This window comes from Mesorhizobium sp. W016, from assembly GCF_054719485.1.
This window is the reverse complement of sequence record NZ_JBTTIF010000002.1, coordinates 5,581,046-5,689,966: the sequence shown is the minus strand read 5'-3', so window position 1 is coordinate 5,689,966 and position 108,921 is coordinate 5,581,046. Positions and strand designations below refer to the sequence as shown.

Below are 108,921 nucleotides of genomic sequence, written 5' to 3'. Positions count from 1 at the left end.
GCCGCCGCCATAGGTGCCGATGACAGCACCGATGGCGCCGGCAATCAGGCCGCCAATGGTGGAACCGGCAGTGGCGCCGATCACCGCGCCGCTGAAGGCGCCAAGCAGGATGCGGGCGCCGAATTGCTGCGGAACCTTGCGGCTCGGCGTCGAGGGCAGCTGGTCGGTGACCAGTTCGACGATGGCAAGGATGGTGAAGATACCGACGGCGGCCCAATGGCCCATGAAACTTGCCCAGGTGCCGGCCACCGGCAGCCAGCCGAGATAGGCGCCCCAGGCGATCGCGCCCGGCGCGGTCATGGCGCGAAGACCGGCAATGACGCCGATCAGAAGTGCAAGCAAATAGAGCATGTCGATCCCCTCGAAAGCAGGCCCGGGACTGGCCCACGAGGGCAAGCTAGCATAGGTCCTACGTTTGACGAGAGTAGGCGATGGTGCTTCTTCCATCAGCGAGCATTGTACTTTGGTAACCAGTCGAACATGACGAAGGGACGGAGTCGCTGTGATGGCCGGAAGCGAACGCACAAGGATGATTGCAGGCGAATGGTACACCTGCATCGACGACGAACTGGAGGCGCTGCGGGCGATCGCGCGCGATGCGGTGTTCGAGCATAATACGATACGGCCCCAGCAACGCGGCAATATCGGCCCGGCGCTATTGGCGCTGCTCGGCAGCGCGGGCGCAGGCTCCCGCATCGAGGCGCCGTTCCACTGCGCCTACGGTTTCAACATCCATCTCGGCGACGGCGCCTTCCTCAATGCCGGCTGCACCATCCTCGATACCGCGCCGGTGCGTATCGGCAGGCGGACGCTTCTCGGCCCCAATGTGCAGATCTACTGCGCCGAGCACCACAAGGAGGCCGCTGGCCGTCAGTCGGGACTGGAGATTGCCAGGCCGGTCACCATCGGCGATGACGCCTGGATCGGCGGCAGCGCCATCATCCTCGGCGGCATCAGCATCGGCGATGGCGCCATAGTCGGCGCCGGCGCGGTGGTGACGCGCGACGTCCCTGACAACACCACGGTGGTCGGCAATCCGGCGCGGGCGGTCAAGCGGGGCTGAACTCGTCGTGGGCGGTCAGTATGAAGCCGTGCGTGCCATGCGCTCGTCCGGACCGGCTCGTCGCGAGAATTCACGCCGGTATTGGGCCGGTGACGTCTTGAGCCGTGCGGCGAAATGCTGGCGCAGCGAGGTGGCGCTGCCGAAGCCGGCTTCGAAGGCCACCATGTCCATCGATTTTTCCGTCGCCTCCAGCAGCCGTTGCGCCAGTTCGATGCGTTGGCCGGCCAACCATTCGCCAAAGCTGGTGCCGATCGATTTCTGGAAACGGCGGGTGAAAGTGCGCCGGGTCAGGCCCGCGGCCTCCGCGACGCGGTCGAGGTTGTGCGTTTGTCCGAGCGTTGCCCGCACCGTGTCGAGCGCCAGGGTGAAGCGGTCGGTGGCCGGGGTTTTCGCCAGCGGGCGCTCGATGAACTGCGCTTGCCCACCCTGCCGGTGCGGCGACAGCACGATGTGCCTGGCCAGCCGCAGCGCTACCTCTGCGCCATAGCGGGCGCGCACAATGTGCAGGCAGCAATCGAGCCCGGCGGCGACGCCGGCCGAGGTGACGATGTCGCCGTCGTCGACATAGAGCACGTCGGCGTCGACTTCGATGTCCGGGTATAATGTTTGCAGCCGGTCGGTGGAGGCCCAATGTGTCGTCGCACGCCGGCCCGCAAGCAGCCCGGCGGCGGCAATGGCGAAGGTGCCGAGACAGAGGCCGACGATCACCGCACCGCGCCGGTGCGCGTGGGTGAGCGCTGCCAGGAGCGGCGGCGGAAGTGGGGCCTCGAGATCCTTCCAGCTCGGAATGATGACGATGTCGGCATCGTCGAATGCGGAAAGGCCATACGGCACCGCGATGGTCAGCCCGGCATCGGTGTGGATCGCTCCATCGTCGAGCGCGCAGACGCGAAAGTCGAAACGCGGCAAGCCAAGCTTGGTGCGGTCGGTGCCGAACACCACGCACGGCACGGAGAGGTGGAACGGGCTGATGCCGTCAAAGGCGAGAACGGCAATGATCGGGTCGGCCATGCGTGTTTCCAGCAAGCGAAAAGCGAATTGTCCTAATTCTTTCGAATGATGTCAATCGGGCCACTTTGGCAGTCGGGCGATCCGCCTATTTTCGACCTATCCCATTCAAGCCCGAAGGAGAACACCATGTCCGCCAATATCACGCCGCGCCGCGCGCTCATCGTCATCGATGTCCAGAACGATTATGATGGCGGCAACCTCGCCATCCAGTATCCGCCGTTCCGCGACAGCGTCGTCAATGTCGCGCGCGCTATGGATGCCGCCGCTGCGGCCGGCGTGAAGGTGGTGGTCGTCAAGCAGATGGCGCCCGAGACCTCGCCAGTCTTCGCCAAGGGCAGCCATGGCGGCGAACTGCATCCCGAGATCGCCCGGCGAAGCCGCGATCACTATGTCGAGAAGTCACTGCCTAGCGCCTTTGCCGGCACCGACCTCGAGGCGTGGCTGCGCGCCAATACCATCGATACGATAACGGTGATCGGCTACATGACGCATAATTGCGACCTGTCGAGCATCATCCACGCCGCGCATGTCGGCTTTGCGGTCGAGTTCCTGTCCGACGCCACCGGTTCGCTGCCTTACGCCAACAGCGCCGGCTACGCCTCGGCCGAGGAGATCCACCGCGTGGTGTCCATCATCCTGCAGTCGCGCTTTGCGGCCGTGCTCAAGACCGCCGAATGGATCGATTGCCTGAAGACCGGTGCTTTGCCCGAACGCGACACGCCCTATGCGTCCAACCAGCGCGCGCTGGCGCGCAACGCTGCATAGGCAAATTGCCGCGAAGGAACAGGGGCGCCGCAGTCTGCGGCGCCCTTTGGCGTTCCTGATCACGAACACCGGGGCGTGGCCTCGTTTGGAAGTCTTTTCGGCTGGGCCCATTCACTTTCGGGATGATGAGCCGGCTAAACGCAAGAAACTCAGATCGGGCTCTATCTCAGGATGGGGAACTGGAGAACAGAGTGAAGTCTTTCACAGACGAAGGCCTCTCTCCGAGGAACGGTATATCTGGATCAAGGGGTGGGACGGGGTAGACTTCCCCGGGAGAAACAAGTGAAAGCGCGAATTGCACGAACTACAGTCGTTCTCGCCTTGGCTGGTGCCGCGGCACTCTTGCCATGGCCCGCTTTCGCCCAGGTCCCTCCGCACGCGCCGGGGACGATCTGCTTCACTCAATCCTTCTGGTGCTGGGCGCAGCCGCCCGGCCCGCCCGGATATCCGTGCGGGTGCCCGTCGCAATACGGCTATGTGCCGGGCTATCTAGGGTAGTCGTCAGGCGGGGGGATTTCACGATGACGACGACACCGGCCGACCCTCTCGTTTCTGGACTCATCGCGGACGCCAAGCTGGTCGCCAACTACGGCCGCTACGGTGTGTTCAAGGACAGTTCCCTGTTTGCGGCCATCGGCAATGCCGAAAAGCTCGACGATGCGACGGCCAGCCAGCCTGAGGTCGTCAATCTTCAGACGGTTTTCAACGATTGTTCCGGCACCGTGCCATTTGCCACCCTGGCGGCACTGCGATCGGGCTGGTCGCCCGGTGACATGTCGCGCAAGACCGCGCTGGCGACGTACTTTCTCGTGGCTCTTTCCGTGCTTTTCATGGTTGTAACCGGAAGATTGACGTACATTTACAACAAGGGAGTCGCGATAAACTCCGAACTCATAGAAATCGACAACAATGATTTCAGCGCACGGTTCGGACAGGCGATACGCCAGGTTTGGGCGACGAAGAAACAACTGAGCTCGGCATCGTCCGAGCAGGCTTCGACCACGGATCTGACGCTTCTGAAGGACGCCTATTACAATTCGGAAGATAGCCTTCACGCTCTCGACCAGCGCTTTTCCTCCCTGGTGAGAAGAGCGCAAGGGTTCATGACTGAGGACGCGCAATTCCCGATCTGGGGAATGCAATGGATGTACTGCAAATTTTATTCAACCTCCACGGCAGATGGCGTAGCGGCGGGCCAGGCTCAGTATTCCCAGCAAGGTGCCATAGACCAGTTCTGTGACCAGCCGCTGGGGGTGAGTAAATCCACGCCTCCAGACAAGCTCAAGGAGCTCCCCAATCAGCCGGATGCCTATTGCGCGCAGATAAACACCGAAAAGAAAAACCCGAACAATCTTGAAGGTACGTCTTCGGAAAAAGTGACGGACGTGAATGCCGATTTCGACGAGGCAACGCGCAGCCTGCAGTGCGACGGAGTGATCACGATCGCGCCGAACTCGATCTACACGCTGACCGCGCAGATAAAGACGCTGGACGAGGTTCTCAGCCCATATGCCTTGTGGATACTCCCGGCCTTCTACGGCGCGCTAGGAGCCATCATGTTTCACATGCGGATGATCCTCAATCCGCTGCTGCCCAATCCACCGCTGTCGCGGCTGATCCACAGGATCGCACTGGGGGCGCTGGCCGGCATGGTGCTTGCCTGGTTTGTAGCACCGGGCACCAAGCTTGGAGAGGAGGCTTCGGGAATAGGCTTCAGCCTCTTCACCTTCTCCTTCCTGTTTGGGTTCAGTCTGGATATCTTCTTCACCATTCTCGACCAGTTCGTCAGCATGTCGGTCGCCGGGATCAAGAAGTTCGGGTCCTCGACAGTGGCGTGAGAAGCCCGGCAAGCAAAAGGGCGCCGCATGGCTGCGGCGCCCTTGGTTGTCGAGACAAATCTCAGAACAGGCCTTCGATCTGGCCGGCCTCGTTGAGGAAGATTTTTTCCGAGGACGGCGCCTTGGGCAGGCCGGGCATGGTCATGACCTCGCCGCAGATGACGACGACGAAGCCGGCGCCCGCCGAAAGCCTGACCTCGCGCACCGGCACGGTGTGCCCGGTCGGCGCGCCGCGCAGGTTCGGGTCGGTCGAGAAGGAATATTGGGTCTTGGCCATGCAGACCGGCAGGTGCCCGTAGCCGGCCTGCTCCCAGGCATGCAGCTGGTCGCGCACCGACTTGTCGGCGATCGCCTCGTCGCCGCGATAGATGCGCTGGACGATGGTGTTGATCTTCTCGAACAGCGGCATTGCGTCGGGATAGAGCGGCGCGAACTGCGAGGCGCCGGATTCGGCGATCTCGACGACCTTGCGCGCCAACTCCTCAATGCCGGCAGAGCCATTGGCCCAATGCTTGCACAGGATCGCCTCGGCGCCGAGCGAGGCGACGAAATCCTTCATCGCCTGGATTTCCACCTCGGTATCGGTGGTGAAATGATTGATCGCCACGATCGCAGGCACGCCGAACTGTTTCACATTCTCGATGTGGCGGCCCAGATTGAGGCAGCCCTTCTTGACTGCCTCGATGTTTTCCTTGCCGAGGTCTTCCTTCTTGACGCCGCCATTCATCTTCATGGCGCGCACGGTGGCGACGATGACGGCAGCCGCCGGCTTCAAACCCGCCTTGCGGCACTTGATGTCGAAGAATTTTTCGGCTCCGAGGTCGGCGCCGAAGCCGGCTTCGGTGACGACGTAGTCGGCGAGCTTCAGCGCCGTGGTGGTGGCGACCACCGAGTTGCAGCCATGCGCGATGTTGGCGAACGGGCCGCCATGCACGAAGGCAGGGTTGTTCTCCAGCGTCTGCACCAGGTTTGGCTGCATGGCGTCCTTCAGCAGCACCGCCATGGCGCCGTCGGCCTTGAGGTCGCGGGCATAGACCGGCGTCTTGTCGCGGCGGTAGGCGACGATGATGTCGCCAAGGCGCTTTTCCAGATCCTTGAGGTCGGTGGAAAGGCACAGGATAGCCATGACTTCCGAGGCGACGGTGATGTCGAAGCCGGCCTCGCGCGGATAGCCGTTGGCGACGCCGCCGAGCGAGCAGATGATTTCGCGCAGCGCCCGGTCGTTCATGTCCATGACGCGGCGCCAGGCGACGCGGCGGGTGTCGATGCCGAGCTCATTGCCCCAGTAGATGTGGTTGTCGATCAGCGCCGACAGAAGGTTGTGCGCCGTGGTGATGGCGTGGAAGTCGCCGGTGAAGTGGAGGTTCATGTCCTCCATCGGCACGACCTGCGCGTAGCCGCCGCCGGCGGCACCGCCCTTGACGCCGAAATTCGGGCCGAGCGAAGCCTCGCGGATGCAGACGATCGCCTTCTTGCCGATGCGGTTCAGACCGTCACCAAGGCCGACGGTGGTGGTCGTCTTGCCTTCGCCGGCCGGCGTCGGGTTGATGGCGGTGACGAGGATCAGCTTGCCGTCCTTGTTGCCCTTCACCGATTTGATGAATTCGGCCGAAATCTTCGCCTTGTCGTGGCCGTAGGGCAAAAGGTGCTCGGTCGGGATGCCGATCTTGGCGCCGATCTCCTGGATCTGCTTTTTCTTGGCGCCGCGCGCGATCTCGATGTCGGACTTCACTTCGGCCATGACGGCTTTCCTTCGGATTGGACGGTGGAGGGGACGGGTTTGATCTCACTCGCAGGCATGTTGAACCCGGGCGCGGGCATGTTCTAACCCTGTCGCTCCCGCGGCGTCAACTTGCATGCAACTATGTTTCCTATGAAGAAAGTGTCTCTGCGGCCGGCCGACCTGTCGCCGGTTCTTCCTGGCTCCGTTGCCGCGCCGTATAGAAGCCAGAGGACGCGACGTTCCGCCGTCTCAAAACAGCCGCCCAATGCACGGAATGCGACAGAGGCGACGGCGCAAATTCGCCATCGCTCGCCGGGAAAGCTGTGAACGCTACTGAGTCAGGACGTTGCTGATCTCGACCATGTTGGAGCGCACGCGAAGCACGTAGAAACCCATCGTCGTCAGGTGCGTCGGCATGATCCAGCCATCCTCGCGGCCATTGGCGATGATGAAGGGCTGGATGCGCAGCGCCGAGACGAATTGCGCATCCATCGTGTCCCACAGATTGCCGAGATGCTTTTCCTTGATGACGTCCTCGAAGTCGGCCTGGGCGCCTTTCATCAGGCCGTAATAGGCATAGAGCTGGCCATAGGCGAACCAGAAGCGGTCATCGGCGCGGAAGTCGAACCAGCCATTGTTGTGGTTTTCGGCGCGCTCCTTGAGGATCGCGGAGGTGGAACCGATGTCGGAGGAGATGCGGTCGATATACTGCTTCAGATTGTCGGCGCGGGCATCGAACGTCGCCTGGCAGCTGCCGAGGCGGGCGTTGAAGGAGCGCAGCTTGGTGACGGCATCGCGATAATAGCTCGGCGTCGGCGTCTTGGGGCCGAACGGGTTGAGGCCGAAATACCAGGTCTCCTCGTCGAACTGCAGATTGCCGCGCGCATCCTGCAGGTCGCCGTCGATCTGCGATGTGGTGCGAACACGCCCGAGATTGTCGGCAAGCTCGGTGGCGGTGCGCCGCACCGCCTGGTTGATGCCGCGCTGGAACGAGGCCTTGTTGTCCATGAACGGCGTGTTGTCCCAGTCGATGCCGAACAGGCCGAGTTTGTAGAGGATCATCGACGAGATCCAGGCATTCTGGTTGACGTTGAAGTCCGTCAGGTCGGCCGCCACCTGGGCGATGCCCGAATTGCCGCAGGTCTTGGCGGTGTCGGTGCCTGCGCCGGCGGCGACCTGTTCGCCGGCGGAAATGTTGCGGTTCTCGAAGGTGTATTTGTCGACGTAGTTGGGATCGAACTTGTTCCACCACTGGGTGGCGTAGAAGAAATTGGCGTAGAGGCCGATCAACACCAGAAGCGCGAGGCCGACCACAGCCTTCAGGATCCAGCCGCGCTGCGTATACCAGCGCCCAGCCCAGAGGAACGGCCACAGGATCGCGCCGATGACGAGGCCGATGCCGCGGCCGATCCATTGGAAGATGCGGGTGAAGAAATTCACGATCGGATCAAGCATGGCTCTCGTTCACCCCTCAGTCAGTCAGGCCGTAAAGGCGCGTGCGAAACGCCACTTTGTCTTTCAAATATGTGGTTTTCAGAACGTCCACAACATGCGACCGCCAGGCGTCGCTGTAGCCGTCATAGTCCTTGTAGAAGCCCGGCTTGTTGAAGACGTAACGCGAGACAAAGTCCTGCGGCACGAAATCCGAGATCAGCTGGTTGGTCAGCCAGGCGTCGGGATGGTCGGGCTTGCCACGCACGACCAGGAAGCGCTGTTGCGGAAACACATCCTCGATCTTGAGATGGCCGAGCTGGGCGATCTCACGCTTGGCGGCGTTGAGAAAGGGGAAATTGCCGTCCTTGGTGATCAGATCGGCATGGCCATGGATCCAGGTCTGCAGCCAGACCTTGTCGACCTCGGTCAAATTGCGGTTCGGCTCTGTGTCGCGGATGAGAGCGCGCACCACCATCTCGGCGCGATGCTCGAGATAGCCCGAGCTTTCGACCCATGACGCACGGGGCAGTTCGATGCGGCCGGTGCTGGCCAGGAACTTGAACACCTTGTCGGCATCGTTGATCGAGAGATAGCTGACCTGCCAGGGCCGCGAACGGCGAAAGCCGGGGGCGGCCGGGTCGCCGATGACGGTGGTCATATCAGGATCGACGAAGACGTAGACGCCGCCGAAATGGCTGGTCCAGTAGGCGTTGTGGCGGAAGATCACCTGGTCGGGCACCAGCGCATTCTCACGGATATCGCCGCAGACCTTCGCCAGCTCCACCATACGGCTCAGCATGGTGTTGTCGCGCCAGGCATCGGGCTCCTGCTTCAGCCGGTCGACCAGCTTGCCGAGTTCGGCGGCCTTGCCCAGCACGTCCTCGGCCGAAAGCACCCTGAACTCGACCTGGCTGATCGACAGCAGATCCTCGATGTCGTTGACCAGGGGAACGGAATCCTCGATCTCCCCGTAGATGACATCCTTGATCGTCAGCGCATCGATGGCGCGCTGGTTCTTGGACATGAACTCGAACATCAGCTGCGAGGTGTTGGAAAAGGCGGTGTGCACCACCGGCAGATCGATCTGCGACGGCGTCAGGATGATGAAGCGGCGGTTGACCTCGTTGGGGTCGAGATAATCGTAATCGCCGCATTCCTCGGCCACTTCGGGCGAGAAGCCGGTGCGGTCGATCTGGAAGCTCTTCAGCTTGGTCGGTTTGAGGCCGAAGGCGACAAGCGCCTTGTTGTAACGCTGGATGAGGTGCGGCTCGTCGACGGTGAGCAAGCGGCCGTAGATCAGCTCATTGTCGCGGAGAAGGTCGGGCTTTTTGGCGTGGCTCATGCAGAACGTTCCGAGTGGCGTTGCCTGTTGTGGCGAAGCGCCAACGCTGACGCCTCCCTCTCCCCGTTCTGCACGGGGAGAGGGCAAGGGTGAGGGGTAGCGCTAGCATTCAAGGACATGTCTCCCCATGGCCTTTGGCGGCAATAAATCGAAGATCATTGGTCCGGATGTGCCGATCGAGGTGCTGTTCGATAGCTGCCAGTATGGTCGTAGCGATCTCTGGTCCACGCATGCGCCGCCCCTCACCCTTGCCCTCGCCCCGTGAAGGACGGGGAGAGGGGGGCGTCAGCGTTAGCGCCAAGCCTTTCAGCACCCGCGGGCAGCGAAGGAAGCTCACGCATTCCACAGCCCCTTCTTCTTCATCTCCTCCATCTCGCGCCCCGCCCGTTCGCGCAGGCGTGCGTCGCGCAGCAGCTTCTCCACCGCGGCGTCGTCGGATTTGTCGGAATAGCGGAACTCCGAGTCGGCGTAGCGGTTGATCTCCTGCATGACCATGTCCATCGAGAACGGCCCACGCAGTTCCTCGATCATGGCTTTCTTCTCGTCGTAGCCCTTGTGCATGAAGGCTTCCGGCTTCTCGAACCAGTCGTCGGGCAGCTCGATGTCCATGGCGCGCATCTTGATGGCGTCGGTGACGTTCTTGATGGCTCGGCCGGTGAAGCGCGGCTCGGCATCCTTGATCAGGTGCAGATAGGTGCCGATGTCGGCCATCGATTTCGGCGCGCCATTCTCCTTCATGTAGCGCTCATAGACCTTCATCAGCCCGTCTTCCTGAGGCTTCTCGTGCTCCTCGTAGGCTTCGGTCACCGCGCGCTGGATCTCCTGCGCGGCGTAGAGCTTGTGGTCGCCGAGTGGGATCTTGTGGTTCTTGCCGGCAAGCAGGACGAAGATGTCGATATAGTCGTCGCGGCTCTGTGGGCCGTCGACCAGCCAGCGGGCCCCGGCGCGCTGGCGCAGCGCATCGTCGACATTTTCGGGATAGTTGGAAAACATGCCGAACGAGCAATTGCCGCGCACCACCGTGCCGGCGCCGGCAAAGGCGTCCATCAAGACGCCGGTGATTTCCTGTTGGCCGGCCGAGGCGCGGTCGTCGGAGCGGCGGGCCGCCACCTGGTCGATGTCGTCGACGGTGCCGAAACCGATGACACGTGGGTTCAAGACATTGTTGATGAACTGGCGGCAATTCTGGCCGGATTTGCCTTGGTAGGACGAGATCTGGTCGACGCCGAAGTTCTCATAGGCGAAGGGATAGCCGGTAACCTGGCAATAATTGTTGACGAGGCCGGCGATCATCTGGATCAGCGTCGTCTTGCCGGTGCCCGGCGCGCCATCGCCGATGAAGGTGAAGAGGAAGCCGCCGAGCTCGACGAACGGGTTCAGCTCGCGCTCGAAATCATAGGCCATCAGCATCTTGGCGAGCTTAACCGACTGGTATTTGGCGATGTGGTTGCCGACGACCTCTTCGGGCTTCTTGAAGGTCATCACCAGCGGTTTCGAACGCTTGCCGGGCGCGACGTCGAAGCCGTCGAGGGTGAAATCGTCGGCGTCGATGCGGATGTGGGCGTTCTCGAACGGACCGATGCCGTCGAAGCGGCCTTTGCGGGCCAGCAGCCCATCAATGGCGACCCGTGCAAAAGCTCGCGCGCGCGTCGTCAGGTCGCCATCGTCCTTGGAGTCCGCAATCGCCTTGTCGAGACCGGCGACGATCGACTTCACCGCGTCCTGCGGCGTGTCGAACAGGAAGTCGGGTTCGGGGATATCGTTGGGCGCCTCGCCATCGCTGTCGATCAGCTGGAACAGATAGGAGGCAAGGCTGAAGGCCGAAACGTAAGCAGAGGCTGACAGAAGCTTCTTGAAGGTCGCCGCCTCATCGCCCTCAAGAGGCGCACGGGTGTTCTTGGCCTGGAGGCTTTCGAGGTCGGAGCCCTCGGCGAAGACGTCGGAGATGGCGAGCGCTATCGCCAGGCCGCGGCGGGCGCGGAACAGCAGCGTGTGCTGCGGGATGCTCATCAACTGGTCGTCGGGATGGATCGCGGCAACGGTCTTGGTAAGCTCGACCTCGCGGGTACGGCGCACCGAGCCGACCGAGACTGTCGAGACAAAGCGGCGATTGGTGCCGGCAAGTGCTGTGCCGGATTCGCGCGCAGGGTCTTCCAGAACCACGACGCGGGTGATGAAGCTCTGCGCCGTGGCGCGGTGCTTTTCGATTGCGGCTTCCGGGATGGTGGTCAGGCCGGTGTCCATCGTATCAATCCTCCTCGCGACTCACTCTTGTGCCTGCCCTCGCGTGAGCAAAATTGAAAACATCCCGTCAAAGGGTTCGTGATCGGGAAAGCGTTCGGCTTGAAAGATGGCCTCTCCCGGCCCTCCAAGCTTGAAACGGCAACGCTCAGTCCGTGCAAGACAATAAGCGACAGCCTGGTACTCAGTTAGGTCCGCTAACATCGCGCTAACGCAAATCTGATTCGGTTTTCCGTTGTTAGATGGCGGTCCGAATTCAACACGGTCTTCTGGCTCAAATGCATATCTTTTCATCAATCTTGGCCAGTGATATTCGATAAGTCTTTGTCTATTGTCGCAAAAGAACTGAATCACGATTTTTACATCGTAACTATATCTTGGTTGCCGACTCTGTCTTATTCCAACGATCGGACGGGATGAATTACGTGTTCGGACAGGTAATTTTTCGACCAGAATTAGCATGACGCCTCCGGATCGAATGTGACGGTATGCTTCATATTGATCCAATTCGTACCAATAGAAAGTACAGATCGTGTCACCGTCTGTATTTTCATCTTCAGACCGCGAAGTAACCGGTCTGTAGCCGAACCCGGAAAACCATTCGGATAAGCCGGAAATTTGTTGAAGAACAAAAAACGCGGCAAGCGCCGGGTCTGCAACATCGATGTAATTGAAAGCTTCAAGCTTCCGCACCCCATCCGGTAATCCTCGATGACGCCACCGACTTTCAACGTGAACCCGGTGTCCGAGAATGCGCTCAAGGTTACGCAATGGTCGGGCGGTCAGTTTGTGTTTCTTGTAAGCACCGATATGCATATCGACATCCCACCAAGCGAGAACCCGGTAGGGCGATTCATTACTGCGGGAAGCAAGGTTATCCGTTTCGATCACAATCGCCTTCTGCCCCTGACCGCGCCCCGGAGATTGTCAGGCCCACCAAAAATGCCACCTCACACATCGCTGATCACCTGTCCGTTGGACAGAATATGGACCTTGTAGCCGGAAAAGATCTTTTGAGCTTCGCCGGCGGCGTAGAGTGCTTGATAGGCTTCGTGCGGGATCAGGGCGTGGTTCTCGTAGCTCGACACACCCTGGCGCGCGGCTTCGAGATCGTCGGTGTTGATAAAGAATTCCTGCGTCGTCTTCTCGCTCGAAAACAGCCCCTTGCGGCCGGGCTTCTCGCCCTTGGAGTAGACCTCCTGGATTGTCCAGGTGAGCAGCCAGGCATTTTCCGGCTTGCGCACCTTGGCAAGCACCTCGGTCACGGTCGAATTGTTGTCGGTAATGCCTGCGGAATAAAAGGGGCCGAGCACGACGCGGCGCAGCTGCTTAGGGTGCAGCGGCTCGAAATCCTTGTCGAGATTGACCGCAATCGTTGCGGGCGAAAGCGTGTAGGCGGAATTCTTCTCGGTGAAATCGTCGAAGCGATGGGCGAGTTCGGGGTTGAGCAGGCCGTCCACCGGCAGCGGGATGTCGACCCGTTCATTGAGCTTGCCGTTGCTGTCAACGAGCTGCCGGATCATGCTTTCGGAGGAATCCTCCACCGTCACCATGTAGACCAGCGGCAGGTTGGCGCTGCCGTCGAAGCTCGCCCAGTGCACGAGGTAATAGGGGCGCCCGGTCTTTGGATTGACCGAGACCTTGGCCGTCTGCGCCAGCGAGAACGGGCCAAAAGTCTGTTCGCTCTTGACGTCCTCGAGATAGAGCCGCTCGGCCATCGACTTCTGCAGCGCTTCGGGGAATTCCTTGTGGCGCAGGATGAAGTCGGCCATTTCCTCGCGCAATTCGCCGGCCAGCGGAATGTTGGCCAGCCGCGCCTCGGCCTGGCGGCGGTCGTTTTCCAGTTCGAGCAGGTTCTGGAAGACGGGATAGCCGCTGTCGGCGCGCGAAATGCGGAACGTGTCCATGAAGCCGAGCCGGTTGCGCCAGCAGGAAAACGATTTGTCCAGCCGGGCAATGTATTCGGCGACAATCTTGGCGACGATGCCGTGCCGGTAAAGCGGCGAGCGGTCGTCGCGCATGAACACTTCGAGGCCGCTGAGTGCCGCCGTGATGGCGGAAAAATAGCGCGCCGCCGCTTCGTTTTCGGGAGTCATGCCGGTGTGCCCGCGTGCAGCCGCTCCTTACGACTGCACGTAGTTGGCCGAATTGTGCTTCTTCATCACGTCGTCGAAACGGCGGGCGAAGGCGTCGTCGGCGAGCTTCTTGCGGCGCTGGATGTCGGAGCTGGCGACCATGTTCTTCTCGTGCATTTCGAGGAGATCGCCGATGTGCTTTTGCGAGGCGGCGCCAATGCCGGCCATGGTCTCTTCGGCGGTGTTGTCAACCTGGCTGCCCAGCGTGTTGATCTTGTGGGCGACATCCTGCTGGGCGGCGGTCTTCAAGGAATCTTCCAGTGCCTTGTAGAGCACGATGCGCTGCTCGGTATCGATGGTCAGCTTGTTGATCAGCGTCGACTGCGCTGCGATCTGATTGTTGAGCGAATTGACGAAGGTCTGGAACATCGAGGTGTAGCGTTCCAGCGTCTGGCTTTCGGCCAGAAGCTCCTGCTCCTTGGCCTGCTTTTCATTGTATTCGGTCGCCAGTTTCGAGCGCTCGCCCTCAAGCTGCGTGCGCTCCTTCTGACTGGTAGAAGCGGCGATCTTGTTTTCGATGTCGAGCAGCAGCGGATTGACCTCCTCGATGCGCTTCTGCACCGCCTCGAGGTTGGTCATGGTGACCTTGCGGCGCTCGATCACCTGCGACAGGCTGTTTTCCGAGGTCTTGTAGCGCTGGTCGAGGACCTCTTTCTGCGCTTTCAGGATGCCGACGATGGTGTCGGACTTGACCAGAAGCTCCTGCAGATTGCCGGCCAGCGACATGTTGCGGACGCGGTCGGTGCGCATGCGCTGCTTGCGTTGCGCCGAGAAGACGCCGACGAAGCTTTCCCAGCCGGTGTAGTTCTTCATGCTCTCGAATTCGGTGCCGAAGACGTTGGTGGCGTCTTCCAGGCCGATGATCAGGTCGGCAATGTTGCCTTCCATCACCTTCTGCTGCTTCAGCACGTCCTCGATGCGGGCATTCTCGATGTCGAAATTGGCGTCGCCGATCTTCTTGTCGGCGGTGGCCAGCGTATCAAGCACCGTGCCCGACTGCTCGATCTTGGAGCGCATGTCCTGCACGACCTGCCTGGTCTTGGCAATTTCGGCATCGAAATTCTGCAATGTCGCCATAGGGGCCTCCCGCTTCGGCTTCCGGTCGCTGGCTGCGAACAGCGGCGAATATATGTGGGGTATCAGGGGATTGAAAGACGCAAGACAAGACCCGCCCCGAAAACAAAAAAATGCCTGGTCGTCTTGAAAGGCAATGAAGGCGGGGTCATGGCGTGATTAACCAGCCGGCCAAGTATTGTTCAATTGTCATTGAACTTTGACGGCTGCGAAGAAGTCGATCTCGGACAGTGTGGGTGTGCTGAATTCGACAGAGGGCTCAATGAGTTGCAAGTGCGAGACAGCTGGCGGAAGCCGTCGCCATCACGCTACGCATCGCGCTGTTCAAGGCTTCGGATCGGCCTTCAGATAGGCGATGACGTTGGCGATGTCCTCGTCGCTGCTCAGGCCGGAGAAGCCCATCCTGTTGCCGGGTACTTTCAGCTTGGGAGCGCCGAGATAGGCTTTGAGGTTGGCTTCGTCCCAAACGAGGCCGGCCGCGCCGGCGTCCTTCATGGCCTGCGAATAGTTGAAGTTCTGGGCGGTGCCGGCGGTGCGGCCGACGATACCGAGGAGATGCGGGCCGACCTTGTCGCGGTCGCTTGCCGCCTCGTGACAGGCCATGCAGCGGTAGAACACTTTCTTGCCAAGTGCTGCATCGCCGTCGGCCAGCGCGGCGAGGATACCGGCCAAGTAAATGACAAGGCCTGATGAAATGGCTCGAAGCATGGCGGTTCCCGGCTGGCTCTGGCTGAGGGCAAAATAGGCTGCAGGCCTTAACAAACGCCGTATGCCGGTGGATAGCAGCCGGGCTCAATCCGTGCGCGGGATCGCCGCGACCGCCTGCTTGACCTGCTTTTCAATCGCCGCCGACGAATGATTGTCGCGCACGAAAGCGCGGCCGATCTCCGCCATCTCGGCGGCCGCTTGCGGGCGTGTCGCGAGATCGATGATTTTCAATGCCAACTTGCCGGCATCGTCGCTGGACAGGAAATGCCTGCCCGCCTGCAGGCCAAGCCCTTCGACGGCCTTTTCGGTGGCGGCGACGACAAGGCCCGCCGCCATCGCCTCCAGCACCTTGATGCGGGTTCCGCCGCCGAAGCGCAGCGGGATCGGCGCATAGCCGGCACGCCCAAGCAATTCCGGCAGATGCGGTGGGTTCTCGATCAACCGCAGACCATGCCTGGTGCATAGACCGCGCACGACATCGCGCGGGTTTCTGCCGGCGACGGTGATCGACCAGGGCCGGCCGGAGGCGGCGAGGCGCGGCGCCATCGCGCGGCCTATCTGCTTGACGGCGTCGATGTTTGGGAAGTAGCCGAGATGCCCGATGAAGCACAGGCTGAGCTCACTGAAGCGCTCGGCAGCAATCGGCAGGGAAAGCACGCTCTCGTCTGGAATGGGGTTGGCGACGAACCTGACGTCGTTGACGGGGCCGAGAGCGGACAGAAGCGCTTCGTCGGCCCGCGAACAAACCCAGACCTGTTCGGCCAGGGCAGCCGCACACCTGTCGGCTTCGCGCGCCTCTGCCTTCCTTCGCCTGTTTTGGCGCCAGTCTCGAATTTGCTGCCACAGCGTCAGGCCGGCGATCCGGTCGGACACCGTCCGGGAATCAATGTTGTGCTGGTCAAGGACGGTGCGCGCGCGATGCTTCGGCGCCAGCGTCAGCAGCTGCGAAAGCACGATCTCCTCGATCACCACGAGATCGGGCGCGAATTCCCTCCAGATGGCGTCGGCTTCGGCCAGCTCGTCGTCCGGCATCATATGCACGGTCGGGTGCGGGCTGCGCCTGCCCCAGGGCGCCCTGCCGCGCGCTGCCTCGATGATCCGGTGACGGATGTTCGGCGGTGTGGAGGGTGCCGGGGCGCCAGTCAGGCTTACCGTCAGGACCTCGCCCATCGATGCCAGGGCGCGTGCATTGGCGGCGTTCCGGATCTCTCCGCCGGAGACCGGCGGAAACGGGCAATCAACTGTGAACTGCAGAATTTTCATGTTGTCCCGGCCGTTCAGCCTCTGGTGAAGCCAATGAAATCGTCGGGCGCGGCGCGGCCCATTTCCTCTTCCCAGTGGCGGCGGCAGAGCGAGATATAGACGTCCTTGCCGATCGCCACCTGTTCGCCTTGTCTGGCCACCTTGCCGTCAGCGCCGAGACGCACGACCATCGTCGCCTTGCGGCCGCAGCGGCAGATGGTGCGCACTTCGCGCAGATCGTCTGCGATGGCCAGAAGCGCTCGCGAACCGGAAAACAGATTGCCCTGGAAATCGGTGCGCAGGCCGTAGCACATCACCGGGATGTTCAGCCGGTCGGCGATACGGGCGAGCTGCCAGACCTGCTCTTCCTCGAGAAATTGCGCCTCGTCGACAAAGATGCAATGCACCGTCGTATGTTCGTGATGCTCGGCGACGCGAGCGTAGAGATCGTCGCCGTCGCGGAACATCTCGGCCTCCGTCTCCAGGCCGATGCGCGACGAGATCAGCCCGGTGTCGCCCTTTCTGTAGTGGCCGGCGACGAACAGCATCGTCGTCATACCGCGTTCGCGATAATTGTAGGACGCCTGCAGCAGCATTGTCGTTTTGCCGGCATTCATCGTCGCATAGTGGAAGTAGAGCTTGGCCATGCCGTCCTTTTAAGCCGAGTTGGCGCGGCGCGGGGAGAGGGCACCGCTGCATTTGATGGGAAAAGCCGTCTGCAATCGAAAAAGCGGCGGGCGTGTCGCTGTTTGGCCAGTCCGCGCCGTTGATCGTGATTGTCTTAGCGCTTGAAACCACACCAGAATGGTGTTTGGCTGACGAAACAAGGCGGGCAGAGAAACCGTAACTACGCTTCGCCAAAGAATCACAATGGGAGACTGCCAATGTCGCGTATGAACACCTTCGTCGCCGGCCTCGGCCTGGCGACTTTTCTGTCCACGAGCGCTGCACTTGCCGGCGATCCGGAGAGCTGCAAGGCGGTGCGCCTTTCCGATGTCGGCTGGACCGACATCCAGGCAACCACCGGCGTCGCTTCGGTGCTGCTCACCGCGCTCGGCTACGAGCCGCAGACGATCCAGCTATCGGTACCGGTGACCATGGCGTCGCTGAAAAACAAGGATCTCGACGTCTTCCTCGGCAACTGGATGCCGTCGATGACCAACGACATCAAGGACTACACCGCCGATGGTTCGGTCGAGACGATCGGCACCAACCTGACCGGCGCCGGCTACGGCATCGTCGTACCGACCTATGTCGCGGAGGCCGGCGTCAAGTCGCTGACCGACATCGGCAAGTTCAAGGACAAGTTCAACGGCAAGATTTACGGCATCGAGGCGGGCAATGACGGCAACCGCATCATCCTCGACATGATCAAGAACCCGAAGGACAATCTCGAAGGCTTCGAGCTGGTCGAGTCCTCGGAAGCCGGCATGCTGACGCAGGCCGAGCAGTCGATCAAGAACAATGAGTGGATCGCGTTCCTCGGCTGGACGCCGCATCCGGTGATGGGCGCCATGAAGCTCACCTATCTCGACGGCATGGGCGACAGCGGCTTCGGCGCCGCCACCGTCTACACCAATGTGCGCAAGGGCTACACCACCGAATGCCCGAATGCCGGCAAGTTCATCGCCAACCTGAAGTTCAACCTGGACATGGAAGGCGAGATGATGGACGCGATCCTGAAGGGCGGCGACGCCAACACGGTCGCAGCCGACTGGCTGAAGAAGCACCCTGACGCGGTTGCGCCGTGGATTGCCGGCGTCACCACCTTCGATGGCGGCGATGCGGCAGCGGCGGTCAAGACCGCGCTCGGAAGCTGAGCCGACTAATTCGGCCAAGCCGAACCAGGAAGGGCAGCCAATCTAGAAAAGGCTGCCCTTTTTCATATCCTGTGAGAAGATGACCTAATGAGAGCGGAGGCCGGAAGCAGGCGGTCTCTCGCATGAGAGGGGCGATATGGATCCGATTTCGAAATTCATGGTCGATCACAAGATACCGATCGGCGCCTGGGGAAAGGCGTTCTTCGGTTTCCTCACCGACAATTTCGACACCGTGTTCAGGGCCTTCTCGAATGGCCTCAATTTCCTGCTCGACGGGCTGGTTGGCATCCTTTTGATGGTGCCGCCGGTGCTGCTGGCGCTGATCATCGCCATCATCGCCTGGCTGCTGCAGCGCTCGCGCCCGCTGGCCATAGGCGTCTTTCTCGGCCTGATCTTCATCATCAACCAGAACCTCTGGAAGCAGACGGTGCAGACGCTGGTGCTGGTCGTGGCCGCCGCCGCCATGGCGATGGCCATCGGCGTGCCGCTCGGCATCTGGGCCGCGCACAAGCCGAAGGTCTACCGCATCATGCTGCCGGTGCTCGACCTGATGCAAACGCTGCCGACCTTCGTCTACCTGATCCCGGTTCTGACCCTGTTCGGTCTCGGCAACGCGCCCGGCCTCATCGTCACCATCATCTTTGTCATCCCGACCGCGGTCCGGCTCACCCATCTCGGCGTCGTCTCGGTGCCGAAGTCGATCATCGAGGCCGGCGAGGCGTTCGGCGCCACCAAGCAGCAGCTGCTGTGGAAGGTCGAGCTGCCCTCGGCCTTGCCGACCATCATGGCCGGGCTGACGCAATCGATCATGCTGTCGCTGTCGATGGTGGTGTTTGCAGCACTGATCGGCGCCGGCGGCCTCGGCACTGAAATCAACCGCGCGCTCGGCTCGCGCCGCATCGATCTCGGGCTCGAGGCGGGCCTGGCGATTGTCGTACTCGCCATCGTGCTCGACCGGATGACGCGTATCGGCGTTGGAGGCAAGAAATGACCGTCGCCGTCGATTTCAAAAATGTCGATATCGTCTTCGGCTCCGACCAGGCGGGTTCGCTGGCTCTGATCGACGGCGGCGCCACGCGCGCCGAAATCCTTGAAAAGACCGGCAATGTGCTGGGTTGCGCCGGCGCCAGCCTGACCGTGCATGAGGGCGAAATCTCGGTGCTGATGGGCCTGTCCGGCTCCGGCAAGTCGACGCTGCTGCGGGCGGTCAACCGGCTCAACGTGGTGTCGCGCGGCCAGGTGCTGGTCAAGGACGGCGACAATATCGTCGATGTCGTGACCTGCGATCAGGCGACGCTGCGGCGGCTGCGGCAGAAGCAGGTGGCGATGGTGTTCCAGCAGTTCGGCCTGCTGCCTTGGCGTACGGTGGAGGAGAATGTCGGCCTCGGCCTCGAACTCGCCGGCGTGCCGGAGCAAGAGCGCAAGGAGCGCGTGCAACGCCAGCTGAAACTGGTCAATCTCGACCAGTGGTCGAAGAAATACGCGCATGAGCTGTCCGGCGGCATGCAGCAGCGCGTCGGCCTGGCCCGTGCCTTCGCCACCGAGGCGCCGATCCTGCTGATGGACGAGCCGTTCTCGGCGCTCGATCCGCTGATCCGCACCAAGCTGCAGGACGAATTGCTGCAGCTGCAGGCGGAGCTGAAGAAGACCATCATCTTCGTCAGCCATGATCTGGAAGAGGCGCTGAAGATCGGCACCCACATCACCATCATGGAGGGCGGTCGCATCGTGCAGACCGGGGCGCCGGAAGACATCGTGCTCAAGCCCGCCAATGACTATGTCCGCGACTTCATCGCCAATGTGAATCCGTTGTCCGTGCTGACCGCCTGGAACGTCATGCGCGACAGCCGCGACCTCGAGCACGGCGATAATGGCTGGGTGTGGCTCGACCGGCGCAAGACGACGCGCTTTAAGATCGACGAGCACGGGCTGGTGGCGGCGGCGGAACGCGACGGCAAACCGGCGGTATGGGTTTCATGCGCCGATGTCGAGGCGCAGCCGGAGGAGACGGCGCAGGTGTTCTGGGCCAACCCCGGCACGTCGCTGAAGACGGTGATGCTGGCCATGCACCGCTCGCAGACGGCACCCGTGGCGCTGTTCGACGACCAGTCGCGCTTTGTCGGCGCGATCGGGATACGCGATGTGCTGAGCGCGGTGTTGCGGCGCTAGATCATGATGAGATTTGGTTGAAATCTCATCATGATCTAACCCTTTGTTGGAGCATGATCTTTTCCAAAAACCGGTACCCACTTTTTGGGATCATGCTCTAAGCCAGCCCGATGCGCGTGGCGCCGAGCTTGAACAGGGCTGTGGCATCCCGGTCGAAGCGGAAGGTGTCGATGAAGTCGTCGGCTCGGTAACCCGGAAGCGTCTTGCGGATGGCGGCGGCGAAGTTTTTCGCCTCGTCCAGCCGCCCAGCCAACGCCAGGCAGTGGGCGGCGATCGACAGGATGATGACATGTGCGTTGGGGCGGGCGGCCGCCTTCAGCGCCCATTCGGCCGCCTCGTCGAACTGGCCGAGGCGGACATGCGCCATGGCGCGTGCGCCCAGCATGCCGAACAGCATCGGGTCGAACGGCGACAGATGGCGCGAATGATCCGACGATCCGATCGCCGCGTGCGGGTCGCCCGACTGCGAATGCACGAAGGACAGCGCATAGTGGCCAAGCGCGAAGTTCGGGCTGAGGTCGACGGCTCTTTGCAGTTCGAGCACGGACGCGTCACCCTCGCCGCGCAGCCACAGCGCCCGGCCCATCGCCCAGTGCGCGGCGGGATTATGATCGTCGACCAAAAGGCTCTGGCCGGCCGCCTCAAAGGCAAGCACGCTGTCCTGGTCGCGGTCGCCCCAGCGCTGGAAGGCGCTCTGCCAATGGGTGAAGGAGAGGCCGGCATAGGCGCGGGTGAAGGTCGGATCCTGCCTGACAGCAATGTCGAAGAAATGCCGTGCGAGGTCGTTCTCGCTGCGGGTGAAGCGATACATGTGCCAGAGTCCTCGATGGTAGGCCTCCCAGGCATTGAGCGAATTGGGCGCCTTCAGCATGGCGCGGTTGCGCTCGACCATCTCTATCTCGGATGAGATAGAGGCCACGATGCTGTTGCCGATATCGTCGAGGACAATGAAGATGTCCTCGGCCTTGCGCTCGAAGGTCTCGGCCCAGACGATCCTGGCCGTGCGAACCTCGACAAGCTCGACAGTGACGATCAGGCGACCCGTCGCGCTGCGCACCGTGCCGGTGGCGACATAGTCGACATTCAGCCTTCGGCCGGCATCTTCCGGCGCGATGTTCCTTTCCGCCAGGGCAAAGACCGAGCCCCGGGCGATGACAAAGAAGTCCCTGAGCTTGGCGAGGCGGGTAATGATGTCGTGGGTCAAGCCATCGGCCAGCCCGCCACGAACGCCGCTACCGGCGTCTTCGGCAAATGGCATCACGGCCAGCGAAGCCTTGTGCGGCGTCGCGGCTTCTGAACCGGCAGGCATGACTGACGCCTGGTTCGGCCCGGGCGGAGCTGCCGGTTGTGCCGGCAAAATCGCGCAGGGCCGTTCGCTGCGGATGGACAGCCACGCCTCGCGCACCGGGCCGAAATCCAGCTCTTCCGACTGGAACAACTGCGCCGCAGCGGCAAGATGGTCTTCGCAGGCGCCGAACTGGCCGCGCCGCGCCAGCCTCACCAGGAGTGCGACATGGGCGCTGCTGTCGAACGGGGTCAATTCCAGCCATTTTTCGAGATGGGCGGAGACGTCTTCGGAATCGGCCGGCAGCGTCTTGACCAGATGTTCCAGTATAGCAGCTTGGCAGGAACCGAAACGGCGGCGCTGCGCGGTCAGCCAGCTGTTGAAGAGAGGGCTGCGGTCGATCTCCAGCCCTTCGAGGAAGTCGCCGACGAACAGGTCGGAGAGCAACTGCAGTCGCGTCGGCTCGAGCGTTTCGATGCCTGCGGCAGCCGCCGCCGCGACATCCAGAACGTCGACTGAGATGCCGTCGAGATCGAGCGCGATCGTATCGCCCGATGTTTCGATCCTGCGGCGGCCCGGTTCGTCGAGCGCGGCCCGCAGCTTGCTCAGGCACCAGCGCAGCTCACCCCTGGGATCATTTGGAACATCCCACAGCAACTCGCAGAGCTTGCCACGTCCGACCGGATGGGGCGCCAGCGCCAGATAGCCCAGCAGCGCGCGCAGCTTGCGCGATGCCGGCAAGACCACCGGGACGCCGTCGCGCGCAATTGTCGGCGGCCCAAACAGGCGCACGACAACACCTTGATGGCTGCTCGCCAGGCTCGATTCCACGCCAGATACCACGCCTGCTCCCACGCTGACCTGCCGGCCCCTGCTTTACCACCGAGCACGACAAAGTGCACCCGGCTCGCAAAATTTGTGCGCCGAATGTGGTGTTTACCACACTGCCGCACGTCAAGGACCTGTAGTGCGGCAAGGTGTCGAAATCTCGCCGCCCAAACCGCCGGTGTGTAACCGGCCCGTGAGCAAGAACCAGGAGTCTACCATGTTGCATCAGCAGAAAATCAGAACCACGGCCGGCCGCGGCCGCCTGTTCGACAGCATCCTCGACACCATCGGCGACACGCCGGTCATCCGCGTCAATAATCTCGGACCGGCGCACGCCACCATCTACGTCAAGGCCGAGTTCTTCAATCCGGCGGCGTCGGTGAAGGACCGGCTGGCGCTCAACATCATCGAGGAAGGTGAACGCACCGGCGCGCTCAAGCCGGGACAGACCATCGTCGAGGCGACCAGCGGCAACACGGGCATCGGTCTTGCCATGGTCTGTGCGCAGAAGGGCTACAAGCTGGTGGTGACGATGGCCGACAGTTTCTCGGTCGAGCGCCGCAAGCTGATGCGGATGCTGGGCGCCAAGGTGGTGCTGACGCCGCGCGCCGAGAAAGGCTTCGGCATGTACAAGAAGGCGGTGGAACTGGCCGAAGCGAATGGCTGGTTCCTGGCGCGCCAGTTCGAGACCAAGGCCAACGCCGACATTCATGAAGCAACCACGGGACGCGAGATCGTCAACGATTTCGCGGGCTCGCGGCTCGACTATTTCGTCACCGGCTACGGCACCGGCGGCACCGTCGCCGGCGTGGCGCGGGTGCTGCGCCGCGAGCGGCCTGAGACCCGGATCGTGCTCACCGAACCGGCCAATGCGCAGCTTGTCGGCAGCGGCAAGCCGCAGATGCGTGGCGCCGGCGGAGCGCCGGCCGCCAGCCATCCGGCTTTCGAACCGCACCCGATCCAGGGCTGGACGCCGGATTTCATCCCGCACGTCCTGCAGGAGGCCATCGATGGCAACTTCTATGACGAGGTGATGCCGATCGCCGGGCCGGAGGGCATGAAATGGGCCAAGGCGCTAGCGCAGCAGGAAGGCATCTTCACCGGCATTTCCGGCGGTTCGGCTTTTGCCGTGGCGCGCCAGATCGCCGGCACGGCACCGGCCGGATCGGTGATCCTGTGCATGCTTCCCGATACCGGTGAACGCTACATGACCACGCCTTTGTTCGACGGCATCGAGGCCGAGATGAATGCGGAAGAGCTTGCTCTCTCGCGCTCGACGCCCGGTTGCCAGTTCCCGGCATGATGACGCGGGAGCAAATTGCATGGACGCGATGCCTGGACGCTCGGCTACCAGTGCCGAGGAAACGCTTGACCCCTCGGACTGGGCCGATGTGCAAAGCCTGTCGCATCGGATCGTTGACGATGCCGTCGCTTACCTGCGCGATGTCAGGCAACGGCCGGTGTGGCAGGAGATGCCTGGAGATGTGAGGGATTTCTTCACCGCCTCGCTGCCGCAATCGCCGACCCCGCTTGCCGACATCTATGGCGATGTCGTGGACAAGGTGATGCCCTATCCGATGGGCAACATCCATCCGCGCTTCTGGTCCTGGTATATGGGGTCGAGCAATTTTACCGGCGCGATCGGCGATTTCCTGGCGGCAATCCAGGGCTCCAATCTCGGCGGCGGCAACCATGCCGCCGCCCTGATGGACGGCCAGGTGGTCGACTGGTGCAAGCAGATGATGGGCATGCCGGCTTCGGCCAGCGGTACGCTGGTCAGCGGCGGCTCGATGGCCAACATCATCGGGCTCACCGTGGCGCGCAACACCAAGGCCGGCATCGACGTGCGCGAGCACGGCGTTGGAGCAATCGAAAAGCCTTTGCGTTTCTATGGCTCGGACCAGGTCCATTCCTGTCACCGCAAGGGGATGGAAGCGCTCGGTCTCGGCAACAAGGCGCTGCGCCGCATTGCCAGCGACGCCGGCCTGCGCATCGACATTGAAGGTTTGAGGACTGCGATATCGGAAGATCGCGCGGCCGGGTTCAAGCCGGCCTGCATCATCGGCAACGCCGGCACTGTCAACACCGGCGCCATCGACGATCTGCAGGCGCTGGCCAAGCTGGCGCATGAGGAGGACCTCTGGTTCCATGTCGACGGCTGCATCGGCGCGCTGATCGCGATCGCGCCTGAGAATGCACATCGCGTCGCCGGCATCGAATGGGCCGATTCCATCGCGCTCGATCCGCACAAATGGCTGCATGCGCCGTTCGAGGCAGGCTGCGCGTTGGTCAGGGATGCCTCGGCGCATCGCAAGACCTTCGCGGTGACGCCGGAATATCTGGAATCGACACCGCGCGGGTTGGCCTCCGGCCAATGGCTGCACGACTATGGCCTGCAGACGACACGTGGCTTCAAGGCACTCAAAGTGTGGATGGCGTTGCGAGAACACGGCGTCGAAAAATTCGGCCGCCTGATCGACCAGAACATTGCGCAGGGGCAGTATCTCTCAGGGCTGATCGCGGCCGAACCAGCGCTCGAACTGACGGCGCCGACCAGCATCAACATCGTCTGCTTCCGCTATCGCGCGGATGGTCTCGATGGCGAGCGCGCGAAAGCGCTCAACACCGAGATCATGCTGAGGCTGCAGGAAGACGGAACCGCCGCCATTTCCGATACCACGGTGCAAGGCCGGCATTGCCTCAGGGTGGCGATCAACAACCACCGGACCCGGCGCGAGGATCTCGACCTTCTCGTCGCCGAAACGGTCCGCCTGGTCAACGAGATCGCTTCTGCCTGACCGGCCATGGGGTAGTTCTCAGCCGCTGGCGGCCTCCTTTAAATCGCCCTCCGTAGCGGGAAACGTCACGCCGGGAAGGTAAAATGTGATCGGCCGGATTTCGTAGACTGCCGAGGGATTCACGCGGCGCAAGTCGCGCGCAGCCGCAATCGCCGCCTCCTGCGTGGCGCAGTCGAGGACATAAAGACCCAGCAATTGTTCCTTGGTCTCGGCAAACGGCCCGTCGATGACGATGCCTTCGCCCGGACCGCGCAGCGTCACGGCGTCGGCGGTCGCGCCCAGTCTTGCCGCCGGCCCGAGCTTGCCTTCGCGGGTCAGCCTGGCGTTGACTTCGAGCAGGTCGTGCATCAGCGCCGCATCCTGCTGCGGCGTCAGGGACTGGATGGTCTGTTCGACGTGATAGGCCAGGATGGCGTAAAACATGCGGCGATCTCCTCCTGTTCGAGCGGCTGCACTATTGCAAGGTTGGGTTGGCTGATCCACCCCCGGTGCCCATCGAGACGCTAGTCTGCTGCCTCATGCCGCCAGCGGCAGGCTGAGCTCCGTCAGCAGGCCGCCGCGGGGACGGTTGGACAGGTTGACATCGCCGCCGGCGGCACGCGCAATGTTGCGGGCAATGGTCAGGCCGAGGCCGAGACCGCCGGTCTGGCGGTTGCGCGATTGCTCCAGCCGCACGAAGGAACCGAACACCTGGTCGAGCTGCGCCTGCGGTATGCCCGGCCCCTCGTCGCGGATGACCAGCGTGACCGTGCCGTCCGACTGCCGCAGGCTGACATGGGCTTTCTTGCCGTAGGTCACGGCATTCTGGACCAGATTGTTGACGCAGCGCTTCAGCGCCACCGGTCGCGCGATGCAGATCATGCCACGCGGCCTGGCGCCGTCATGGTCGAACGTGACGTCCTCGAAACTGTCGGCGATCGATTCCACCAGCGACCAGAAATCGATCCGCTCGCTCTTCTCCTCGGTGACTTCGAAGGTGGCGAAGTCGATGACGGAGCTGGCGATGCTCTCGATGTCGGCGAGGTCGTGGGCCAGCGCCTCGCGGGCCGTCGATCTGCGCAACAGTTCGAGGCGCAGCCGCATGCGGGTCAGCGGCGTGCGCAGATCGTGGGCGAGCGCGGCGGCCAGATGTTCGCGGTCCTCGACATAGTCGCGCAGCCGGACCTGCATGGCGTTGACGGCTTTGGCCGCGGCGCGGATTTCGCGGCTGCCGGTCTCGGCGATCGGCGGGCTCTTCAGGTCCGTGCCGATCCGGTTGACCGCCGTTTCCATCATCCGATAGGGCGCTGTCAGCCGGCGCAGCGACCAGATCGACATGATCACCACCAAGGCCGCGATCAGCGAATAGAGCGGCAGGCTGTCGAAGCTCAATATCGGTCCGACCGGCGTGTTGGGCTCGGTGAAATTCAGCCATTGGCCGTCGGCGAAGCGGACAGATGCCGTCAGCTTGTCGCTCTGGGCGAAGCTCGCCGCCAGCGATAGCAGGTCACGCTCCACCGCGCCGACATCCTTGGTCACGGCCACACCGCCAGGCGCGTTGGCTGCCTGGGTTGCCGGATCGCGCCGGACGCGGGCGTCGGTGATGCCGAATTTCGACAGCCGCCCGACCAGGATGTCCTCGAGTTCGGCCAGTTCGTCGTCGCCGGCGATCGACGAGGTGACCGCGGGCGTGTCCGAAACGGTGAGCGCATAGGTGGCGTTGAACAGACCGGAGGCCGTCAGCTTGCGCTGCTCCGGCGTGTCGTCATGCATCAGCTGCACCAGCGAATAGGCGCGGTCGTTCAGCCGGTAGAGATCGACCTCGTCATTGGCGACGGCGCGATCGCGCGAGACGATATAGAGCGTAGCGACCTGGCTGATCAGCAGGCCGGCAATGACGATGAGCAAAACCCAGACCGGCAGGGTTTGCGGCAGGAAACGTCTCATTCGGAGGTGGTCTCGGGCAGAAACTGGTAGCCTCCGCTGCGCACGGTCAGGATCAGTTTCGGCGTCTTGGGGTCGTCTTCCATCTTGCGCCTGAGGCGGCTGACCAGGATGTCGATGCTGCGATCGAAGGAATAGTCGCTGTCGCCGCCGGAAAGCTCGATGAGCTGGTCACGGGTGAGCACTCGCTGCGCGCTTTTAACGAAGGTCTGCAACAGGTTGAACTCCGCCATCGTCAGCTCGACCCTGACGTCGCCCGGCGCCATCAGCCGGCGGCGCGAGCAGTCCATCGTCCAGCCGGCGAAATGATAGATCTGCTTGGTGGTGGCGCGCTTCGGCTCGGCAGCACCATTGCGCCTCAAAACGGCGCGGATACGGGCCAGCAGCTCGCGCGGATCGAAGGGTTTGGGCACATAGTCGTCGGCGCCCATCTCCAGGCCGACGACGCGGTCGGTGGTCTCGGTCACCGCCGTCAGCATGATGATCGGCGTCGAGTAGCTGGCGCGCAGGTCGCGGCAGAGCTCCAGCCCGCTCTTTCCCGGCAGCATCACATCAAGCACGATCAGGTCTACCTGCGTGCGGCGCAGTATGTCTTCCATCTCGACGCCGTCGGCGGCAACCGTAGTGCGCAGGCCCCGCTTCTGGAAGAATTCCTGAAGCAGGTCGCGAATGCCCTTGTCGTCGTCGACGATCAGTATGTGCGCATCGGATTTCACGGCGATCCTGTCATTGCTGGCGGCCGGTCGGCGGCTGCCTTCTGAGTCTGCTTCTGTGGCGTCACCCACACGATAGAATTCTGGCCACATGTTGGCCAGCGGCGATGATCGCCCGCAAAGCCGATTTGCCAGAAACAATCCAGAAACAAAATTCTATAGTCCGGAAAAACTCCCGAAAAAAATCAAGGGCATAAAAGGTGCCGTGGCGGTCAGGACATCGGCTGCGACGCGAAGTCTCCGGAGTAACGGACATCACCAATGCACAGGTTCACGATCAGCTTGATGGGTGCGCTGCTCAGCATTCCGCTCGTCACAGCCGCGGTCGGAGCCACAACCGCAAAGGTGACGCCGATCACAAGGAGCGAGCGCTGCATCGATCTCAATCGCCAGGTAGACGAAGCCCTTGAAACCCATGCCGCGGCAACGCAGGTCACCGCGGCGAAAGCACTGCAAAGAAAGGGAAACCGGTTCTGCGCCAACAAGAAACAGGCACAGGGTATCCGGATGCTCGCGAACGCTTTGAAGCTGCTTGGAGTGACACCGATCGACCCGGTTCAGTGACACTCGAAACTCGACCCGCACAAAGAAGGAAATGAAGCCATGAAAAAGTCCATCCTCTCCGCCACCGGTCTCGCCGTCGCTCTCGCTTTCGCAATGCCGGCTCTGGGCAATGCCGCTGCCACCACGACCGCTGCTCCGGCTGCTTCCACGACCACCGCTCCGGCGACCACGACCGCCAAGCCCCCGGTGAAGAAGGTCGTCGCCAAGAAGCCCGTCAAGAAGCACAAGAAGGCGAAGAAGGTCGTCAAGACGGACGCCCCGAAGGCCTGATCCAGACAGCCAACAGGCTTGTCTGTAACAAGGCCGCTCCAGCACCCCCCCCGGCTGGAGCGGCCTTGTCGTGTGAGTGCATGATTACCCGTTGATGGGTGCCGGCCACCCAGGACTTTAACCCGTTTGCAATGCCGGTCCGGTAGGATAGCCCGCATGAAGAAGCGGCTTTCATCCATTCTGCGCTCGATGGCCATCGGCGGCCTTGTGGCCTCGGCAATGGTCAGGGTGCTGATCCAGTTCACCGCCAGCCCGGTGCCCGATCCGGTGAGCGGGCGCACGGAGCCGTCGCTGTTTGCACCGGCAATCTCCAGCAGCTGGCAATACATCACACCATGGCAAAGCCTGCTGCTTACCGTGATCACCGGCGCGGCGCTGGCCTGCTTCTTCGGCTGGTTCGCGGTCGCCTGGGTCGAATACAAGGCGGCCGGATCAAGGCCGGATGCGGCATCCAGCGCACGGCAATTCCAGGCTCGTCGCGTCGCCAATCGCCAGGGCCGTTGAACCGCAGCATACACTTCCTAAATTTGTGAACGGCAGCACTTCCGGGAAGCCGGTTTGGCGCGCCGATCAAAATGGACGACGGCTTTCCCCCATGACAAAGTGAGAGCGACCCCTCGCGCGATACCGGTTCCCGATGCCTGAAATCAGTTCCAAACCCCGCACCAAGACCAAGCCGCGGACCGAGCGGCCGAAGCTCTACAAGGTCATCCTCATCAATGACGATTTTACGCCGCGCGAATTCGTGGTGACGGTGCTGAAGGGCGAGTTCAAGCTCAGCGAAGACCAGGCTAACCGGGTGATGATCACCGCGCACCGGCTCGGCGTTTGCGTCGTTGCCGTCTTCACCAGGGATGTCGCCGAGACCAAGGCGACACGGGCCGTCGACGCGGCCAAGGCCAAGGGGTACCCGCTGCTGTTTACGACGGAGCCGGAGGAGTAGGTTGAGCGTCTTTCTCCCCGTATAGTGACGGGGAGAAGGCATCACCTTCCTTCTCTATACCACATCGCGCCCATGGCCAGCAGCAGCAGGCAAAGGCCGAGGAAGCCGCCGAACAGGGGTACGCGCGAGACGGCTTTGAGCACGCTGTCGTCGGTGCTGCGCAGGCCGATCCAGTCTGCGCCCGAGGCCGCACCGGAGGCGCGGACCGGGACGATGGAGGGCAGGGCGACACTGCCGGTGAGCTGGCCAAGGGTGGAGGAGGCCGCCAGCCGGCGCACGCTGCCGCCGGTGGCCTCAGTCGGAGCCTTTAACCGGTCCTCGGTGGAGACGACGTCGGAGAATTCCGGCGCGTTGACCGGGCCGACATGGGCGAGTGCGGTCAGGTCACCATTGCCGATCTGGTAGAGGCCGATCTCCTTGGTCTCGATGCTGCCCAGGAAAACGCCGGGTTCGGACTTCTCCAGCTTGACGATCAGCGCCTTGCCCGAAGGGGTGATCACCTGCGCCGGGCCGGGATCGTCGCTCATCGTCTGGCGGCGGATTTCCAGCATCATGCCGCGGCCGTCGGCGGTCAGCCGCTCTTCCTCGAGTTCAGGTTCCTTCATCAGCCAGTGGGCGATGCGGCGGTAAAGCTGGACATGCGGCCCGCCACCCTCGAAGCCGCGCGCCCATAGCCAGCCCTGATCGGACAGAAGCATGCCGACGCGGCCTTCGCCCTTATGATCGAGCAGAAGCAGCGGGCGGTTGTCGGCGCCCTTCATCACCACTTCGCCTTCGGGGTTCTGCACGCCGATGGTGCGGAACCAGCGGCTCCAGCGCGGCGGCTCGGTCGCCGAGCCGTCGAGGCCGCGCGTCACCGGATGGCGCTGGCCGAGATCGGTGAGGCGCGGATAGAAGGCCTTGTCGATGACTTCGCCGGTCGGCATTGCCGGCAGCGACGACATTAGCGGGGTGCGGGCGATCGAGGCGTCGCCGGCATATTCCGGCCCGGCGGCGATCAGCAGCGCGCCGCCCTTTTCGACATATTCGGAGATGTAGTCGTAATAGAGGATCGGCAGCACGTCGCGGTGCTGGTAGCGGTCGAAGATGATGAGATCGAAATCCTTGATCTTCTCGACGAACAACTCGCGGGTCGGGAAGGCGATCAGCGACAGTTCGTTGATCGGCGTGCCGTCCTGCTTTTCCGGCGGCCGCAGAATGGTGAAATGGACGAGATCGACCGAGGCGTCGGATTTCAGCAGATTGCGCCAGGTGCGCTCGCCGGCATGCGGTTCGCCGGAAACCAAAAGCACGCGCAAGTTCTCGCGGATGCCGTCGATCAACGCGATGGCGCGGTTGTTGGCGTCGGTCAGTTCGCCCGGCTCGCGGTCAATGGAGAGTTCGACGATGTTGCGGCCGGCGCCGGGGATGGTCACCTGCAGCGGCATCGCCTGGCCGATGGTCGCCTCTTCGACCGCGACCTGCTCGCCATTGACCGAGACGCGGACATCGACCGGGCCGGTTTCGCCGTCGGTGGCGATGACGCGGTAGGTCATGTCGAGCGGCTTGCCGACGAGGCCGAAGCGCGGCGCGTTCTCGAAGCGGATGCGGCGGTCCTTCTCGTGCTCGTTGCCGGTGATCAGCGCGTGCAGCGGCGCATTGAAGTCGGGGGCGGCCGGCGCGTCATGCACCTCGCCATCGGTGATCATGATGGCGCCACCGATGCGCGAGGGCGGCACGTCGCGGAAGGCGCCTTCAAGCGCTGCAAAAAGCTTGGTCTCGGTGCGCTCGTCGGCGGCTTCCGACTTGCCGGCCTCGACGACGCGGACGTCGAACTGCTTGAAGCGGCCAAGGCGCTGCTGCAAACCGGCAAGCGCTTCGTCGGTCTGTTTGGTCCGGTCGCCTATATCCTGGCTCTGGCTGCGGTCGACGATGACGGCAACGACGCTCTTCAGCGCCTCGCGCTCCTCATCGAGGAAAACCGGATTGAGGAGTGCTGCGCCCAGCGCAATCAGCGCCGCGATGCGGAAGATCGCGCCGCGCTGGCGAAACCACAAGCCGACAGCCGCCAGCACCAGCAGCGGTGCGAGCACCAAAGCCAGCAAGGGCCAGGACAGCAGCGGTTCGAAGGAAATCGACCAGTTCATCGTTTACCCTCCCCCTTGTGGGGAGGGTCGATCCGCGTAGCGGAGCGGGGTGCGGGTAGGCGACAGAACGCTAGCGCTGCACCCCCACCCCGGCTCACTGTCTTCGCTTCGCTGCGACAGCGAGCCGACCCTCCCCAAAAGGGGGAGGGTGAGGCTGCGCCGCCGGCGCCAGACAGGATCGAGACGTAACTAGCCAATACCGCCATTCTACTGCCCCAGCCGTTCGAGCAGGATCGGCACGTGCACCTGGTCGGATTTGTAGTTGCCGGTCAGCATGTACATCATGATGTTGACGCCGGCGCGCAGCGCATAGATGCGCTGCATCGGATCCGATGGCACGGTCGGCAAAAGCGGGTCACCATTCTCGTCGACGGCCCAGGCGCCGGCAAAATCATTGGCGGTGATCAGGATCGGCGAGACGCCGTCGCCGACGCGTACCGGCCGATTCTCGGCATTGCTGGCCTCGAGCGAGGCTTCCACCCAGAGCGGGCTGCCGGAGAAGCGGCCGGGAAATTCGGGCAGGATGAAGAAGGATTTGGTCAGCACATGGTCGGCGGGCACCGGCTCCAGCGGCGGCACGTTGAGATTGCCGAGAATGTCGCGCAACCGTTCCGTCGCCGGGCTCGCCGAATCCGCACCGATGCCGTTGGCGAACTGGTCGCGCGTGTCGAACAGCACCGTGCCGCCCTGCTGCATATAGGCGTCGATGCGGGCGATCGCGGCTTGGCTCGGCATCGGCGCGGAGGGATCGATCGGCCAGTAGATCAGCGGATAGAAGGAAAGCTCGTCCTTCGAGATATCGACGCCCGCCGGCGCGCCCGGCTCGAGCGCGGTCTTCTCGATCAGGAAGCGGGTCAAGCCTTCGAGCCCTGCGCGGCTGATCGAATTGTCACCGGGCACACCGGTCAGCACATAGGCGATGCGGGTCTTGGCAATGTCCTCGATAGCGGCGGCATCGCCGGGCTTGGCGTCGTCGGCGCGGGCGAGGTCGGCATGGCCAAACAGCATGCCGAGGCCAAGCAGCAGCGCAGCCGTCGTTGCCGCGGCCGATCGGGCGCGGCGCGGTCGGCGCGACATCAGCCCGCCCATCCAGAACACCGCCAGCGTGTCGAGCAGCATAAGCACAAGTGCCGCTGTGACCAGCGATCCCTTGAGGTCGCGCGATTCATCGAAAGCGTACTGGATATTGGTCACCGGCACTGTGAATTGCGGGCGCACCAGCGGCGCGAAGGCGGTGGCCGGGTCGAGCAGATTGTGGGCGAAAACGCCGGTTTCCGAGCCATAGAGGCCGGGCGGGTTCTCGAACGTCACCGGCAGCGAGCCGGCGCCAGGGACCAGCGGTCGTGCGTCCGGCGTCGGCGGCACCAAAGTGCCGTCGGCGGCTATCATGCGATAAGGCGCCAGCGACGTAGCAGCGGCTTCAGCGTTGGCAACCGCCGCACCCTGGTTGCGCGACAGTTGCACAATGCGCCGCAGCATCTCGACGAAGCTGCCGGAGATCGGCAGCGTCGACCATGTCGCTTCCGGGGTGATGTGGAACAGAACCAGCGTGCCCTTGCCCTTCTTCAACCCGGTCACCAGCGGGGTGCCATCGGCAAGGGTTGCCCAGGTGCGTTCGACGATGTCCGGCGTCGGTTCGGCCAACACCTGCCGGCTTACCGTGACCTCGGCCGGCGGTGCGAGGTCGGCGAACGGGCCGTTCTTCGGGAATTCGGTCACCGCTTGCGGCGTCGTCCATGACAGCGCGCCGCCAAGCGAGCGCTCGCCGGTGCGCAGCCTGACCGGCAACAGATCATCGTCATTGCCGGCGGCGGCCAGCCGCGAACCGGCAAAGCGCACCAGCGTGCCGCCATTGTCGACCCAGTCGACCAGCCGCTGATGGACCTGCGGCGGAATGGTACCGATATCGGCCATGACGATCATCGCCGGCTTCTGGTCGAGAAGCTGCGGGATGGCGTCGGCGAGATCGACGCTCGACGGTTCGACCAGATCGGCGAAAGGCTGCAGCGCGCGCCTGATGTAATAGAGCGGCGACAGAAGCGGCTGCGCTTGGTCGGCCTCGGCCTGCGATAAAAGTCCGACGCGGCGGCGCTTGGAGCTTTCGTCGAGCACGCGCACCGCACCTGCCTGGCGTTCGCCGTCGAGCGCGATCGAGGCGAAGTCGTTGCGCAGTTCGAACGGCACCGCCATTGTGCCGGTGGCGGTGGTCTCACCCGGCGCGAAGGTCAGCGTCGCGTCGGCGATGCGGCGGCCCTTGTCGTCGAAGGCGCCGGCGGTGACTTGTGCCGGCGCCGGGTCGCCGGGCGCGCGGATGGCGGTCAGGGCGAAGCCGTCGACCTCGTTCTCGGCGCCGGTGAGCCCAGTCAGCGCCAGCCGGTCGGAATCGGCCCAGACGACACGGGCGGCGTTTTTCGACAGCAGTGTGTTGAAGGCGGCCTCGTCGCCTTTTGCCGCAAGGCCGTCGGCGAGAACGGCAACGCTGGCGCCGGGCAAGGTTTCCAGCACGCCGGCGACGCGGGCATAGACAGCGGGTCGGTCGGTCGGAATCGGCCTCGGCTTGGCGGCGCGCAGCCGGTCGAGGGCAGCCGCCGCATCGAAGGGGCCGATCTCGGCGTTCGGCTTTTCGGCGGTGAAGGCGATGACGACCGGTACGCCGTTCGAACCGGCATCGGCGATCAGCCGCTGGGCGGTGGCGACGCGCTTGCCCCAGTCGGCGGCACTCGCCCAGTCATTGTCGATGACGAGCGCCAGGGCGGCGCCCTCGGCCGGCAATTTTTCGCGCGGATTGAAAACGGGTTCGGCTAATGCCGCGACGACAAGGGCTGCCATCAACAGCCGCAGCAGCGTCAGCCACCACGGGCTCTGCTGCGGCGTTTCCTCGCGCTTCAGCACGCGAGCGAGGATCTTCAGCGGCGGAAAGATTTCGGACTGCGGCTTGGGCGGTGTGAGCCTGAGCAGCCACCAGATCACCGGCAGCGCCAGCAGGCCCCACAACACCATGGGAGCGCCAAAGGAGAGCGGCAGCCAGTTCATGCGCCGGCCTTTCCCACGAATGCGCCATCGGCGGTCATCGCCATGTGGATGCGCACCAACGCCTCGGAAGCGAGGCGGTCGGTGTGGTTGACGGTGTAGCTCCAGCCGAGGCGCTTGCACCAGCTGGCCAACTCCTGGCGGCGGGCGGTGTAGAGCAGGCGGTATTCGTCGCCGAGCATTTCGGCGCGGCCGGCGGTCAGCTTGTCGCCGGTCTCGGGATCGGTGAATTCGGTGCGGCCGGCATAGGGAAAGGTCTCCTCCGCCGGATCGGCAACCTCGATCAGATGCGCACGCACGCCATGCCGCGCCAGCACATCGAGCCATTCCATGGTCTCCTCGACCGGGTCGAGGAAATCGCTGACGACGACGATGTCGCAGAAGCGGCGGATGGCGGACAGGTCAGGCTTTGCCGGCGGGTCGGTGGCGTGCATCAATTGCGCCGCGATGCGCTCGGCGCCGTTGCGGGCGGTGAACGGATCGGTCAGGCCGGGCCAGGCGATGCGCTCGCCGCTGCGAGATAGCAATTCGGCCATGGCCAGTGCCAGCACCAGCGCGCGCGATTCCTTGGAAACGCTGGCGCCAGTCGATTTGTAGAGCATGGAGGGCGATGGGTCGGCCCAAAGCCACACCGTGTGGGCTGCTTCCCATTCGCGGTCGCGCACATAGGTGTGGTCGTCACGGGCCGAACGGCGCCAGTCGATGCGCGAGGAATCGCCTTCGACATAGGGGCGGAACTGCCAGAAATTCTCGCCGATGCCGCGCTTGCGGCGGCCATGCCAGCCGGCAATTACCGTATTGACGATACGGCGCGCCTCGACCAGCAGGTCCGGCACCAGCGAAGCCCGCAAGCGGCCCCTGGCGAGCGCGTCGCGCGTCGCTGCCGGTGCCTGGACTTCGCCGATACGCGCCATCAGATTCCTTTGGCCAGTTTCGCTACCACGTCGCGCACGGTCGTGCCCTCGGCGCGGGCGGCAAAGGTCAGCGCCATGCGGTGCTGCAGCACCGGTTCGGCCAGCGCGCGGATGTCGTCCACCGACGGCGCCAGCCGCCCGTCATAAAGCGCGCGCGCACGGGCGCACAGCGTCAGCGCCTGGCTGGCGCGCGGGCCGGGACCCCAGGCGACATGCTTGTCGGTCTCGGCATTGCCCTGGCCGGGACGCGCCGAACGCACCAGTTTGAGGATGGCGTCGACGACACTTTCGGGCACCGGCATACGGCGGATCAGCGTCTGGATTTCCCTCAGCCGCGCCGGCTGCAGCACGTTTTGCGCCTTGGCGTCCTCGATGCCGGTGGTCTCCAGCAGAATGCGCCGCTCGGCCTCGATTTCGGGATAAAGGATGTCGACCTGCATCAGGAAGCGGTCGAGCTGCGCTTCGGGCAGGGGATAGGTGCCTTCCTGCTCCAGCGGGTTTTGCGTCGCCAGTACATGGAAGGGTGCGGGCAGGTCATGGCGAATGCCGGCGATGGTGACGTGATATTCCTGCATTGCCTGCAGCAGCGCCGACTGGGTGCGCGGCGAGGCGCGGTTGATCTCGTCGGCCATCAGCAATTGCGCGAAGATCGGGCCGGAGATGAAGCGGAAGGAGCGCTTTCCCGCCTCGTCCTGCTCCATCACTTCGGAGCCGAGAATGTCGGAAGGCATCAGGTCGGGCGTGAACTGGATGCGGCGCGAATCGAGGCCGAGCACGACACCGAGCGTTTCGACCAGCTTGGTCTTGGCAAGGCCGGGCACGCCGACCAGCAGCGCATGGCCGCCGGCAAGCAGCGCCACCAGCGTGCGCTCGACCACCACTTCCTGGCCGAAAATGACGCGGCCGACGCCGTCGCGCACCCTGGAAATATCGGCCAGCGCCGTCTCGGCCTGGGCGATCATGTCCTTTTCGTTGATTGGGCTTTCCTTGACCATTACGCTCATGCCGCATCGATCCTTGTGCTGGAAGTACCGGCTTGCACTGTAGTGCCTTAGAATGCCGCGATTCGGCTTCGCCTGGCGCCTACGAATGAATTTAAATCACAGACTTAGGCTGACAAGCGGAACAACAGTGACTATTTCGTGACCATGACGGAACGCTCCGAACATCGCGAGCACAGCCTTACTGCCGCAACCGAGGCGCGCGGTCTCGAAGCGTTGATCTCGCGTGCGGCTCGCGCCGGCAAGGGCGCGGCGCCGGTGGAGCGCTGGAATCCCGACTTTTGCGGCGATCTAGACATGGAGATCAAACAAGACGGAACGTGGTTCTATCTCGGCACGCCGATCGGCCGCATGCCGCTGGTGCAGCTGTTTTCCAGCGTGCTGCGCAAGGACGAGGATGGCAGGACCTATCTGGTGACGCCGGTCGAACGGGTCGGCATCCGCGTCGTGGACGCGCCTTTCATCGCGGTTGAAATGGATGTTTCCGGCGCCGGCGCCGAGCAGACCATCACTTTCCGCACCAATGTCGGCGATGTCGTCGAGGCCGGACCTGGCCATCCGCTGCGCTTCGTCGACGAGAACGAGACCGGCGGCCTGAAGCCCTATGTGCTGGTGCGCGGGAGGCTGGAAGCGCTGGTGGCGCGGCCGGTGATGTACGAACTGGTCGAGCATGGCGAGGAGATCGATATTGGCGGCAAGACGATGTTTGCCGTGCGCTCGAAAGGCGAAATCTATCCGATCATGCCGGCGGAAAAACTGAAGCGGCTGAGCGCATGATGGATCAGGTGAGGCCGCCGCCGTTTTCCACAGCGGATTTTCGCGCGCGGGTCGCCGCGCAAGCTGAAGCCCATGCCGGCGACGATTATGGCGATCATCGCTTCAACCCCGGCCATCCACGGTTGACGCAGCTCAAAGCGCTGCGCGACGCCGCGGTGCTGATCCCGGTCGTCGATCATGGACGCGATGCGACCGTGCTTTTGACCAAGCGGGCGGAAAAACTGCGCAGCCATTCCGGGCAGGTGGCTTTTCCTGGCGGCACCATTGATCCCACCGATGCGACCCCGGAAGCAGCGGCCTTGCGCGAGACCTTCGAGGAGATCGGCCTCGGCCATGACCGCATCGAGATCATCGGCCGCATGCCCGATTATGTCGCCGGCAGCGGCTATCGCATCGCGCCGGTGCTGGCGATCGTCGAGCCCGGTTTTACGCTGTCGCTCAATTCCGACGAGGTCGACGCCGCCTTCGAAGTGCCGCTTTCGTTCCTGATGGATCCGGCCAACCACACCAGGGACAGCCGCATGTGGAACGACCTGGAATGGTTCTTCTACGATATGCCCTATGGCGGCCAGCGCATCTGGGGCGTCACCGCCGGCATCATCCGCACGCTCTATGAAAGGCTCTATGCTTGAGTGATCCGATATCGCTGGCGGGCAGAGCCGACTGGCTGGGTGAAAAGCATCTGCAGCGGCTGCTTGCCGTGCTGGCGCAGGGCGGCGAGGAAGCCCGCATCGCGGGCGGCGCGGTGCGCAATGCGCTGATTGGGCAGCTGGTCGCCGATATCGACGTTGCTACCACTTGCCTGCCCGAGGAAACCGTTCGCCGCGCCGAGGCGGCGGGCTTCAAGGCGGTGCCGACCGGCATCGAGCACGGCACGATCACGGTGATTGCCGGCGGCGCGCCCTATGAGGTCACCACGCTGCGCGCCGACATCGAGACCGATGGCCGCCGCGCCAAAGTGTCGTTCGGCCGCGACTGGAAGGCCGACGCCGAACGGCGCGATTTCACCATCAACGCGCTCTATGCGGAGGCTGACGGGACGGTGGTCGACCTGGTTGGCGGCGTCGGCGATATCGAGGCACGAAGGCTGCGCTTCATTGGCGATGCCGAGCAGCGGATCCGCGAAGACTATCTGCGCATCCTGCGTTTCTTCCGCTTTTTCGCCTGGTATGGCGAGGGTCGGCCCGATGCCGAGGGATTGAAGGCCTGCGCCCGGCTCAAGGACGGTCTCGCCCATCTCTCGGCCGAACGCATCTGGTCCGAGCTGAAGAAGTTGTTATCGGCCCCAGATCCGTCGCGCGCCTTGCTGTGGATGCGCCAGGCCGGCGTGCTCACCAGCGCCCTGCCGGAAAGCGAGAAATGGGGCATCGATGCCATTCATGGGCTGACCAAGACAGAAAAGGATCTGGGCTGGGCGCCGGACCCGCTGCTCAGGCTGGAGGCGATCGTGCCGCCCGATGCGGCGAGGATGAAGACACTGGCCGAGCGGCTGAAACTTTCGACCACTGAGGCGGAGCGCCTGCGCCACTGGGCGCTGACGGCTGCCGTCGAGCCCAAGACAAGCGAAGCGGAACTGGCCAAGAAACTCTATTCCGGCGAGCGCCAGGGTTTTCTCGATCGCGTGCGGCTGTCGCTGGCGTCGGCGCGAGCGCGGGCTCTCGAGGACAATGACGCGCTGGTTCAGGCCGGCGGGTTTTCGCGCCTGCTCGCTTTTGCGCTGAAATGGGAAAAACCGGTGTTCCCAGTCAAGGGCGGCGATCTGACGGCGCTTGGCGCGTCGCCGGGGCCAATACTCGGTGCGATCCTGAAAAACCTGGAAAAGGAATGGATCGGGTCCGGCTTTGCGCTCGATCGCGACGCGCTGCTGGAGCGCGCCGCGGAAGCCTTGAAGGCCAGATAGGACTGCTCAGGCCGCGTCGCGAACTTTCTCGATGCGCGAGCGGATCGCCTCGATCATCGTCTCGCGAATGACCGTTTCGCCATGTGTCTCGCGCATATGGTCGACGGCGCGGCGCATGACCTCGGCTTCCTCACCGGCACGGGTGTGCCACTCACAGCCGGGAACCAGCGAGCCGCAATGGAATTCCTTCATGGGGTTTTCTCCTTTTCCTCCTTGGAGCCTGTGCCTCTCATGGGCACACGAAGCTCCGCCATCTCTGTTCCGCGCCCTGTCACAGCAGTCGGTTTCGGGGGCACGCACGGGGGAGCTAGCATAACACGGTTCGACGGTTTTGGTTGCCGTGGGTGCGAAAAGGCGGAGCAGCGCTGCTCCGCCCCCTCTTGTCAGGCTAAGCCAAGGCAAGACCGTTCGGTCTTGTCCCCATCACTTCACGATCTTGACGGACTCGGCAACCTTGTTCTTGCCGCTCATGTCCCAGGAAACGCGGACCTTTTCGCCGGCCTTCAAGCCTGGATCCTTGAAGGTCTGGGGCAGCGTGAAGGTGGATCCATCGTCCAGAACAAGGCTCATGGCCGTGCCATCATAGGTCTTGACCGTGCCCGTGGTGTGCTTGACCGCGGCAGAGGCAATCGAGCCGGAAGCGAGAAGGGCAGCGGCGGCTGCCGAAACAATGAGCTTTCGCATGTAATACTCCTGGAAATGCGGGCATCCGTTTGGAAAATGCTCCGCCTTGTTCAGGGCCGTCCGGTAGCGTCGTGTCGCGGTTCGGGACTGAACCGCCGGCGCTTCCCGGCCCGAAACGACAAATAGTCGTTTTATTTCAATCGCCTATTAGACGAAAAAGATAATGGCGATGCCACATTGGCTGCCCAGATTCGGCGAATGGGACGTCAATGCGGCTCACGTTTCGCTCACCGATTTTTTACGGCCACCTGACCTCCGGCGGCAGGCTGGACAGGATCGAAGCGACATTGCCGCCGGTCTTCAGGCCGAAGATGGTGCCGCGATCGTGAAGAAGGTTGAATTCGACGTAACGGCCGCGGCGAATGAGCTGCTCGTCGCGGTCGTCGTCGGTCCAGTTCTCGTTGAAATGGGCGCGAACCAGGTGTCCGTAGACGACAAGGAAAGAACGCCCGACATCCTGGACGAAGTTCAAATCGGCATTCCAGCCGCCTTTCTCCTCCCCCGAATGCAGCCAGTCGAAAAAGATGCCGCCGACGCCGCGCGGCTCGTGGCGGTGCGGCAGATAGAAATACTCGTCGCACCAGGCCTTGAATTTGGGGTGGTCGGCGATCGCAGCGTTCTTCTCGCAGGCGAACTGCATGGCTCGATGGAAGGCGACCGTGTCGGGGTGATCTTCCGTGCGGTTGCGGTCGAGCACCGGCGTCAGATCGGCGCCGCCGCCAAACCAGTGGCGCGACGTCACGACCATGCGGGTGTTCATGTGCACGGCCGGCACGTTGGGGTTCCAGGGATGCGCGATCAACGAAATGCCTGATGCCCAGAAGCTCGGGTCTTCCTCGGCGCCGGGCATCTGCTTCCTGAATTCGGGCGAGAATTCGCCATAGACGGTCGAAGTATGGACGCCGACCTTCTCGAAGACGCGGCCGCGCATCATCGCCATGGCGCCGCCGCCGCCCTTTCCATTGTCGCGTTCCCACGGCGTCTTCTCGAAGCTGCCGGGCGACCATTCGGCCAGTGGTCCCTGCAGTTCCTGTTCGATCTGCTCGAAGGTTGTGCAAATGCGCTCGCGCAGCGTCTCGAACCAGAGCCTAGCCTTCATTTTCTTCTGTTCGATGTCGGGTGGCAGGCCTGCCGGTATTTCTGGTCGTTCCAAAATGCTGTCTCCGGTCGCGGCCGACAAAGGACCTAGTGGAGTGAATTTGACATTTGCACACAGCGTGGCGCAGGGCACGATGCAAATGTCAAATTCGAAAACTCCACCAGAAACATAAACTTGCTAGTGGTCCTTGTGATTCCAACATTCGCAACGGCGCCTGGGGATTAGGGAGGCGAATGTTGGAATCGGACCACTAGCCTTTTCCGGGCGCGATCCCTAATCTCTTAGGGGCAAGGGTCAAGTGTCATCTGGTTCGGCCCAGGAGTTCTTTCATGCGCACGCCGGCAAGACCGCCGCTGCATGGCCTGAAGAAAAGGCTCGATCGTTCACGCGCCGAGCGCGAGCGCATGCCGCGTGACGGGTTTTTGCGCGAGACCTTCGTCCTGCCGCGCCCGGATGCGCGGCTCAAGGCCAAGGAATGGTTCGAGCGTTTTCCCAAGCAGGCCTACTGGACCGAGATCGAAAGCTGGTTCGAGCGGCCGGGCGACGTAATCGAATTCACCATACGGCGGCTGCCCGCGGCGGATTAGGATTCCACAAGCAGTCGCCTTGCGCCCGGCCCTTGCGCACTCAAGCGATCTTCCCTGTTTCGCAGCGGGCATTTGTCGATCGACATGCAGCCGCAGCCGATGCAGTCGGTAAGGCCGTCGCGCAGCTTCTTTAGCTGAGTGATCTTGCGATCGAGGTCGTCGCGCCAGCCGGTCGACAACAGGTTCCAGTCCTCGCGCGTCGGGGTACGGCCTTCTGGCAGCGATTCAAGTGCGGCGCCGATCTCGGCCAGCGAGATGCCGACCTCCTGGGCGATCCGGATGATCGCCACCCGCCGCAGCACGTCGCGGCCATAGCGCCGCTGGTTGCCCGACGTGCGGTGGCTGCGGATCAGCCCGCGCGCCTCGTAGAAATGCAGCGCCGACACCGCCACGCCGCTGCGCATGGCCAACTGGCCGACCGTCAATTCCTTTACCGGAGCCATCTCGATTTTCCGCTTGACCTCAACTTAAGTTGAGCTTGTAGCCAGGAAACGTCGATAGGGCAATTGAGGAGAAGGCGATGTGCGCCTGGGTGAGAATGATGCAAGACGCAACGGCCGTTGGCGATGACGACAACGCGCTGAAGGGTCTAGCCGAGCTGCCGGATGGCTTCACCGGCGACCATGGCGACCGACAGCGCGACGTTGATGCTGCGCGTGCCCGGCTGCATCGGGATCGTCAGCCGCGCATCCGCCGCCTGATGGACAGGATCCGGCACGCCGCCGGATTCACGGCCGAACAGCAGGATGTCGCCTTGGGCGAAGCTGAAGCCCGCATAGGGGGTCGCGGCTTTGGTGGTGAGCAGCACCAGCCGGCAGGCTTCGCCCTTGCGCCAATCCTCGAAGGCGTTCCAGTCGACATGGCGGGTCAGGGCAGCCATTTCGAGGTAGTCCATCCCGGCACGCTTGAGCGCTTTGTCGGAGAGCGGAAACCCGGCTGGTTCGATGATGTCGACGCCAAGGCCGAGGCAGGCGGCGAAGCGCAGGATAGTTCCGGTGTTGCCGGCGATGTCAGGCTGGTAGAGGGCGATGCGGAGACGGTGGTTCATTTCCGCGTCTTTCTAATAAGTGGCAGATCGGCCACAGCGGGTGGCTGGTTTTGGAAATTGCTGGATCTGCGGGTGGCCATTTTCTGCGAAGTCGATTATACCGCACGCATTGTCAACCCGAACCGATGGAGGGGTATTTCATGATGACCATGCACATCCAGCGCCCCTCCCGTGGGCTTACCTGCCTTCCGGCGGTTTCGGTACGACGATTTACCTGATTTCTTAGATCTGATCGCACCGATTCCCGCCGAACCCAATTTTCGGCTCTCGAAGGAATCCTGCGATGTTTTTCAACCGGTTAAATGGGCCAAGCGCCCCAGCTGAGCATGTCGCGACCGAGGCCTATCCTCGTGTCCCGACGGATGCAATCCGTGCCTCCGGCCGAATGCCGGCGCACGACATTGCTTCGCCTTTTTATGTCTATTTTCACACGGAGGACGGACCGATGTTCGATCCCTATAAGATACCGGGTTCAAGAAGCCTGCACGAACGCAAGACGGCGACCTGGGCGTTGCTGGTCGGCGAGACCTATTCGTCGGCGGTTCATGCCGAGACGCGCCGGCGTCCGCATCGCGGCATGTTGCCGGATGTCGATTTCTCGCGTGCGGTTCCCGACCACAGCCGGCCGTCGCTGGTGCGCCGGATCATCCGGCTGATCCGGCCGGGCGCGAAAAACCGAACTGGCGGCGGCGTGCCGTCAGTTCAGTCGAACGCTTCTGTCGGTGAAAAGCCCGCAAGTCCCTATATTGCGCGAAGCAGGACCGATGGCCCGGGTGATTCCGGGCCGTCAGTCCCCGCCGACGTACGGTCTGGGGACGCGGAGCGCCCCGGGGATTTTTCCCGCGCCGCATGAGCGGACAACAGTTTTGTGAGCATCCCTATGTTTAGCTGGTTTGAAAGAAGGCTCGATCCGTTCCCCGCAGCGGAACCGGTCGAGCCGCCGAAGACGCTGGTTGCCTTCTGCGTGCATTATACGCGCGGCGCCTGGCCATACATCATCGTCGATGCGGTGCTGGTGACGGCGATTGCCATCGCGGAAGTGTGGATGTTCGGCTTCATGGGCCACATCGTCGATTGGCTGTCCGGGCAGAATCGCGAAACCTTCCTGCAGACCGAGAGCTGGAAGCTCGCCGGCATGGCCTTCGTCGTGCTGTTCGCGCTGCCGGGTACGGTATGGCTGCATTCTTTGCTCAACCAGCAGACGCTGATGGGCAACTACCCCATGCGCATCCGATGGCAGGTGCATCGTTATCTCTTGAAGCAGTCGATGAGCTTCTACCAGGACGAATTTGCCGGCCGCATCGCCACCAAGCTGATGCAGACGGCACTCGCTGTGCGCGAATGCGTCATCAAGGTGATCGAGGTGCTCAATTACGTCATCGTCTATTTCCTCGGCATGCTGTTCATCGTCGGCTCGGCCGACTTGCGGCTGGCGGCACCTCTCGGCGTCTGGCTGCTCGGCTATATCGGGTTGTTGCGCTATATCATCCCGAAGCTGGGCAAGGTCGGGGAGGCGCAGGCCAATGCGCGCTCGACTATGACCGGCCGCGTCGTTGACAGCTACACCAACATCCAGACGGTCAAGTTGTTTTCCCATGCACGGCGCGAAGCAACGTTCGCCAAAGAAGGCATGGCAGGCTTCCTTGACACGGTCTACCGGTCGATGCGGCTGGTGACGGTGCTTTACGGCCTGCTCTATATCCTCAACGCGCTGCTCCTGTTTTCGGTGACTGCGCTGGCGCTGTGGCTGTGGCTCGGCCAGGCGGTGACGATCGGCGCCGTCGCCGTGGTCATCGGCCTCGTGCTCCGTATGTGGGGCATGTCGCAGTGGATCATGTGGGAAATGTCGAGCCTGTTCGAGAACATCGGCACGGTGCAAGACGGTATCGCCTCGATCTCGCTGCCGCGCCTGGTCGAAGACCGGCCGGGGGCGAAGGACATTGCCGTCACCAAGGGCGAGATCCGCTTCGACGACATTCGTTTCCACTATGGCAAGCAGAAGGGCGTCATCGAGAACCTGTCGCTGACGGTGAAGCCCGGCGAGAAAGTCGGCATTGTCGGGCGCTCGGGTGCGGGCAAGTCGACGCTGGTCAATCTCCTGTTGCGGTTCTACGACCTCGAGAACGGCCGGATCCTGATCGACGGCCAGGAGATCGCTTCGGTGACGCAGGATTCGCTGCGCGCGCAGATCGGCATGGTGACGCAGGACACTTCGCTGCTGCATCGTTCCGTGCGCGACAACATTCTTTACGGGCGGCCCGATGCGACGGAGGAAATGCTTGTCGAGGCAGCCGGGCGGGCCGAGGCGCTGGAGTTTATCGGCAGGCTTTCGGATCACACCGGACGTAAAGGGCTCGACGCTCATGTCGGCGACCGCGGCGTCAAATTGTCCGGCGGCCAGCGGCAACGCATCGCCATTGCTCGCGTTATGTTGAAGGACGCACCGATACTTATCCTTGACGAAGCGACGTCGGCGCTGGATTCCGAAGCCGAGGCCGCCATCCAGGAGAATCTCTACAAGCTCATGCAAGGCAAGACCGTCATCGCCATTGCGCACCGGCTGTCGACCATCGCGGCGATGGACAGGCTCGTCGTCCTCGACAAGGGCCGTGTCATCGAGGAGGGGTCGCACGAGGAACTCGTCGCCAGCGGCGGGCTCTACGCGCAGCTCTGGCAGCGCCAGTCGGGCGGGTTCCTGCTCGATGACGGTCCGGTCGATGCCGCCAATGACGCTGTTGCCAACGACATCGGCGTGAAGGGTGAAGCCGCAGAGTGATGACGTCAGCATGATGACAGCCGTCTATCGCTGGTTCGAGGACTGGGTCTATCCGTTCAGGGAGCCGGCGGACCTTCGGCCACCGCCAAGCGTCGGCGGCTTCCTCTGGCACTATGTCGGCCAGGCGAAGTTCGCCTTCTTCGCCATGCTGGTCATCGGCGGCATCGCGCCGCTGATCGAGGCCGGGCTTTTCTACTTCGTCGGGCGGCTGGTCGATATTCTCGATCAGCTTCCCGGTGAACGCAGCTGGGACGCCCTGTGGACCGCCGCCGGGCCTGAGCTTGTCTTCATGATCGCAGTGGTGCTGGTCATCCGCACCATCGTCGTCGGCCTGTCGGCGCTGGTCAACGAACAGACGATCACGCCGGGGTTCTACAATCTGGTGCGCTGGCAGGCGCACCGGCACGTATCGCGCCAGTCCTACACCTTCTTCCAGAACGATTTCGCCGGCCGTATCGCGACAAAAGTCTGGCAGGCGGGGCAGGCGACCGGCGACCTGATGGAGAGCTTCATCGAGGTCATCTGGTTCATGCTCATCTATACGGTGACGACCTTGGCGCTGGTCGCCGGGCTGGATCTGCGCCTGGCCGTGCTGGTGGTGATCTGGATCCTCGCGTTCGCCTGGCTGGCCAAGCTCTATCTGCCCTCGATCCGCAGGCATGCCGAGGCCACGGCGGAAGCTGGCTCGATGATCAATGGGCGCATCATCGATTCCTATTCCAACGTGCAGACGCTGAAGCTATTCTCGGCCGACGGCGACGACCGCTACATCAAGAACGGCTTCGACATCTATCTCGATGCACTACGGCCCTTCACCCGCCGGCTGACCGGCGTGCGCATGGCGCTGACGACGCTGTCGGGCATCATGATCACCGCGATTGGCTGCTTTGCCGTCTATCTCTGGGTCGAAGGGTCGATCACCGTCGGCGCCGTCGCGTTCACGTTGTCGCTGGTCTTGCGGCTCAACATGCTGCTCGGGCGCGTGATGATGCAGCTCAACGGCATATTGCGAAATCTCGGCGTGCTGGAAAACTCCAAGGCGCTGATCTCGCAGGCGCTTGGCCTTGTCGATGCGCCGGATGCGAAAGAGCTTGTCGTCGCCGGCGGCCGCATCGAGGTGAAGAATGTCGAGTTTTACTACGGCAAGGGTTTTGGCGTGCTGAATGGCATCGACCTTGTGGTCAAGCCTGGCGAGAAGGTCGGGCTGGTCGGGCCGTCCGGTGCGGGCAAGACGACCTTAGCCAATCTCATCCTGCGCCTCTACGACCTCGAGAGCGGGAAAATCCTGATCGACGGGCAAGACGTCGCCGAGGTGACGCAGAACTCGCTGCGCGCCAATATCGGCGTGGTCAGCCAGGACACGGCGCTGTTCCACCGCTCGCTACGCGACAACATCAAGCTCGGCATGCCGGATGCAACTGACGCCGAGGTGATCGCGGCGGCGAAGAAGGCCGAGGCGCACGAGTTCATATTGGGCCTGCGCGACAACCGGGACCGTACCGGCTACGAGGCTTTTGTCGGCGAGCGCGGCGTGAAACTGTCGGGCGGCCAGCGCCAGCGCGTCGCGATCGCCCGCGTCTTCCTCAAGGATGCGCCGATCCTGATCCTCGACGAGGCGACCTCGGCGCTCGATTCCGACATCGAGGCGGCGATCCAGGAGAATCTGGCCAGGCTGATGGAGAACAAGACGGTCATCGCCATAGCGCACCGGCTGTCGACCATCGCCGCGCTCGATCGTCTTGTGGTGCTGGACGGAGGCCGCATCGTCGAACAGGGCACGCATGACGAGCTGGTGGCGCTCGACGGGCTCTATGCGCGGCTGTGGAAGCGGCAGTCCGGCGGCTTCCTCTACCACGAGGAAAGCGTGCTGGAAGAGACACGGCCGGCGGAGTAGGGCATGGCAGTGTCGCCTGATGTCGGCTACGTCCTCAAGCGGCTGCGGCCAACCGCGCCGGCCTTCGACGCGCTGAAGGAGGAGAGCCGGCTGGAGGGCTACTGGATGCTGGTGCGGCTGGCGGATGGCTGGGCAGGCGGCTGCAACAAGTTCCTGAAACGAGGCGAGGCGCTGTTTGGCGCATGGCATGGCCGAGAACTCGCTGGTGTGTGCGGGTTGAACATCGATCCTTATTTCGAAGGCCGGGACCACGGCCGGGTCAGGCACCTGTTCGTCAGCGCGCGTCACCGCCGCAGCGGCATTGGCCGCATGCTGGTCGAGACCGTCATTGACAGGGCACGTCATCATTTTGCCGTGCTGAACACCCGCGCGCCACAAGAAGCCTTTGGGTTCTATGAACGGCTTGGCTTCCAGCCGGTGGTGGGCGAAGAATTCGTCACGCACCGCATGATGCTCTCTCAAGACAGAAAAGGAGGCTGAGATGTCACTGCGTCCGCCATCCCTAGGCGCCTCGGCTGCCGAAGCCGCGTTCGACGCGCTTGGCCATGAGATACTGGCTGAAAAGGCCGCAGCGCTCGGCCGTGCCGGCCAACGGGTCGAGGAAACGCTGGCCAAGCTCCGTCAGAACAACGACGACAAGGAGCAGCGACCGCGGCTGCTCAAGGAGGCTGCCGCAGCGGTGCACGCCTATTTCATCCAGCGTGAACTCTGCGGCCTGCGCCGGCATGAGTCGGTCATCCGCGAATACGATATCCCAAGGGCCGTGCTGGTCAGGCTCGGTGCAAGCTAGAGGTCATCAGCCGGCAACATTCATTCCAGCCATTCGGTGATGAAGCTGCCGTTTTCGTGGATGTCGGTCGTTTCGAGCGGGCCTGGGCCAAGATTGGTGAATTTGTGCGGCGTATCGGGCGGCACGATCAGGATCTGGCCGGCCGTGGCCTCGATCTGCTGGTCGCCGATCGTGAAGAGGCCGGTGCCTTGCCGGATGATGAAGATTTCACAATAGGGATGCGTGTGCAGGCGCGGGCCGCCGCCAATCTCTTCCTGATAGTTGAAAATCAGGCAGGAGTTGGAGTCGTAGGCGCCGCATTGCAGTTCGCCCTGCCAGCGGCCGGGCGTCCTGGTCCAGGTCTCGCGGTCGATGATGTGTGCCATAGCCTCTAACCCTTCGTCGGTATCCAGGGGTTGAAAAGCTTCACGCCGGTGCCTTCAAAATCCTTGGTGTTGCGGGTCACGACTGTCAAGTTTTTGACGAGCGCGGTAGCGGCTATGAGGGCGTCGCGCTCCGGCTTTGGATCGGGAACGTGGAGGTTTGCGCAACGCACGACAACAGCCGTGTCTATGCTCAATATCCGGTCGTCAAACTGTGGAATGAGTGTCTGATCCAACCACTCACGGTACATGGTGGCCTGGCGAGTATCCTTCCTCGACAAGAGCAATGTTCCGATTTCGAGTTCCAGGATCGAAATGACCGACATGAAAAAGCTGGCGATGTCGTGGGTCTCTGACCAGGCCAAAACGTTGCGATCGGCCTTGTCCCGACGACGCAGATTCGAAACGACATTGGTGTCAAGAATGAACATCAGTCGAGTTCGGGAATCTTGAAAAACGGTCCTTCCAGGCGAGGTGGTTCCCAGTCGAAATCTGCTTCGGGGCGATCATCGGCAATCGCGTCCGCGAGGCTTCTCGGCTTCTTCTCTAAACGCTGATATTCCTCCATCGACATCAGCACATGGGAGGGCTTGCCGCGGTCGGTAATGATGACCGGCCCGTTCTTGGCTGCCCGTTTGGCATGCGCCGTGTCCTGGTTGAATTCACGGCTCGACATGATGGTTATCGTCTTCGTCGAGATATTCATATCAACACCTCCATCCGGAAGATGTAGACATATTGCTACATTCGGCCAAGCTCGTCAAATTTCTCTTCGTGCGGAACGCCCGCGACAATCTGCCCTTGTGGCCTCAGCCCGCTGGACAAAAACGGGCTTCACGCATAAACCGAAATCCAAATGCCGGAGGAATTCGCTAGCTTGTTCGCCATGCGCTGTCGGGCCGGCGCGATGGAGCGGGGACAAAGCTCGGCCGCCGGCTCGGAAGAGGCGAAAGGATCAGGCACCCGTGAGCGCAACCGACACCCAGGATCCCAACCGTCGTGATTTTCTCTACGTCGCCACCGGCATGGCCGCAGTGGTTGGCGCAGGCGCCGTTGCCTGGCCCTTCATCGACCAGATGCGCCCCGATGCCTCGACGCTGGCGCTGGCCTCGGTCGAGGTCGACGTCGCCTCGCTGACGCCTGGCATGTCGCTGATCGTCAAATGGCGCGGCAAGCCGGTCGTGGTGCGCAACCGCACCGAGCAGGAGATGAAGGACGGCGAGGCCGTGAACCTTGCCGACCTCAAGGATCCTATTGCCCGCAACGCCAATCTGCCCGCCGATGCGCCGGCGACCGACGCCAACCGCACCACGCCCGGCAAGGAAGCCTGGATGGTGATGGTGCAGGTCTGCACGCATCTGGGGTGCATTCCGCTTGGCCAGGAAGGCGATTTCGGCGGCTGGTTCTGCCCGTGCCACGGTTCGGTGTACGATACCGCCGGCCGCATCCGCAAAGGCCCGGCGCCCGAAAACATGGCCGTGCCGGTATTCAAGTTCATTTCCGATACCAAAATCCTTATCGGTTGAGGCAGGGGATAATTCGATGAGCGAGGGACACTCGACCTATACGCCCAAGACCGGTATCGAACGCTGGTTCGACGCCCGCATGCCGCTGCCGCGCATGGTCTATGACAGCTTCATCGCCTATCCGGTGCCGCGCAACCTTAACTATGCGTGGACCTTCGGCGGCATCCTCACGATCATGCTGGTGGCGCAGATCCTGACCGGTATCGTGCTGGCCATGCACTATACCGCCGACACCAACCTCGCCTTCAATTCGGTCGAGAAGATCATGCGCGACGTCAATTCGGGCTGGCTGTTGCGCTACATGCATTCCAACGGCGCCTCGTTCTTCTTCGTCGCCGTCTACATCCACATCTTCCGCGGGCTTTATTACGGCTCCTACAAGGCGCCGCGCGAGCTGCTGTGGATCCTCGGCTGCATCATCTATCTGCTGATGATGGCGACCGGCTTCATGGGCTATGTGCTGCCTTGGGGTCAGATGAGCTTCTGGGGCGCCACCGTCATCACCGGCTTCTTCAGCGCCATTCCGCTGGTCGGCAACTGGATCCAGGAACTGCTGCTCGGCGGTTTCGCCGTCGACAACCCGACGCTCAACCGCTTCTTTGCGCTGCACTATTTGCTGCCGTTCATGATCGCCGGCGTCGTCGTGCTGCACGTCTGGGCGCTGCACGTGGTCGGCCAGTCGAACCCGACCGGCATCGAGGTGAAATCGAAGACCGACACCGTTGCCTTTACGCCCTATGCGACCATCAAGGATGCATTCGGCATGATCGTGTTCCTGTTCTTCTTCGCCTATTTCGTCTTCTACCTGCCGAACTTTCTCGGCCATCCGGACAATTACACGATCGCCAACCCGCTGAAGACGCCGGCCCACATCGTGCCGGAATGGTACTTCCTGCCGTTCTACGCGATCCTGCGCGCGATCACCTTCAACATCGGGCCGATCAACTCCAAGCTCGGTGGCGTGCTGTGCATGTTCGGCGCCATCGTCATGCTGTTCCTGGTGCCGTGGCTCGACACCTCCAAGGTGCGCTCGGCGGTCTACCGGCCCTGGTACAAGCTGTTCTTCTGGCTGTTCGTCGCCGACGCTGTCCTGCTTGGCTGGCTTGGCTCGCAGCCGGCGGAAGGCGGCGGTCTGTTGACCCTCCTGATAGGTGAGGTCTCGGGCAACTACGTTGGCTACGCTCAAGCGGCGACACTGTTCTACTTCGCCTTCTTCCTCGTCATCCTGCCGGTGCTTGGCCTGATCGAGACGCCACGCAGACTGCCGAATTCGATCACCGAGGCGGTGCTGGAGAAGAACAAGGGTGCCGGAGGGGGACATCCGGCCGGTGCGACCGCGGCGCCGGAAACCAAAGGCTGAGTGAGAATCTAAGGGGATTTGGCATGAAAAAGATTCTCACCTCGCTCGCCCTGCTAGGCGTGTTTGCCGCTGGCATCGGAGCCGTCGGCAGTGTGGCGATCGCCGCTGAAGAGGCGCACAACGCGGCGGCACCGACGCATTTCCCGATCCACGAGCCGAAGGAGATGGACTGGACTTTTGCCGGTCCGTTCGGCACCTACGACAAGGCGCAGCTGCAGCGTGGCTTGAAGGTCTACAAGGAAGTCTGCTCGGCCTGCCACTCGATGAATCTGGTGGCGTTCCGCACGCTGGAGGACCTCGGCTATTCGGAAGCGCAGATCAAGTCGCTGTCGGCCGAGTACACCATCCATGATGGACCCAACGATGCCGGCGACATGTTCGACCGGCCGGGCAAGCCGTCAGACCATTTCCCGGCGCCGTTCGCCAATGAGGAGGCGGCTGCCGCTTCCAACGGCGGCGCTGCCCCACCGGATATGTCGCTGCTGGCCAAGGCGCGCGGCGTCGAGCGCGGCTTCCCGCGCTTCGTCTTCGACATCTTCACGCAATATGCGCAGGGCGGCCCGGACTACATCCATTCGCTGCTGACCGGCTACGACGAGACGCCACCTGCCGGCATGGTGATCCCCGAAGGCACCCACTATAATCCATACTTCATGTCCGGCGTGTCGCTGAAGATGCCCAAGCCGCTCTCCGACGGCCAGGTGACCTACGATGACGGTTCGCCGCAGACGATCGACCAGTATTCGCGCGACGTCTCGGCGTTCCTGATGTGGGCGGCCGAGCCGCATATGGAAGACCGCAAGAAGACCGGCTTCCGCGTGCTGGTGTTTCTGCTTCTGTTCGGGGCGCTGATGTATCTGACCAAGCGCAAGGTGTGGGAAGGCGTGGCGCACTAAGCCGCATCTTATTCCTCGGAAATGGAAAGGGCGTCTTCGGACGCCCTTTTTGCTTGCCAAACCGGACATGGTTCGCATCTTGGCGCAGCAGCCGTCCAGTAAGAAGTCCGTTGGCACGCCGCCATGCGATTGGTATTGCACGCGCGCCCGGCGGATCGCCGGCTAAAGGGGCATTTGGGATCGATGATGCGGCTACGCGACTGTCACAACTTTTCCGATTTCCGGCGCATGGCCCAGCAGCGGTTGCCGGGGCCAATCTTCAACTACATCGATGGCGCGGCCGACGATGAGGTCACCTACCGCCGCAACACCGAGAGCTTCGAGCGCTGCGACCTCGTTCCCAACGTGCTGCGCGGGGTAAGCGAGATCGACATGTCGGTGACGGTGATGGGCCAGAAGCTGGCCATGCCCGTCTATTGCTCGCCGACCGCCTTGCAGCGGCTGTTCCATCATCAAGGCGAGCGCGCGGTGGCCAAGGCTTCGGCCAAATTCGGCACGATGTTCGGCGTGTCCTCGCTCGGCACTGTCAGTCTTGAGGAAGCGCGCAAGATCAGCAGCAGCCCGCAGGTCTACCAGTTCTATTTCCACCGGGATCGCGGCCTCAACCGGGCGATGATGCAGCGGGCGAAAGCGGTTGGAGTCGAAGTGATGATGCTGACCGTCGACAGCATCACCGGAGGCAACCGCGAGCGCGACAAGCGCACCGGCTTTGCCATCCCCTTCAAGCTCAACCTTGCCGGCATGCTGCAGTTCGCGCTGAAGCCGGGTTGGGCGATCAACTATTTCACCCATGAGGGATTCAAGCTGCCGCAGCTCGACGAGCATGTCGACATGGGCGGCGGCACGATGTCGATCAGCCGCTACTTCACCGAGATGCTCGATCCGTCGATGACCTGGGACGATGTTGCCGAGATGGTCAGACTGTGGGGAGGTCCGTTCTGTCTCAAGGGCGTCATGTCGGTGGAGGATGCCAAGCGCGCCGTCGAGATCGGCTGCAGCGGCATTGTGCTGTCCAACCATGGCGGCCGGCAGCTGGACGGCTCGCGGGCGGCGTTCGACCAACTGGCCGAGATCGTCGATGCCGTCGGCGACAGAATAGACGTCATCATGGATGGCGGCGTGCAGCGCGGCACCCATGTGCTGAAGGCGCTGTCGCTCGGCGCCAAGGCTGTTGGCGTCGGCCGCTACTATCTGTTCCCCTTGGCGGCGGCCGGACAGCCGGGCGTCGAGCGGGCGCTGGAGCAGATGCGGGTCGAGATCGAGCGCGGCATGAAGCTGATGGGCTGCAGTTCGATCGAACAATTGTCGCGCAACAACCTCCGTTTCAGGTAATCTCGACCCATGAAATCCTCGCTCGAAGACACGCTGCTCGCCGCGATCCGCACCATTCCGGACTACCCCAAGCCCGGCATCCTGTTTCGCGACATCACCACTTTGCTCGGCAATGCGCGCGCCTTCCGCCGCGCCATCGACGAGCTGGTGCATCCCTATGCCGGGCAGAAGATCGACAAGATCGCCGGCATCGAGGCACGCGGCTTCATCCTCGGCGGTGCGGTCGCGCACCAGCTTTCGGCCGGTTTCGTGCCGATCCGGAAGAAGGGCAAGCTGCCTTACGAGACGGTACGCGTCGCCTACAGCCTGGAGTACGGGCTGGACGAGATGGAGATGCACAAGGACGGCGTTGCGCCGGGCGAGAAGGTGATCCTGGTTGACGACCTGATCGCGACCGGCGGCACGGCGGAGGCGGCGGTCAAGCTGCTAAGGCAGATCGGCGCCGATATTCTTGCCGCGTGCTTCGTCATCGACCTGCCGGATCTCGGCGGACGGGCGAAGCTCGAAGCGCTGGGCGTGCCGGTGCGGACGTTGATCGGGTTTGAGGGGCATTAGTGAATAGTGAATAGTGAATGTCAGCGTTCAATGACAGGCGCTAGGCTTAGTCACACACTCTGATATTGAATACTCACTACTCACTACTCACTACTCACTATTCACTACCCAGCCTTCACCAGCACGGCGCTGTCGAACTCCAGCACCTTGTCGCCTGCCGAATCGGAACCTTCCGAGCGCAGCGCCAGCAGGCGCCAGCCGGGGCGGGTGGCAAGCGGGCGGTGGGACAGGGCCGTGCGCATGAAGGTGACGGTTTCTCCGGCATAGACCGGCTTTGGCCATTTCAGGTTCCTGAAGCCGGGGGAGGGGCCGAATTCTGGTACCGGGCCGGGTCCGGTCCATTGAGAAGCGTCCATAGGATTTTTGAGATTGAGCTTCATCCAGGTGGCCGCGGTGTGCCAGCCTGAGGCGCAGAGGCGGCCGAACACGCTTTTCTTCGCCGCCTCCTCGTCGACATGAAAAACCTGTGGATCGTATTTGCAGGCGAACGCCTTGATCGCCTCGGTTTCGAATGTGTGCGAACCGAGGTTGATGGTTTCGCCGATGCGGAAGAACGCGTCGAGGCTCATGCGCCGGCCTCGCGGGTCAAGAACATGACAGTGTTCTCAAGTTCGAAGACGCTTTCACCGCGCTGGTTGAACAGTTCGCTGCGCAAGGTGACGAGGCCGAGCTGAGGCCTGGATTTCGACAGGCGCCTGGCAAGCACGCTGGTGCTGCCGGCCAGTGTGTCGCCGGCCAGCACCGGCTTCTTCCATTTGACCTGGTCGATGCCGGGCGCGCCTTGCGCGGTCGAGTCGAGCAGGAAGGCGTCGCACAGCATGCGCATGAAGATCGCGCAGGTGTGCCAGCCGGAGGCGGCCAAGCCGCCAAGGATGCTGGCCTTGCCGGCGGCTTCGTCGAGATGCATCGGCTGCGGGTCGAATTCGGTGGCGAATTCGATGATTTCGGCCGCACTCACCTGCTTGGCGCCGAGGTCGATCGATGCGCCCTCGGTGAAATCCTCGTAGGCCCAGCTTTTTGCGGTCATGATCCCAATCCGGTTGTACGATCACCGGGCATCCGGATGCCGTCCGGGCGGCGTTTGGTCAAGCGAATTCTATTGGGCCTACAACCAGCCGCGGCGGCGGAAATACCAGAACGGCAGGATCGCCGACAGGATCATCAGGCCGATGGCGAAGGGATAGCCGAGCTCCCATTTCAGCTCCGGGATGACGTCGAAATTCATGCCGTAGATCGAAGCCACCAGCGTCGGCGGCAGGAAGATGACGGCGGCGACCGAGAAGATCTTGATTATGGCGTTCTGCTCGATCGAGATCATGCCGAGCGTCGCGTCGAGCAGGAACGAGATCTTCTGCGACAGGAAGGTGGCGTGGTCGGCGAGCGACAGCACGTCGCGCGATACTGTCTTGATGCGGGCGCGGACGTCCTTGCTCATCTTGATCTGGGTCGCGACATGGGCAAGGAAGCCGGTGAGGCGCTGCAGCGAGATCAGGCTGTCGCGGATCGAGGAGGCAATGTCCTCCTTGCGGCCGATGGCCTTGAGCAGTTCCTGGAAGTCGCGATTGCGCTTGTTCACCTTGGTCGACCGCGCTTCGAAGATATCGCGCGAGATCGTCTCGATGTCACGGCCGGCGCGTTCGAGAATATCGGCTAGGCGATCGACGATCGCCTCCAGCAGGCCGATCAGGATGGTGTTGCCGGTGGTGCAGCCTGTCGCCACCTTCTCGGCGCGCAGGGGAAAGGTCTTGAACGCCTTCGGCTCATGATAGCGGATGGTGACCAGTCTCGGGCCGGCAAGCACAAAGGTAACCGGTGACATCAAGGGATCATCGATTTCGGTCTGCGCCGGCAAGGTGGCGGTCATGAAGTAGGCGCCGTCCTCGATGTAGAGGCGGCTCGAAATCTCGATCTCCTCCATCTCCTCGCGCGTCGGGATGGCAACGCCGAGCCAGGTCTCGATCGCTGTTTCTTCTTCCTTGGTCGGGTTGAGAAGGTCGGCCCAGACGACGTGATCGCCATTGGCCACGAGATCGTCGGCGGGGCGCAGGCGGTCATTGCCGACGACGAAGGCCTTGATCATCGCCGCTCTCCATTGGTTGAGCCCAAGAGGTTCCGTTCGATAGCGATGGGTCTTGCACGCGCGGCAGTTCCCACGGCCACGGCCAGTCGGATGCAGAGGGCCTTAGACCCGGTGCCAAGGGCAGTCAAGCGAAGCGGCAGGCTGGCTCGTCCACTTGACGCAGCTGTGATCGGCCGCGGTCAGCGCGCGAGCCGCGAGATGCCTCGGCGTCTCAGGTGTTGAACTTGAACAGCAGGACGTCGCCGTCCTGGACGACATATTCCTTGCCTTCGTCGCGCGCCTTGCCGGCTTCCTTGGCCGCTACTTCGCCGCCCAGTGTGATGTAGTCGTTGTAGGCGATGGTCTGGGCGCGGATGAAGCCGCGCTCGAAATCGGTGTGGATGACGCCGGCCGCCTGCGGGGCCTTGTCGCCCTTGTGGATCGTCCAGGCGCGCGTCTCCTTCGGCCCGGCGGTGAAATAGGTGATCAGATGCAACAGATCGTAGCCGGCGCGGATGACCTTGTTGAGGCCAGGCTCGTCGAGGCCGAGCGAGGACAGGAACTCCATCTCTTCCTCGTCGGAGAGCTGGGCGACTTCGGCCTCGATCGCGGCTGAGATCACCACGGTGCCGGCGCCCTGCGCGGCCGCCATCTTTTCCACGGCCCTGGTGTGCTCGTTGCCGGTGGCGGCGTCGGCTTCGGCGACGTTGCAGACATAGAGAACGGGGTGCGAGGTCAAGAGGTTCAACCCCTGCAGGATGCGCAGGTCCTCTGCTGAAATGCCCTTGAGCAGGATGCGGGTCGGTTTGCCGGCCTGCAGCAGCTCGAGTGCCGCCTCCATCATCGGCAAGACTGTGGTGGCTTCCTTGTCCTTGGTAGAGGCGCGCTTGCGGATCTGCACGATGCGGCGCTCGAGGCTGTCGAGGTCGGCAAGCATCAGCTCGGTCTCGACCGTCTCGGCGTCGGCGACGGGATCGATGCGGCCTTCGACATGGGTGATGTCATCATCTTCGAAACAGCGCAGCACATGCACGATGGCGTCGACCTCGCGGATGTTGGCGAGGAACTGGTTGCCCAGCCCTTCGCCCTTGGAGGCGCCACGCACCAGGCCGGCAATGTCGACGAAGGAGATGCGGGTCGGGATGATCTCTTTTGACTTGGCAACCGCGGCGATCTTCTGCAGCCGCGGATCGGGCACCGCCACCTCGCCGGTGTTCGGTTCGATGGTGCAGAAAGGATAGTTGGCGGCCTGCGCCGCCGCCGTTCTGGTCAACGCGTTGAAAAGCGTCGACTTGCCGACGTTGGGCAAGCCAACGATGCCGCATTTGAAACCCATGTGTCCGGTCCTATCGGGAAACTAGAAATTTGATGAGGGCTATGGGCGATAGGGGTGAGCAACGTCAAGCCCCGCAGTCCCGATCCTATCGACGCTCAGTCCTTCTTGCCGAACAGTTTCTTCAGCATGGCGGCCATAGGGCCGCTTTCCGGCAGCTTGGCCGGCGCCTGCTGTGGCCGTGCCTGGCGGATGTGGCTTTGAGCCTTTGGACCTTCAGCCTTCGGCGCCTTGGGCGGCGGCCGGTCGTCGTCGCTGGTCGGCACCAGCTTGTCACGCAGGGCCAGAGTAATGCGGTTCATGAAGGAACTGTCGTCGCCGTTGGCCAGCAGCCCGGCATCGTCGGCGATGGTGTCGAGCAGCACATCCAGCCACTCGCGATCGGCCTTGGCGAAGTCGCCGAGCACATGGCCATGCACCATTTCCCGGACGCCGGGATGGCCGACGCCGATGCGCACGCGGCGAAAGTTCTTGCCGACATGTTGGTCGAGCGAGCGGATGCCGTTGTGGCCGCCGGCGCCGCCGCCGACCTTGACCCGCAATTTGCCGGCCGGCAGGTCGATCTCGTCGTAGAAGACGGTCAGCGCCTCGGGGCCGAGCTTGTAGAAGCGCAAGGCTTCGCCGACCGGCTGTCCCGACAGGTTCATGAAGGTCTGCGGTTTGATCAGGAGAATCTTCTCGCCGGCAATCGTGCCTTCGGCGATCAGGCCCTGGAACTTCTTCGACCAGGGCGAAAAGGAATGGCGGCGGGCAATTGCGTCCGCCGCCATGAAGCCGACATTGTGCCGGTTATCAGCGTATTTCGCGCCCGGATTGCCGAGGCCTGCAAAGACAAGCATCGTGCGCTCCGGGCTCGAAAATTACTTCTCTTCGGCAGCAGGAGCCGCCGCTTCGGGGGCTGCCGCTTCCGCCGTCTCTTCCGTCTCCGGCTTCATCGCCGAGGAGCCGGCAATGGTCGCGATGGTGAAGTCGCGATCGGAGATCACCGGCTTGACGCCGGCCGGCAATGTAACCGCCGAGATGTGGATCGAATTGCCAATGTCGGCGCCGGTGAGATCGACGGTGATGAATTCCGGGATCGCATTGGCCGGGCAGTGGAACTCGACTTCGTGACGCACGATGTTGAGCACGCCGCCGCGTTTGATGCCGGGCGACTTGTCTTCATTGAGGAAGTGGACGGGCACGTCGACGTTGACCTCGGTGTCCTTGCCGATGCGCAGGAAGTCGACATGGACCGGGAAATCCTTGACCGGGTCGAGCTGGAAATCCTTGGGCAGAACCTGGATTTTCTTGCCCTCGACATCGATCGTGGCGATCGTGGTCAAAAACCCGCCGCCATGGATTTTGTAGAAGACGTCCTTGTAGTTCAGCGCAATCGCCAGGGGAGGCTGTCTGTCGCCGTAGATAACTGCAGGCACTTTACCGTTGCGGCGAACTGCACGGGCGGACCCCTTACCGACCTGTTCGCGCGCTTCGGCCTTGAGCTCGTAAGTATCGTGGCTCATGGCATTTCCTTTCGCGTTTTATGGAGCGTTTGCGGTGGCAGTGTGCCTGGACCGTAAACGTCGAAAGCCGCCAGGCCTGGATGTCCGAATGCCAGAAACCGCATACGCGGAGCTTTGTTCGGGATCACAAGGGAAGGCAGCCTTCCGCCGCGTTGCCTCCAAGGGTGTCTACGCGGGTGGCGGCTCTATAGCGGAAGGCGGGCAGGCGTGCAAGCCATGGCGGGCAAGGGCGGCCGATGCCTGCGTTGGGCGCGCCGCATTGCGCTCAGGCCGGCAGGTCGGTGGGCGGATTTGATCCGTTTCCCTTGGCGCCACCGAGCGTGGACAGAGCGCTCAGCAGTTTCGTCCGGTCCTTGCCGATCATGAGCACGCCGCTGTCGGGCGCCAGCAGCGCCGAGAACGGAAGCATGGCAGCGCCGATCGAGGAGGCCTCAGGGCCGAATTGCCCCGACACGATCTCCGGCGCCACGATGCCGATTGCGCTGGCCTGGTTGAACTGGGCCTGCACCCTTGCCAGCAGTTCGAGATGGATCGGCCTGGGCAGGATCGAGTCGAGAACGATGGCCTCGATGTCGATGATGGAGGTGATGGCGATGATCGCCTCGACCAGCGCGCTCGCACAATCGTCGATCCATTCGAACAGCGGCACGCGCGCTTCGGCTGGCAACGGATCGAGTTCCCGCACACGATTGATCACCACGCCGCGCGACCTCAGGTGATTGACCAGCACATAGATCGAGGCGCGATGCAGCAGGCTCTGGTAGCGCGCAGGCTTCGCCGCCACCGAATCGAGGCTTGAGGGCGAGACCGGCAAGGGTCCGAGGGCAGCGCTGTTGCCATGCGGCCCGGTATGGACCCTGCCGCCTTGCACCAGGCCGCCGCCGACAAAAGTGTCGATCGAGATGTGCATGAAATCGCGAAAGCGGGCGCCGGCGCCCTGGACAAGTTCGGCCAGCGCCGCCGACGTGGCGTCGTTTTCCACGAACACCGGCGTCTTCGCCGGAGTGGCAAAGCATGTCGTCAGGTCGATCGCCTCCCAGCGGCTGCCGAGATCGTCGGGAAAGCCGAGTTCCTCGCTCCAGCCGCCGAGGAAATAGGGTGAGGCAATGCCGACGCCGACGATGCTGGCATCGCCAAGCCCATCCACCAGCTTTTCGAAGGTGGCCAGCGCCATGTTGCCGGCCTTCAGCACCAAATCAGGATCGGGGAAGCGGTATTCGTGCGACTCTCTTGCGCGGATTTCACCGGCGAAGTCGACCAGAACGGCTTCAAGCGCACGCCGGCCGATCTTGATGCCGACGCTGTAGATGCGCTCCGGCGTCAGCCGGTACAGCGTGGAGGGCGAACCGCGCTGCCCGAACCTTTTTCCCACTTGCTTTACGAATCCGGAAGATTCCAGGCCGTCGACGATGGCAGCGACGGCCGCCGGCGTCAGGCTTGCCGCGCGCGCCAGATCGGACTTGGAGGCTTCCTTGAGGCGACGGATGGCGTCGAGCACGAAACGCTCATTATAGTGCCGAACTTTGACAGAATTGCTGCCTTTTCCTGACAAAACCCGCACACTCCCCAAATGTCCCGTTCCCGGCGCGAAGCCCGCAAACCACCTGCGGCCGAGCGCACCCTGCGGTGCCTATGTAGGCGGCGACAGTGCGCGTCGGAACCATGGAAGTCAATTTTGCCGTTGCGCCTTTGCGCTATTTAATATAGCAAATTGAAAAAATAACTAGTCAAGGAGGAGACGTGCTGCACTCGGGCACACAAAGCGAAGCCGACGCTGCGGTGGTGCGGGCTGTTCCTGTTGCCCTGGTTCAGGCGACGAAGGCTTTCGGCGGCACGATTGCGCTCAAGGACGCCTCCTTCGAATTGCGCTCCGGCGAGGTGCTGGCGCTGCTTGGCGAAAACGGCGCCGGCAAGAGCACCTGCGTGAAGCTTCTGGCCGGTGTGCATTCTCCCACCAGCGGTCATGTCGAGGTTGACGGCAAATCAGCCGTCTTCCATTCGCCGCATGACGCGCAGGCGGCCGGCATTGCGGTCATGCACCAGCATCCTGGCCTGTTTCCCGATCTGTCGGTGGCGGAGAACATCTATCTCGGCCACATGCCGCGCGACCGCTTTGGCGGCATCGACAATGCCGCCATGCTGGCCGGCGCCCGCAAGGTGCTGGCTACCGTCGGGCTCGACGTGCCGGCGGCAACGCGGCTGGGAACACTGCGTACCTCTGAACAACAACTGGTCGAGATCGCCCGCGCGCTGTCGCTGGATGCCCGCGTGCTGATCATGGACGAGCCCACGGCGGCGCTGTCACAGCGCGAGGTCGAGCGGCTGTTTTCCGTCGTTGCCGATCTCAGGCTGCATGGCGTGGCGATGATGTTCGTCGGCCACCGCATGGATGAAATCTTCCGCATCGCCGACCGCATCGCCGTGCTGCGTGACGGGCGCCTGATCGGCGTCAAGCCGAAGGCCGAGCTTGGCCGCGCTGCCGCCATCAGCATGATGGTCGGGCGTGAAGTCACCGACCTCTATCCCGAACGGCGCCATGCCTCAGGCGCGCTGGTGCTGGAGGGGAAGGGACTTTCGCGCGCCGGCGGCTTTACCGGCATCGACCTCAAGCTTCACGCAGGTGAGGTGCTCGGCCTTGGCGGTCTGGTCGGCAGCGGACGCACCGAGATTGCGCGCGTGCTGTTCGGTATCGACCGGCCCGACGCCGGCGAAATCCTGATCGACGGCAAGCCCGTGCAGTTCGCCTCGGCGCGCGACGCCATGGATGCGCGCATCGCCTATGTGTCGGAAGATCGCATGGACCAGAGCCTGGTGATGGATTTCTCCATCCTCGACAATGCGGTGCTACCTGTTCTCGACAAGGCCGCACAACGCGGTCTCTACGGCACCGACCGCGCCATCGGTCTGGTGGCGGACTGGCTGAAGCGCATGAAGCTGCGCTTTTCCGGCTATGGGCAGCCGGTGAAAGAGTTATCCGGCGGCAACCAGCAGAAGGTGGTGCTGGCCAAATGGCTGCGCACCGAGCCGCGCGTGCTCATCCTCGACGAGCCGACGCAAGGCATCGATGTCGGTACCAAGGCGGAAGTGCATGCAATGATCGTTGACCTTGCCGCGCAAGGCATGGCGATCCTGCTGATCTCGTCAGAGATGCCCGAGCTGATCGGCATGTGCGACCGCATTATCGTGCTGCGCGAAGGCCGCCAGACTGCCGAGTTTTCGCGCGGACAAGCCACGCAGGAAAAGGTACTGGAAGCGGCGACCAGGACCGATGAACGTGCCGGCCAGGCAGCGCAGATAGAACGCGCCGCCGAGGAGGAAAAGGCAAAAGGACCGTTCGATTTTCTGAAGCGGCGGGAATTCGGCCTGCTTGCGGCGATGCTCGCCGTCGCCATTCCGGTCACCATCATCAACCCGCGCATGGTGAGCGCGGCGAACCTCACCGCTGTGTCGATGGACGCGGCCTTGCTGATTGTCGCCGCACTGGCGCAGATGCTGGTGCTGATCACCCGCAACATCGACCTGTCGATCGCAGCTGTGATCGGCCTCTCCGCCTATATGGCGGCCAGCATGGTTCAGGCCTATCCCGGATTGGACATCGGCATCGGCCTGATCACCGCCTGCGCGGTCGGCGGCTTTGCCGGACTGCTCAACGGCCTTGTCGTTACCAGGGGAAAGATCCCGGCCATCGTCGTTACGCTGGCTTCGATGTCGATCTTCCGCGGCTTCAACTCGATCTGGGCGGCGGGCGACCAGGTCAGCGCCGACGAAGTCACGCAAGCCTGGCTCGACATGACCGGGCTGAAGATCGCCGGCGTGCCGCTGATCGTCGTCATCGCCATTCTCATCCTGTGCGCCGGCTATGTGCTGCTCTATCGCACCGCAACCGGACGCGAGCTGTTTGCCACCGGCTCCAACCCGGACGGCGCACGGCTGATCGGCATTCCGGTCGACCGGCGCATCCTGCTGGCCTTCGGCATGGCCGGCTTGCTCGGCGGCCTGTGCGGGGCGCTGTGGGCATCGCGCTATGCCACCATCGATGCCCGCGTCGCGCTCGGCTTCGAGCTCACGGTGATCGCCTCCGCCGTGGTCGGCGGCGTCGCCATCCGCGGCGGTTCGGGCACGCTGCTCGGCATCATTCTCGGCGCGCTCACGCTCTTGGTCATCAAGAACGGGCTGACGCTGGTGCGTGTCGACCCGCTCTGGTTGCAGGGCGTCTATGGCCTGGTGATCCTGGTTGCCATCGGCATCGACACCTTCATCGTGCGGCGTGCCGAACAGGCAAGACAGGCGAGGGCGAGATGAGAAAGTTTATCCGCTCGATCGACTTCTGGGATCTGCTGCTGGCGACCGCCTGCCTCGCCGTCTTTATCTATGCGGCGGTCTTCGTGCCGAATTTCGTTTCCGGCTTTAACCTTTCTCAACTGGCGGCGAGCGCCTCGGAAAAGGCGTTGCTGATCCTGCCGATGACGCTGCTCATCATCACCCGCGAGATCGATCTGTCGATCGCCTCTGTGCTGGCGCTGACATCCGTGGTGTTTGGCCTGCTCGTCCAGGGCGGCGTGCCGACGCTGGCGGCCATTCCGCTGACGCTGGTCTTCGGCGGCCTGCTCGGCGCCTTCAACGGCTATCTGGTTTCAGGGCTGGGGCTGCAGTCGCTGGTGGTGACGCTCGGCACCATGGCGCTCTATCGGGGCATTGGCTACATCCTGCTCGGCACCGGTTCGGTCAACATATTGCCGCCGGCGGTCGTCGATTTCGGCATCAACAATCTGCCGGGCACACAAATCCCGTGGACCATCGTGCCGTTCCTGCTGCTGGCGCCGATCTTCGCGGTGGTGCTGCAGAAGACGCCGACCGGCAAGCGCATCTATGCGCTCGGCGGCAGCCCCGAAGTGGCGCGCTATTCCGGCATCGATACGCGCAAAATGGTGCTGAAGCTGTTCGTCGTTTCGGGCATGGTCGCGGCCATCGCCGGCATCGTCTATACCGCGCGCCTCTGCAACGCCCGCGCCAACAATGCGCTCGGCATGGAGCTCGATGTCATCACCATCGTGCTGCTCGGCGGCGTCAGCGTCTTCGGTGGTAAGGGGCGGCTCACGGGGGTCATGCTGGCGCTGCTGTTGATCGCCATCATCCGAAATGTGCTGGCGCTCAACCAGATCGGCGGCGACGCTCAAGGCATGATCATCGGCCTGCTTCTGATCGGCTCGCTGCTGGTCGGCAATTACTGGCGCTCCCTGGAGGAGCGGCTGTCAAGATCGCGCGTCCTGCGCGAAACCAAGGGGTGATCTCGGGCCCCTTTCTTCAAGCCCGAATTCTGACGGAGGAGACACAATGAAAGCGTTTAGAATAGCCCTGCTCGCATCCGCGGTTCTGCTTGCGCCGGCCTCGCTGGCATACAGCCAGGAATGCGCCAAGGAACCTGTAACGGTCGGCTTCCTGCCCAAGCTCGACACCGATCCCTACTTCAAGGTGGCTTTCGGCGGCGCCGAGGAGGCTGCGAAGGAAATTGGCGGCACCGCCACCCAGGTCGCCCCGTCGCAGGCGACGGCCGAGGCACAGATCGAATTCATCAACAGCCTTGTGTCGCAGAAGGTCGGGGTCATCGCTATCGCCGGCAACGACGCCAATGCGGTTGCGCCTGCGCTGAAGCGCGCCGTTCAGCAAGGCGTCCGGGTGATATCGTACGATTCCGACGTCGCGGCCGATGCGCGCGCGGTGTTCGTGAACCAGGTGAAGGGCGACAGTCTGGCCGAAATGATGCTGGAAAGCGCATTCAACCTCAGCGGCGGCGAAGGCGAGTTCGCCATCCTGTCGTCGACGCCGACGGCGACCAACCAGAACGCCTGGATCGACTTCATGAAGGCGAAGATGGCGGCAGAGCCGAAATACGCCAAGATGAAACTGGTGCAGGTCGCCTATGGCGAGGAGAGCGAGCAGGTCAACCAGCAGCAGGCCTTGGCGCTGGTGCAGGCGTTTCCGGATCTCAAGGTGATCATCGTGCCGGCAGGCATTGGCCTTCCGGCGGCCGCGCGCGCACTCGAGGAAGCCGGTATGATCGGCAAGGTCAAGCTGACCGGCCTTGCGCCGGCCACTTTGATTTCGAAATACATCAAGGATGGCGCTGCCCAGGATATCTGGTGGAATGTCACCGATCTCGGCTACCTGTCCTATCAGGCGGCCCAGGCGCTAGCGCAGTGCAAGATCACCGGCAAGGAAGGTGAGAAGTTCACGGCGGGCAGGCTCGGCGAATACACGATCGGGGCCAGCGGCGAACTGATCCTTGGCCCGGCCAAGATCGTGACGCCGGAAAACCTGGCCGAGTTTAAGTTCTAAGCCTCCCAAGGCCCGGCGGGCGCCGGTTCAAGCCGGCGCCCGCTCGTTCAATTGTCAGTCGAAAAGCGTGAGGGCGACGATGAAACTCTTGCTGGCAGGCGAGACCTTCGCGGCGACGACGTCGGTCGCTGCCGGCGGCGACGTTCTGACAAGTGCGACATGGGTGAATGGCGCGACGGCCTTCAATGCCGCCCTTGCCGCAGAGGGCATAGCGGTGACGCAGATCGGTGGCGATCGCTGTGCGGCCGAATTTCCGTATGACCTCGACGCGCTGGCCGAATACCAGGCGGTGGTGATCTCCGATGTCGGCGCGCTGACCTTGCTGGTCACGCCGGAGGCCCGCGCCGGGCGCATCGGCGTCAACCGCCTCGACGTCCTCAAGGCCTATGTCGAAGGCGGCGGCGGGCTGATGCTGGCCGGCGGCTATATGGGGTTCCAAGGCATGTTCGGCACGGCGCGTTTCCACGACACCCCGGTCGAGGACGTGCTGCCCGTGCGCTGCCTGCCATTCTCGGACGGGCTGGAAGTGCCGCAAGGCCTGCAGCCGTCGATCCTTCAGGCGTCGCATCCGATCCTTGCCGGTGTCGCGGGTCCGTTGCCGCCGATCCTCGGCATGAACAAACTCGATTTTAGGCGCGACGGCTCGTCCCAGCTTCTGGCGACCTGCCATTATCGCGGCACGGACTGGCCGCTGCTTGCGGTTCGTGAGCATGGCCGTGGCCGCACCGTCGCGTGGGCGACCGACATCGGCCCACACTGGCTGTCGCAGGACTTTTTGGGATGGCCGCTCTACGGCAAGCTGATGGGCAACGTCGTGCGCTGGCTGGCCGGCAAGGATTAAGCCTGGCGTGTTTGTAGGGCAGCTAGTCCGGCTTGCTGCTCAACGCTTCGCGCAGCGCTTGGATCCGCCGATTCAAGGCATCGAGATCAGCCATCGTCATGCCCGAGCGTTCGATCAGGGTTTCGTTGAGGCAGTTGCACTGGACGAGCAGCGCGCGGCCGGCAGGCGTCAGGTCGACCTGCACTTGGCGCTCGTCCGTCTGGCTGCGCTGGCGGGTGACGAGACCGGCCTGTTCCATGCGCTTCACCAGCGGCGTGATGGTGCTCGATTCCAAAGCGAGCCTGTGCGCAATCGAGCCGACCGACATCCCGCGGGCTTCGGCAAGTGCGTTCAGCACGAGATATTGCGGATAAGTGATGCCCATCTCGTCCAGCATGGGCTTGTAGGTGCGATTGATTGCCATGCTGGTGGCGTAAAGCGTGAAGCAGAGCTGGTTGTCCAACGGGAGAGGCACGAGGCATTCCTTTAGCCGACTGAGCACATCAATATGTACCACGAAAAATGATATCGCGATACATATTTTCTGTAGACAAGGATTTGGACCTGCGCTAGTCGTATGGTTATCGCGATATTGATTATCGCGGAAGCAATCAATGGAGAGCGAGATGACCAAGCCCGGCAGCAGCACGATCACCACCAAGGACGGCACCGAAATTTTCTACAAGGATTGGGGAACGGGACAACCCATCGTCTTCCATCACGGCTGGCCGCTGAGCAGCGACGACTGGGACGCCCAGATGCTGTTCTTCCTGTCCAAGGGCTACCGCGTCATTGCCCATGACCGGCGCGGCCATGGCCGCTCGACCCAGACCGATACCGGCAACGAGATGGACACCTACGCCGCCGATGTCGCGGAGCTTGCAGCGCATCTCGACCTCAAGAACGCCATCCATGTCGGCCATTCCACCGGTGGCGGCGAAGTGGCCCGTTATGTCGCGAAGTACGGCTCCGGCGGCCGTGTCGCCAAGGCCGCATTGCTCGGCGCGGTGCCGCCGATCATGCTGAAGACGGCGTCCAATCCCGGCGGCCTGCCGATCGAGGTGTTCGACGGTTTCCGCTCCGCCCAGGCAGCCAACCGCGCCCAGTTTTTCCACGACGTCGCGGCCGGCCCGTTCTACGGCTTCAATCGCCCCGGCGCCCAGGTGTCGCAGGCTGTCGTCGAGAATTGGTGGCGCCAGGGCATGATGGGCGGCACCAAGGCGCATTATGATTGCATCAAGGCGTTCTCGGAAACCGACTTCACCGACGATCTGAAGGCCATCGAGGTGCCGGTGCTGGTGATGCATGGCGACGACGACCAGATCGTTCCGATCGCCGACTCCGCGCTGCTGGCTGTCAAGCTGCTCAAAAAGGGCGAGCTCAAGGTCTACAAGGGCTTCCCGCACGGCATGGCGACGACCCATGCCGATGTCATCAATGCCGACCTGCTGGCGTTCTTCAAGGCCTAGAATCGTCCAGGCGGATAGGCAAATGCAGCCGCCGTCAGGCGGGTGCATTTGCTTTCGTCGAAATGTCAGCGGGACAGTGCCTATTTATCGAGAAAACCAGTGATCAGTTTGACGGTGTCGTCGGGGTTTTCCTCCATGATCCAGTGTCCGGAAGCGGGCACGATGCCGCCCGTTACATCGGTCGCAACAAGCCGCAGGAGATCGGCCTGCGTAGTGCCAGCGGATTTTTCACCGCCGACAGCCAGTAGCGGCATGGTCAGTTTGCCGCCGGCGGCAAGCATCGCCTGGTTGTCGATCGCGTCCTGGTCAAACGCCTTGAACTGCTCGAAAGCGTCATGCATCGCATGCGGGCGGGCATAGAGTTTGGCGTAGTGCCTGCGCGTCGCCTCGTCGATCTTCTTGGGGTCAGCCGACAGCTCGTTGTAGAAGCGGTCGAGATAGATGCGCTCGCGCCCCGCGACCAGCCGCTCCATATCAGGGCCGCGGAAGTTGAAGTGCCAAAGCAGCGGGCTTTGCTTGATCTTTTCCCAGTCGCCTATGCCGGGCAGCGGCGCGTCGATGATAACCCATTTGGTGATGCGCTTGGGATACTGAGCGGCGAGCGCATAGCCGACCATGTTGCCGATGTCGTGGGTGACGAGATCTGCCTTGTCGATCTTCAGGGCATCCAACACGCCGGCGATGTCGACGGCCTGGTTCTTCTTGGCGTAGCCCGCTTCCGGGTGGGCCGACAGACCCATGCCGCGCAGGTCCGGCACGATGACGGTGTGGTCCTTTGCGAGGGCGATGGCCGCGGCGCCCCACATGTCTCCGGTATCGGCAAAGCCGTGCAGCAGCACGACGGCGGGACCCTTGCCGCCAACGCGCACATAGAGTTTGGTGCCGTTGGTTTCGACGGACTGCGTCTTGAAACCCGGCGGAAAGGGAACGATGCGTGCCGTCGCCGGCAAGGTAACAAGAAGCACACCCAATACGGCCAATACGATCTTGCGCATGTCATCCCCCAGAGACGTCGAAGGCCCCAAGCCTTCGTTGATGACTATCTCTAGCAGGCTTTTCAACCAGCGCATGGTGAAAGAATCACAGAGGGCGCAGCAATGCCGCGCCCTGCGTCAAATCCGCAAAATCGACCGGTTTTATCTGGCCGCCGCTTGCGCCTTCCTGGCTTCCTTCATGTTGGGCAGGAACACCGTCAGCAGGCCGAGCAGCGGCAGATACGAGCAGATCTGGAAGACGAAATCGATGCCCTTCATGTCGGCGACGACGCCGAGCACGGCGGCTGCAATGCCGCCCATGCCGAAGGCGAAGCCGAAGAATATCCCGGCGATGGTGCCGACACGTCCCGGCACCAACTCCTGCGCAAACACGACGATGTTGGAGAAGGCCGAGGACAGGATCAGGCCGATCAGCACCGTCAGCACCATCGTCCATTCGAAATTGGCGTAGGGCAGCGCCAGCGTGAACGGCAGCACGCCGACGATCGAGAACCAGATCATCGCCTTCTGGCCGTAGCGGTCGCCGAACGGTCCGCCGAGCAGGATGCCCAGCGCCGAGGCGCCGAGGAACAGGAACAGCATGACCTGGCTCATCTGCACCGACACGCCGAACTTATGGATGGAATAAAAGGTGTAGTAGCTGGAGAGCGAGGCGATGTAGGCGTTCTTGGTCAGCACCAGCAGCGTCAGCACCGCCAGCGCTCCCATCACCTTCTTGCGCGGGAAGGGGGAGACGAAGCTTGCCGCCTTGCGATTGCCCTGCGCGGCGCGCATCCGGCTGTACCAGCCGCCGACCCGCGACAAAACGATGATGCCGATCAGAGACCCGACGGCGAACCATGAAATGCTGGTCTGGCCGAAGGGCACAACGATGAAGGCAGCGAGCAGCGGCCCCATCGACTGGCCGAAATTGCCGCCGACCTGGAACAAAGATTGCGCCAGGCCAAAGCGGCCGCCGGAGGCAAAGCGGGCAATGCGCGAGGATTCCGGATGGAAGATCGCCGAGCCGATTCCGATCAGCGAGGCGCCGACCAGAAGCAGCGCATAGTGGCCGGCATAGGCCAGAACGATCAGGCCAATCAGCGAGGACGCCATGCCGTAGGGCAGCGAATAGGGCATTGGCCGCTTGTCGGTGATCATGCCGATGACCGGCTGCAGCAGCGACGCCGTGACCTGGAAGGTGAAGGTCAGAAGACCGATCTGCCAGAAATCGAGACCGTAATTCTCTTTCAGCAGCGGATAGATCGCCGGCAGCAGCGATTGCATGATGTCGTTGATGCCGTGGCAAAAGCTCACCGCCAGAATGACGGTGAAGGCGGTCGCCTGGGCTGAAGGGAGGCTGGCGCTTGGCTGCGGTGCAATGCTGGTGGCTGTCGTATCGGTCAAGGCAGGCTCCGAGGTCTTTTTGGCGGGTGTTTGCCCGCGGGCAGGCTTGGCGGCCGCTCCCGCGGACCGCCTTAAGGACGCTCGTCTGAAGCGCTTGGGCGACGCCCCTGCGGAGCGCCTTGGGGATGGCTGCCTTATAAGCCGCTTGCGAGGCGACTTCTTTCGTGGTTTGGTCCAATAGTTTCGCAAGTGGGCCATAGCCGATGCCACATGGCAGGGACATCTTCCGCGCCGGCAATGCCGATCTCGGCCGATTGCACGAAAGCCGCTGGCAGTGGCTGGAGGAGGTTTCCGGGCCGGCGGTGGCTTTGCCGACCGAATATCCGGACGGTTACCTCGTGCCGCAACACCGCCACAGCCGCAGCCAACTGCTGCATGCGCTGGTCGGTGTCGTGCTGGTGACGACCAGGTACGGGCGCTGGATGGTGCCGCCCGACCACGCAATGTGGATACCGGCCGGCACCGAGCATTCTGTCGAAATGCTGGGCGACGTCTCGATGCGCTCGGTCTATGTCATGCCGGGCGCTATCCCCGGCCTGCCGGAAGGCTTGCGTGTCGTCGGCGTCACCGAGCTGATGCACAGCCTGATCGTAGAATCGGAAAAGCTGCCGCAAGGTGGCGAACTGGAAGGCCGCGGCGGGTTGATCATGAACCTCTTGCTGCACGAGATCCCGACCTTGCCGGAACGGCCGCTCGGCCTGCCGTTCCCGTCTGATCCCAGGCTGGCGGCGCTCTGCCGACGCTTCGTGGCGGCACCGTCGCCGCATGCCACGATCGACGAGTGGGCCGATGCCGCGGGGATGAGCCGGCGCTCCTTCACCCGTGCCTTCCACCGCCAGACCGGACTGTCCTTGTCGACATGGCGCCAGCAGGCCTGCCTGTTTGCGGCACTTCCCAGGCTCGCCGATGGCGAGCCGATCACCAGGGTGGCGCTCGACCTCGGTTATGACAGCGTGCCGGCATTCATAACCATGTTCAAGCGCATGCTCGGCGCCTCGCCGCGCGGCTATATGCGCGGCGCCCGCGACGAAGGCATGCGGCGGGCTCAGCCTCGGCTTGAGGCCCCGGCGCCGTAGCGCCAGGAAAAGCCCGCAGCACTTTGTCGTAGGCCCTAGTCCAGCTGAACGCCGCTGGCCTTGACGATCGGTTCCCATTTGGCGAGTTCGGCCTTCACATGCACTCCAAGCTCTTCCGGGGTGGAGGCCACGATCGAGGCGCTGAACTGGGCCATGCGGGCGATCACATCAGGGTCTTTCAGGGCTTCAACTGCCGCCTTCTGAAGAACGGCGACGACCTCCGGCGGCGTGCCTGCGGGCGCGAACAGAGCGTTCCAGCTGTAGGTTTCATAGCCGGGAATGGTTTCGGCAATGGCCGGTATGTCGGGGAAGGAGGGAACGCGCTCCTTGGTGGTGACGCCAAGCGCTCTCAGCGTCCCGCTCTTGATATGGCCCGATGAAGAGGGGAGGTTGTCGAACATCATCGGCACCTGATTGCCGATAACGTCGTTCAAGGCCGGTCCGGCGCCCTTGTAGGGAATGTGCTGCATACTGACGCCGGCCATCGTCTTGAAAAGCTCGCCGGAGAGATGCAGCGGGGTGCCATTGCCTGATGAGGCGTAGGCATATTTGTCCGGGTCCTTCTTCAGCATCTCGATCAGTTCCTTGACGTCCTTGGCGGGGAATTCAGGGTTTACGACCAGGACGTTTGGCACCAGCACGAGCAACGATATCGGCGCAAAATCCTTCTCCGCATCGTAGGGCTTTGTCTTCAGGATCAGCGGGTTGAGCGCGTGGGTTGCGACCGTGCCCATCAGGATCGTGTAGCCGTCCGGTTCGGCTCGGGCGACCTGGGCAGCGCCGATGCTGCCCCCGGCGCCGCCGACATTTTCGACGACAATCTGCTGGCCCAGCTTTTCGGACATCTTGTTGGCGACTAGGCGCGCGACCAGATCCGTCGAGCCACCGGCGGAAAAGGGGACAACCATGGTGATGGTCCGGTCTGGAAAATCGGCGGCCCAGGCCGCCGGTGCTGAAAGGGTGGCTGCGATGGAAACCGCGAGCCCGAGCAAAGTCCTACGCCGCATCTGCTACTCCTCCGTTGATTGGAGGGGCAGTATGGCCATGGTGAACTCCTCGCACAATGCAACCATGGACTGACTGCCCGCCTCAGGAGATCGGGCTTGACACCGATGCTTCGGTTGGCGTGCGCGAGAACGCCTCACCCCTCAGTTCAATCAGCCTTGGTCCAGCTGAAAACAAGCCATTTGTATCGTGACGTCTCTTCAGGCTCGGCCGTGTAGGTCATCTGCATGTCGCCGCCCTCGGCGTAGATGTCGAGCCTGGGCGCCGTGTCCAGTTCGAGCCACAGGGAATCGTTCTTGAACGACCATGTCCCGCACCAGACGCAAGGCCCCGATGCCGGGTCACCCGGTTGGTGAAAATTGTAGCGGCCGTCCGCCGTGATCTCCAGATAGTCGAAGGCGCCATAAAAGGCGGTCACAGTCTGCTGAAATTCGGTCGCAGCCGCTTCCTGGTCGGGCTTCGCCGGCTCCTTCAGATCACGCGGTGGCCGGATTGCGGACCCTGCGATGCTCCATTTGCCGATGAAATCCTTTTCGGTGGGAAGATATTCCGTTTGCGCCTGCGCGGTCGAAACCGGAGCGATTGTCGGCGCATAGGCCGCGCTCGCGATGCCGATTGCGAGAAGCATTCCTGCGATGCCTGCAGCCTTGATTCGATTGCGCATCAGTTGCGCTCCTTTCACGACGGTTTGGGGCAGATTCCAAAACGAGATTACCCCCGAGCTAGGCCCGTGGGCACGCTTTTGGGCAACATGGATTAATCGAACAGGCTCGACACGGACTCTTCGGTCGCTGTGCGCGAAATCGCCTCGCCCATCAGGTCGGCGATGGAGATGACGCGGATATTCGGGGCGTCGAGCACGCCTTGCGTCGGCTGGATGGAATCGGTGATCACCAGTTCCTGCAGCTTCGAGCCGCTGATCCGGGCGACCGCACCGCCCGACAGCACGCCGTGGGTGATATAGGCGGTGACGCTGGTAGCGCCGTTGGCGAGCAGCGCATCGGCGGCGTTGCACAGCGTGCCGCCGGAATCGACGATGTCGTCGATCAGCAGGCAATCCTTGCCGGCGACCGCGCCGATGATGTTCATCACTTCGGATTCACCGGGACGTTCGCGGCGCTTGTCGACGATGGCCAGTTGTGCGTCGAAGCGTTTGGCGAGCGCGCGGGCGCGCACCACGCCGCCAATATCGGGCGAGACGACGACGACATTGGCAAGCTGTTTGTATTTTGCCTTCACGTCGCGGGCCATCACCGGCACCGAGAACAGATTGTCGGTCGGAATGTCGAAAAAACCCTGGATCTGGCCGGCATGGAGGTCGAGCGTCAAAACGCGGTCGACGCCAGCGCGGGTGATCATGTTGGCGACCAGCTTGGCCGAGATCGGTGTGCGGCCCGAGGCCCGGCGATCCTGCCTGGCGTAACCGAAATAGGGGATGACCGCGGTGATGCGCTTGGCCGAGGAGCGCATGAAGGCATCGATCATGATGAGCAGTTCCATCAGATGATCGTTGGTCGGGAACGAGGTCGACTGCAGGATGAAGACATCCTCGCCGCGCACGTTTTCCTGGATTTCGACGAAGATTTCCTGATCGGCGAAGCGTCTGACGCTGGCCTTGCCCAGCGGGACATTGAGATAGCGGGCGACCGCTTCGGCCAGCACCCGGTTGGAATTGCCCGCGAAAAGCTTCATGCACCGTTCCTGGCGAAGGATGGGGAGGTCCTCTTAATCGGGCTTGTAGCGAGCCGTGCCGGTATTGCAAGCCTCGTTGACGGGAATCCGCCGGCTAATCTCAAAAACGTCAACAGTGAACGGAAGCCGGTAACAGGCGGATCAGCCGGCGCTGCCGCCGAGCCAGGCCGCGAACTGGTCGATCGTCTGGTCGGCGATCGCCTGCATGGTAGCGGGTGCAACCGCGGGCCAGCCTTCGGCGGCATTGACCGAGGGCGCCTTCTGCTGGCCATTGATGCGGTGTAGACGGTTGCCAGCGGGGTCATAGACGTCCCAGACATAGATAACGGTGGTATCCTTGCCTTCCGTCATGGTCGAGAAGTAGCCCTTCAGCACATGGGTGGCGGCCTGGTCGGCGCTGCCGGCAAGGGTGATGCCGCGCTGCTTGGCGCGTGTCTGCAGTTCGGCCGTCAGCGGCGTTGCCGCTTCCACGGAGGCGCCGACGATCGGCGCGATCTGCAGCCGGGTCTTCGACAAAGCGGCGGCGCTCTGCGCGGGGTTGGCGGGTGTCGTGGCGCCGACGGCCGGCGCTGGTGTGGCGGCGGGCGCGATGCCCGGGGCAGCCAAGGGCTGAGCCGGTTGGGCCGAGGCTGCCGGCGGCGTGATGGCGGACGGCTCAAGGACGTCCTTGGCATTGGTGCAAGCGGCCAGCACAAGCGCTGCGAGCAATGACACGGTCGTCACATGCGATCGTCTCATCTGCCCGAAAACTCCTTAGTCGCGAACGCCCCCACGTGGACCAACCATTATGGATTCACTGTACGATCAAGTCGAGATCATGGCGTGAAAGCGGCTTCGGCTGGGATTCGGTGGTCAGGTAGGTGCGGCCAAGCGTCATCGCCGTCTCGGTTTCGGAGTCCATGATGATCATGTGCGCGAACAATGTCATGTTGGGCGCGATCGGCTCGGGATTGCCCTGGTAGAACATCGGCATATCCATCCAGGACGGGGTGAAGCGGGCGCCGACGGAATAGCCGCAGGCGTTCAACCGATGCTTGGTCAGGCTGTGCGCCTCCAGCGTGCGGGCATGCGCGTCGAAGACGTCGCCGAAGGTGTTGCCGGGCGTCATCGCCTTCTCGACCGCCAGAAGAGCCGCGCGGGCGGCGTCGAACAGCTCCTGATGGCGCTTCGACGCCTTGCCGGTCAGCACGGTGCGCATCATCGGCGCGTGATAGTGATGGAACACGCCGGCCCATTCGAGCGTCAGCTGATCGTTCTTGGTCAGCTTGCGGCGCCCGGCCTTGTAGCGGCAGAGCAGCGCGTCGATGCCCGAGCCGATGATGAATTCATTGGCCGGATAGTCGCCGCCGCCGGCAAACACCGCGCCCTGCATGGCGGCAAGGATCAGCGCTTCGTCGCCGCCCTGCTTGATCAGCGGCCGGGCCGCGTCGAGCGCGTCGTCGGAAAGGTTGGCGGCCTTTTCGGCCTTGGCGATTTCAGCCGGGCTCTTGAACAGGCGCAGACGGCCGACAATACCGGAGGCGTCGGCGATCTGGCCGAAGGTCTGCAGCTGCTCGTCGACGCGGCGGCCATTGAAGGCGGTCAGGCCATGGGTGTCGTATTCGACGCCGATGCGGGCGCCGAGGAGATTGAGGTCGTTGAGCAGGTTGCGCAGGTCGACCGCCGGGTTGGCGCCGTCGCGGTCGGTCCACAGCACGATGTTGTCGATGATCGATGTGTGGCGCGCCTGGCGCAAATCGGCCGAGCGGGTGAGCAGCACCATCGAGCCGTCAGCCTTCACAACCAGGCACTGGAAGAAACAGAAGCCGAACGTGTCGTAGCCGGTTAGCCAGTACATGCTCTCCTGGGCGAAAAGCAGTACAGCATCGAGCCTCTTTTCCGTCATCTCGATCATCAACCGGTCACGCCGGGCGTCAAATTCCGACCGTTCGAAATGCAGCGCCATTATCCGTTCTCCAAAACAATTGCCGAAACCTGCCGACCGTAGTCCGGTTCCTTGCGATGCGTCGCGCGCCGGTAGGAAAAGAAGAGATCCTCCTCGGCATAGGTGCAGCGGCCAAGCCCCTGCGCGGTCACGCCAGCCTTCTTCAGCCGGTCGACCGTATAGAGGTTGAGATCGAACATTGCATGCGCCGGATTGGCCGAAGGCGCGAAATAGCCGATGTTTTCGGCATCGGCTTCGACGAAACGGGCGACGAATTCCGGCCCGACCTCGTAATTGTCGGGGCCGATCGAAGGACCGAGAACCGCAATGATGCGCTCACGGCGGGCGCCGAGGCTTTCCATCGCGGCAATGGTGTTTTCAAGCACACCGGTGAAAGCGCCCTTCCAGCCGGCGTGTGCAGCGCCAATGATGCGCGCTTGCGCATCGGCGAACAGCACGGGGCCGCAATCGGCCGTCGAGGCGCCGATGGCGATGCCCGGCCGGTCGGTGACGATGGCGTCGGCCTTGGGCCGCGGGCCGGGAAAGGGTTCCCTGGCAATAACGACATCGGGCGAGTGGACCTGATGCGCGGTCAGGAGATGGCTGGCCGGCACACCCATCCAGGCAGCGACGCGGCGGCGGTTCTCGGCGACCAGCATCTGATCGTCATCCGAGCCGGTGCCGATGTTAAGTCCCTGATAGATGCCGCCGGAGACGCCGCCGATACGGGTGAAATAGCCATGGCGGATACCTCGCGGCTTGGCCGCTTCCAGCAGCGGCGAGCGAACAGGATCCGGTTTGGTCTGATTCAGCATGGATGGGTTTGTTGTCCGCGCCGGCGTTTTCGTCAAGGCGAAGTTCGGCCGAGTGATTGCGACAGTGCTGCCGCGTCGACTTTGCATTGGCCAAAAGCAGGCATGCGACCACAAGCGACATGGCGAGACGGCTTGTAACGATCTCTGAGGGTCAGACTGGCTGATGCGGCAGGATTTTCAGGATTTTGAACAGCGTGCCCATGCCGTCGGGGCCGGCCAGGCGCTCGACGGCATCGGCAATGGTTTGTCGTGCCTCTTGGCTTGCCTGGCTGCCCAACTGGCCAGCTCGCTCAAGCAATCCCGTGCCAAGCAGAAAGTCGCCCTGCGTCGCCAATTCCACATCGAGGCCATGCGCCCGCACGACGGCGGCCAGTGCCGCGAAGTCGACATGGGCGGTGAGATCGGCTTCGCCGGGATTGGCCAGCACATCTTCGGGGGCGTGCCTGCGCACGGCCTGCAATGTGTCGCCGAAACCGGGCTGGAGATGGCCGTAATCGGGGAACAGCCCGGCGCCGCCGTGGTCGGCTATGCGTTCGGCAATGGTCGCCATCAGTGCCGCGCGGGCCGGTGCTATTTCGAAAATAGAGCCTTGTGGCGCCTCGGCGGCGTCTTCCGGCAGCAGCGTCGCCTCGACCGAGCCGGCGCCGGCGAAGAAGCTCAACTCGTCTGAGACATCGAGGCCGATCACCCGTTCGCGCCAGCCGGCGCCGGCGCGGATGAACTGGCGGATCGGCACAGCGTCGAACAATTCGTTGCCGACAATCAGCAACGGCGCCTGCGGTAGTGTGGCGATGGTTTCGTGCCAGCCGAGCTCAACCGAAGTTTCGGCAAGCGTCTGCTTCTGGATTTCAGTCAGCCGCGGACTGGTCTCGACCAGAGCGAAGGATGCTCCGGCGGCGATAGCCGGATCGAGCCGCGTCAGGGTGCGAAGCATGTCCTTCATCAGCGTGCCGCGGCCAGGCCCGATCTCCGCGATGGTGACCGGCAGGGGTCGGCCGATCGCCAGCCAGGCCTGATAGAGCCAGACGGCGACGAGTTCGCCGAACATCTGGCTGATCTCGGGTGCGGTGACGAAGTCGCCGGCGGCGCCGAACGGCTCGCGCGTGGTGTAGTAGCCGTCGCTGGGATCGAACAGGCAGAGCGCCATGTACTCGTTGACGGGGAGGGGGCCGAGCGCGCCGATCAGGTCGACGATGCGGGTCTTCAGCCGTGTCATGCCGGCTGTGGTTGCGGCGCCGGTTTGGCTGTGGCCATCGCCCAGATGCCGGCCAGCACCATCGGCAGCGACAGCACCATGCCCATGGTGAGCCAGCCGCCGAGGAGGTAGCCGAGCTGCTGGTCGGGCTCGCGGAAGAACTCGACGAAGATGCGTGACAGGCCGTAGCCGCAAATGAAGGCGCCGCCGACAAAGCGCGGCGTCTTCAGCTTCAGCCGCGAATGGGTGAGGAAGCGCAGGACCAGGAACAGCACCGCGCCCTCGAGCAGCGCTTCGTAGAGCTGGCTCGGATGGCGAGGCTCCAGGCCCGCGACACAACCCGCCACGGTCTGCTGGAGACGCTCGTTGCAGAAGACGACGCCCCACGACACGTCGGTCACGCGACCCCAGAGTTCGGCATTGACGAAGTTCGCGATGCGGACGAGGCCGAGCCCGACCGGCACGCCGGCTGCCACCACGTCGAACAGTGTCCAGGTGCGGATGCCGCGCTTGAGGGAAAACAGCGTGATGGCGAGGATGACCCCAAGCAGGCCGCCATGGAACGACATGCCGCCCTGCCAGACGGCGAAGATGTCGAGCGGGTGGTCGATATAGCGCTTTAAATCGTAGAACAGCACATAGCCGGTGCGGCCGCCAAGCACGACGCCGACGGCAGCCCAGACGATGAAATCGTCGAGGTCGATCGGCTTCATCGGCAAGACGCCATCAGGCCACAGCCTTGTGTTGGTGACGAGCCGCTTGGCGTACCACCAGGCGAACAGGATGCCGACGATATAGCCGATGCCGTACCAGTGCACCGCCAGCGGGCCGATCTGAACCAGGATCGGGTCGATGTTGGGGAAGGACAGCGACGCCATCGGCAGCAGGAAATAGTCGTTCAACAGGATCTCCCGGGAGGGCTCGCGTTAGGGCGCGGACCATGCGGCAGGGTTTTGGCGGGGTCAAGGCAAGGTGACGACAGCCTGATCGTCAGAGATAATGGGCTCAACCCTGCGGCTTGCCGGCGACCAATTGCCTGAGCGCATCGTTGATCCTGTCTTGCCAGCCGGGGCCATCTTCCTGGAAATGGTCGAGCACGGCGCGATCGATCCTGATCGAGACAAGCTCGCGAACGTTTGGTGCGGCGGAGGGTTCGCGAATGGGAGGCGCGGGTTTCTTGACCGGCTTGAAGGCCGCTTCAGCGGCTTCCATCGGATTGGTCGGTCGGCGCGGGGGCGTTGCCATTGGTTGATCCTGAATGCGAGTGACTTCTTGCCTGGAGCAAGTCGTGAGGAAAACACTAGGCCGCTGGTCGGTGAAGACCAGTAACTTCACTTGGTTCTCTCTGCCATTGCCCTGTATTTGGCTTCAAGCCTGTCCAGCACCTCGTCGCCAGGCTAGACCCGGCCCGCACTGGCATCCGAAATGCCCTTTGCGAGTGCTGCATCGAGTGCTGCAAAGCGCTTCTCCAAGTCCGCACTGTCCGTCACGGCAACCGTCGTTCCAAGAATCCATTTGCGATAATAGCAATCTGTCGGCCGGACCGTGAGCCAAATCGCGTCCGACATGAAGCCGCACCAGCTTCAACGTTCTTGCATTCCGCAGGCAGTGCCACTACGTCAATTCCAGCAAGCGAGGATTTGCCATGTCGACCGGACCGAACCGCATTCTCGATGAATTCGCCAAGCTGATGACCGATGCCGCGGGTGCCGCACAAGGCGTGCGCCGCGAGGTGGAGACTGCCTTCAAGGGGCAGGCCGAGCGCATCCTCAACACCATGGATGTGGTGCAGCGCGAGGAGTTCGAGGCTGCCCGCGACATGGCTGCCAAGGCCCGCGAAGAAAACACCAGGCTGGCCGCCCGCATCGATGCGCTCGAGGCCAGGCTTGCCGAATTGACCGGACAGGCCGCACCTGTGGCTGCGGCAAAGCCCAAAGCAAAAAAATAAAATTTGAACTTTTCCACAAAGCACAATCCGAAAAAATGCTTTGCCGTGAATCGTTTACCGGCGATGCATGAATCTTTGTGACAGCGCCTTTCCACATGCTGATGACGCAGTGCGAAAAATTAGGCTGTTCACGCGACTCCCGATCAATAGACTGAATTTGTTGCATGATTCGGAGCAGGGTCATGCGGCCGGGCGGTGGGGTCCGGTCCGGGGTCTTTGTGTCGTGAAGTCCTGGCCGTCCGAGTTCAAGACAAGATTGTTCGTCGTGTGTGCCCCGCGGAGCGTGTGGCGCTCCCCTGAACACAGGAAGCATTCCATGGAACTTCTCGAACTCGAATTCTCCCGCGAAATCCATCCGGTGGATGTCATCGAGCAGGTCGCCCATAACAATGACTGGTCCTTCGAACGGGCCGGCGATGACGAAATCTCGATCTCGGTTGCCGGCAGCTGGACCGACTATCACGTCTCCTTCTCATGGATGGAGGATTTCGAGGCGCTGCATCTGGCCTGTGCTTTCGACATCAAGGTGCCGGAAGCCCGCGCGCTGGAAGTGATGCGGCTTTTGTCGCTGATCAACGAGCAGATGCTGTTTGGCCATTTCGATCTCTGGGAGCAGGAGGGCGCGATCATGTTTCGCCAGTCGCTGCTGCTCGCCGGCGGGGTCGAACCGTCGAGCCAGCAGGTCGAGGTGCTTTTGTCGTCGGCGCTTGAAGCCTGCGAGTGCTATTTCCAGGCCTTCCAGTTCGTTGTCTGGTCGGGAACCTCGGCCAAGGATGCGCTGGCCGGCGTCCTGTTCGAGACCTATGGCAACGCTTGAGCTTCCATGAGTTCGAGCAGCGCGCGCAAGCCCGAGATCAGCTTTGCCGATTTTGATCGTGTCGACATCCGTGCCGGCACGATCGTCGAGGCCGAGCCTTTCCCCGAGGCGCGCAAACCCGCCTTCAAGCTGAAGATCGATTTCGGCCCTGAGATCGGCGTGAAGAAATCCTCGGCACAGATCACGAAATACTATGCGCCGGAAACGCTGGTGGGACGGCAGGTGTTTGCGGTGGTGAATTTCCCGCCGCGCCAGATCGGTCCGTTCATGTCGGAAGTGCTCACGCTCGGCTTCCCTGATGAGGAAGGCGCCGTGGTCCTTGGCGCCATCGAGCGCAAGGTGCCGGACGGCGGCAGGTTGTTTTAGGAAGATTGCGTCAGGCGGCCAGCTTGCGCCTTGTGCTCAGCGCCTCTTCGACCGTGTCCATGAACATTTCGGCGCAGGCTTTCCAGCTGTAGCGCATGGCGCGTTCGCGCGCCTCGGCGCGGTCGACATTGAGCGCGGCGAGCGAGGCCTCGCGCAGATCGGTCGACACCGCGCCGCCGATGCCGTCGCCGACAATGTCGATCGGTCCGGTGACCGGATAGGCGGCCACCGGCGTGCCGCTGGCCAGCGCCTCGATGATGACGTTGCCGAACGTGTCGGTGCGGCTGGGGAAAACGAAAACATCAGCCGAGGCGTAGATCTCGGCCAGCTCATCGTTCGGGCGATGGCCGAGGAAGTGCGCCTGCGGGTACTTCGCCCTGAGCCTAGCCAGTTCCGGTCCTTCGCCGACGATCACCTTGCTGCCGGGCAGGTCGAGATCGAGGAAGGCGCTCAGGTTCTTCTCGATGGCGACGCGGCCGACGCACAGGAATACCGGGCCGGGAAAGCCGAGGTCCTTCTTCTTGTCCGGGCGGAAGTGATCGGTGTCGACGCCCCGCGTCCACGGCCTGAGCTTGGTGAAGCCTCGCAACGCAAGGTCCTCCGCCAGCGACTGGGTGGCGACCAGCGTGCCTTGTCCCGAATTGTGGAAATCACGCAGCCAGCGATAGGCCCAGCTCTCCGGCACCGGCAGGCGGGCGCTGAGATATTCGGGAAAGCGGGTGTGATAGCTGGTGGTAAAGGGACGGCCAGCATTGCGGCAATAGCGCCGCGCCATGATGCCGAGCGGGCCTTCGGTGACGATATGGATATGGTCGGCCTTGCGAGCCTCGATCAGCCGCGCGACATGACCGGGCGTGGTCAGCGCCAGCCTGATGTCGGGGTAGGTCGGCAACGGCAAGGTGCGAAAGATGTTCGGGGTCAGGAAGTCGACCGCAACGTCGAAGGTTTTCAGCGTTTCGGTGAGCCGCTCCAGCGTGTGGACGACGCCGTTGACTTGCGGCCGCCAGGCGTCGGTGACCATCAGGATGCGCATGGCGGTCCTTTGCTCGGGTCGACGGTTGCCTTGATGCGATAGCGGTACGGGCCGGCTGCCCTCGCTTCGCTCCACCGCACCCGGGCATGCACGAGGTCGAAGTAAGGCGGCTGAGCCGAATCAACTGAGGTCGCGCGCTTCATGCGCGCTCTTGACCATGGTTTCATGACGGGCGGATGAAGGTGGTTTTTGGCCGAGCCCGCCTTCCAGATCATGCTTTGGTCAGGCGGGCACCTTGATCACCGCCCGCAGGCCGCCGAGCGGGCTGTCTTCCAGCATGATGTCGCCGCCATGGCTGCGGGCAATATCGCGGGCGATAGAGAGACCAAGGCCGGTGCCGCTGGCGTCGAGGTTGCGCGCCTCGTCGAGCCGCACGAACGGTTTGAACACGTCCTCGCGCTTTTCCGGCGGGATGCCCGGACCGTCATCGTCGATGGTGACGACGAGTGAGCCGCGGCCGTGATCGGCGCTGATCTCCACCGTCTTGGCATAGCGCAAGGCATTGCCGGCGACATTGGACAACAGCCGGGCGAAAGCGTGCGGGCGCACATGCACGTCCGGATCACCGGCAAGCACGGTCGATAGCTTGCGCTTGTGCAGCGACGCCTCCTCGCCGAGCTTTTGGAAATAGGCCTCGAGATCGAAATGGCCGGCATCTTCCGACGCTTCGCCGCGGGCAAAGGCGATATAGCCTTCCAGCATCGACTGCATGTCGTCGATGTCCTGGTTGAGCGCGGCCTTGGTCTCGGGCTTGCCGCCAGCCAGCGCCAGCTGCAGCTTGAAGCGGGTGAGGATGGTTCTGAGATCGTGGCTGACGCCGGTCAGCATGGCGGTGCGCTGTTCCAGCTGGCGTTCGATGCGCTCGCGCATCTGGATGAAGGCAAAGCCGGCCCGTCGAACCTCCTCGGCGCCGCGTGGGCGGAAATCGCGCGGCATCGGCCGGCCCTTGCCGAAGCTTTCGGCGGCCTCGGCCAGAGACAGGATCGGCCGGATCTGGTTGCGAAGGAAGGGGATGGCGATCGTCAGCAGCACCAGCGACGTCCCGACCATCCAGATCAGGAAGATGTGGGTGTTGGAGGCATAGGCCTGGCTGCGGCGCACGAAGACGCGCAGCACCTTGCCCTCGAGCTGGATGCGGACCTCGACGATGTTGGAATTGCCGACCGTGTCGATCCAGAACGGGCGGTTGATCTGGCGGGTGATCTCGGTGGAAAGGACGTCGTCAAGGATCGAGAAGAAGGGCTTGGGTCCAGGCGCCGGCAACGGGTCGGGCGGCAAGAGGTCGACCTTCAACTGCATGCGGTCCTGGGCGATGCGGATGATGTTGGCGTAGTCGCCATCATGCGGATAGGTCTCGATCATGTCGATGATCGCGGCGATGTCGCGCACGGTGGCCTGCGACAGGCGCTGCGTCACGGTTGCCCAGTGGCGTTCCATGAAGTCGAAGGCGACGACCGACTGCAGAAGGATCATCGGCGCGATGACGATGATCAGCGAGCGGGCATAAAGCCGCTTGGGCATATAGAACGCAACCAGCCGCCAGAACCGCTTCCAGGCACGCGGCATTGCTTTCAGCGCGCGTGATACGCGCGCGCCAAAGCCGCCTTGTTCCGGCCGTTCCAGTTGCGTGGTCGCCATTTATCCTTCCGCTGGGTCAATGGCCGCTGGTCGATGGCCACATATCTATGGCCAAAGGGCGGCCGTCAGCGGCATTCTATTCCACGCTGAGCCGATACCCAATACCGCGCACCGTCTGCAGCCAGACCGGATTGGACGGATCGCGCTCGATCTTGCGGCGCAGCCGGTTGATCTGAACGTCGATGGTGCGCTCGCCGACTTCCGAATCGTCGCCGACAAGCTCATGGCGCGGGATGGTTTCGCCGGCCCGCGCGGCAAAGATCGCCAGGATCTCCTGCTCGCGGTCGGTCAGCTTCAGAGCCTCGCCGCCCCGCTTCAGCTCGCGCCTGGCGATCTGGAAGGTGTAGGGGCCGAAGACCAGCTGCTCGACCTTGGGCGTCGTCGCCGGGCCGCCGCGGCGCAGGATGTTGTTGATGCGCAGGATCAGTTCGCGCGGGTCGAAGGGCTTGGGCAGATAGTCGTCGGCGCCGGCCTCGAGCCCGGTGATGCGGCTGTCGGTTTCCGATAGCGCGGTGAGCATCAGGATCGGCACGTTCTTCTCCGCCCGCAGCGCCTTGGTGAGGTCGACGCCGGTCTCTCCGGGCATCATGACGTCGAGGACAAGGAGGTCGAAGTCGAGCCCGGCGAGCTTGCGCCTGGCCTCGCCGGCATTTCCGGCAACTGTGACGCGAAAACCATTTTCGGTCAGATACTGCTTGAGCAAATTGCGAATGCGGGTGTCGTCGTCGACCACAAGCAGATGCGGCGCGTCATCGTCCGGCGCCGTCGGCTGGTCCACCCTCTCAATGGTCTCCATGGCTTTTCCCTGACATGTTTGCAGGCACAATGTCGATCTGCGCCCTTAGTTCCGGATTGACCATGGCTTCCAGGAATCGTTCGATCAAGGGACGCTCGCTGGCTCCGGAATCTTCCAATGCAGCACGGATGCGGCGTGACTGTGGCCGCGCCAGGGCCAGCGCCAGGGCGCGCCCCTTGGCTGTCGGATAGAGCTCCCGCTGGCGGCGGTCGCGCGGACCCTGCAATTGCACGATATGGTCGGTGTCGATCAACTGCTTGAGCACCCGCGCCAGGCTCTGCTTGGTGATCTTGAGCACGTCGAGCAGTTCAGCGACCGTCAGTCCCGGCCGGCGGTTGACGAAATGCAGCACCCGGTGATGGGCGCGGCCAAAGCCGTAATCGGCCAGGATCTGGTCCGGATCGGAAGTGAAATCGCGATACGCAAAGAAGAACAGTTCGATGATGGCGAAGTCGATGCCGTCCTCGTCGGTGATCGGCGTCTTGATCGGTTTTCCGGCAGCTGGGCTTCGATCCGTCATCATTTCTCCGTCCATAGAGGGAAATTATGTCAGTACTATTGACGTAATTTCCCCGCAATGGTAATTTTTGACAAGCTTTTCGGCTGAATGCGAACGAAAAGGCAAGGGAGTGCGGTTTTTCCGGAACTTCCTGAGTTTGCCAGAGTTCGATTCTCCGCTTACGCTTCAAGGGCCGCCCGACGCGGCTGTCGCGCAACAAGAACAACACTAATGATGTGCGGGTCGCCGCCCGCGGGAGGTTTCCATGGCATCCGTTCCCTTCGACCAACTGGACGGCTTCATCTGGATCAACGGCGAGTTCGTCAAATGGGCCGATGCCAAGATCCACGTGCTGACCCACGGCCTGCACTATGCCAGCGCCGTCTTCGAGGGCGAGCGCGCCTATGGCGGCGCCATCTTCAAGCTCAACGAGCACACCGAGCGTCTGCATGAATCGGCGCGCCTGCTCGGCTTCAATATTCCCTATTCCGTGGCCGAGCTCAATGACGCCTCGACCACGCTTCTGAAGAAGCAGGGTTTCCAGGACGCCTATGTCAGGCCGATCGCCTGGCGCGGCAGCGAACAGATGGGGGTGTCGGCGCAGAACAGCCGCATCAACTGCGCCATCGCCATCTGGCAATGGCCGAGCTATTTCGACCCGGCGCAGAAGCTCAAGGGCATCCGTCTCGATCTGGCGGAATGGCGCCGGCCCGATCCGCGCACCGCGCCGTCGAAGTCGAAGGCCGCCGGCCTCTACATGATCTGCACCATGTCCAAGCATGCCGCCGAGGCCAAGGGCTATGCCGATGCCATGATGCTCGACTGGCGCGGCCAGGTCGCCGAAGCAACGGGCGCCAACATCTTCTTCGTCAAGGATGGCAAGATCCACACGCCGAAGCCCGATTGCTTCCTCGACGGCATCACCCGCCGCACCGTCATCGGCCTCGCCAAGGACCGCGGCCTTGAAGTCGTCGAGCGCGCCATCATGCCTGAGGAACTCGAAGGCTTCGAACAGTGCTTCCTCACCGGAACGGCAGCGGAAGTGACGCCGGTCTCCGAGATCGGTCCGTACCGATTCGAGGTCGGCGAGATCGCCAAGACTTTGATGAACGACTATTCTGCTGCGGTGCAACCTAAGCATGCGATAGCCGCAGAATAACGAAAGTCACAGCTTTTTTCGCAAGCAGGGGCGGTTTTGAGGCCGGCCCCTTTATTTCAGCATCTGTGCATTTGACTTTCGTACAATTCAGCGTCTCATGATGGTGTCGGCCCGGGAGGCTGGCAGCTATGGAGGGACTAGGTACATGGATACGAATACGCTCATTGCGCTCGTTGTACAGGTAATTGCAGGTGTTGTCGGTGGTCAGGCGGTCGGCGTTGCGCTGAAGAATGCGGCGATGGGCCAGTTGACCAAAATCCTCGGCGGCGCGGTTGGCGGCGTTGGCGGGGCGGCGATCCTCGGCAGCCTGCTCGGCGGCACGGCCGACCCGGCAGCGGCTGCAACGGCAGCGGGCGGATTGGGCGATACGCTGAACCTCAAAAACCTGCTCGGCGGCGCCGGCGGCGGCGCCATCCTGACCGGCATCATCGGTGCGGTCATGGGCGCGATGAAGAAGTAAGCCAACTAGATCATTCACCGTTTCACGGCGAATGATCTAGTTTGTTGTTTTACGCAATTCCGGACGGAAAACCGCTTTACACTTTTCCTGGAATTGCTTGAGACTGAGGCTTCGTCAAATGGGCGGCCGTTGGGCCGCCCATTTCTGTTTTAGGACGGACTGTTTGCCTTGCAGCAGTGGACGGCCTTCGCCCGCGCCTCTACATCACCCTGGAACAGCGAAAGGACAATCATGGGTCAGCTCAATGCCGGCATCGTGCCGGTCACGCCTTTCCAGCAGAACTGCACCATCCTGTTCGACATGGATGACAAGCATGGCGTCGTCGTCGATCCGGGCGGCGACATCGACAAGGTGCTGGCGGTGCTGAAGGACAATGCGATCACCGCCGCTGCGATCTGGATCACCCATGGCCACATCGATCACGCCGGCGGCGCCATGGAGCTGAAGGAAGCACTCGGCATCGAGATCATCGGCCCGCACGAAGCCGACAAGCTATTGCTCGACAATCTCGAGAACCAGGGCCAGCGCTACGGCATTGCCGGGGCGCGCAACTGCGTGCCCGACCGGTTTCTCGCAGAGGGCGAGACGGTTTCGTTCGGCTCACATATGTTCGAGGTGCTGCACTGCCCCGGCCATGCGCCCGGCCATGTCGTATACTACAATCGCGCGGCGAAGTTCGCTCATGTCGGCGACGTGCTGTTTCGCGGCTCGGTCGGGCGCACCGACCTGCTGGGCGGCGACCATGCGGCGCTGATCGCCTCGATCAAGGACAAGCTTTTGCCGCTCGGTGACGAGATCGGCTTCATCTGCGGCCACGGCCCGGGTGGCCGCTTTGGCGAGGAGAGGCGGACCAATCCCTTCCTGACTTAGCGATGTCTTTCTGCCAAAAAAAAGCGCTGGCCTTGCGGTCAGCGCTTTTTGTGGGACAGGGAAGCTCAATTCGCGACGCAGAAATGCTGCTCACCGTCATTGCCGGTGAACGTGCCGCTGCGGGCATTGAAGCTCCGGTAGCGGTCCGAGCAGTATTCGTACCAGTCGCGGGTCCACGGCTCGGCATAGCGGTCGGCATAGACGACCCGCGGTTCGGCATAGTAACGGCGCACCGGCGCCGGCCGCACTTCGCGGTAGTCGTAATCGTCATCATAGCTGCTGTAGCGCGGCTGCGGGTTGCTCAGCGCACCGGCGATCAGAGCGCCGGCCGCAAGGCCGACGACACCGGCCGCAAGCGCGTCGCCATTATGATGACGACCATGGCCATGATGCCAGCGGTTCCAGTCCTTGGCATTGGCGGCAGGCAAGGTGGCGAGGGTGGTCGCGGCGAGAGCGGCGCCCAGGATGGCGGTCTTGAAAATGCGATTCATTTTGGTCTCCTTCGTGCCGGCCCGGATAGTTTTCGGGGATGCGGTCCAGCCTAGGGGACGATTAATAGAAGACCGTGGCTGAACGGGGGCTGAACGGAATTGGCTGATACGATCCAGTTCTTGCGGCAAAACCAAGCGCGTACGCAAGGCGCTCCGCCTCGTCAATCTCCGTCCGGACTGTCTTGAGCCGGCTTAGCCGACCGACAGGTTGACGGCCTTTGGACCCTTGCCGCGCTTGTCCGGCTCGGTGTCGAATGTCACTTTTTGTCCATCCTCCAGACCGGAAAGACCCGAAGCCTGCACGGCCGAAATATGAACGAAGACATCCTTCTGCCCGTCGTCGGGCGTAATGAAGCCGAAGCCTTTGGCATGATTGAAGAATTTGACGGTGCCGGTCTGCGGCATGGGAAGCTCCCTTTGATCCCATAAAGTCCAGTTTCGGGCCGGCAAATGCCCGAAGGGAAATTTGTCCTTTATTTTAGCGCTATCGGCAAGAGAAAGTTTTGGCGACGGCGGCAACGCTGAAGGCTGCTCAAATAGATCGTGGCACCGAAGGCAATTCGCGCCAGACGATTGCTCCGGCGATCAGCCACGGCATTGACCGATAAAGCGTCCTTTGCCTCCGGCGACGGCGTCATGAAAAAGGCGCAACGGGAAACGTCGCGCCTTCGAAACTCTGGACGGCTGACAAAGCCGGTTCAAACACGCTTTAGGTGCTTTTTCGAGCGCCCTGACGGGCGCGCGGGCACCGCCGGTTCAGGCCGCGCGGAGGTTGACCGCCTTCGGACCCTTGCCCATGCGGTCGGGTTCAACGTCGAAGGTGACCTTCTGGCCGTCGACGAGGGTACGCAGGCCCGAGGCCTCGATCGCGGAAATGTGGACGAACACATCCTTGGCGCCGCCGTCGGGCGTGATGAAGCCGAAGCCTTTGGTCGCGTTGAAGAATTTAACGGTGCCGGTCTGGGCCATTGGGGAAACTCCTTCACCCGTGTCAGTCTTATGGTTTGCCCGCCGCCTGGCATCGTGGGCAAGTCCCGGTGGTTGCTTCGGCAGTCCTGCATTTGCGCATGGTAAAACCCCCCGCCGAAAATGGGGCCGTCAGAGATTCACAGTATCGGGGAAAGGTCGTCCAAAACGTTCCGCTCTCCGGGTCGCAAATGCCCGAACACAAAATTTATCGCACGGAAACGTGATCGTTGCAAGATAGCGCCGCGGGCCGCGTCCATCGACGCATCCCAACGCAGGCGCTTCGATAAACCCGGCCTCCTAAGAGATCATCGGCCAGAGCCCGGCCACGCATGGTCCAGCGGTCTGGTCCAGGGCCAGACCAATGCGGGGGCGAGCATCGCATGGCTCCCGCACCGCAAACGGGGGTTGCATTTGGCAAGGGAATGGCGAGGATCGACAGGCGCGTTTTGCGCCGGCTCGAGGGAGGTATATTCATGAGATTTCTTGCGGCGATCTTCTCGCGCCAGGGTTTTGCCATTCTCTTCCTGTCGGGTCTTCTTGCGGCCTGCACCGTCGTCGTCGATGACGGGCCGGGACCACGTCCGCGCCCGCCACGGCCGGAACCGGAATTCTGCACCAGGCAATACGAGCCGGTCTGCGCGCGGCGCGGCGGTGACCGCCAGACCTTCGCCAATGCCTGCCTTGCCGAACGGGAAGGCTACCGCATCGTTCGCGACGGCCCTTGCCGCGACGGCGGTGGTGGCGGTGGTGGCGGCGAAGAGCCGACATTCTGCACGCGCGAATACGCCCCGGTCTGCGCCCGCCGCCATGGCGAGCTGCGCACCTTTCCCAACGCCTGCGAGGCCCGTGCCGCCGACTACCGCGTCGTCGAGGACGGCCCCTGCTGATTTTCTTCTCCCCTGTCGGGTGAGTCCGCCGGAGGAGTATCCATCGTCTCTGTAGCACGATGAAAGGCTGGCGAACGCCGGGACGCTGCGAAGCAGCGGGGACCCCGCAGGTGGACCGGGCCACCCTCGGTCCTTCGCAGGCTCAGGGCGCTCGAAACTCGAAAAGTCAAGCAATTGGCCTTTCGTCTGCTGCGCGGACCGGCTTCTCACCTCCAAGGGAAGAAGGCAAGGTCGCGTATCGGAGTGGTTGCCTACGCCGAATACGCCCCGTCGGCCGGGCCGGGATAAAGCTCTGCGCCGTCCTCGTCGCAAATGCGCAGACGGTCGGGGATCTGCGGCATGGCGAGGCTATGGAACAGCGCGGTGGCGCCCTGCAGGGCGGCGCGCAGGTTCGGCGCGTCCAGCGATACCTTGTCGAGCGTGGCTTCGTCGGCGTCGCGCGAGCGGCTCGACGAAGAACGTCAAGCAAGCCTCCGTTGCAGAGTTTTGCGCGAGATCGTCAGTCCATTGCAGGCAGGTGCGCCAGGCGCGCCCCTGCCTGGTCAGCCCTTCGACTTCGGCTTCAGGCTGCTCTCGGCCTGCTTGACCGAGGAGCCGAACGGGGAGGCGGCCTTGGCCACCACCTTGTCTTTCTTGGGCTTGCGCGTTTCGCGATTGCTGCGCTGCTGACCCTTGGCCATCTGTCTGCTCCTTCGTGCGTGTTGGGTGGGTGCGGTGTCAGACGGCCGGGCTGTCGGTGACAGCCGGGGCGTCCGCCACTTCGAGATTGTCTTCCGTGGTGACCCGCTCATACGTCTCCTGCTCGCTGCGGATGCGATATTGCGGCGAGCCATCCTTGACCGGCAATCTGCTCTTGATCTGAAACAGCTCGGCGGTCTGCTGTGCGAGCCCGCTGCGGCTCTTCATGCGCACGGTCTGGCCGATGGCGAAGAGGTGCGAGGGCGTATCGGTGCGCGGACGCGCATTCTGCTGGAAGCGGATCATGCTGCGTTCTCCTGGTCGCGCCTCAGCGCTGTTTCGAGTTCGAGGTAGTCGATGGCGACAAGCTGGCTGGTGGCCGGGTTCTTCACCGCCCTTGCCGGCAAATGGATGAAGGTGGCGACGCGACGCCAGGCAAGCCGCGACATGCCCTCGATCAGCTCTTCGTCGTGATCGATGTCATAGTCGCCGGCCGGCAGTTGCCCTTCCAGCCCGCTAAGCACGAAGGGTGCCGCGAAATGGGCGATGGAACGGGTGGTGCGATCCGGCATTGGCTTGGCTCTGGTTCGTCGATGCTTTCCGGCATCAACCGGGAACTCAACCATCGGCGATTGGAATGAGTTTGGCGGGTCGAGTATCTCCGACGCCGCTATATGCCAAGCTTGACCCAAAAAACGATCTCAGATCAATAATCCGAAATTGTTGGTTATTCAAGCTGATTTCCGCCACGGCTCGACCGGTATAAAAAATTTCTCGTATAAACCCCTAATAAATCTGCTATCGTGGAACAATATCAGCCAATTTCTTATTTAGAGAGCATCGGAATAATTATTCCGGTGCCCCTAAGATTATTTTTTACGAAAGGCAAAAATATATGAGATTCATGAAAACGCCGGATCGTCCGACCGCAACAATCGAGCCAATCGTCCTCTTCCCCAAGGCAATATCAGTGCGCCTGACGATAAGAAGCGACGAAGCGGCACGGCGCAAGATTGCCGACACCGACGGCACGCTACGGCGGGAGCGCCGGCTCGCCGAGAGCAACCGGCTGATTTGAACGTACATTTTCCTGGAATTCCTCTAGAGTTTCGAAGAGGTCCGCGCCCTTGGCGAGCCCACTCTTCCCTTGAACCTGCAGCGCCGATGGCCTAGATCGCGGCAAGCGGACAAAACACGGCAGGTTTCCCATCAACAGAGATCAGAGAAGAGCGGCGGGTGCTGGAGCTGGCGGACAGCCGCCGCTGGGCCTCGACCAATATGTGCAGCAGGCGCTGCAGCTGCATCAGGCCGGGCGCCGGCAGGAGGCCGAGACGCTGTACCGGCAGATGCTGGCGCGCAAGGCCAATCACCCGGCAGCGGCGCATTTCCTGGGCCTGTTGCTGCACCAGACCGGGCGCAGCCCCGAAGGGCTGGAGCTGATCGAGCAGTCTGTGCGTCTGCAGCCGAAGAATCCCGATTTCCTCAACAATCTCGGCACGGTGATGCGCGATCTCGGCCGCGTTGCCGCGTCCGCCGATTTCTTCCGCGGCGCGGTCGATCTCAAGCCCGACCAGCTCGCGGCACGCGACAATCTGGGTTCGGCGTTGAAACAGCTCGGCCAGTTCGAGGCTGCGGAGGACATCTATCGCGGCACAATCGGGCGCAATCCCTTCCATGTCCGCGCCCGCATCGGGCTTGCCGAAACGTTGCAGGAAGCCGGTCGTCTGGATGAGGCGCTGGCGACCTTTCGCGAGGCGCTGACGATCCGGCCCAAGGATGCCGACCTGTTGCATGGGCTCGGCGTCGGGCTGATGGAAAAAGGCAAGCTCGATGAAGCGGCAGACCTGTTTCGGCAGGCGTTGGCGATCACGCCAGGCATGGCAAAGGCCTGGCTGATGCTGACGCAGGTCAAGCGCCAGAAGGAGCGCGACGCCGAACTCGCCGGCATGGAGGCCCAGCATGCCAAGGCGCCGGCCGACAGCCTGGCACGCATGCAGCTGTCCTTCGGTCTCGGCAAGGCCAATGACGATTTGAAGGACTATAACAGGGCCTTCGACTATTTCGCTGAAGGCAATGCGATCCGCCGCAAGGGCATCGATTATGATCCGGTCAGGACGCGGGCCGAATTCGAGGCGATGAAGACGGTGTTCAACGCCGGCTTTTTCGAAAAGCACAAGCCAAGTGCAATCTCCGACGACACGCCGATTTTCGTCGTCGGCATGCCGCGCTCCGGCACCACGCTGGTCGAACAGATCATCGCCAGCCATCCACAAGTCTATGGCGCGGGCGAGCTCAGCATGTTGAAAACCGCGGTCGGCAAGCAATTTCCGCTGACCATGCCCGGAGGTTTCCCCTGGGGACTGGTCGGTGTATCCGACGCGGAGTTTGCCGTAGCGGGCCAAGCCTATCTCGACATGCTGCATGAGCGCTATCCCAACTTCAGGCATGTCACCGACAAGATGCCCGGCAACTTCCTGCTCATCGGCTTCATCCATATGATGCTGCCGAAAGCCAAGATCATCCATTGCGCGCGCGATGCGGCGGCGACCTGCCTTTCGATCTACAAGGTGCATTTCCGCGGCGACAACCACCGCTACGGCTATGATCTGGGCGAGCTCGCCGATTTCCACAATATCTACACCGACATCATGGCGCATTGGCGCGATGTTCTGCCGGGCGTCGTGCATGACGTGCGTTACGAGGATTTCGTGGCCGACCAAGAGGGACAGACGCGGGCGCTGATCGGGCATCTCGGCCTGTCCTGGGACGACAAGGCGCTGTCGTTCCACGAGACCGACCGCCCGGTGCGCACGGCCTCGGCCGCGCAGGTGCGCCAGCCGATGTATCGGGGCTCGGTCGATCTCTGGAAGCGCTATGGCGACAGGTTGAAGCCGCTGCTGGACAAGCTGGCCTGAGCAGCGGCTAAAGCTCGATGAAGGGCTGGAAGCCGCCGAAGATCATGCGCTTCATATCGAACGGCATAGGCCCCAAATTGGGTGTCAAACGGGGATCGGCCATCACCTTGGCCATTACCGCGTCGCGGCTTTGCCTGGACGAATAGACGGCCCAAGCAAAGACGACGATCTCGTCGTCTTTTGCCTGAACGGCACGCGGAAACGAGGTCAACTCACCATAGGGCACGTCGTCGGCGATACATTCGACATAGGCGAGCGCTCCGTGTTCCTTCCATATCGGGCCTGCGAGGTTGGCCAGCTTCTTGTAGTCATCGATATTTGCCTTCGGCACGGCGAGCACGAAACCATCGACATAGGACATGAGGTTTTCCTTGGAGTATCTCACAAAGCTCCTTACCGGCGTCAGCCGGTGAGGAGCTTTGTCAGCGGTGGTCAGTCTTTCTTCGCCGGCGCGTTCATCGCCCATTCGACCCCGAAGGGATCGCGCATGTTGCCCCACTGGTCGCCCCAGAACATCAGCTGCAGCGGCACTGCGACTTCGCAGCCGGCATCGACCGCGCGCTTCCACCAGCCATCGATCTCGTCGGCGCCGAGATGGAGCTGCATGGTATAGCCCTGCGGCTTGACGGCAGGCATGCCGTTTTCGGGGTAGAAATCGGAAATCATCAGCGTCGAGCCGTTGATGTGGAGATGAATGTGCATCGTGCGGCCCTGCTCATCGGGCGGATAGAAGAACACCTGTTCGGCGCCGAAAGCCTTCTTGTAGAATTCGGCGGCCTTGAAGGCGCCGTCCAGCTGCAGATAGGGGGTCAATCCACCGAGAACTTTCGCGGCCGGCTGAATGGGGGTCTGGTCGGTCATGTCTTGTTCCTCTTTGGGTTTGGTCTGGGCGCTTGGTTGGCCTTGCGAACCCTAGGACGAACGAGGCGGCGGCGATCCTACATGTCTGATGCGATTTTCTGGGCCGATGCGATTTTCTGGCGAAACGAACTTGCGTCGGCGGCGCCCAATCAGAGCGCAATCCTCGCTGTCAGCAGGCTAGAACGGGGACCGCTTCTTCAACCCGCTGAGACGACAATGATCCTCTATTACCAGACCCATTCGCCCTTTGCGCGCAAGGCGCTCGTCTTCGCCCATGAGGTTGGGCTTGCCGACCGGCTCGAGGTCATTCATCACGAGACCAGCCCGACCTTGCGCAATGCCCGTGTCTACGCCGAAAACCCGCTCGGCAATGTGCCGGTGCTGCTGCGGCCGGATGCGTCGCCGCTCTTCGATTCCGATGTCATCTGCGCCTATCTCGATACGCTGCATGACGGCCGCAAATTGCTGCCGCAGGACGGCGAAGCGCGCTGGCAGGCGTTGCGGCTGCAGGCCGTCGCCCAAGGCCTGGCGCAGACGGGCATAGGCCTGCGCTGGGAGACGGAAAGGCGGCCCGAACAGTTGCGCTATGCAGCGCTTGCCGAAGGCTACCGGGAAAAAATCGAGGCCAGCTATGACTGGATCGAAAGCGCGCTGGACGCCGAGACATCGCTCCATGTCGGCCATGTAGCGCTTGCCACCACGCTGTCCTGGATGGCGTTCCGCCAGCTGCCGTCGTTTCGCGCGCGGGCGCGGCTGACGCGCTGGTTCGAGGCGTTCGAAAAGCGTCGATCGATGCAGGCGACGCCGCTGTCTGGCGATACGCATGACTGAGCAACGGTCGCCCCGCGGCGGCCTGCATCGATCTTTCCCGACCGCATGGTCAGGGCGCCCTGCAGATCCGCGGGCCGTTTTGCGCGTCGATGAGGATTTCCGGCCAGCCGATATCCTTGCGCAGTTCGATCGGCAGGGCCAGAAGCTCGCGCTCGCTGCGATAGCGGGCGCGGTTCTGTGCGTAACGGGCGGCGACGCGGCCTATGGATGACAAAATGGACATGATGCGTTCTCCTCAGATGAAGCCGGCATCATCGTGTCGGCATCCCAAGGACGCAGCAGGTTCAGCCGATCCGACAGAACGCTGAAAATATTTGCGGGAGATGCGAAAGCATGGACCGCAACACGGTGCGGCCCATGGTGGTAGTTCCTCAGCCCACCGTTTCAGCCACCGAGCGGAAGAAATCCTCGGGGTCTTCGACTTCGGTCAGCTTCCGCTTGTCGACCAGCCAGAAGCGGTTGCCGACGGCGCGGATGAAGGAGCGGTCATGCGAGGCGAGCACACAGCTCGCCTGGTGCTTGAGCAGTTCCTCCTCCAGCGCTTCCTGGCCGTCAATGTCGAGATGGTTGGTCGGCTCGTCCAGCAGGTAGAAGTTGGGGTGGGTGAGCCTGAGCGCCAGCATCATCAGCCGCGCCTTCTGGCCGCCGGACAGCACACCGATCTTTTTCTCCTGCATCTCAATGACCACGCCAGCGCCGGCAAGCAGCGAGCGGGCGCGTTGCTCGCCGACATCGTAGCGGTGCGAGACCAGGGCCAGCGGCGTGTCGTCGCCACTGATGCCGGCCAGCGCCTGGTCGCTGTAGCCAAGCACCGTCGACGGCGTCACCTTGACGTTCGGCACCGTGTCCGGCTCGGCGATGGCGTTGCGGATCAGATCGACGAAACGCGACTTGCCGACGCCGTTGCGGCCGAGCAGCACGATGCGGTCGCCCTGGCAGATGTGGCGCTTGCCGGTCTTGAACAGCAGCGTGCCGTCCGGCGTTTCCACTGCGGCGTCATCCAGCGTAATCAGCACCTTGGCATGGGTGCCGCGGTTGGCCAGCCGGATCGCGCCGGCCGATTTCTCGCGATGCGCCGATACCGCGGCGTCTTCCAGCTTCTCCGCCCGTTCCCTGAGTTGCTTGGTCTTCACCGTCAAAAGGTCGCTGCCGGAATTGATGCCGATGTTGTTGAGCTTGGCGGCCTGCTTGCGCAGCTGCTGCGCCACCTTCATGTCGCGCTCGAACCGGCGCGCCGTCGAGGCGTCCAATTCGTCCAGGGCCTGCCGCGCCCTGGAATAGGGCAGTGCAAACACCGGCGAGTCCTCCGGGCGCAAGAACAGCGTGCGGTTGGTGACGGCGTCGAGAAAGGCGCGGTCGTGACTGGCGATGACCACCGGCACTTCGCGCGGCAGGGCGTTCAGCCAGCTTTCCAGCTGGCTGATCTTAGCGAGGTCGAGATGATTGGTCGGCTCGTCGAGCAAAAGCACATCCGGATCGGTGACCCAGACGCGGGCGATCAGCGCCAGCCGCTGCCATCCGCCGCTCAGCGCCTGCATCGGCCGTTCGCGCATCGGCTCGGGCACGTCGAGCGAATCCAGCACCACGTCGACGCGCCACATCTCGCTGTCGGCCTGCTCGGCCGGCAAGGCATCGGCCACCACCTGATGGAAGGTGCGGCTAAGAAGGGTAGGTGGAACCGACTGCTCGACATGGCCGACACGCAGGCCGCGTGTGCGAGAAATGTCGCCCGAGGTCGGCTCCAGCGCGCCGGTCAGGCATTTAAGCAAGGTCGACTTGCCGCGGCCATTGGCGGCAACGATGCCGAGCCGGTCGCCGGTGCCGATGGTGAGGTCGAGGTTGGAAAACAGCGGCGCACTCATGGTGACGCCGAAGGATTTGAGGCTGATCAGGGCCATTGTGATTTCTCTGGTCTTGCCGGAGACAACTCCGGATGCACTTTGACGGTGTGCTTGCCGGCCGTCAGGCTCAGCTTTGCGCACCACGAAGGGCAGACCAAAAAATCGAAACGGGAAAAAACCCGTGATGTCCCTGGTCAGCCCTGCAAGCGAACTCGCAGGGCCGAAATCGGGCCACGCTGACGATGGTGATCGATAGACACGCAGCCCTCCTTTCAAGACAAAACTTTGAGTGTGTGGAGCGATTACACCAAAGGCGGGGGTGGAGGCAAGTGGCGACGGATGCGGCGGTGGTGGAGCGCTCTTCCCTTCTCCCACAAGGGGAGAAGGAAAGAGGTGCTATTTCCCCGGCCGCCCCGTCTTGCCCGGCCGGCGCTTTTCGCGGCGGGCGTCGCCTGGGTCTTCGTAGGAGCCGATGCCGGCGCGCTGGCGAACGAATGGTTTTGGGGAATCGTCGCGTTCCTTCGCGCCCCCCTCTGCCCTGCCGGGCATCTCCCCCACTCGGGGGGAGATTGGCTGGGGCTTGGCCGGCACTTTCCCTTCGACCGGCTTTTCCGTGCGCCGCACGGTCATCTCGTCGAGCGAATTCTTCTTGAACAGTGGCTTGGTGGCGCCGCCCGGAATGCCGAAGTCGGAGCCGTGCGCTTCCTGCGCCGACTGTTTCTTGAACAGCGAGCGCGACACCGCGCCTGACGGTGTCGGCATGTCGGTACCAGGCCCCATATCGTCGATCGACGGCTTGGCAAACAGCGGTTTCTTCACCGGCACGGCGCCGTCGGCGCCCATTTCGTCGAGCGCCGGCTTGCGGAAGAGGTTGGACCGGGCAGCCCTGGCCGCCTCTTCGGCGGCACGTGCCTCATCGAACTTGCGGAACCGCTCCTGTTCCTCAGCCGTACGGTGCTTGGCCACGCCCTTGTTGTGCTTGCCCTTCTCGCGGCCCGAAACCGGGCTTTCCATGTCGGCATATTTGGCCAGCGGGTCTTCCGCGATCGACAGTTCCATTTCGCGCAGCCGCTTGATCTCGTCACGGATGCGGGCGGCCTTCTCGAAGTCGAGATTGGCGGCGGCGTCGCGCATCTGCTTTTCCATGGCGTCGAGATGAGCCTTGAGATTGTTGCCCATCATCGCACCGGCGCCGTCGGTGAACTGCGAGATATCGGCGCGGACATGGTCCTTCTCGTAGACCGAGTCCAGAATGTCGGAGATGCGCGACTTCACCGATTCCGGGGTGATGCCGTTGGCCGCGTTCCATTCCATCTGCTTTTCGCGGCGGCGGTTGGTCTCGGCCATCGCCCGCTCCATCGAGCCGGTGACCTGGTCGGCATAGAGGATGACCTTGCCGTCGACGTTGCGGGCGGCGCGACCGATGGTCTGGATCAGCGACGTCTCGGAGCGCAGGAAGCCCTCCTTGTCGGCGTCGAGGATGGCGACGAAACCGCATTCAGGAATGTCGAGGCCTTCGCGCAGCAGGTTGATGCCGACCAGCACGTCGAAAGCGCCGAGGCGGAGATCGCGCAGAATTTCGATGCGCTCCAGCGTGTCGATGTCGGAGTGCATGTAGCGAACGCGCACGCCTTGCTCATGCAAATATTCGGTCAGGTCTTCGGCCATGCGCTTGGTCAAAACGGTGACCAGCGTGCGGTAGCCGGCGGCCGTGGTGTCGCGGATTTCGCCGACGACATCGTCGACCTGGCTTTTCGCCGGGCGGACTTCGACCGGTGGATCGATCAGGCCGGTCGGGCGGATGACCTGCTCGGCGAACACGCCGCCGGCCTGTTCCATCTCCCAGGCGCCGGGTGTCGCAGAAACCGCGACGGAGAGCGGTCGCATGGCGTCCCATTCCTCGAAGCGCAGCGGACGGTTGTCCATGCAGGAGGGCAGGCGAAAACCATACTCCGCCAGCGTCGCCTTGCGCCGAAAGTCGCCACGATACATGCCGCCGATCTGCGGCACGGTGACGTGGCTTTCGTCGATGAAGACCAGCGCATTGTCCGGGATATATTCGAACAATGTCGGCGGCGGATCGCCCGGCTGGCGTCCCGTGAGATAGCGCGAATAGTTCTCGATGCCGGCGCAGGAGCCGGTGGCTTCCAGCATCTCAAGATCGAAGCGGCAGCGCTGTTCGAGCCGCTGTGCCTCCAGCAGGCGGCCGGCGCCCTCGAGCTCGACCAGCCGGTGCTTGAGCTCCTCCTTGATCGACTTGATCGCCTGGTTGAGCGTTGGACGCGGCGTCACATAGTGCGAGTTGGCGTAGATCTTGACGCTCTTCAGCTCGCCGGTCTTCTGGCCGGTGAGCGGATCGAATTCGGTGATCGCCTCGATCTCGTCGCCGAACATCGAGATGCGCCAGGCGCGGTCCTCAAGGTGGGCCGGGAAGATTTCGATCGTGTCGCCGCGCACGCGGAACGAGCCGCGCACGAAATTGATGTCCTGGCGCTTGTACTGCTGGGCGACGAGATCCGCGAGCAGAGCCCGCTGGTCGAGCCGGTCGCCGATCTGCATCTGGAAGGTCATCGCCGTGTAGGTCTCGACCGAGCCGATACCGTAGATGCAGGACACCGAGGCGACGATGATGACGTCGTCGCGCTCGAGCAGCGAACGCGTGGCCGAATGGCGCATCCGGTCGATCTGCTCGTTGATCGAGGATTCCTTCTCGATGAAGGTGTCGGTGCGCGGAACGTAGGCTTCCGGCTGGTAGTAGTCGTAGTAGGAGACGAAATACTCGACCGCATTGTCGGGGAAGAATTTCTTGAACTCGGAATAGAGCTGCGCGGCCAGCGTTTTGTTGGGCGCCAGGATCAAAGCAGGGCGCTGCGTCTGCTCGATCACCTTGGCCATGGTGAAGGTTTTGCCGGAGCCGGTGACGCCGAGCAGCACCTGAGTGCGGTCATTGTTGTCGACGCCCTCGACAAGATCCTTGATGGCGGTCGGCTGGTCGCCGGCCGGCTCGAAATCCGACACCATCTTAATGGCGATGCCGCCTTCGGATTTTTCCGGGCGGGCAGGGCGGTGCGGCGTCCACAGCACGCCGTCCTTGTGCAAGGGGTTGCCGGATTCGATCAGCGCCGACAGCGCCGCGACCGTCGCGGTGACGCTGCCCGAGGCCATCGTCTCGGCGTCTTCCAGAGAGATGTCGAGACCGGCGACCGGGTTGAGGCCGGCGGCGGTGCGTTCGCGCGCCGTTGCCGCGCCACCCATCGAGGTCCCGCGCGAACTGCGGCCGGGCGCAGCGGACCGCTCCGGGATCTTTTTCGCGGACTTTGGCGATCTACCATCGCTCTTACCGGTGAGACGGCCTTCCTTCTCGGCCTCCTGCTCGATCTGCTCGGCCCAGTCGGCAATCGAGCCGCTCAGCGGCGCGCCGGTGAAGTCGGCCTGCGGCGCCTCGGCGAAGCCGCCTCTGTGCAGAGGCTCCGAGGCATCGAGGAAATCGGTCAGCGGGCTGCGCCGCTTCGGCGGCGAAGCGCCGTTGTCACCCGCCGGAGACGGTGTCTTTTTGTCAGGGAGTTTGGCCATGCCCCAAATATGGGCAGAGTCCGCCAAAATGGAAAGAGTGCAGTGGCGAAGGGCGCTAAGCGGGTCGAAGCTCCTGACACAAGGGTGTCAGGAGCTGTGTTACGCGAAGCCAGGCCGCCTGCTCAATTGAACCACAGCGCGAAGGTCAAAAACCCACCGCCACCGAACTGGCGCTGGATCTGGTCGAACTCGCCGCTGGTCACGATCTCACCGCTCTCGAGGTAGGGCGCGATGGCCGGGCCGGTAATCGACAGCACGAGGTCGAAAGGCTTCGGTTCTTCGAAGAAACGCTTCATCTTGATGCCCTGGCCGGTGCTGGCCGTGATGCGGAAATGCGGCAGCAGCTTGCGGCCTTCCAAAAGGTCTTCGGCCATGGTCAGAGTGGCGAGCCAGGCCTCGACCTGCTCCTCGCCGACTTCGAGCCCGGTGAGCGGGTTCTCGCCCTTCTGCTGCGGTCCCGGCAGCCATTCGCGGTCATTGTCGGTCTCGGCGCGGATCGCCTTCCAGTCCTCGCGCGACAGCCGGATGATTTCGATCAGATGGCGGCGCGCCGCTTGACGGCGCTCGGGCTCGACCACCGACCAGTTGACGAGGTGAACCATGGAGATGAAATCCGCGATGCGCCATTCCGATGAGAAGATGCTGCTGCCCATGTCGCCGGCGGGAGGCACGAGAATGTCCTGCAGCGGCAGTTTGGCGCGCGGAAACAGCATGTGGAACGAGCCGTCGAACATGGTCCTGAAATCATGCGCCAGCCAGAAATCGGCCTGCGCCATCAGGAATTCGGCATAGCCCTGCAGCCAGAAACCGTCGGCGCGGTCGAAGCGGAATGTGAGCGAGGAAGCGGCGCCGTCCGACGAGATACCGCCGCGCGACAGCGAGGCCATGATGGCGGCCATGCTTTCATCCGGCGCGATGGCGCCGTCTTCGTTGAGATCGATGCCGGCATGGGTGAGGTCGACGACCATGCCGATATCGGCATCGGCGGGTACCGAGCCCAGAGTGGCCGCGGATGTCTCCAGCCGGTCGCGGAAGGCGACCAGAATGGCGCGGAACTGCTCATAGGTCAGCGGTTCGGGATCGGGATTGTCCGGAATCGGCAGCCGCATCAGCGGCAGCATGAAGGATTGCGGGCTTTCGAACCCGTGGCGGTGCAGACCGCCGGCGAGGATTTCCAGCGCGGTGAAGAATTCGCCGGCGCCGGCAGCATAGGCTGACGCCGGATCGCCTTTCGCTGCAGACTCAAGCGTTGTGAGCGCACGGTTGCGCTCGGTCACCGTTTTGGCCTCGAACAAAGCGGTTGCCGCTTCGGGCGCGGCGGCGCGGGCCGAAGATAGCGGCAGCAACAGGAGGAAGGCGGACGCCAGCAGGCCTGCAAAACGTGTCATCTCATCCCTCCACTATGCGATGCGCAGACATTACACGCATTTGGCGCCGTGTCTGCCGGCGGCAGTGTTTCAAGGACTGACGGTCGACACTTCCCGGGCAGACCGTCTACACAAGCTAACCGATTGGGCAAACGATTGGGCGTCGCGTGTCGAATTATCCGCTTTCCTACAAACTGTCATGGCTGCCGCGCTTCCTGAAACCGTCTCTCGGCGGCGATGTCAGGGATTTTGCACCGAGGGCGGCGACGACGATCATCGATCCGCCGCCGGGGCGGAAGGTGCGGCTGGCCTTTGTCGGCGATATTTCGGCGGTGGCCAACCGTAGTGCGCCGGAGTGCGATCCGGAAATCGCAAAGCTCTTGGGCTCAGCCGATCTGGTGATCGGCAATTGCGAAAGTCCGGTCGTCGAGCGGCCGAGCGTGGCGTTTGGCACGCGGCTTGGCACGCACCATGCGATGAGCGAGCGGTTTCTTGCCGCGGCGCTTGCCGCCGTAGGCATCGCGCGTGAAAAGCTCGTGCTGTCGCTGGCCAACAACCATGTGCTCGACCAGGGCGTCGCCGGTTTCGACGAGACCGTTGCGGCGTTGAAGCGGCTTGGAATCCGCACCATCGGCACCGCGAAAAAAGGACCGGTCGAGCAGGTCAAGGCCGGGCCGCTGACGATCGGCTTTGCCGCCTTCACACTGTGGCGCAATGGTGACGCCGGGCCATTCACCGAGCTTGTCTCGATGCAAGGCGATCCGGCGGCATGGCCGAGAGGCGCGGCCGACAAGAACATCGATCTCACCTGTGCGGTGCCGCACTGGGACTGGGAGTTCCGGCATTTTCCGCAGTCGCAAACGCAAACGCTGGCGAGGTTGCTGGCCGGTCACGGCGTGGGGCTGATTGCCGGGCACCACGCCCATGTCGTGCAGCCGGTGCAATGGGTCGGCAAGACGCTCGTGGCTTACGGGCTTGGCGACTTCCTCGGCACGGCGCTGGCGCGGCAGCCCTGGCCCGGCCGCATCGCCGGCATTTTCGTCGTCGATGTCAGCGCAGATCTCGGCATGCGCGGTGCGATCGCCGGGTACCGGATGCATCCCTTCATGCGGCTGCGCGCAGGCGGGCATGAGCGGCTGGTTCCGGTCGAGGCGCTGACTGGCCGGGTGAAGGGCAAGGTCCAGGCCAGGCTGAAGGCGATCTTTGGCGACTGACAACTTTCCCGTTATCATAGGTATAATAGGACTTTGCGAGGGGGCGATGGAAGCAGCTGAGTTCATGCCTGATGAAGCGGTGGTCGCCGGCATCAGGAAGAATATCGAGATCTATGAGGCTGGACGGGCTTCGGCCTACCGCCAGGTGCGCTGGCGGGTGCCGGTGTTTCTGGGGCTGCTGCTGGTTTTTGTCGTGCTGGTGGCCTGGCTGTTCAACAAGGTCGCCGACTTGAACGAGCAATGGTTCTCGACGCCGCATGTGTTCCTCTATGTCGGCGGTTTCTTCGCGGCGCTGCTGCTGTACTTCCTGGCGATCAGGCCGGCGACGCGGCTGCAGCAATCGTTCCGTGACACGCTGCTGCCGATCATCTTCGGCTTCATCAGGGATGTGCGCTATCAGCACAGCGTGACGCCGAATTCCTTCGACCGGCTGCCGCGCGCCGTGGTCGGCGCCTTCAACCGGCAGAGCTTCGACGACATCGTGTCAGGCCGCTACGAGGATTTTCCGTTCGAGCTCTACGAGGCGGAGTTGCGCCAAGGTTCGGGCAAAGGCTCGTCGACGGTCTTCAAGGGCGTCGTCGTCGCCTTCGAGACCATTGCGCCGTTCCCCGGCATATTGGTCGCGACGCGCCGCAGCAACGCGGTGGTCGGTTTCTTCCGCGGCATCTTCGCCGGCAAGATGCAGGAACTGTCCAGCGGCGATCCGCTGCTCGACGGCGACTACGAATTTCGCACCGACAATGTCGCCGCCGCGCAGCCGCTGGTGAGCGGCCGGTTGGCGCAGGCGCTGAAATGGCTGCACGAGACATGGCGCGATGATCCGGCGCGGGTGGCACTTAATGGCAGCGATGGTTTCCTGCTCTTGCCGCAGCCGAAGAATTTCTTCGAACTGCCCGCCATTTCCGTGCCACTCGATTACACCAAGCACATCGCCCCGATGATCGCCGATATGGGCGCGATCTTGGCGACCGCGGCGCTGGTGCGCAAGATCGGCGCGACGGATGGCGAGGCGGCCGCAAGCTAGGCAGTTCCCGATTGCAACAAGCCGCCATTCATCCGGGTGCGGCTCTCGCGACAAGGCGGACAATATCGCCGAGCCTGCGCTGCTCCTCGGCGGATCTGGAGCGGCTGACCGCGAGATTGACGACTACCAGTTCGGCTGCCGGCAAGACGCCGATCATCTGACCGAAACCGCCATGGGCGAAATAGCGAACCCTGGGCAAATCCGCATTGCGAAGAACGGTGGCTTCGGACTGGGCTTCGCCATCACGGCCGGTCGTCCACCACATGTAGCCATAGCCGCTTCCGTCTGGAGTGATCGAATAAGCCTTTGTGCTGTCTTCGATCCACGCCCGCGGCACGATCTCCGTGCAGCGCCAGCTGCCTTTGCGCAGGTACAGAAGGCCGAATCGGGCAAGATCGCGCGCGGTCATGCGAAAATGATAGGCGGGGTGCTCCGATTCGGGGCCGCGCAAATACGCGCCGTCGTCAGGGTGAAAATCCTGCATGCCGAGCGGGACGGCGATGTCGGCATGGAAGCCGTCAAAAACGGAGCGGCCGGTTGCCCTCTCATAGATGGTGCCAAGGGCGTTGAAGTCCCAATTGTTGTAATACCAGTGGCTGTCCCTGGGGTGGCTGCCGCGGACGGGCCGGTCGGCTTTCATCTGTTCGGATTCGGCGAGCGCCGGGTGGTAAATCCCGGACCGAGCCTTGATGAGATCGCCGACTGTTGCCTGCTTTTCGGCTTCGCTCAACGACGGCGCGACATCATCGATGCCGAGCTCGCCCAGCGTGTTGTCCAGACGAATGCGTCCGCGCTTGACCTCGATGCCGATTAGAGCGCTCAGCAGGCTTTTGCGGACCGAGCGGATGACGACTTTTTTCGAGGCCGAACCGCTGGATGCGACGACAGATCCGCGATGGATGGCCACAGACGCTATCGAACCAAATTGCCGTGCCGCTGCTTTCGCCTCGGCGAGGAGATCGACGTTCCATCCGGCATCGGCCGCCGATACGACGTTCCATTTTTCGCCGGGATATTCAGCCCCTTTCATGTCGCCGCGCCTCAGCAGTCGAAGCCGTAGTTCTGGCGATAATATTCGACATCTTCTTGCGCCATCGTCTTGAACATCACGCAGACGGTGAAGCTGCCGACCTGGCGACCGTTTTTGGTGTAGCCCCAGTCGGAAATATCGTCCCGGTTGAATTCGAGTTCCTGGCCGGCCACGACATTGTGCACCGCTTGCGGCTCATTGGCCAATGTTCCTGCAAATCCGGTCGAGGTCTTGTGGAAGGGGATGATCCAGAAATGCTCCGAGGCGTCTCCGTCCCTGACCTCGACTTTCAATTTGTAGCTGGTTGTCCCGGCTGGCGGCGCATCCGACAAGGACAGGAATTCATCGAGGCTGGCGCGCGCCTGCGCAATGGCCGCCGCCATGTCCGGATCGTCCCTGGCGACGCCTACAACCTTGTCGCCGCCCTGGCCGGAATCCTGCGCACCGGCCGGAATCGGCGCCAAGGCCAGCACCAGGGACAACACGGTTCGAACTGCATGCTTCATGAAATGGCGCTCCTGCGTGTCGATGCTGACACCATCATGCATCTATCTGGAGTTTTCAACGGCAGTGCGACAGCGTGGTATGGTCCGAACGGCAGGCCGCTCACAACCCGCTCGGCACCAGCCCTGCCAGCCAGTTCGCGGACCGCTTGGCAATGCCGACCGTTGCCGACGCGACGCGGCCGAGATCTGTCTTGACAACGGCGTAGCCGTTCCTGGTGCGGTAGAGCACGCCTGTTCCGCCATCGACCACTTGCTCGTAGGCGACGGGCCGTACCGCTGCTGCCTCCATGGCCGTCGTCGGGGAGCCGACGGGAACGCTCGGCCGATGGCTCAGTTCCGGCGGCAACGGGGTTTGGACATTCCGGCTGGCGGGCTTCAGTTCCGGGCGTGATGCGGCCGCCGCCAGTTGCGAAGAAGACGCCGACCCCTTGCTGCGGCAGATGCCAGAGACCAGCGGATAGTCGAAGTTCTTCTGGTGCAGCATCTGGCTTTTCATCGCCGCTTCGCAGTCGGCGATGGTCGCCCACTTCGCCGGCGTCTCGCCGATATATTCGCAAAGCTTGGCGTCGCAGTCGCAGCCGACAATGGTCATGGCGACAAGGGCGGTCTTGATCACGGTCTTGTCCTTCGGATTGCCCCCCGGCAGCCAGTCCTTCCATCGCGCGCGAACAAGGCGGGATTTTGGCCGCGATCACGCGATGAGCCGGGGGATGCGTTTTTCGGGTACGGCTCACTATAGGTGGATTTCGAGACACCCGGTAGCAGATAGGGCGGGAGCGTGATGCATTTGCAGGAAGAAGCCTGAATAAATCTTGTCGGCTATGGTCGCGACAACTGTTTCTTGGCCCGGTTTTCTACTACGATACTCACGGGGCGATACAACAATATAGGAGGGGGTTGTCATGGGAAGAATTGTCCGGTCCGCTGAGCCTGTGCCGAAAAGGGATTCAACGCTCGAGGGCGTTCCAGGCGATGCTCCGCTCGGCGTCGACGATGACAAGAAAGAAGATCAAGGATCGAAAGGCGGCGACGGCTATCTCGACCGGGTTGCGAAGTACGTGCCTGCCGAAGTCGTGGCATTTTTCATCTTCGTCAACTCCATCCTGGTCAATGCCACTGAGCAGCCGGTTGCCAAGGCGTTGACCGATGCGGTGGCGGAAGAGACCAAAGGCAATCCGGGGGACATTCCGGGTAAGGTGCAGGCAGCCATCTATAAGATTGAAATGGCCGGTATCAGCGTCTGGACCATTTCATGGATCATGTTGATCGTCGCGCTGGCGATGACGCCGGTGTATCTGAAATCGGTCAGCGATTCAGCCGACAATGCGGAGGCTCCGGGAGCCAACATCGTCATGTCGATGCTCGCCTTCCCATTCTGGGCCTATGCCGTCAACGCGCTGGCCCTCAGGCCATGGCATGACGGTGCGCTGGCCAGCATCATGCTCGCCACCTTCACGCTCATCAGCGGCGCCATACGGCCGGAATATATAAACGCTGGCCTCAATTTGGTCCCGGGCATCGGCCCGAAGAAGTAGCTCGGCCCGCCGGGCAGGCCGCGTGCAGGGCGCGGCTTCAGTTGTAGACGCGCTCAAGCCTCGCGCCTGCTTCGAACAGCGCCGGCAGCACGATGTGCAGCTTGCGCACGGCGACGATCAGCCCGGTGCGACGGGTGGCCGGATCGATCGGAAACGGTTGGCTGAACAGCGCCCGGGCGCCTTCGGGCGGAGCGAAGTCTGCCGCCGAAAGCACGGTGAGCATGATCGCGTCATTGCCACCGATCTCGACGAAGGACACGCCTCTGTCGATCAGGCGCGGGATCATGTCGGTGAATTGCTGATCGCGCCTGGTGATGAAGATGGTGCCGTCAGCGCCGAAATCGCGCTCCAGCAAAGTATCGGCTTCTTCACGCGTCGCTTCGCCGACTGGACCCTTAGCCCAAAAGACAGTCGGCGCCGGGATTTCTCCCAGCGCCTCCCTGTCAGATCAGGACACGGTCGCGGCAGCAACTTCCGTAAAGTCGTCGCGCCATGCCGGCCTTGATTTTGACGGTCCTGCCAGTCACCGCCCGAGGGCAGTGCCCGTTCCAGACCACGCCGTGCTCCACCCTTGCGAGCTTCGCCCAGCGCGCCATCGAAGGTTTTCGCCGTCCTTCATGGCAGCATCGGTCCGCCGTTGGCGTTCGCACGCTTTCCGCGGCCCCGTAGGTCTCGGCATCCGTCCCTCGAACAAGCAAGCCTGCTCTCGCTTCGGGCCGTACGGGCCTCAGGAAATCCGCCTTTTCGCTTTGCCTTTCGGCGTGGCGATCGGTAGCCGCCTGAGATGGGTTAAACTTACGCCGGGTAAGGGTTTTGGGGAATGGGCGTGAGCCTGTGGATAACGGGATTATCGGGGATCGTTTGCCACAAAGCTCGGAATTTCGACTCCAGTTGCATTAGACAGCCCGCCCGCTTTTTGGCGCCTGATCGGCTGTGCCCCTTGCTCCGCCGGCTGGCGCGGGCTTCAATGCCGGCAAAGCATCGAGCCTATCGGCTCGGTGCGGGGAGGGTGCGCATTGAAAGTCGGGGTGGTGCTCAATCCGATTGCCGGCGGCGGCCGGCTGAAACGGCATTGGCCGGAGGTCGCCGCATCGCTGAAAAAGCATTTCGGCGAATTCGAGCTGCGCGAGACGCAGGCCGAGGGCGACGCCGAAAGGCTGGCGCTCGACCTCGCGGCAAGCGGCTTCGAGCTGGTGATCGCGGCCGGCGGCGACGGCACCGCCAGCGAGGTGGCCGACGGATTGCTGCAGGCATTCGATGAGAGCGGCCGGACAACCGAACTTGCCTTGCTGCCTTGCGGCACCGGCATCGATTTCGCGCGCGGGCTCGGGCTGCCGAAAGAGGTGGATGCGGTGCTGAAGCGGATCGCCGAAGCCAAGGCGCGCAAGGTCGATGCAGGGCGCATCTGCTACATCGACGACCATGGCGCGCTGGCCAGCCGGCACTTCATCAATATC

The 108,921-nt window shown here is 62.8% G+C and carries 115 protein-coding genes (2 of these 115 only partly in view); 47 read left to right on the top strand and 68 right to left on the bottom strand.

Translation table 11 applies throughout. The annotated features are described in order from the left end of the window. On the bottom strand, nt 1-351 hold the 5' portion of the coding sequence (locus ACYG9V_RS27895; protein ID WP_023686170.1) for a membrane protein. 111 nt of this gene lie to the left of the window's left edge; the window shows 351 of its 462 coding nt (coding positions 1-351); it begins with the start codon at nt 349-351; its stop codon lies beyond the left edge, outside the window. Nucleotides 352-505: 154 nt separating this feature from the next. Between ACYG9V_RS27895 and ACYG9V_RS27890 the strand changes: the two genes are divergently transcribed. After that, nucleotides 506-1,063, top strand: a complete 558-nt coding sequence (locus ACYG9V_RS27890; RefSeq protein WP_352762362.1) for a sugar O-acetyltransferase — start codon at nt 506-508, stop codon at nt 1,061-1,063. Nucleotides 1,064-1,078: 15 nt separating this feature from the next. Here ACYG9V_RS27890 and ACYG9V_RS27885 read toward each other — a convergent pair whose 3' ends face one another. After that, nucleotides 1,079-2,074, bottom strand: coding sequence for a GlxA family transcriptional regulator (locus ACYG9V_RS27885; RefSeq protein WP_023669983.1), 996 nt, complete (start codon nt 2,072-2,074; stop codon nt 1,079-1,081). Nucleotides 2,075-2,200: 126 nt separating this feature from the next. Here ACYG9V_RS27885 and ACYG9V_RS27880 point away from each other — a divergent pair, with 126 nt between their 5' ends. Both ACYG9V_RS27880 and ACYG9V_RS27875 read left to right on the top strand, forming a co-directional pair. Then, nucleotides 2,201-2,839: an isochorismatase family protein gene (locus ACYG9V_RS27880; RefSeq protein ID WP_023748141.1), complete on the top strand. Its 639-nt coding sequence runs from the start codon at nt 2,201-2,203 to the stop codon at nt 2,837-2,839. Nucleotides 2,840-3,360: 521 nt separating this feature from the next. Beyond that, nucleotides 3,361-4,677: a hypothetical protein gene (locus ACYG9V_RS27875; protein WP_023691612.1), complete on the top strand. Its 1,317-nt coding sequence runs from the start codon at nt 3,361-3,363 to the stop codon at nt 4,675-4,677. A gap of 61 nt (nt 4,678-4,738) precedes the next feature. Here ACYG9V_RS27875 and ACYG9V_RS27870 read toward each other — a convergent pair whose 3' ends face one another. The 3 genes from ACYG9V_RS27870 to ACYG9V_RS27860 form a co-directional block, all read right to left on the bottom strand. Further along, a complete protein-coding gene (locus ACYG9V_RS27870) occupies nt 4,739-6,418 on the bottom strand; it encodes a formate--tetrahydrofolate ligase (RefSeq protein ID WP_023683662.1) in 1,680 nt (559 codons plus the stop codon). Nucleotides 6,419-6,730: 312 nt separating this feature from the next. Then, the gene (locus ACYG9V_RS27865) at nt 6,731-7,855 is read right to left on the bottom strand and encodes a DUF2333 family protein (protein ID WP_023686165.1); all 1,125 of its coding nucleotides are present in this window, start codon (nt 7,853-7,855) and stop codon (nt 6,731-6,733) included. A 16-nt stretch (nt 7,856-7,871) separates the two neighbouring features. Continuing rightward, complete coding sequence (locus tag ACYG9V_RS27860; protein WP_023691610.1) at nt 7,872-9,176, bottom strand: DUF6638 family protein; 1,305 nt, start codon at nt 9,174-9,176, stop codon at nt 7,872-7,874. A gap of 127 nt (nt 9,177-9,303) precedes the next feature. On the opposite strand from ACYG9V_RS27860, the gene ACYG9V_RS27855 reads away from it, so the two are divergent. Continuing rightward, on the top strand, nt 9,304-9,441 hold the full coding sequence (locus tag ACYG9V_RS27855; RefSeq protein WP_352762360.1) for a hypothetical protein: 138 nt from the start codon (nt 9,304-9,306) through the stop codon (nt 9,439-9,441). A gap of 68 nt (nt 9,442-9,509) precedes the next feature. Here ACYG9V_RS27855 and ACYG9V_RS27850 read toward each other — a convergent pair whose 3' ends face one another. The 7 genes from ACYG9V_RS27850 to ACYG9V_RS27820 all read right to left on the bottom strand — a co-directional run bounded on the left by ACYG9V_RS27850 (nt 9,510) and on the right by ACYG9V_RS27820 (nt 17,223). Next, on the bottom strand, nt 9,510-11,420 hold the full coding sequence (locus ACYG9V_RS27850; protein WP_352762358.1) for an AAA family ATPase: 1,911 nt from the start codon (nt 11,418-11,420) through the stop codon (nt 9,510-9,512). 21 nt (nt 11,421-11,441) lie between these two features. Continuing rightward, nucleotides 11,442-12,308: a hypothetical protein gene (locus ACYG9V_RS27845; RefSeq protein WP_352762357.1), complete on the bottom strand. Its 867-nt coding sequence runs from the start codon at nt 12,306-12,308 to the stop codon at nt 11,442-11,444. A 59-nt stretch (nt 12,309-12,367) separates the two neighbouring features. Then, nucleotides 12,368-13,513, bottom strand: a complete 1,146-nt coding sequence (locus ACYG9V_RS27840) for a hypothetical protein (protein WP_023683666.1) — start codon at nt 13,511-13,513, stop codon at nt 12,368-12,370. Nucleotides 13,514-13,540: 27 nt separating this feature from the next. Next, the gene (locus tag ACYG9V_RS27835) at nt 13,541-14,629 is read right to left on the bottom strand and encodes a hypothetical protein (RefSeq protein ID WP_460222047.1); all 1,089 of its coding nucleotides are present in this window, start codon (nt 14,627-14,629) and stop codon (nt 13,541-13,543) included. A 321-nt stretch (nt 14,630-14,950) separates the two neighbouring features. Next, complete coding sequence (locus tag ACYG9V_RS27830; protein WP_023669991.1) at nt 14,951-15,334, bottom strand: c-type cytochrome; 384 nt, start codon at nt 15,332-15,334, stop codon at nt 14,951-14,953. Nucleotides 15,335-15,418: 84 nt separating this feature from the next. Then, a complete protein-coding gene (locus tag ACYG9V_RS27825) occupies nt 15,419-16,597 on the bottom strand; it encodes a glycosyltransferase (protein WP_352762355.1) in 1,179 nt (392 codons plus the stop codon). A gap of 14 nt (nt 16,598-16,611) precedes the next feature. Further along, nucleotides 16,612-17,223 (bottom strand): thymidine kinase, encoded by a 612-nt coding sequence (locus tag ACYG9V_RS27820; RefSeq protein ID WP_023683669.1) that lies wholly within the window; start codon nt 17,221-17,223, stop codon nt 16,612-16,614. Nucleotides 17,224-17,460: 237 nt separating this feature from the next. Between ACYG9V_RS27820 and ACYG9V_RS27815 the strand changes: the two genes are divergently transcribed. From ACYG9V_RS27815 to choV, 3 genes are all read left to right on the top strand, one after another. Further along, nucleotides 17,461-18,396, top strand: coding sequence for a choline ABC transporter substrate-binding protein (locus tag ACYG9V_RS27815; RefSeq protein ID WP_023686157.1), 936 nt, complete (start codon nt 17,461-17,463; stop codon nt 18,394-18,396). 136 nt (nt 18,397-18,532) lie between these two features. Then, a complete protein-coding gene (gene choW / locus ACYG9V_RS27810) occupies nt 18,533-19,387 on the top strand; it encodes a choline ABC transporter permease subunit (protein ID WP_023669995.1) in 855 nt (284 codons plus the stop codon). Further along, on the top strand, nt 19,384-20,565 hold the full coding sequence (gene choV, locus ACYG9V_RS27805; protein ID WP_023669996.1) for a choline ABC transporter ATP-binding protein: 1,182 nt from the start codon (nt 19,384-19,386) through the stop codon (nt 20,563-20,565). Before choW ends, choV begins: the two co-directional genes overlap by 4 nt. 97 nt (nt 20,566-20,662) lie before the next feature. Here choV and ACYG9V_RS27800 read toward each other — a convergent pair whose 3' ends face one another. After that, a complete protein-coding gene (locus ACYG9V_RS27800) occupies nt 20,663-22,693 on the bottom strand; it encodes a transcriptional regulator (RefSeq protein WP_352762353.1) in 2,031 nt (676 codons plus the stop codon). Between the two features lie 202 nt (nt 22,694-22,895). On the opposite strand from ACYG9V_RS27800, the gene ACYG9V_RS27795 reads away from it, so the two are divergent. Continuing rightward, the gene (locus tag ACYG9V_RS27795; RefSeq protein ID WP_023748149.1) at nt 22,896-23,981 is read left to right on the top strand and encodes a PLP-dependent cysteine synthase family protein; all 1,086 of its coding nucleotides are present in this window, start codon (nt 22,896-22,898) and stop codon (nt 23,979-23,981) included. 19 nt (nt 23,982-24,000) lie between these two features. Continuing rightward, nucleotides 24,001-25,476, top strand: a complete 1,476-nt coding sequence (locus ACYG9V_RS27790) for a pyridoxal phosphate-dependent decarboxylase family protein (RefSeq protein WP_352762351.1) — start codon at nt 24,001-24,003, stop codon at nt 25,474-25,476. An 18-nt stretch (nt 25,477-25,494) separates the two neighbouring features. On the opposite strand, the gene ACYG9V_RS27785 is transcribed toward ACYG9V_RS27790, so the two are convergent. From ACYG9V_RS27785 to ACYG9V_RS27775, 3 genes are all read right to left on the bottom strand, one after another. Beyond that, the gene (locus tag ACYG9V_RS27785) at nt 25,495-25,899 is read right to left on the bottom strand and encodes a YciI family protein (protein ID WP_023691602.1); all 405 of its coding nucleotides are present in this window, start codon (nt 25,897-25,899) and stop codon (nt 25,495-25,497) included. 93 nt (nt 25,900-25,992) lie between these two features. Beyond that, the gene (locus ACYG9V_RS27780) at nt 25,993-27,402 is read right to left on the bottom strand and encodes an ATP-binding protein (protein ID WP_023683676.1); all 1,410 of its coding nucleotides are present in this window, start codon (nt 27,400-27,402) and stop codon (nt 25,993-25,995) included. Beyond that, nucleotides 27,399-28,115: a response regulator gene (locus tag ACYG9V_RS27775; protein WP_023670002.1), complete on the bottom strand. Its 717-nt coding sequence runs from the start codon at nt 28,113-28,115 to the stop codon at nt 27,399-27,401. Before ACYG9V_RS27775 ends, ACYG9V_RS27780 begins: the two co-directional genes overlap by 4 nt. A 258-nt stretch (nt 28,116-28,373) precedes the next feature. On the opposite strand from ACYG9V_RS27775, the gene ACYG9V_RS27770 reads away from it, so the two are divergent. The 4 genes from ACYG9V_RS27770 to clpS all read left to right on the top strand — a co-directional run bounded on the left by ACYG9V_RS27770 (nt 28,374) and on the right by clpS (nt 29,889). Further along, nucleotides 28,374-28,676: a hypothetical protein gene (locus tag ACYG9V_RS27770; RefSeq protein ID WP_023683677.1), complete on the top strand. Its 303-nt coding sequence runs from the start codon at nt 28,374-28,376 to the stop codon at nt 28,674-28,676. Nucleotides 28,677-28,715: 39 nt separating this feature from the next. After that, nucleotides 28,716-28,946: a hypothetical protein gene (locus tag ACYG9V_RS27765; protein ID WP_023670004.1), complete on the top strand. Its 231-nt coding sequence runs from the start codon at nt 28,716-28,718 to the stop codon at nt 28,944-28,946. Between the two features lie 156 nt (nt 28,947-29,102). Then, nucleotides 29,103-29,450, top strand: a complete 348-nt coding sequence (locus tag ACYG9V_RS27760) for a hypothetical protein (RefSeq protein ID WP_352762349.1) — start codon at nt 29,103-29,105, stop codon at nt 29,448-29,450. A gap of 133 nt (nt 29,451-29,583) precedes the next feature. After that, on the top strand, nt 29,584-29,889 hold the full coding sequence (gene clpS / locus ACYG9V_RS27755) for an ATP-dependent Clp protease adapter ClpS (RefSeq protein WP_023670006.1): 306 nt from the start codon (nt 29,584-29,586) through the stop codon (nt 29,887-29,889). Nucleotides 29,890-29,930: 41 nt separating this feature from the next. Here the strand turns inward: clpS and ACYG9V_RS27750 are convergent, their stop codons facing one another. The 4 genes from ACYG9V_RS27750 to ACYG9V_RS27735 all read right to left on the bottom strand — a co-directional run bounded on the left by ACYG9V_RS27750 (nt 29,931) and on the right by ACYG9V_RS27735 (nt 36,963). Further along, nucleotides 29,931-32,015, bottom strand: a complete 2,085-nt coding sequence (locus ACYG9V_RS27750) for a membrane protein (protein WP_023737800.1) — start codon at nt 32,013-32,015, stop codon at nt 29,931-29,933. A gap of 207 nt (nt 32,016-32,222) precedes the next feature. Next, complete coding sequence (locus ACYG9V_RS27745; protein WP_460222046.1) at nt 32,223-35,048, bottom strand: DUF4159 domain-containing protein; 2,826 nt, start codon at nt 35,046-35,048, stop codon at nt 32,223-32,225. After that, nucleotides 35,045-35,959, bottom strand: a complete 915-nt coding sequence (locus ACYG9V_RS27740) for a DUF58 domain-containing protein (RefSeq protein WP_023711132.1) — start codon at nt 35,957-35,959, stop codon at nt 35,045-35,047. Before ACYG9V_RS27740 ends, ACYG9V_RS27745 begins: the two co-directional genes overlap by 4 nt. Then, nucleotides 35,959-36,963: an AAA family ATPase gene (locus ACYG9V_RS27735; RefSeq protein ID WP_023711133.1), complete on the bottom strand. Its 1,005-nt coding sequence runs from the start codon at nt 36,961-36,963 to the stop codon at nt 35,959-35,961. The genes ACYG9V_RS27740 and ACYG9V_RS27735 overlap by 1 nt, the downstream gene beginning before the upstream one ends. A gap of 144 nt (nt 36,964-37,107) precedes the next feature. Between ACYG9V_RS27735 and ACYG9V_RS27730 the strand changes: the two genes are divergently transcribed. From ACYG9V_RS27730 to ACYG9V_RS27720, 3 genes are read left to right on the top strand one after another with little or no spacing between them, the layout of a single operon-like run. Next, the gene (locus ACYG9V_RS27730; RefSeq protein ID WP_023686147.1) at nt 37,108-37,737 is read left to right on the top strand and encodes a DUF1285 domain-containing protein; all 630 of its coding nucleotides are present in this window, start codon (nt 37,108-37,110) and stop codon (nt 37,735-37,737) included. Then, nucleotides 37,737-38,369, top strand: a complete 633-nt coding sequence (locus ACYG9V_RS27725; RefSeq protein ID WP_023683684.1) for a CoA pyrophosphatase — start codon at nt 37,737-37,739, stop codon at nt 38,367-38,369. Before ACYG9V_RS27730 ends, ACYG9V_RS27725 begins: the two co-directional genes overlap by 1 nt. After that, entirely contained in the window at nt 38,366-39,637 is a 1,272-nt protein-coding gene (locus ACYG9V_RS27720; RefSeq protein WP_352762346.1) for a CCA tRNA nucleotidyltransferase, read from the top strand. Before ACYG9V_RS27725 ends, ACYG9V_RS27720 begins: the two co-directional genes overlap by 4 nt. Before the next feature lie 6 nt (nt 39,638-39,643). Here ACYG9V_RS27720 and ACYG9V_RS27715 read toward each other — a convergent pair whose 3' ends face one another. From ACYG9V_RS27715 to hemF, 3 genes are all read right to left on the bottom strand, one after another. Next, nucleotides 39,644-39,829, bottom strand: a complete 186-nt coding sequence (locus ACYG9V_RS27715) for a DUF1059 domain-containing protein (RefSeq protein WP_023670013.1) — start codon at nt 39,827-39,829, stop codon at nt 39,644-39,646. A gap of 231 nt (nt 39,830-40,060) precedes the next feature. Then, complete coding sequence (locus tag ACYG9V_RS27710) at nt 40,061-40,321, bottom strand: DUF1344 domain-containing protein (protein WP_352762344.1); 261 nt, start codon at nt 40,319-40,321, stop codon at nt 40,061-40,063. A gap of 238 nt (nt 40,322-40,559) precedes the next feature. Then, nucleotides 40,560-41,474, bottom strand: a complete 915-nt coding sequence (gene hemF / locus ACYG9V_RS27705) for an oxygen-dependent coproporphyrinogen oxidase (RefSeq protein ID WP_023695814.1) — start codon at nt 41,472-41,474, stop codon at nt 40,560-40,562. Nucleotides 41,475-41,749: 275 nt separating this feature from the next. On the opposite strand from hemF, the gene ACYG9V_RS27700 reads away from it, so the two are divergent. After that, nucleotides 41,750-42,007 (top strand): hypothetical protein, encoded by a 258-nt coding sequence (locus ACYG9V_RS27700; protein WP_023683688.1) that lies wholly within the window; start codon nt 41,750-41,752, stop codon nt 42,005-42,007. On the opposite strand, the gene soxR is transcribed toward ACYG9V_RS27700, so the two are convergent. Continuing rightward, nucleotides 42,004-42,450 carry a redox-sensitive transcriptional activator SoxR gene (gene soxR, locus ACYG9V_RS27695; protein WP_023691595.1) on the bottom strand — a complete coding sequence of 149 codons (447 nt, stop codon included), beginning with the start codon at nt 42,448-42,450 and terminating at the stop codon, nt 42,004-42,006. The genes ACYG9V_RS27700 and soxR overlap by 4 nt on opposite strands. Nucleotides 42,451-42,596: 146 nt before the next feature. Next, nucleotides 42,597-43,055, bottom strand: coding sequence for a tRNA (cytidine(34)-2'-O)-methyltransferase (locus ACYG9V_RS27690; RefSeq protein WP_352762342.1), 459 nt, complete (start codon nt 43,053-43,055; stop codon nt 42,597-42,599). Nucleotides 43,056-43,500: 445 nt separating this feature from the next. Between ACYG9V_RS27690 and ACYG9V_RS27685 the strand changes: the two genes are divergently transcribed. Genes ACYG9V_RS27685 through ACYG9V_RS27665 form a run of 5 tightly spaced genes read left to right on the top strand, consistent with a single transcriptional unit; the run spans nt 43,501 to nt 48,515 of the window. After that, complete coding sequence (locus tag ACYG9V_RS27685) at nt 43,501-43,908, top strand: hypothetical protein (protein WP_352762340.1); 408 nt, start codon at nt 43,501-43,503, stop codon at nt 43,906-43,908. 27 nt (nt 43,909-43,935) lie between these two features. After that, nucleotides 43,936-45,831 (top strand): ABC transporter ATP-binding protein, encoded by a 1,896-nt coding sequence (locus ACYG9V_RS27680; RefSeq protein ID WP_023705915.1) that lies wholly within the window; start codon nt 43,936-43,938, stop codon nt 45,829-45,831. Nucleotides 45,832-45,841: 10 nt separating this feature from the next. Next, entirely contained in the window at nt 45,842-47,725 is a 1,884-nt protein-coding gene (locus tag ACYG9V_RS27675; RefSeq protein ID WP_352762338.1) for an ABC transporter ATP-binding protein, read from the top strand. A 3-nt stretch (nt 47,726-47,728) separates the two neighbouring features. Further along, entirely contained in the window at nt 47,729-48,205 is a 477-nt protein-coding gene (locus tag ACYG9V_RS27670) for a GNAT family N-acetyltransferase (RefSeq protein WP_352762336.1), read from the top strand. A gap of 1 nt (nt 48,206) precedes the next feature. Next, on the top strand, nt 48,207-48,515 hold the full coding sequence (locus tag ACYG9V_RS27665; RefSeq protein WP_023724966.1) for a DUF6665 family protein: 309 nt from the start codon (nt 48,207-48,209) through the stop codon (nt 48,513-48,515). A gap of 20 nt (nt 48,516-48,535) precedes the next feature. Here ACYG9V_RS27665 and ACYG9V_RS27660 read toward each other — a convergent pair whose 3' ends face one another. From ACYG9V_RS27660 to ACYG9V_RS27650, 3 genes are read right to left on the bottom strand one after another with little or no spacing between them, the layout of a single operon-like run. After that, nucleotides 48,536-48,880 carry a cupin domain-containing protein gene (locus ACYG9V_RS27660; RefSeq protein ID WP_023683696.1) on the bottom strand — a complete coding sequence of 115 codons (345 nt, stop codon included), beginning with the start codon at nt 48,878-48,880 and terminating at the stop codon, nt 48,536-48,538. 5 nt (nt 48,881-48,885) lie between these two features. Then, nucleotides 48,886-49,308: a type II toxin-antitoxin system VapC family toxin gene (locus ACYG9V_RS27655; RefSeq protein WP_023670025.1), complete on the bottom strand. Its 423-nt coding sequence runs from the start codon at nt 49,306-49,308 to the stop codon at nt 48,886-48,888. After that, nucleotides 49,308-49,583, bottom strand: coding sequence for a type II toxin-antitoxin system Phd/YefM family antitoxin (locus ACYG9V_RS27650; RefSeq protein ID WP_023701566.1), 276 nt, complete (start codon nt 49,581-49,583; stop codon nt 49,308-49,310). Before ACYG9V_RS27650 ends, ACYG9V_RS27655 begins: the two co-directional genes overlap by 1 nt. 259 nt (nt 49,584-49,842) lie before the next feature. Here ACYG9V_RS27650 and petA point away from each other — a divergent pair, with 259 nt between their 5' ends. The 5 genes from petA (at nt 49,843) to ACYG9V_RS27625 (ending at nt 54,546) form a co-directional block, all read left to right on the top strand. Beyond that, nucleotides 49,843-50,403 (top strand): ubiquinol-cytochrome c reductase iron-sulfur subunit, encoded by a 561-nt coding sequence (petA, locus tag ACYG9V_RS27645; RefSeq protein ID WP_023670027.1) that lies wholly within the window; start codon nt 49,843-49,845, stop codon nt 50,401-50,403. A 16-nt stretch (nt 50,404-50,419) separates the two neighbouring features. After that, a complete protein-coding gene (locus ACYG9V_RS27640; RefSeq protein WP_023670028.1) occupies nt 50,420-51,763 on the top strand; it encodes a cytochrome b in 1,344 nt (447 codons plus the stop codon). Between the two features lie 23 nt (nt 51,764-51,786). After that, the gene (locus ACYG9V_RS27635) at nt 51,787-52,659 is read left to right on the top strand and encodes a cytochrome c1 (protein WP_023670029.1); all 873 of its coding nucleotides are present in this window, start codon (nt 51,787-51,789) and stop codon (nt 52,657-52,659) included. A 186-nt stretch (nt 52,660-52,845) separates the two neighbouring features. Then, complete coding sequence (locus ACYG9V_RS27630; protein ID WP_023691587.1) at nt 52,846-53,991, top strand: alpha-hydroxy acid oxidase; 1,146 nt, start codon at nt 52,846-52,848, stop codon at nt 53,989-53,991. Between the two features lie 9 nt (nt 53,992-54,000). Beyond that, nucleotides 54,001-54,546, top strand: coding sequence for an adenine phosphoribosyltransferase (locus ACYG9V_RS27625; RefSeq protein ID WP_013529989.1), 546 nt, complete (start codon nt 54,001-54,003; stop codon nt 54,544-54,546). 104 nt (nt 54,547-54,650) lie between these two features. Here ACYG9V_RS27625 and ACYG9V_RS27620 read toward each other — a convergent pair whose 3' ends face one another. From ACYG9V_RS27620 to ACYG9V_RS27590, 7 genes are all read right to left on the bottom strand, one after another. Beyond that, complete coding sequence (locus ACYG9V_RS27620) at nt 54,651-55,115, bottom strand: MaoC family dehydratase (protein WP_023749786.1); 465 nt, start codon at nt 55,113-55,115, stop codon at nt 54,651-54,653. Further along, the gene (locus ACYG9V_RS27615) at nt 55,112-55,573 is read right to left on the bottom strand and encodes a MaoC family dehydratase (RefSeq protein ID WP_023670033.1); all 462 of its coding nucleotides are present in this window, start codon (nt 55,571-55,573) and stop codon (nt 55,112-55,114) included. The genes ACYG9V_RS27620 and ACYG9V_RS27615 overlap by 4 nt, the downstream gene beginning before the upstream one ends. 78 nt (nt 55,574-55,651) lie before the next feature. Beyond that, nucleotides 55,652-56,626, bottom strand: coding sequence for a magnesium/cobalt transporter CorA (gene corA, locus ACYG9V_RS27610; protein WP_023728252.1), 975 nt, complete (start codon nt 56,624-56,626; stop codon nt 55,652-55,654). Between the two features lie 211 nt (nt 56,627-56,837). Then, nucleotides 56,838-57,941, bottom strand: a complete 1,104-nt coding sequence (gene ychF / locus ACYG9V_RS27605; RefSeq protein WP_023728251.1) for a redox-regulated ATPase YchF — start codon at nt 57,939-57,941, stop codon at nt 56,838-56,840. Nucleotides 57,942-58,036: 95 nt separating this feature from the next. Then, nucleotides 58,037-58,777, bottom strand: coding sequence for an aminoacyl-tRNA hydrolase (gene pth, locus ACYG9V_RS27600; protein ID WP_023728250.1), 741 nt, complete (start codon nt 58,775-58,777; stop codon nt 58,037-58,039). Nucleotides 58,778-58,798: 21 nt separating this feature from the next. Further along, nucleotides 58,799-59,443 carry a 50S ribosomal protein L25/general stress protein Ctc gene (locus ACYG9V_RS27595; protein WP_460222045.1) on the bottom strand — a complete coding sequence of 215 codons (645 nt, stop codon included), beginning with the start codon at nt 59,441-59,443 and terminating at the stop codon, nt 58,799-58,801. 265 nt (nt 59,444-59,708) lie between these two features. Continuing rightward, complete coding sequence (locus ACYG9V_RS27590) at nt 59,709-60,941, bottom strand: ROK family transcriptional regulator (RefSeq protein ID WP_352762333.1); 1,233 nt, start codon at nt 60,939-60,941, stop codon at nt 59,709-59,711. 242 nt (nt 60,942-61,183) lie between these two features. Here ACYG9V_RS27590 and ACYG9V_RS27585 point away from each other — a divergent pair, with 242 nt between their 5' ends. From ACYG9V_RS27585 to ACYG9V_RS27570, 4 genes are all read left to right on the top strand, one after another. Next, nucleotides 61,184-63,745: an ATP-binding cassette domain-containing protein gene (locus ACYG9V_RS27585; RefSeq protein WP_352762332.1), complete on the top strand. Its 2,562-nt coding sequence runs from the start codon at nt 61,184-61,186 to the stop codon at nt 63,743-63,745. Then, complete coding sequence (locus ACYG9V_RS27580; protein WP_352762331.1) at nt 63,742-64,731, top strand: ABC transporter permease; 990 nt, start codon at nt 63,742-63,744, stop codon at nt 64,729-64,731. Before ACYG9V_RS27585 ends, ACYG9V_RS27580 begins: the two co-directional genes overlap by 4 nt. Nucleotides 64,732-64,777: 46 nt before the next feature. Then, nucleotides 64,778-65,779: a rhamnose ABC transporter substrate-binding protein gene (locus ACYG9V_RS27575; RefSeq protein WP_023695802.1), complete on the top strand. Its 1,002-nt coding sequence runs from the start codon at nt 64,778-64,780 to the stop codon at nt 65,777-65,779. 79 nt (nt 65,780-65,858) lie between these two features. Next, nucleotides 65,859-66,620 (top strand): glutamine amidotransferase, encoded by a 762-nt coding sequence (locus ACYG9V_RS27570; RefSeq protein WP_023695801.1) that lies wholly within the window; start codon nt 65,859-65,861, stop codon nt 66,618-66,620. A gap of 22 nt (nt 66,621-66,642) precedes the next feature. Here the strand turns inward: ACYG9V_RS27570 and ACYG9V_RS27565 are convergent, their stop codons facing one another. Further along, entirely contained in the window at nt 66,643-67,074 is a 432-nt protein-coding gene (locus ACYG9V_RS27565) for a MarR family winged helix-turn-helix transcriptional regulator (protein WP_023695800.1), read from the bottom strand. Between the two features lie 151 nt (nt 67,075-67,225). Here ACYG9V_RS27565 and ACYG9V_RS27560 point away from each other — a divergent pair, with 151 nt between their 5' ends. Then, nucleotides 67,226-68,068 carry an alpha/beta fold hydrolase gene (locus ACYG9V_RS27560; protein WP_155929564.1) on the top strand — a complete coding sequence of 281 codons (843 nt, stop codon included), beginning with the start codon at nt 67,226-67,228 and terminating at the stop codon, nt 68,066-68,068. 80 nt (nt 68,069-68,148) lie between these two features. On the opposite strand, the gene ACYG9V_RS27555 is transcribed toward ACYG9V_RS27560, so the two are convergent. Further along, nucleotides 68,149-69,063, bottom strand: coding sequence for an alpha/beta fold hydrolase (locus tag ACYG9V_RS27555; RefSeq protein ID WP_023705901.1), 915 nt, complete (start codon nt 69,061-69,063; stop codon nt 68,149-68,151). Between the two features lie 141 nt (nt 69,064-69,204). After that, a complete protein-coding gene (locus ACYG9V_RS27550) occupies nt 69,205-70,449 on the bottom strand; it encodes an MFS transporter (RefSeq protein ID WP_023670046.1) in 1,245 nt (414 codons plus the stop codon). A 203-nt stretch (nt 70,450-70,652) separates the two neighbouring features. On the opposite strand from ACYG9V_RS27550, the gene ACYG9V_RS27545 reads away from it, so the two are divergent. Next, nucleotides 70,653-71,525 carry an AraC family transcriptional regulator gene (locus ACYG9V_RS27545; RefSeq protein ID WP_023751247.1) on the top strand — a complete coding sequence of 291 codons (873 nt, stop codon included), beginning with the start codon at nt 70,653-70,655 and terminating at the stop codon, nt 71,523-71,525. A 35-nt stretch (nt 71,526-71,560) separates the two neighbouring features. Here the strand turns inward: ACYG9V_RS27545 and ACYG9V_RS27540 are convergent, their stop codons facing one another. The 10 genes from ACYG9V_RS27540 to ACYG9V_RS27495 form a co-directional block, all read right to left on the bottom strand. Further along, nucleotides 71,561-72,532, bottom strand: a complete 972-nt coding sequence (locus ACYG9V_RS27540) for a Bug family tripartite tricarboxylate transporter substrate binding protein (RefSeq protein WP_023683714.1) — start codon at nt 72,530-72,532, stop codon at nt 71,561-71,563. A gap of 146 nt (nt 72,533-72,678) precedes the next feature. Continuing rightward, on the bottom strand, nt 72,679-73,194 hold the full coding sequence (locus tag ACYG9V_RS27535; RefSeq protein ID WP_352459853.1) for a hypothetical protein: 516 nt from the start codon (nt 73,192-73,194) through the stop codon (nt 72,679-72,681). Nucleotides 73,195-73,286: 92 nt separating this feature from the next. Further along, nucleotides 73,287-74,222, bottom strand: coding sequence for a ribose-phosphate pyrophosphokinase (locus ACYG9V_RS27530; RefSeq protein ID WP_023686119.1), 936 nt, complete (start codon nt 74,220-74,222; stop codon nt 73,287-73,289). Nucleotides 74,223-74,363: 141 nt separating this feature from the next. Continuing rightward, nucleotides 74,364-74,960 (bottom strand): hypothetical protein, encoded by a 597-nt coding sequence (locus ACYG9V_RS27525; RefSeq protein WP_023686118.1) that lies wholly within the window; start codon nt 74,958-74,960, stop codon nt 74,364-74,366. A gap of 55 nt (nt 74,961-75,015) precedes the next feature. After that, entirely contained in the window at nt 75,016-76,167 is a 1,152-nt protein-coding gene (locus ACYG9V_RS27520; RefSeq protein ID WP_352762329.1) for a M24 family metallopeptidase, read from the bottom strand. Then, nucleotides 76,167-76,961, bottom strand: coding sequence for a peptidoglycan editing factor PgeF (gene pgeF, locus ACYG9V_RS27515; protein WP_023695793.1), 795 nt, complete (start codon nt 76,959-76,961; stop codon nt 76,167-76,169). The genes ACYG9V_RS27520 and pgeF overlap by 1 nt, the downstream gene beginning before the upstream one ends. 151 nt (nt 76,962-77,112) lie before the next feature. Then, nucleotides 77,113-78,177, bottom strand: a complete 1,065-nt coding sequence (locus tag ACYG9V_RS27510; protein WP_023683719.1) for a class I SAM-dependent methyltransferase — start codon at nt 78,175-78,177, stop codon at nt 77,113-77,115. Further along, nucleotides 78,174-79,058, bottom strand: coding sequence for a prolipoprotein diacylglyceryl transferase (gene lgt / locus ACYG9V_RS27505; RefSeq protein ID WP_352762327.1), 885 nt, complete (start codon nt 79,056-79,058; stop codon nt 78,174-78,176). The genes ACYG9V_RS27510 and lgt overlap by 4 nt, the downstream gene beginning before the upstream one ends. Nucleotides 79,059-79,161: 103 nt before the next feature. Further along, nucleotides 79,162-79,401: a BrnA antitoxin family protein gene (locus ACYG9V_RS27500; protein WP_023683720.1), complete on the bottom strand. Its 240-nt coding sequence runs from the start codon at nt 79,399-79,401 to the stop codon at nt 79,162-79,164. Nucleotides 79,402-79,553: 152 nt separating this feature from the next. Further along, nucleotides 79,554-79,724 (bottom strand): hypothetical protein, encoded by a 171-nt coding sequence (locus ACYG9V_RS27495; RefSeq protein WP_023683721.1) that lies wholly within the window; start codon nt 79,722-79,724, stop codon nt 79,554-79,556. Nucleotides 79,725-79,801: 77 nt separating this feature from the next. Between ACYG9V_RS27495 and ACYG9V_RS27490 the strand changes: the two genes are divergently transcribed. From ACYG9V_RS27490 to ACYG9V_RS27480, 3 genes are all read left to right on the top strand, one after another. Continuing rightward, nucleotides 79,802-80,104 (top strand): accessory factor UbiK family protein, encoded by a 303-nt coding sequence (locus ACYG9V_RS27490; RefSeq protein ID WP_023672029.1) that lies wholly within the window; start codon nt 79,802-79,804, stop codon nt 80,102-80,104. Between the two features lie 316 nt (nt 80,105-80,420). Continuing rightward, a complete protein-coding gene (locus tag ACYG9V_RS27485; protein WP_006202532.1) occupies nt 80,421-80,921 on the top strand; it encodes a type III secretion system chaperone family protein in 501 nt (166 codons plus the stop codon). A 6-nt stretch (nt 80,922-80,927) separates the two neighbouring features. Next, complete coding sequence (locus tag ACYG9V_RS27480; RefSeq protein WP_023672028.1) at nt 80,928-81,287, top strand: tRNA-binding protein; 360 nt, start codon at nt 80,928-80,930, stop codon at nt 81,285-81,287. A 10-nt stretch (nt 81,288-81,297) separates the two neighbouring features. On the opposite strand, the gene ACYG9V_RS27475 is transcribed toward ACYG9V_RS27480, so the two are convergent. The 4 genes from ACYG9V_RS27475 to ACYG9V_RS27460 form a co-directional block, all read right to left on the bottom strand. Beyond that, a complete protein-coding gene (locus ACYG9V_RS27475) occupies nt 81,298-82,320 on the bottom strand; it encodes a glycosyltransferase family 4 protein (RefSeq protein ID WP_352762326.1) in 1,023 nt (340 codons plus the stop codon). A gap of 222 nt (nt 82,321-82,542) precedes the next feature. After that, nucleotides 82,543-83,958 carry an ATP-binding protein gene (locus tag ACYG9V_RS27470; protein ID WP_023672026.1) on the bottom strand — a complete coding sequence of 472 codons (1,416 nt, stop codon included), beginning with the start codon at nt 83,956-83,958 and terminating at the stop codon, nt 82,543-82,545. Between the two features lie 76 nt (nt 83,959-84,034). Then, nucleotides 84,035-84,754 (bottom strand): response regulator, encoded by a 720-nt coding sequence (locus ACYG9V_RS27465; RefSeq protein WP_023672025.1) that lies wholly within the window; start codon nt 84,752-84,754, stop codon nt 84,035-84,037. Continuing rightward, complete coding sequence (locus tag ACYG9V_RS27460; RefSeq protein WP_023683723.1) at nt 84,741-85,274, bottom strand: MarR family winged helix-turn-helix transcriptional regulator; 534 nt, start codon at nt 85,272-85,274, stop codon at nt 84,741-84,743. Before ACYG9V_RS27460 ends, ACYG9V_RS27465 begins: the two co-directional genes overlap by 14 nt. A 244-nt stretch (nt 85,275-85,518) precedes the next feature. Here ACYG9V_RS27460 and ACYG9V_RS27455 point away from each other — a divergent pair, with 244 nt between their 5' ends. The 3 genes from ACYG9V_RS27455 to ACYG9V_RS27445 all read left to right on the top strand — a co-directional run bounded on the left by ACYG9V_RS27455 (nt 85,519) and on the right by ACYG9V_RS27445 (nt 87,742). Continuing rightward, nucleotides 85,519-86,412, top strand: coding sequence for a branched-chain amino acid aminotransferase (locus ACYG9V_RS27455; RefSeq protein WP_023672023.1), 894 nt, complete (start codon nt 85,519-85,521; stop codon nt 86,410-86,412). A gap of 145 nt (nt 86,413-86,557) precedes the next feature. After that, nucleotides 86,558-86,872, top strand: a complete 315-nt coding sequence (locus ACYG9V_RS27450) for a hypothetical protein (protein ID WP_023672022.1) — start codon at nt 86,558-86,560, stop codon at nt 86,870-86,872. 231 nt (nt 86,873-87,103) lie between these two features. After that, entirely contained in the window at nt 87,104-87,742 is a 639-nt protein-coding gene (locus ACYG9V_RS27445; RefSeq protein ID WP_023749780.1) for an MBL fold metallo-hydrolase, read from the top strand. A 65-nt stretch (nt 87,743-87,807) separates the two neighbouring features. Here the strand turns inward: ACYG9V_RS27445 and ACYG9V_RS27440 are convergent, their stop codons facing one another. The 3 genes from ACYG9V_RS27440 to ACYG9V_RS27430 all read right to left on the bottom strand — a co-directional run bounded on the left by ACYG9V_RS27440 (nt 87,808) and on the right by ACYG9V_RS27430 (nt 89,202). Beyond that, nucleotides 87,808-88,233 carry a BA14K family protein gene (locus tag ACYG9V_RS27440; RefSeq protein WP_023672020.1) on the bottom strand — a complete coding sequence of 142 codons (426 nt, stop codon included), beginning with the start codon at nt 88,231-88,233 and terminating at the stop codon, nt 87,808-87,810. A gap of 192 nt (nt 88,234-88,425) precedes the next feature. Continuing rightward, the gene (locus tag ACYG9V_RS27435; protein WP_023672019.1) at nt 88,426-88,638 is read right to left on the bottom strand and encodes a cold-shock protein; all 213 of its coding nucleotides are present in this window, start codon (nt 88,636-88,638) and stop codon (nt 88,426-88,428) included. Nucleotides 88,639-88,989: 351 nt separating this feature from the next. After that, the gene (locus tag ACYG9V_RS27430) at nt 88,990-89,202 is read right to left on the bottom strand and encodes a cold-shock protein (protein WP_006202520.1); all 213 of its coding nucleotides are present in this window, start codon (nt 89,200-89,202) and stop codon (nt 88,990-88,992) included. 473 nt (nt 89,203-89,675) lie between these two features. Between ACYG9V_RS27430 and ACYG9V_RS27425 the strand changes: the two genes are divergently transcribed. Beyond that, entirely contained in the window at nt 89,676-90,089 is a 414-nt protein-coding gene (locus ACYG9V_RS27425) for a Kazal-type serine protease inhibitor domain-containing protein (protein WP_023733345.1), read from the top strand. Nucleotides 90,090-90,631: 542 nt separating this feature from the next. Here ACYG9V_RS27425 and ACYG9V_RS27420 read toward each other — a convergent pair. The 3 genes from ACYG9V_RS27420 to ACYG9V_RS27410 are packed head-to-tail and all read right to left on the bottom strand — an operon-like array spanning nt 90,632 to nt 91,339. Beyond that, a complete protein-coding gene (locus ACYG9V_RS27420) occupies nt 90,632-90,769 on the bottom strand; it encodes a hypothetical protein (protein WP_023683725.1) in 138 nt (45 codons plus the stop codon). Nucleotides 90,770-90,806: 37 nt separating this feature from the next. Then, entirely contained in the window at nt 90,807-91,073 is a 267-nt protein-coding gene (locus ACYG9V_RS27415; protein ID WP_023831416.1) for a hypothetical protein, read from the bottom strand. Then, nucleotides 91,070-91,339 carry a hypothetical protein gene (locus tag ACYG9V_RS27410; protein WP_023701590.1) on the bottom strand — a complete coding sequence of 90 codons (270 nt, stop codon included), beginning with the start codon at nt 91,337-91,339 and terminating at the stop codon, nt 91,070-91,072. The genes ACYG9V_RS27415 and ACYG9V_RS27410 overlap by 4 nt, the downstream gene beginning before the upstream one ends. 323 nt (nt 91,340-91,662) lie before the next feature. Between ACYG9V_RS27410 and ACYG9V_RS27405 the strand changes: the two genes are divergently transcribed. Both ACYG9V_RS27405 and ACYG9V_RS27400 read left to right on the top strand, forming a co-directional pair. Continuing rightward, nucleotides 91,663-91,845 (top strand): hypothetical protein, encoded by a 183-nt coding sequence (locus ACYG9V_RS27405; protein WP_023689691.1) that lies wholly within the window; start codon nt 91,663-91,665, stop codon nt 91,843-91,845. Nucleotides 91,846-92,047: 202 nt separating this feature from the next. Next, nucleotides 92,048-93,682 carry a tetratricopeptide repeat-containing sulfotransferase family protein gene (locus tag ACYG9V_RS27400; protein ID WP_352762323.1) on the top strand — a complete coding sequence of 545 codons (1,635 nt, stop codon included), beginning with the start codon at nt 92,048-92,050 and terminating at the stop codon, nt 93,680-93,682. A gap of 7 nt (nt 93,683-93,689) precedes the next feature. Here the strand turns inward: ACYG9V_RS27400 and ACYG9V_RS27395 are convergent, their stop codons facing one another. Next, a complete protein-coding gene (locus ACYG9V_RS27395; RefSeq protein WP_023749778.1) occupies nt 93,690-94,043 on the bottom strand; it encodes a DUF1428 domain-containing protein in 354 nt (117 codons plus the stop codon). Between the two features lie 71 nt (nt 94,044-94,114). Continuing rightward, nucleotides 94,115-94,543, bottom strand: a complete 429-nt coding sequence (locus tag ACYG9V_RS27390; RefSeq protein ID WP_023705894.1) for a VOC family protein — start codon at nt 94,541-94,543, stop codon at nt 94,115-94,117. Between the two features lie 216 nt (nt 94,544-94,759). Between ACYG9V_RS27390 and ACYG9V_RS27385 the strand changes: the two genes are divergently transcribed. Further along, nucleotides 94,760-95,374: a glutathione S-transferase family protein gene (locus ACYG9V_RS27385; RefSeq protein WP_023749777.1), complete on the top strand. Its 615-nt coding sequence runs from the start codon at nt 94,760-94,762 to the stop codon at nt 95,372-95,374. Nucleotides 95,375-95,423: 49 nt separating this feature from the next. Here ACYG9V_RS27385 and ACYG9V_RS27380 read toward each other — a convergent pair whose 3' ends face one another. The 4 genes from ACYG9V_RS27380 to ACYG9V_RS27365 all read right to left on the bottom strand — a co-directional run bounded on the left by ACYG9V_RS27380 (nt 95,424) and on the right by ACYG9V_RS27365 (nt 102,176). Beyond that, nucleotides 95,424-95,597, bottom strand: coding sequence for a hypothetical protein (locus ACYG9V_RS27380; RefSeq protein WP_023672009.1), 174 nt, complete (start codon nt 95,595-95,597; stop codon nt 95,424-95,426). Nucleotides 95,598-95,745: 148 nt separating this feature from the next. Next, nucleotides 95,746-97,272 (bottom strand): ABC-F family ATP-binding cassette domain-containing protein, encoded by a 1,527-nt coding sequence (locus ACYG9V_RS27375; protein ID WP_352762320.1) that lies wholly within the window; start codon nt 97,270-97,272, stop codon nt 95,746-95,748. A 339-nt stretch (nt 97,273-97,611) separates the two neighbouring features. Then, nucleotides 97,612-100,788, bottom strand: a complete 3,177-nt coding sequence (gene uvrB / locus ACYG9V_RS27370; RefSeq protein WP_352762318.1) for an excinuclease ABC subunit UvrB — start codon at nt 100,786-100,788, stop codon at nt 97,612-97,614. A gap of 122 nt (nt 100,789-100,910) precedes the next feature. Next, nucleotides 100,911-102,176 carry a hypothetical protein gene (locus ACYG9V_RS27365; protein WP_352762316.1) on the bottom strand — a complete coding sequence of 422 codons (1,266 nt, stop codon included), beginning with the start codon at nt 102,174-102,176 and terminating at the stop codon, nt 100,911-100,913. 146 nt (nt 102,177-102,322) lie between these two features. On the opposite strand from ACYG9V_RS27365, the gene ACYG9V_RS27360 reads away from it, so the two are divergent. Beyond that, nucleotides 102,323-103,369, top strand: a complete 1,047-nt coding sequence (locus tag ACYG9V_RS27360; RefSeq protein ID WP_352762314.1) for a CapA family protein — start codon at nt 102,323-102,325, stop codon at nt 103,367-103,369. A gap of 46 nt (nt 103,370-103,415) precedes the next feature. Beyond that, on the top strand, nt 103,416-104,393 hold the full coding sequence (locus ACYG9V_RS27355) for a hypothetical protein (RefSeq protein WP_352757669.1): 978 nt from the start codon (nt 103,416-103,418) through the stop codon (nt 104,391-104,393). A gap of 28 nt (nt 104,394-104,421) precedes the next feature. Here the strand turns inward: ACYG9V_RS27355 and ACYG9V_RS27350 are convergent, their stop codons facing one another. The 3 genes from ACYG9V_RS27350 to ACYG9V_RS27340 all read right to left on the bottom strand — a co-directional run bounded on the left by ACYG9V_RS27350 (nt 104,422) and on the right by ACYG9V_RS27340 (nt 106,545). Then, complete coding sequence (locus ACYG9V_RS27350) at nt 104,422-105,423, bottom strand: serine hydrolase domain-containing protein (RefSeq protein WP_352762312.1); 1,002 nt, start codon at nt 105,421-105,423, stop codon at nt 104,422-104,424. An 11-nt stretch (nt 105,424-105,434) separates the two neighbouring features. Continuing rightward, nucleotides 105,435-105,929 (bottom strand): YegJ family protein, encoded by a 495-nt coding sequence (locus ACYG9V_RS27345; protein ID WP_023741084.1) that lies wholly within the window; start codon nt 105,927-105,929, stop codon nt 105,435-105,437. Nucleotides 105,930-106,029: 100 nt separating this feature from the next. Next, a complete protein-coding gene (locus tag ACYG9V_RS27340) occupies nt 106,030-106,545 on the bottom strand; it encodes a hypothetical protein (protein ID WP_023672002.1) in 516 nt (171 codons plus the stop codon). Between the two features lie 286 nt (nt 106,546-106,831). Here ACYG9V_RS27340 and ACYG9V_RS27335 point away from each other — a divergent pair, with 286 nt between their 5' ends. Further along, nucleotides 106,832-107,464 carry a hypothetical protein gene (locus tag ACYG9V_RS27335; RefSeq protein ID WP_156933370.1) on the top strand — a complete coding sequence of 211 codons (633 nt, stop codon included), beginning with the start codon at nt 106,832-106,834 and terminating at the stop codon, nt 107,462-107,464. 37 nt (nt 107,465-107,501) lie between these two features. On the opposite strand, the gene ACYG9V_RS27330 is transcribed toward ACYG9V_RS27335, so the two are convergent. Further along, a complete protein-coding gene (locus ACYG9V_RS27330; RefSeq protein WP_023724937.1) occupies nt 107,502-107,819 on the bottom strand; it encodes a hypothetical protein in 318 nt (105 codons plus the stop codon). Between the two features lie 661 nt (nt 107,820-108,480). Between ACYG9V_RS27330 and ACYG9V_RS27325 the strand changes: the two genes are divergently transcribed. Then, nucleotides 108,481-108,921, top strand: the start of a protein-coding gene (locus tag ACYG9V_RS27325; protein WP_023683740.1) for a diacylglycerol/lipid kinase family protein. Its footprint extends 498 nt past the window's final position; 441 of the gene's 939 nt are visible here — the first part of the coding sequence; its start codon is at nt 108,481-108,483; the stop codon falls past the right edge of the window.

Excerpts from the sequence above, each read along its gene's own strand:
- pgeF (WP_023695793.1), bottom strand. The coding sequence starts at position 76,961 with ATGCTGAATCAGACCAAACCGGATCCTGTTCGCTCGCCGCTGCTGGAA.
- ACYG9V_RS27715 (WP_023670013.1), bottom strand. The coding sequence starts at position 39,829 with ATGAAGGAATTCCATTGCGGCTCGCTGGTTCCCGGCTGTGAGTGGCAC.
- ACYG9V_RS27635 (WP_023670029.1), top strand. The coding sequence starts at position 51,787 with ATGAAAAAGATTCTCACCTCGCTCGCCCTGCTAGGCGTGTTTGCCGCT.
- ACYG9V_RS27520 (WP_352762329.1), bottom strand. The coding sequence starts at position 76,167 with ATGGCGCTGCATTTCGAACGGTCGGAATTTGACGCCCGGCGTGACCGG.
- ACYG9V_RS27470 (WP_023672026.1), bottom strand. The coding sequence starts at position 83,958 with ATGGCGACCACGCAACTGGAACGGCCGGAACAAGGCGGCTTTGGCGCG.
- ACYG9V_RS27700 (WP_023683688.1), top strand. The coding sequence starts at position 41,750 with ATGCGCACGCCGGCAAGACCGCCGCTGCATGGCCTGAAGAAAAGGCTC.
- ACYG9V_RS27860 (WP_023691610.1), bottom strand. The coding sequence starts at position 9,176 with ATGAGCCACGCCAAAAAGCCCGACCTTCTCCGCGACAATGAGCTGATC.
- soxR (WP_023691595.1), bottom strand. The coding sequence starts at position 42,450 with ATGGCTCCGGTAAAGGAATTGACGGTCGGCCAGTTGGCCATGCGCAGC.
- ACYG9V_RS27760 (WP_352762349.1), top strand. The coding sequence starts at position 29,103 with ATGAAGAAGCGGCTTTCATCCATTCTGCGCTCGATGGCCATCGGCGGC.
- ACYG9V_RS27885 (WP_023669983.1), bottom strand. The coding sequence starts at position 2,074 with ATGGCCGACCCGATCATTGCCGTTCTCGCCTTTGACGGCATCAGCCCG.
- ACYG9V_RS27335 (WP_156933370.1), top strand. The coding sequence starts at position 106,832 with ATGGGAAGAATTGTCCGGTCCGCTGAGCCTGTGCCGAAAAGGGATTCA.
- ACYG9V_RS27440 (WP_023672020.1), bottom strand. The coding sequence starts at position 88,233 with ATGAATCGCATTTTCAAGACCGCCATCCTGGGCGCCGCTCTCGCCGCG.
- ACYG9V_RS27485 (WP_006202532.1), top strand. The coding sequence starts at position 80,421 with ATGGAACTTCTCGAACTCGAATTCTCCCGCGAAATCCATCCGGTGGAT.
- ACYG9V_RS27405 (WP_023689691.1), top strand. The coding sequence starts at position 91,663 with ATGAGATTCATGAAAACGCCGGATCGTCCGACCGCAACAATCGAGCCA.
- ACYG9V_RS27500 (WP_023683720.1), bottom strand. The coding sequence starts at position 79,401 with ATGGCAACGCCCCCGCGCCGACCGACCAATCCGATGGAAGCCGCTGAA.
- ACYG9V_RS27455 (WP_023672023.1), top strand. The coding sequence starts at position 85,519 with ATGGCATCCGTTCCCTTCGACCAACTGGACGGCTTCATCTGGATCAAC.
- ACYG9V_RS27595 (WP_460222045.1), bottom strand. The coding sequence starts at position 59,443 with ATGAGCCACGATACTTACGAGCTCAAGGCCGAAGCGCGCGAACAGGTC.
- ACYG9V_RS27890 (WP_352762362.1), top strand. The coding sequence starts at position 506 with ATGGCCGGAAGCGAACGCACAAGGATGATTGCAGGCGAATGGTACACC.
- ACYG9V_RS27435 (WP_023672019.1), bottom strand. The coding sequence starts at position 88,638 with ATGCCGCAGACCGGCACCGTCAAATTCTTCAATCATGCCAAAGGCTTC.
- ACYG9V_RS27350 (WP_352762312.1), bottom strand. The coding sequence starts at position 105,423 with ATGAAAGGGGCTGAATATCCCGGCGAAAAATGGAACGTCGTATCGGCG.
- ACYG9V_RS27355 (WP_352757669.1), top strand. The coding sequence starts at position 103,416 with ATGGAAGCAGCTGAGTTCATGCCTGATGAAGCGGTGGTCGCCGGCATC.
- ACYG9V_RS27840 (WP_023683666.1), bottom strand. The coding sequence starts at position 13,513 with ATGACTCCCGAAAACGAAGCGGCGGCGCGCTATTTTTCCGCCATCACG.
- ACYG9V_RS27540 (WP_023683714.1), bottom strand. The coding sequence starts at position 72,532 with ATGCGGCGTAGGACTTTGCTCGGGCTCGCGGTTTCCATCGCAGCCACC.
- ACYG9V_RS27825 (WP_352762355.1), bottom strand. The coding sequence starts at position 16,597 with ATGAAAATTCTGCAGTTCACAGTTGATTGCCCGTTTCCGCCGGTCTCC.
- ACYG9V_RS27650 (WP_023701566.1), bottom strand. The coding sequence starts at position 49,583 with ATGAATATCTCGACGAAGACGATAACCATCATGTCGAGCCGTGAATTC.
- ACYG9V_RS27660 (WP_023683696.1), bottom strand. The coding sequence starts at position 48,880 with ATGGCACACATCATCGACCGCGAGACCTGGACCAGGACGCCCGGCCGC.
- ACYG9V_RS27620 (WP_023749786.1), bottom strand. The coding sequence starts at position 55,115 with ATGAGCCTCGACGCGTTCTTCCGCATCGGCGAAACCATCAACCTCGGT.
- ACYG9V_RS27750 (WP_023737800.1), bottom strand. The coding sequence starts at position 32,015 with ATGAACTGGTCGATTTCCTTCGAACCGCTGCTGTCCTGGCCCTTGCTG.
- ACYG9V_RS27745 (WP_460222046.1), bottom strand. The coding sequence starts at position 35,048 with ATGAACTGGCTGCCGCTCTCCTTTGGCGCTCCCATGGTGTTGTGGGGC.
- ACYG9V_RS27560 (WP_155929564.1), top strand. The coding sequence starts at position 67,226 with ATGACCAAGCCCGGCAGCAGCACGATCACCACCAAGGACGGCACCGAA.
- ACYG9V_RS27625 (WP_013529989.1), top strand. The coding sequence starts at position 54,001 with ATGAAATCCTCGCTCGAAGACACGCTGCTCGCCGCGATCCGCACCATT.
- ACYG9V_RS27490 (WP_023672029.1), top strand. The coding sequence starts at position 79,802 with ATGTCGACCGGACCGAACCGCATTCTCGATGAATTCGCCAAGCTGATG.
- ACYG9V_RS27680 (WP_023705915.1), top strand. The coding sequence starts at position 43,936 with ATGTTTAGCTGGTTTGAAAGAAGGCTCGATCCGTTCCCCGCAGCGGAA.
- ACYG9V_RS27385 (WP_023749777.1), top strand. The coding sequence starts at position 94,760 with ATGATCCTCTATTACCAGACCCATTCGCCCTTTGCGCGCAAGGCGCTC.
- ACYG9V_RS27545 (WP_023751247.1), top strand. The coding sequence starts at position 70,653 with ATGCCACATGGCAGGGACATCTTCCGCGCCGGCAATGCCGATCTCGGC.
- ACYG9V_RS27780 (WP_023683676.1), bottom strand. The coding sequence starts at position 27,402 with ATGAGACGTTTCCTGCCGCAAACCCTGCCGGTCTGGGTTTTGCTCATC.
- ACYG9V_RS27615 (WP_023670033.1), bottom strand. The coding sequence starts at position 55,573 with ATGACCGCAAAAAGCTGGGCCTACGAGGATTTCACCGAGGGCGCATCG.
- ACYG9V_RS27820 (WP_023683669.1), bottom strand. The coding sequence starts at position 17,223 with ATGGCCAAGCTCTACTTCCACTATGCGACGATGAATGCCGGCAAAACG.
- ACYG9V_RS27575 (WP_023695802.1), top strand. The coding sequence starts at position 64,778 with ATGAAAGCGTTTAGAATAGCCCTGCTCGCATCCGCGGTTCTGCTTGCG.
- ACYG9V_RS27685 (WP_352762340.1), top strand. The coding sequence starts at position 43,501 with ATGTTCGATCCCTATAAGATACCGGGTTCAAGAAGCCTGCACGAACGC.
- uvrB (WP_352762318.1), bottom strand. The coding sequence starts at position 100,788 with ATGGCCAAACTCCCTGACAAAAAGACACCGTCTCCGGCGGGTGACAAC.
- ACYG9V_RS27465 (WP_023672025.1), bottom strand. The coding sequence starts at position 84,754 with ATGGAGACCATTGAGAGGGTGGACCAGCCGACGGCGCCGGACGATGAC.
- ACYG9V_RS27870 (WP_023683662.1), bottom strand. The coding sequence starts at position 6,418 with ATGGCCGAAGTGAAGTCCGACATCGAGATCGCGCGCGGCGCCAAGAAA.
- ACYG9V_RS27765 (WP_023670004.1), top strand. The coding sequence starts at position 28,716 with ATGAAAAAGTCCATCCTCTCCGCCACCGGTCTCGCCGTCGCTCTCGCT.
- ychF (WP_023728251.1), bottom strand. The coding sequence starts at position 57,941 with ATGGGTTTCAAATGCGGCATCGTTGGCTTGCCCAACGTCGGCAAGTCG.
- ACYG9V_RS27480 (WP_023672028.1), top strand. The coding sequence starts at position 80,928 with ATGAGTTCGAGCAGCGCGCGCAAGCCCGAGATCAGCTTTGCCGATTTT.
- ACYG9V_RS27725 (WP_023683684.1), top strand. The coding sequence starts at position 37,737 with ATGGATCAGGTGAGGCCGCCGCCGTTTTCCACAGCGGATTTTCGCGCG.
- ACYG9V_RS27675 (WP_352762338.1), top strand. The coding sequence starts at position 45,842 with ATGATGACAGCCGTCTATCGCTGGTTCGAGGACTGGGTCTATCCGTTC.
- ACYG9V_RS27380 (WP_023672009.1), bottom strand. The coding sequence starts at position 95,597 with ATGTCCATTTTGTCATCCATAGGCCGCGTCGCCGCCCGTTACGCACAG.
- ACYG9V_RS27580 (WP_352762331.1), top strand. The coding sequence starts at position 63,742 with ATGAGAAAGTTTATCCGCTCGATCGACTTCTGGGATCTGCTGCTGGCG.
- ACYG9V_RS27735 (WP_023711133.1), bottom strand. The coding sequence starts at position 36,963 with ATGAGCGTAATGGTCAAGGAAAGCCCAATCAACGAAAAGGACATGATC.
- ACYG9V_RS27415 (WP_023831416.1), bottom strand. The coding sequence starts at position 91,073 with ATGATCCGCTTCCAGCAGAATGCGCGTCCGCGCACCGATACGCCCTCG.
- ACYG9V_RS27740 (WP_023711132.1), bottom strand. The coding sequence starts at position 35,959 with ATGGCGCGTATCGGCGAAGTCCAGGCACCGGCAGCGACGCGCGACGCG.
- ACYG9V_RS27630 (WP_023691587.1), top strand. The coding sequence starts at position 52,846 with ATGCGGCTACGCGACTGTCACAACTTTTCCGATTTCCGGCGCATGGCC.
- ACYG9V_RS27425 (WP_023733345.1), top strand. The coding sequence starts at position 89,676 with ATGAGATTTCTTGCGGCGATCTTCTCGCGCCAGGGTTTTGCCATTCTC.
- ACYG9V_RS27555 (WP_023705901.1), bottom strand. The coding sequence starts at position 69,063 with ATGCGCAAGATCGTATTGGCCGTATTGGGTGTGCTTCTTGTTACCTTG.
- ACYG9V_RS27570 (WP_023695801.1), top strand. The coding sequence starts at position 65,859 with ATGAAACTCTTGCTGGCAGGCGAGACCTTCGCGGCGACGACGTCGGTC.
- ACYG9V_RS27535 (WP_352459853.1), bottom strand. The coding sequence starts at position 73,194 with ATGCGCAATCGAATCAAGGCTGCAGGCATCGCAGGAATGCTTCTCGCA.
- ACYG9V_RS27710 (WP_352762344.1), bottom strand. The coding sequence starts at position 40,321 with ATGCGAAAGCTCATTGTTTCGGCAGCCGCCGCTGCCCTTCTCGCTTCC.
- ACYG9V_RS27640 (WP_023670028.1), top strand. The coding sequence starts at position 50,420 with ATGAGCGAGGGACACTCGACCTATACGCCCAAGACCGGTATCGAACGC.
- ACYG9V_RS27375 (WP_352762320.1), bottom strand. The coding sequence starts at position 97,272 with ATGGCCCTGATCAGCCTCAAATCCTTCGGCGTCACCATGAGTGCGCCG.
- ACYG9V_RS27420 (WP_023683725.1), bottom strand. The coding sequence starts at position 90,769 with ATGGCCAAGGGTCAGCAGCGCAGCAATCGCGAAACGCGCAAGCCCAAG.
- ACYG9V_RS27855 (WP_352762360.1), top strand. The coding sequence starts at position 9,304 with ATGGCCTTTGGCGGCAATAAATCGAAGATCATTGGTCCGGATGTGCCG.
- ACYG9V_RS27450 (WP_023672022.1), top strand. The coding sequence starts at position 86,558 with ATGGATACGAATACGCTCATTGCGCTCGTTGTACAGGTAATTGCAGGT.
- ACYG9V_RS27365 (WP_352762316.1), bottom strand. The coding sequence starts at position 102,176 with ATGACACGTTTTGCAGGCCTGCTGGCGTCCGCCTTCCTCCTGTTGCTG.
- ACYG9V_RS27530 (WP_023686119.1), bottom strand. The coding sequence starts at position 74,222 with ATGAAGCTTTTCGCGGGCAATTCCAACCGGGTGCTGGCCGAAGCGGTC.
- ACYG9V_RS27850 (WP_352762358.1), bottom strand. The coding sequence starts at position 11,420 with ATGGACACCGGCCTGACCACCATCCCGGAAGCCGCAATCGAAAAGCAC.
- ACYG9V_RS27655 (WP_023670025.1), bottom strand. The coding sequence starts at position 49,308 with ATGTTCATTCTTGACACCAATGTCGTTTCGAATCTGCGTCGTCGGGAC.
- ACYG9V_RS27875 (WP_023691612.1), top strand. The coding sequence starts at position 3,361 with ATGACGACGACACCGGCCGACCCTCTCGTTTCTGGACTCATCGCGGAC.
- clpS (WP_023670006.1), top strand. The coding sequence starts at position 29,584 with ATGCCTGAAATCAGTTCCAAACCCCGCACCAAGACCAAGCCGCGGACC.
- ACYG9V_RS27815 (WP_023686157.1), top strand. The coding sequence starts at position 17,461 with ATGTCGCGTATGAACACCTTCGTCGCCGGCCTCGGCCTGGCGACTTTT.
- ACYG9V_RS27430 (WP_006202520.1), bottom strand. The coding sequence starts at position 89,202 with ATGGCCCAGACCGGCACCGTTAAATTCTTCAACGCGACCAAAGGCTTC.
- corA (WP_023728252.1), bottom strand. The coding sequence starts at position 56,626 with ATGATCAAGGCCTTCGTCGTCGGCAATGACCGCCTGCGCCCCGCCGAC.
- ACYG9V_RS27880 (WP_023748141.1), top strand. The coding sequence starts at position 2,201 with ATGTCCGCCAATATCACGCCGCGCCGCGCGCTCATCGTCATCGATGTC.
- ACYG9V_RS27410 (WP_023701590.1), bottom strand. The coding sequence starts at position 91,339 with ATGCCGGATCGCACCACCCGTTCCATCGCCCATTTCGCGGCACCCTTC.
- ACYG9V_RS27795 (WP_023748149.1), top strand. The coding sequence starts at position 22,896 with ATGTTGCATCAGCAGAAAATCAGAACCACGGCCGGCCGCGGCCGCCTG.
- ACYG9V_RS27770 (WP_023683677.1), top strand. The coding sequence starts at position 28,374 with ATGCACAGGTTCACGATCAGCTTGATGGGTGCGCTGCTCAGCATTCCG.
- ACYG9V_RS27690 (WP_352762342.1), bottom strand. The coding sequence starts at position 43,055 with ATGAACCACCGTCTCCGCATCGCCCTCTACCAGCCTGACATCGCCGGC.
- ACYG9V_RS27460 (WP_023683723.1), bottom strand. The coding sequence starts at position 85,274 with ATGACGGATCGAAGCCCAGCTGCCGGAAAACCGATCAAGACGCCGATC.
- ACYG9V_RS27510 (WP_023683719.1), bottom strand. The coding sequence starts at position 78,177 with ATGACACGGCTGAAGACCCGCATCGTCGACCTGATCGGCGCGCTCGGC.
- ACYG9V_RS27670 (WP_352762336.1), top strand. The coding sequence starts at position 47,729 with ATGGCAGTGTCGCCTGATGTCGGCTACGTCCTCAAGCGGCTGCGGCCA.
- ACYG9V_RS27835 (WP_460222047.1), bottom strand. The coding sequence starts at position 14,629 with ATGGCGACATTGCAGAATTTCGATGCCGAAATTGCCAAGACCAGGCAG.
- ACYG9V_RS27730 (WP_023686147.1), top strand. The coding sequence starts at position 37,108 with ATGACGGAACGCTCCGAACATCGCGAGCACAGCCTTACTGCCGCAACC.
- ACYG9V_RS27790 (WP_352762351.1), top strand. The coding sequence starts at position 24,001 with ATGGACGCGATGCCTGGACGCTCGGCTACCAGTGCCGAGGAAACGCTT.
- ACYG9V_RS27395 (WP_023749778.1), bottom strand. The coding sequence starts at position 94,043 with ATGTCCTATGTCGATGGTTTCGTGCTCGCCGTGCCGAAGGCAAATATC.
- ACYG9V_RS27345 (WP_023741084.1), bottom strand. The coding sequence starts at position 105,929 with ATGAAGCATGCAGTTCGAACCGTGTTGTCCCTGGTGCTGGCCTTGGCG.
- ACYG9V_RS27665 (WP_023724966.1), top strand. The coding sequence starts at position 48,207 with ATGTCACTGCGTCCGCCATCCCTAGGCGCCTCGGCTGCCGAAGCCGCG.
- choW (WP_023669995.1), top strand. The coding sequence starts at position 18,533 with ATGGATCCGATTTCGAAATTCATGGTCGATCACAAGATACCGATCGGC.
- ACYG9V_RS27785 (WP_023691602.1), bottom strand. The coding sequence starts at position 25,899 with ATGTTTTACGCCATCCTGGCCTATCACGTCGAACAGACCATCCAGTCC.
- ACYG9V_RS27865 (WP_023686165.1), bottom strand. The coding sequence starts at position 7,855 with ATGCTTGATCCGATCGTGAATTTCTTCACCCGCATCTTCCAATGGATC.
- ACYG9V_RS27495 (WP_023683721.1), bottom strand. The coding sequence starts at position 79,724 with ATGTCGGACGCGATTTGGCTCACGGTCCGGCCGACAGATTGCTATTAT.
- ACYG9V_RS27830 (WP_023669991.1), bottom strand. The coding sequence starts at position 15,334 with ATGCTTCGAGCCATTTCATCAGGCCTTGTCATTTACTTGGCCGGTATC.
- pth (WP_023728250.1), bottom strand. The coding sequence starts at position 58,777 with ATGCTTGTCTTTGCAGGCCTCGGCAATCCGGGCGCGAAATACGCTGAT.
- ACYG9V_RS27525 (WP_023686118.1), bottom strand. The coding sequence starts at position 74,960 with ATGAGACGATCGCATGTGACGACCGTGTCATTGCTCGCAGCGCTTGTG.
- choV (WP_023669996.1), top strand. The coding sequence starts at position 19,384 with ATGACCGTCGCCGTCGATTTCAAAAATGTCGATATCGTCTTCGGCTCC.
- ACYG9V_RS27475 (WP_352762326.1), bottom strand. The coding sequence starts at position 82,320 with ATGCGCATCCTGATGGTCACCGACGCCTGGCGGCCGCAAGTCAACGGC.
- ACYG9V_RS27445 (WP_023749780.1), top strand. The coding sequence starts at position 87,104 with ATGGGTCAGCTCAATGCCGGCATCGTGCCGGTCACGCCTTTCCAGCAG.
- ACYG9V_RS27390 (WP_023705894.1), bottom strand. The coding sequence starts at position 94,543 with ATGACCGACCAGACCCCCATTCAGCCGGCCGCGAAAGTTCTCGGTGGA.